General features: G+C 61.5%; 87 protein-coding genes and 2 pseudogenes. 19 read left to right on the top strand and 70 right to left on the bottom strand.

What is annotated here, in order from left to right; all coding sequences use genetic code 11:
* Positions 1–227: 227 nt before the first annotated feature.
* From AB4Z15_RS18100 to AB4Z15_RS18080, 5 genes are all read right to left on the bottom strand, one after another.
* Positions 228–569 (bottom strand): hypothetical protein, encoded by a 342-nt coding sequence (locus AB4Z15_RS18100; protein ID WP_442018370.1) that lies wholly within the window; start codon positions 567–569, stop codon positions 228–230.
* Positions 570–769: 200 nt separating this feature from the next.
* On the bottom strand, positions 770–2,443 hold the full coding sequence (locus tag AB4Z15_RS18095; RefSeq protein ID WP_442018369.1) for a response regulator transcription factor: 1,674 nt from the start codon (positions 2,441–2,443) through the stop codon (positions 770–772).
* Between the two features lie 307 nt (positions 2,444–2,750).
* Complete coding sequence (gene groL, locus AB4Z15_RS18090; protein WP_442018368.1) at positions 2,751–4,364, bottom strand: chaperonin GroEL; 1,614 nt, start codon at positions 4,362–4,364, stop codon at positions 2,751–2,753.
* Between the two features lie 84 nt (positions 4,365–4,448).
* Complete coding sequence (gene groES, locus AB4Z15_RS18085) at positions 4,449–4,745, bottom strand: co-chaperone GroES (protein ID WP_211711208.1); 297 nt, start codon at positions 4,743–4,745, stop codon at positions 4,449–4,451.
* 190 nt (positions 4,746–4,935) lie between these two features.
* Positions 4,936–5,364, bottom strand: a complete 429-nt coding sequence (locus AB4Z15_RS18080; protein ID WP_442018367.1) for a hypothetical protein — start codon at positions 5,362–5,364, stop codon at positions 4,936–4,938.
* Between the two features lie 67 nt (positions 5,365–5,431).
* On the opposite strand from AB4Z15_RS18080, the gene AB4Z15_RS18075 reads away from it, so the two are divergent.
* Positions 5,432–6,658, top strand: a complete 1,227-nt coding sequence (locus tag AB4Z15_RS18075) for a THUMP-like domain-containing protein (protein ID WP_442018366.1) — start codon at positions 5,432–5,434, stop codon at positions 6,656–6,658.
* Positions 6,659–6,664: 6 nt separating this feature from the next.
* Here the strand turns inward: AB4Z15_RS18075 and AB4Z15_RS18070 are convergent, their stop codons facing one another.
* Both AB4Z15_RS18070 and AB4Z15_RS18065 read right to left on the bottom strand, forming a co-directional pair.
* A complete protein-coding gene (locus tag AB4Z15_RS18070; protein ID WP_442018365.1) occupies positions 6,665–7,477 on the bottom strand; it encodes a shikimate 5-dehydrogenase in 813 nt (270 codons plus the stop codon).
* Positions 7,478–7,529: 52 nt separating this feature from the next.
* Positions 7,530–7,610, bottom strand: a pseudogene (locus tag AB4Z15_RS18065) (50S ribosomal protein L36); the annotation flags it as partial.
* Positions 7,611–7,723: 113 nt separating this feature from the next.
* Between AB4Z15_RS18065 and AB4Z15_RS18060 the strand changes: the two are divergent.
* Positions 7,724–8,875 (top strand): glutamate--cysteine ligase, encoded by a 1,152-nt coding sequence (locus tag AB4Z15_RS18060; protein WP_442004100.1) that lies wholly within the window; start codon positions 7,724–7,726, stop codon positions 8,873–8,875.
* Between the two features lie 11 nt (positions 8,876–8,886).
* Here the strand turns inward: AB4Z15_RS18060 and tsaD are convergent, their stop codons facing one another.
* Genes tsaD through AB4Z15_RS18030 form a run of 6 tightly spaced genes read right to left on the bottom strand, consistent with a single transcriptional unit; the run spans position 8,887 to position 14,203 of the window.
* Positions 8,887–10,014: a tRNA (adenosine(37)-N6)-threonylcarbamoyltransferase complex transferase subunit TsaD gene (tsaD, locus tag AB4Z15_RS18055; protein WP_442018364.1), complete on the bottom strand. Its 1,128-nt coding sequence runs from the start codon at positions 10,012–10,014 to the stop codon at positions 8,887–8,889.
* Positions 10,011–10,514, bottom strand: coding sequence for a ribosomal protein S18-alanine N-acetyltransferase (rimI, locus tag AB4Z15_RS18050; protein WP_442018363.1), 504 nt, complete (start codon positions 10,512–10,514; stop codon positions 10,011–10,013). Before rimI ends, tsaD begins: the two co-directional genes overlap by 4 nt.
* Positions 10,515–10,527: 13 nt before the next feature.
* Positions 10,528–11,199 (bottom strand): tRNA (adenosine(37)-N6)-threonylcarbamoyltransferase complex dimerization subunit type 1 TsaB, encoded by a 672-nt coding sequence (gene tsaB, locus AB4Z15_RS18045; RefSeq protein ID WP_442018362.1) that lies wholly within the window; start codon positions 11,197–11,199, stop codon positions 10,528–10,530.
* On the bottom strand, positions 11,199–11,810 hold the full coding sequence (gene tsaE, locus AB4Z15_RS18040) for a tRNA (adenosine(37)-N6)-threonylcarbamoyltransferase complex ATPase subunit type 1 TsaE (protein ID WP_442018361.1): 612 nt from the start codon (positions 11,808–11,810) through the stop codon (positions 11,199–11,201). The genes tsaB and tsaE overlap by 1 nt, the downstream gene beginning before the upstream one ends.
* Positions 11,807–13,060, bottom strand: a complete 1,254-nt coding sequence (gene alr, locus AB4Z15_RS18035; protein ID WP_442018360.1) for an alanine racemase — start codon at positions 13,058–13,060, stop codon at positions 11,807–11,809. Before alr ends, tsaE begins: the two co-directional genes overlap by 4 nt.
* 48 nt (positions 13,061–13,108) lie before the next feature.
* Positions 13,109–14,203: a carbohydrate kinase family protein gene (locus AB4Z15_RS18030; protein WP_442018359.1), complete on the bottom strand. Its 1,095-nt coding sequence runs from the start codon at positions 14,201–14,203 to the stop codon at positions 13,109–13,111.
* Positions 14,204–14,249: 46 nt separating this feature from the next.
* On the opposite strand from AB4Z15_RS18030, the gene AB4Z15_RS18025 reads away from it, so the two are divergent.
* Complete coding sequence (locus AB4Z15_RS18025) at positions 14,250–15,626, top strand: family 4 glycosyl hydrolase (protein WP_442018358.1); 1,377 nt, start codon at positions 14,250–14,252, stop codon at positions 15,624–15,626.
* 13 nt (positions 15,627–15,639) lie between these two features.
* Here AB4Z15_RS18025 and AB4Z15_RS18020 read toward each other — a convergent pair whose 3' ends face one another.
* Positions 15,640–16,173, bottom strand: a complete 534-nt coding sequence (locus AB4Z15_RS18020) for a GNAT family N-acetyltransferase (RefSeq protein WP_442018357.1) — start codon at positions 16,171–16,173, stop codon at positions 15,640–15,642.
* Between the two features lie 145 nt (positions 16,174–16,318).
* On the opposite strand from AB4Z15_RS18020, the gene mshA reads away from it, so the two are divergent.
* Positions 16,319–17,563: a D-inositol-3-phosphate glycosyltransferase gene (mshA, locus tag AB4Z15_RS18015; protein ID WP_442004091.1), complete on the top strand. Its 1,245-nt coding sequence runs from the start codon at positions 16,319–16,321 to the stop codon at positions 17,561–17,563.
* A 104-nt stretch (positions 17,564–17,667) separates the two neighbouring features.
* Complete coding sequence (locus AB4Z15_RS18010; RefSeq protein ID WP_442018356.1) at positions 17,668–19,356, top strand: formate--tetrahydrofolate ligase; 1,689 nt, start codon at positions 17,668–17,670, stop codon at positions 19,354–19,356.
* A 306-nt stretch (positions 19,357–19,662) separates the two neighbouring features.
* Here the strand turns inward: AB4Z15_RS18010 and AB4Z15_RS18005 are convergent, their stop codons facing one another.
* From AB4Z15_RS18005 to glmS, 8 genes are all read right to left on the bottom strand, one after another.
* Positions 19,663–20,748, bottom strand: coding sequence for an inositol-3-phosphate synthase (locus AB4Z15_RS18005; protein ID WP_442004089.1), 1,086 nt, complete (start codon positions 20,746–20,748; stop codon positions 19,663–19,665).
* Positions 20,749–20,918: 170 nt separating this feature from the next.
* The gene (gene mgrA, locus AB4Z15_RS18000) at positions 20,919–21,956 is read right to left on the bottom strand and encodes an L-glyceraldehyde 3-phosphate reductase (RefSeq protein WP_442018355.1); all 1,038 of its coding nucleotides are present in this window, start codon (positions 21,954–21,956) and stop codon (positions 20,919–20,921) included.
* 69 nt (positions 21,957–22,025) lie between these two features.
* Positions 22,026–23,810: a malto-oligosyltrehalose trehalohydrolase gene (gene treZ, locus AB4Z15_RS17995; RefSeq protein ID WP_442018354.1), complete on the bottom strand. Its 1,785-nt coding sequence runs from the start codon at positions 23,808–23,810 to the stop codon at positions 22,026–22,028.
* A 70-nt stretch (positions 23,811–23,880) separates the two neighbouring features.
* Positions 23,881–26,193: a malto-oligosyltrehalose synthase gene (gene treY, locus AB4Z15_RS17990; RefSeq protein WP_442018353.1), complete on the bottom strand. Its 2,313-nt coding sequence runs from the start codon at positions 26,191–26,193 to the stop codon at positions 23,881–23,883.
* A complete protein-coding gene (gene glgX, locus AB4Z15_RS17985; protein ID WP_442018352.1) occupies positions 26,190–28,535 on the bottom strand; it encodes a glycogen debranching protein GlgX in 2,346 nt (781 codons plus the stop codon). The genes treY and glgX overlap by 4 nt, the downstream gene beginning before the upstream one ends.
* A 69-nt stretch (positions 28,536–28,604) precedes the next feature.
* Positions 28,605–30,176 (bottom strand): NAD(P)H-hydrate dehydratase, encoded by a 1,572-nt coding sequence (locus AB4Z15_RS17980; protein WP_442018351.1) that lies wholly within the window; start codon positions 30,174–30,176, stop codon positions 28,605–28,607.
* Between the two features lie 18 nt (positions 30,177–30,194).
* Complete coding sequence (locus tag AB4Z15_RS17975; protein ID WP_442018350.1) at positions 30,195–30,542, bottom strand: holo-ACP synthase; 348 nt, start codon at positions 30,540–30,542, stop codon at positions 30,195–30,197.
* A 4-nt stretch (positions 30,543–30,546) separates the two neighbouring features.
* On the bottom strand, positions 30,547–32,430 hold the full coding sequence (glmS, locus tag AB4Z15_RS17970) for a glutamine--fructose-6-phosphate transaminase (isomerizing) (RefSeq protein WP_442018349.1): 1,884 nt from the start codon (positions 32,428–32,430) through the stop codon (positions 30,547–30,549).
* A gap of 144 nt (positions 32,431–32,574) precedes the next feature.
* Here glmS and coaA point away from each other — a divergent pair, with 144 nt between their 5' ends.
* Both coaA and AB4Z15_RS17960 read left to right on the top strand, forming a co-directional pair.
* The gene (coaA, locus tag AB4Z15_RS17965; protein WP_223946540.1) at positions 32,575–33,540 is read left to right on the top strand and encodes a type I pantothenate kinase; all 966 of its coding nucleotides are present in this window, start codon (positions 32,575–32,577) and stop codon (positions 33,538–33,540) included.
* 21 nt (positions 33,541–33,561) lie between these two features.
* A complete protein-coding gene (locus AB4Z15_RS17960) occupies positions 33,562–34,410 on the top strand; it encodes a D-alanyl-D-alanine carboxypeptidase family protein (protein WP_442018373.1) in 849 nt (282 codons plus the stop codon).
* Between the two features lie 100 nt (positions 34,411–34,510).
* On the opposite strand, the gene glmM is transcribed toward AB4Z15_RS17960, so the two are convergent.
* From glmM to rplM, 3 genes are all read right to left on the bottom strand, one after another.
* Positions 34,511–35,875, bottom strand: a complete 1,365-nt coding sequence (gene glmM / locus AB4Z15_RS17955; RefSeq protein WP_223946542.1) for a phosphoglucosamine mutase — start codon at positions 35,873–35,875, stop codon at positions 34,511–34,513.
* 177 nt (positions 35,876–36,052) lie between these two features.
* Complete coding sequence (gene rpsI, locus AB4Z15_RS17950) at positions 36,053–36,559, bottom strand: 30S ribosomal protein S9 (protein ID WP_216925110.1); 507 nt, start codon at positions 36,557–36,559, stop codon at positions 36,053–36,055.
* Between the two features lie 38 nt (positions 36,560–36,597).
* The gene (gene rplM / locus AB4Z15_RS17945) at positions 36,598–37,041 is read right to left on the bottom strand and encodes a 50S ribosomal protein L13 (RefSeq protein ID WP_011775554.1); all 444 of its coding nucleotides are present in this window, start codon (positions 37,039–37,041) and stop codon (positions 36,598–36,600) included.
* A gap of 287 nt (positions 37,042–37,328) precedes the next feature.
* Between rplM and AB4Z15_RS17940 the strand changes: the two genes are divergently transcribed.
* The 9 genes from AB4Z15_RS17940 (at position 37,329) to AB4Z15_RS17900 (ending at position 45,337) form a co-directional block, all read left to right on the top strand.
* Positions 37,329–37,973 (top strand): prepilin peptidase, encoded by a 645-nt coding sequence (locus tag AB4Z15_RS17940; RefSeq protein ID WP_442018348.1) that lies wholly within the window; start codon positions 37,329–37,331, stop codon positions 37,971–37,973.
* A gap of 332 nt (positions 37,974–38,305) precedes the next feature.
* Complete coding sequence (locus tag AB4Z15_RS17935; RefSeq protein WP_442018347.1) at positions 38,306–38,500, top strand: Flp family type IVb pilin; 195 nt, start codon at positions 38,306–38,308, stop codon at positions 38,498–38,500.
* A gap of 106 nt (positions 38,501–38,606) precedes the next feature.
* Positions 38,607–39,017, top strand: a complete 411-nt coding sequence (locus AB4Z15_RS17930) for a TadE/TadG family type IV pilus assembly protein (protein WP_442018346.1) — start codon at positions 38,607–38,609, stop codon at positions 39,015–39,017.
* 14 nt (positions 39,018–39,031) lie between these two features.
* The gene (locus AB4Z15_RS17925) at positions 39,032–40,048 is read left to right on the top strand and encodes a pilus assembly protein TadG-related protein (protein ID WP_442018345.1); all 1,017 of its coding nucleotides are present in this window, start codon (positions 39,032–39,034) and stop codon (positions 40,046–40,048) included.
* A gap of 47 nt (positions 40,049–40,095) precedes the next feature.
* On the top strand, positions 40,096–40,866 hold the full coding sequence (cpaB, locus tag AB4Z15_RS17920; protein ID WP_442018344.1) for a Flp pilus assembly protein CpaB: 771 nt from the start codon (positions 40,096–40,098) through the stop codon (positions 40,864–40,866).
* Complete coding sequence (locus tag AB4Z15_RS17915; protein ID WP_442018343.1) at positions 40,863–42,062, top strand: AAA family ATPase; 1,200 nt, start codon at positions 40,863–40,865, stop codon at positions 42,060–42,062. The genes cpaB and AB4Z15_RS17915 overlap by 4 nt, the downstream gene beginning before the upstream one ends.
* 122 nt (positions 42,063–42,184) lie before the next feature.
* Entirely contained in the window at positions 42,185–43,504 is a 1,320-nt protein-coding gene (locus AB4Z15_RS17910; protein WP_442018372.1) for a CpaF family protein, read from the top strand.
* Between the two features lie 2 nt (positions 43,505–43,506).
* Entirely contained in the window at positions 43,507–44,448 is a 942-nt protein-coding gene (locus AB4Z15_RS17905) for a type II secretion system F family protein (protein WP_442018342.1), read from the top strand.
* Between the two features lie 10 nt (positions 44,449–44,458).
* A complete protein-coding gene (locus AB4Z15_RS17900) occupies positions 44,459–45,337 on the top strand; it encodes a type II secretion system F family protein (RefSeq protein ID WP_442018341.1) in 879 nt (292 codons plus the stop codon).
* A 110-nt stretch (positions 45,338–45,447) separates the two neighbouring features.
* On the opposite strand, the gene truA is transcribed toward AB4Z15_RS17900, so the two are convergent.
* The 36 genes from truA to rpsJ all read right to left on the bottom strand — a co-directional run bounded on the left by truA (position 45,448) and on the right by rpsJ (position 69,459).
* Positions 45,448–46,338, bottom strand: a complete 891-nt coding sequence (truA, locus tag AB4Z15_RS17895) for a tRNA pseudouridine(38-40) synthase TruA (protein WP_442018340.1) — start codon at positions 46,336–46,338, stop codon at positions 45,448–45,450.
* A gap of 32 nt (positions 46,339–46,370) precedes the next feature.
* Positions 46,371–46,931 (bottom strand): 50S ribosomal protein L17, encoded by a 561-nt coding sequence (gene rplQ / locus AB4Z15_RS17890; RefSeq protein ID WP_216925100.1) that lies wholly within the window; start codon positions 46,929–46,931, stop codon positions 46,371–46,373.
* Between the two features lie 66 nt (positions 46,932–46,997).
* Positions 46,998–48,008 (bottom strand): DNA-directed RNA polymerase subunit alpha, encoded by a 1,011-nt coding sequence (locus tag AB4Z15_RS17885; RefSeq protein ID WP_011775567.1) that lies wholly within the window; start codon positions 48,006–48,008, stop codon positions 46,998–47,000.
* 149 nt (positions 48,009–48,157) lie between these two features.
* Positions 48,158–48,559, bottom strand: a complete 402-nt coding sequence (gene rpsK, locus AB4Z15_RS17880) for a 30S ribosomal protein S11 (protein ID WP_014922380.1) — start codon at positions 48,557–48,559, stop codon at positions 48,158–48,160.
* Positions 48,560–48,610: 51 nt separating this feature from the next.
* Positions 48,611–48,988: a 30S ribosomal protein S13 gene (gene rpsM / locus AB4Z15_RS17875; protein ID WP_011775569.1), complete on the bottom strand. Its 378-nt coding sequence runs from the start codon at positions 48,986–48,988 to the stop codon at positions 48,611–48,613.
* A 196-nt stretch (positions 48,989–49,184) separates the two neighbouring features.
* A complete protein-coding gene (rpmJ, locus tag AB4Z15_RS17870) occupies positions 49,185–49,298 on the bottom strand; it encodes a 50S ribosomal protein L36 (protein ID WP_011775570.1) in 114 nt (37 codons plus the stop codon).
* A 73-nt stretch (positions 49,299–49,371) separates the two neighbouring features.
* A complete protein-coding gene (infA, locus tag AB4Z15_RS17865) occupies positions 49,372–49,593 on the bottom strand; it encodes a translation initiation factor IF-1 (protein ID WP_011775571.1) in 222 nt (73 codons plus the stop codon).
* 194 nt (positions 49,594–49,787) lie between these two features.
* Positions 49,788–50,783 (bottom strand): P1 family peptidase, encoded by a 996-nt coding sequence (locus tag AB4Z15_RS17860; protein WP_442018339.1) that lies wholly within the window; start codon positions 50,781–50,783, stop codon positions 49,788–49,790.
* Between the two features lie 68 nt (positions 50,784–50,851).
* The gene (gene map, locus AB4Z15_RS17855; protein ID WP_442018371.1) at positions 50,852–51,679 is read right to left on the bottom strand and encodes a type I methionyl aminopeptidase; all 828 of its coding nucleotides are present in this window, start codon (positions 51,677–51,679) and stop codon (positions 50,852–50,854) included.
* A gap of 32 nt (positions 51,680–51,711) precedes the next feature.
* Positions 51,712–52,623 carry an NAD-dependent epimerase/dehydratase family protein gene (locus AB4Z15_RS17850; RefSeq protein WP_442018338.1) on the bottom strand — a complete coding sequence of 304 codons (912 nt, stop codon included), beginning with the start codon at positions 52,621–52,623 and terminating at the stop codon, positions 51,712–51,714.
* The gene (locus AB4Z15_RS17845) at positions 52,620–54,380 is read right to left on the bottom strand and encodes a class I adenylate-forming enzyme family protein (protein WP_442018337.1); all 1,761 of its coding nucleotides are present in this window, start codon (positions 54,378–54,380) and stop codon (positions 52,620–52,622) included. Before AB4Z15_RS17845 ends, AB4Z15_RS17850 begins: the two co-directional genes overlap by 4 nt.
* Positions 54,373–55,671, bottom strand: a complete 1,299-nt coding sequence (locus tag AB4Z15_RS17840; protein ID WP_442018336.1) for a cytochrome P450 — start codon at positions 55,669–55,671, stop codon at positions 54,373–54,375. Before AB4Z15_RS17840 ends, AB4Z15_RS17845 begins: the two co-directional genes overlap by 8 nt.
* A complete protein-coding gene (locus AB4Z15_RS17835; RefSeq protein ID WP_442018335.1) occupies positions 55,628–56,416 on the bottom strand; it encodes a glycosyltransferase in 789 nt (262 codons plus the stop codon). Before AB4Z15_RS17835 ends, AB4Z15_RS17840 begins: the two co-directional genes overlap by 44 nt.
* Complete coding sequence (locus tag AB4Z15_RS17830) at positions 56,413–57,468, bottom strand: 3-oxoacyl-ACP synthase III family protein (RefSeq protein WP_442018334.1); 1,056 nt, start codon at positions 57,466–57,468, stop codon at positions 56,413–56,415. Before AB4Z15_RS17830 ends, AB4Z15_RS17835 begins: the two co-directional genes overlap by 4 nt.
* 112 nt (positions 57,469–57,580) lie before the next feature.
* The gene (locus AB4Z15_RS17825) at positions 57,581–58,150 is read right to left on the bottom strand and encodes an adenylate kinase (RefSeq protein WP_224091119.1); all 570 of its coding nucleotides are present in this window, start codon (positions 58,148–58,150) and stop codon (positions 57,581–57,583) included.
* Between the two features lie 5 nt (positions 58,151–58,155).
* On the bottom strand, positions 58,156–59,466 hold the full coding sequence (gene secY / locus AB4Z15_RS17820; protein WP_216925094.1) for a preprotein translocase subunit SecY: 1,311 nt from the start codon (positions 59,464–59,466) through the stop codon (positions 58,156–58,158).
* A gap of 186 nt (positions 59,467–59,652) precedes the next feature.
* The gene (gene rplO, locus AB4Z15_RS17815; RefSeq protein ID WP_224164997.1) at positions 59,653–60,135 is read right to left on the bottom strand and encodes a 50S ribosomal protein L15; all 483 of its coding nucleotides are present in this window, start codon (positions 60,133–60,135) and stop codon (positions 59,653–59,655) included.
* On the bottom strand, positions 60,135–60,341 hold the full coding sequence (rpmD, locus tag AB4Z15_RS17810; protein WP_216925092.1) for a 50S ribosomal protein L30: 207 nt from the start codon (positions 60,339–60,341) through the stop codon (positions 60,135–60,137). The genes rplO and rpmD overlap by 1 nt, the downstream gene beginning before the upstream one ends.
* Positions 60,342–60,343: 2 nt before the next feature.
* Positions 60,344–61,015, bottom strand: coding sequence for a 30S ribosomal protein S5 (gene rpsE / locus AB4Z15_RS17805; protein ID WP_442004123.1), 672 nt, complete (start codon positions 61,013–61,015; stop codon positions 60,344–60,346).
* A 29-nt stretch (positions 61,016–61,044) separates the two neighbouring features.
* On the bottom strand, positions 61,045–61,428 hold the full coding sequence (rplR, locus tag AB4Z15_RS17800; RefSeq protein ID WP_223933973.1) for a 50S ribosomal protein L18: 384 nt from the start codon (positions 61,426–61,428) through the stop codon (positions 61,045–61,047).
* Positions 61,429–61,431: 3 nt separating this feature from the next.
* Positions 61,432–61,968, bottom strand: coding sequence for a 50S ribosomal protein L6 (gene rplF / locus AB4Z15_RS17795; protein ID WP_442004065.1), 537 nt, complete (start codon positions 61,966–61,968; stop codon positions 61,432–61,434).
* A gap of 18 nt (positions 61,969–61,986) precedes the next feature.
* On the bottom strand, positions 61,987–62,385 hold the full coding sequence (rpsH, locus tag AB4Z15_RS17790; protein ID WP_216925090.1) for a 30S ribosomal protein S8: 399 nt from the start codon (positions 62,383–62,385) through the stop codon (positions 61,987–61,989).
* A gap of 78 nt (positions 62,386–62,463) precedes the next feature.
* Positions 62,464–63,051 (bottom strand): 50S ribosomal protein L5, encoded by a 588-nt coding sequence (rplE, locus tag AB4Z15_RS17785; protein WP_144648593.1) that lies wholly within the window; start codon positions 63,049–63,051, stop codon positions 62,464–62,466.
* Positions 63,051–63,410, bottom strand: a complete 360-nt coding sequence (gene rplX / locus AB4Z15_RS17780) for a 50S ribosomal protein L24 (protein ID WP_442004064.1) — start codon at positions 63,408–63,410, stop codon at positions 63,051–63,053. The genes rplE and rplX overlap by 1 nt, the downstream gene beginning before the upstream one ends.
* Positions 63,411–63,413: 3 nt before the next feature.
* Complete coding sequence (rplN, locus tag AB4Z15_RS17775; RefSeq protein WP_003803789.1) at positions 63,414–63,782, bottom strand: 50S ribosomal protein L14; 369 nt, start codon at positions 63,780–63,782, stop codon at positions 63,414–63,416.
* A 354-nt stretch (positions 63,783–64,136) separates the two neighbouring features.
* Complete coding sequence (gene rpsQ, locus AB4Z15_RS17770) at positions 64,137–64,433, bottom strand: 30S ribosomal protein S17 (RefSeq protein ID WP_142938371.1); 297 nt, start codon at positions 64,431–64,433, stop codon at positions 64,137–64,139.
* On the bottom strand, positions 64,430–64,750 hold the full coding sequence (gene rpmC, locus AB4Z15_RS17765; protein ID WP_442018333.1) for a 50S ribosomal protein L29: 321 nt from the start codon (positions 64,748–64,750) through the stop codon (positions 64,430–64,432). The genes rpsQ and rpmC overlap by 4 nt, the downstream gene beginning before the upstream one ends.
* Positions 64,751–64,752: 2 nt before the next feature.
* Entirely contained in the window at positions 64,753–65,169 is a 417-nt protein-coding gene (rplP, locus tag AB4Z15_RS17760) for a 50S ribosomal protein L16 (RefSeq protein WP_003803795.1), read from the bottom strand.
* On the bottom strand, positions 65,170–65,991 hold the full coding sequence (rpsC, locus tag AB4Z15_RS17755; RefSeq protein WP_216925088.1) for a 30S ribosomal protein S3: 822 nt from the start codon (positions 65,989–65,991) through the stop codon (positions 65,170–65,172).
* Positions 65,992–66,357, bottom strand: a complete 366-nt coding sequence (gene rplV / locus AB4Z15_RS17750; protein ID WP_431115942.1) for a 50S ribosomal protein L22 — start codon at positions 66,355–66,357, stop codon at positions 65,992–65,994.
* Between the two features lie 38 nt (positions 66,358–66,395).
* Positions 66,396–66,677, bottom strand: a complete 282-nt coding sequence (gene rpsS, locus AB4Z15_RS17745; protein WP_011775591.1) for a 30S ribosomal protein S19 — start codon at positions 66,675–66,677, stop codon at positions 66,396–66,398.
* A gap of 12 nt (positions 66,678–66,689) precedes the next feature.
* A complete protein-coding gene (gene rplB, locus AB4Z15_RS17740) occupies positions 66,690–67,529 on the bottom strand; it encodes a 50S ribosomal protein L2 (RefSeq protein WP_011775592.1) in 840 nt (279 codons plus the stop codon).
* A gap of 29 nt (positions 67,530–67,558) precedes the next feature.
* A complete protein-coding gene (gene rplW / locus AB4Z15_RS17735) occupies positions 67,559–67,864 on the bottom strand; it encodes a 50S ribosomal protein L23 (protein ID WP_011775593.1) in 306 nt (101 codons plus the stop codon).
* Positions 67,861–68,478, bottom strand: a complete 618-nt coding sequence (gene rplD / locus AB4Z15_RS17730) for a 50S ribosomal protein L4 (protein WP_216925087.1) — start codon at positions 68,476–68,478, stop codon at positions 67,861–67,863. Before rplD ends, rplW begins: the two co-directional genes overlap by 4 nt.
* Positions 68,479–68,482: 4 nt before the next feature.
* A complete protein-coding gene (gene rplC / locus AB4Z15_RS17725; RefSeq protein WP_026539807.1) occupies positions 68,483–69,133 on the bottom strand; it encodes a 50S ribosomal protein L3 in 651 nt (216 codons plus the stop codon).
* Positions 69,134–69,150: 17 nt separating this feature from the next.
* Complete coding sequence (gene rpsJ, locus AB4Z15_RS17720) at positions 69,151–69,459, bottom strand: 30S ribosomal protein S10 (RefSeq protein ID WP_003803825.1); 309 nt, start codon at positions 69,457–69,459, stop codon at positions 69,151–69,153.
* 385 nt (positions 69,460–69,844) lie between these two features.
* Here rpsJ and AB4Z15_RS17715 point away from each other — a divergent pair, with 385 nt between their 5' ends.
* Complete coding sequence (locus AB4Z15_RS17715; protein WP_442018332.1) at positions 69,845–71,278, top strand: GH1 family beta-glucosidase; 1,434 nt, start codon at positions 69,845–69,847, stop codon at positions 71,276–71,278.
* A 26-nt stretch (positions 71,279–71,304) separates the two neighbouring features.
* Here the strand turns inward: AB4Z15_RS17715 and AB4Z15_RS17710 are convergent, their stop codons facing one another.
* The 8 genes from AB4Z15_RS17710 to rpoB form a co-directional block, all read right to left on the bottom strand.
* Entirely contained in the window at positions 71,305–71,430 is a 126-nt protein-coding gene (locus tag AB4Z15_RS17710) for a hypothetical protein (RefSeq protein WP_442018331.1), read from the bottom strand.
* 25 nt (positions 71,431–71,455) lie between these two features.
* Entirely contained in the window at positions 71,456–75,718 is a 4,263-nt protein-coding gene (locus AB4Z15_RS17705; protein WP_442018330.1) for a hypothetical protein, read from the bottom strand.
* A gap of 157 nt (positions 75,719–75,875) precedes the next feature.
* Positions 75,876–77,066, bottom strand: a complete 1,191-nt coding sequence (gene tuf / locus AB4Z15_RS17700; protein ID WP_223933983.1) for an elongation factor Tu — start codon at positions 77,064–77,066, stop codon at positions 75,876–75,878.
* A 232-nt stretch (positions 77,067–77,298) separates the two neighbouring features.
* Positions 77,299–79,413: an elongation factor G gene (fusA, locus tag AB4Z15_RS17695; protein ID WP_431115948.1), complete on the bottom strand. Its 2,115-nt coding sequence runs from the start codon at positions 79,411–79,413 to the stop codon at positions 77,299–77,301.
* 69 nt (positions 79,414–79,482) lie between these two features.
* On the bottom strand, positions 79,483–79,953 hold the full coding sequence (rpsG, locus tag AB4Z15_RS17690; RefSeq protein WP_003803829.1) for a 30S ribosomal protein S7: 471 nt from the start codon (positions 79,951–79,953) through the stop codon (positions 79,483–79,485).
* 1 nt (position 79,954) lies between these two features.
* Complete coding sequence (rpsL, locus tag AB4Z15_RS17685; protein ID WP_009358312.1) at positions 79,955–80,329, bottom strand: 30S ribosomal protein S12; 375 nt, start codon at positions 80,327–80,329, stop codon at positions 79,955–79,957.
* Positions 80,330–80,683: 354 nt separating this feature from the next.
* Positions 80,684–84,583: a DNA-directed RNA polymerase subunit beta' gene (locus tag AB4Z15_RS17680; protein ID WP_431115949.1), complete on the bottom strand. Its 3,900-nt coding sequence runs from the start codon at positions 84,581–84,583 to the stop codon at positions 80,684–80,686.
* A gap of 104 nt (positions 84,584–84,687) precedes the next feature.
* Positions 84,688–88,194 (bottom strand): DNA-directed RNA polymerase subunit beta, encoded by a 3,507-nt coding sequence (rpoB, locus tag AB4Z15_RS17675; RefSeq protein WP_400278053.1) that lies wholly within the window; start codon positions 88,192–88,194, stop codon positions 84,688–84,690.
* Between the two features lie 474 nt (positions 88,195–88,668).
* Here rpoB and AB4Z15_RS17670 point away from each other — a divergent pair, with 474 nt between their 5' ends.
* Positions 88,669–89,868 carry an acetyl-CoA C-acetyltransferase gene (locus AB4Z15_RS17670; RefSeq protein ID WP_442018329.1) on the top strand — a complete coding sequence of 400 codons (1,200 nt, stop codon included), beginning with the start codon at positions 88,669–88,671 and terminating at the stop codon, positions 89,866–89,868.
* Positions 89,868–90,362, top strand: coding sequence for an aminoacyl-tRNA deacylase (locus tag AB4Z15_RS17665; protein WP_442018328.1), 495 nt, complete (start codon positions 89,868–89,870; stop codon positions 90,360–90,362). Before AB4Z15_RS17670 ends, AB4Z15_RS17665 begins: the two co-directional genes overlap by 1 nt.
* Positions 90,363–90,389: 27 nt before the next feature.
* Here AB4Z15_RS17665 and AB4Z15_RS17660 read toward each other — a convergent pair.
* Positions 90,390–90,507: pseudogene (locus AB4Z15_RS17660) on the bottom strand (IS110 family transposase); the annotation flags it as partial.

Below are 90,507 nucleotides of genomic sequence, written 5' to 3'. Positions count from 1 at the left end.
ACTTCGGAACAACACTGTGACGAGTCACGCCCTAGCGGGCGGACAACCTTCTGATCAAGTTACCGAGGTGGGCCGGGCGGTACCGGCCGCCCCACCCCTCGGATGGACAGATCCCACTCCAGGACACCCTTGCGGGGCCAGTCACTTACYGAGTCACATCCAAGGGGCAGCACGGCCAATACCCACTCTGCCAGCCAGTCCCAGACCAGCCACAACAATCCTCACAGTCACTTATGGCCCATGGCAGCGGCCGACATGGGCCTTAAGTGACCTCGCGTTGCTGGGGTTGCAGTTACAGGGGTTTCAGCCGGAGCCTTCCGGTACCGCAGGCACCACACCAACATCAATACCGACGTCACCACGTAGAAGGAGTGCAACAGCCACACGGGTCCCGCCGGAAGGTCGAAGACGTAGAAGGAATGCACTGCGTTGGCGATGTTGGTCAAAGTGATGTTGCTCAAACTGTAGGAGGCCAGGTCCTTGGTGCGGACTGCCTTGACCAACATGGGCAGCATGCTGGATGCAAAGAGCACGGTGGATACGGTGCCGGCGAGCAGTGGAATGTTCATAAGCCCAAACTATGAGTCCGGCGCCCTCTGCCGCGTCGGCCAAATGACGCATCCTGCTGGATGGGACATGGGTATTTATGCGCATGCCGGGACGTGAGAGAAGATCGGGAGAAACCCCGCAGGACGTGAGAGAAGATCGGGAGAAACCCCGCAGGACGTGAGAGAAGATCGGGAGAAAGGCTGTGGGATGTGAGAGAAGATCAGTTGGTCAAGTGGTGTTCGAAGGCGTACCTGGTCGCAGCAACCCTGGAGGGCAAGGAGAGTTTGCTGAGGATATTGCTGACGTGCCGGGCAACGGTTTTTTCGCTGAGATACAGTTCCCGGGCAATGGACTTGTTGGCTTTTCCGTCAGCTACAAGCCGCAGGACTTCCAGTTCACGGTTTGTAAGTTCATGGGCGGTGGGCGCAGATCCATTCCCACCACCTCCCACCCCGCCGGCTCCCGCACTGCCTCGTCCCGCAGTAAGGCCCAGCACCTCAGTTACAGCAGGCGTTGCTTCGAGTTCAGCGAACTCGGCTGTGGCTGCTTCGAATTCCATGGCGGCAGAGTCGGGATCGCCCAGTTCCAAACAGGCGCGACCCGTCAACACCCTGCACGTGGCCGCGCCATAAGGAGCCTCAAGGCTGTACCAGAGCCGCCATGCCTTTCTTGAGGCCACCAGCGCGTCGCCCGCGTTGCCCTCTGCGAGCAGCACTTGGGCTTCCGCCTGCGCCGCAAGCGCCCGTTCCAGGGGCCTGCCCGTTTCAAGGACCGGAGCCGCGAGTTCGTCAGCCGCGGCCCTTGCGGCTTTAAGGTCACCAGCGGCAAGCTCGACGTCGACGACGGCGGGAAGCAACCGCCGTCGGTTGGCGGGGTCCGAGCCTGCCATGGCCCGTCGCAACATGGCTTGGGCCTGAGACACTTTTTGCTGGCCTGCCAGCACCAGCGCGAGCCCGGGGAGAGCTTCGAAGCCGGTCTCTGCAGCCTTGGCATAAGCCGCGCTGGCTTCATCAAATTGGCCCTTCAAACGCAGAATCTCGCCCTGCAGATACCACGCACCCCAGGCCGCTTCCGGATCGCCGCGGCGCGAGCGGTCCTGGGCAATGTGGACGGCTGCTATGGCGTCGTCCCAGGCGCCATGGAGGATGAACAGTTCTGCCCTGTGGGACTGGCACTGCCCGCTGAACATCACCATGTCCGGCCGGTCCCCGCACCAGCGTTCCAACGCGGCGGTCCATTCATGGGCACGCTGGACGTCGAAGGCGAGGCGGCAGCTGCCGATGACGGAGCAGTAGATGATGCCTGAAGGAATGGGCGATACTTCCCCCGCCGTCACGGAAACCATGACTTCATCCAGGATCTCCAAGCCCCTGTCCGGGAATCCAAGGGTGATGCTGGCCGTGCCCAGGCCCAGCCGTCCAAGGGCCATGAGGTCCTTGTCGCCGAATCGCTGTCCCACAGCCAAGGCGCGGCCAAAGAGCTCATTGCTGGCTTCAGGATTTCCTCCGTACAAGGCTCCCAGCGCGGACGGAATCAGGAGGTAGCCTTCAGCTTCGGTGGGCTCGTCTAGTTCTTCCACCAAGTGTTTTGCCCGGGACATCCAGCCCGAGCTGCGGGCTGGCTCCCCGATGTCCATGAGGAACAGCACCAGCCACGTTGCGCAACGGGCGGCTGCAGCCATGTCTCCTACGGTGACATATTCATCGTGCGCCCGCGTCAGGTAGGCGACGCCTTCGGAGTCCTTGCCCAACAGCATGGCCACCGAGGCGGCGACTTCAATGTCCTGGGGTGGAAGTCCGCCCTCCGTGTCCGCCCGGGCAAGGCAGTCAAGCGCATCGCTCCAGCGGTGCTCGGAGAACGCGGAACGTCCCAGATCCAAGGCTGTAACCGGCATAGTCCACACTCATTCTGCGACCGCGAGCAACCCGGTTGGCGCACCCAATCGGCCGTATTAGCGTCAGGGTACCGCCGCCGTCGTAAGCCCACAATGGCTCCACGAATCCCTGACGCGCCGTGTGGGTCCCTGACCTTCTCTGGTCCCGAGATGCCACTTTGTCACCCTTTTTCGGTTGCACGGCGGGTGCCTGGGGTTCAAAGTAGGTCAGGACGCCCCAAGGCGATGCCACAATCGCAGCCAGGAAGCGCAAGAGGGCAGAAAAAAGCCCTGGCCACGAGTGACCAGGGCTTTTTCGAACAGGCTGTTAGTGCTGGTGGCCTGCGTGTGCGTTTTCGTCCTCAGCCGGCTTCTCGGCAACCAGGGTCTCGGTGGTGAGAACCAGGGCAGCGATGGAAGCGGCGTTGCGAAGTGCGGAACGGGTGACCTTGACGGGGTCGATCACACCGGCGGCGATCAGGTCCTCGTACTCGCCGGACTTGGCGTTGAAGCCGTGGTTGGCTTCGAGTTCGGAGACCTTGGAAACGACGACGAAGCCGTCGAAGCCGGCGTTCTGGGCGATCCAGCGCAGCGGCTGGACCAAGGCGCGGCGGACGATGCCAACAGCTGCTGCTGCGTCACCCTCCAGTGCCTTGACGGCCGGGGACTCGTCCAGTGCCTTGAGGGCGTGGATGAGGGCGGAACCGCCACCGGAAACGATGCCTTCTTCAAGGGCAGCACGCGTGGAGGAAACGGCGTCCTCGATGCGGTGCTTCTTTTCCTTCAGCTCAACCTCGGTGGCTGCGCCGACCTTGATAACGCCGATACCGCCAGCCAGCTTGGCCAGGCGCTCCTGCAGCTTCTCGCGGTCCCAGTCAGAGTCCGTGCGGGTGAGTTCGGCACGCAGCTGGGCCACGCGGTCGGAAACGTCCTGCTCGGTTCCGGCGCCATCAACAATGGTGGTGTTGTCCTTGGTGACCGTGATGCGGCGTGCCGTACCCAGTACCTCAAGGCCAACGGTGTCCAGCGAGAGGCCAAGGTCCGGAGAAACAACCTGGGCGCCCGTGAGCGTAGCGATGTCCTGGAGCATGGCCTTGCGGCGGTCGCCGAAGCCCGGAGCCTTGACAGCCACAACGTTCAGCGTGCCGCGGATGCGGTTGACGATCAGCGTGGACAGGGCTTCGCCTTCAATGTCCTCGGCGATGATGAACAGCGGTTTGGAGGCCTGCAGCGCCTTCTCCAGCAACGGCAGGAAGTCCTGCAGCGAGGAGATCTTGCCCTGGTTGATCAGGATCAAGGCGTCTTCGAGGACTGCTTCCTGACGTTCTGCGTCAGTGACGAAGTACGGGGAAAGGTAGCCCTTGTCGAACTGCATGCCTTCGGTGAGGACGAGTTCCGTCTGGGTGGTGGAGGATTCTTCGATGGTGATGACGCCATCTTTGCCCACCTTGCCGAACGCCTCGGCCAATAGTTCGCCAATTTCGTCGCTCTGTGCGGAGATGGCGGCAACGTTGGCAACCTGGGTTCCTTGCACTTCGCTTGCGTTCTCCAGGAGGCGGGCTGCGATGGCTTCAATGGAAACCTCGATGCCGCGCTTGATCTCGCCAGGAGCGGCACCAGCAGCAACGTTGCGCAGGCCTTCCTTGACCAGTGCCTGCGCCAGCACCGTAGCGGTGGTGGTGCCGTCGCCAGCGACGTCGTTGGTCTTGGTCGCTACTTCCTTGGCCAGCTGTGCACCAAGGTTCTCGTAGGGGTCGTCAAGCTCAACTTCGCGGGCGATCGTCACGCCATCGTTGGTGATCGTGGGAGCGCCCCACTTCTTGTCCAGCACGACGTTGCGGCCGCGCGGGCCAAGCGTCACCTTGACAGTGTTGGCGAGCTTGTCGATACCGGCCTCAAGAGACCGGCGGGCAGCATCGTTAAAAGCAAGCTGCTTTGCCATGGTTGTGTCCTTTCAAGACGGAAAACCCGCACCGCAGAAGGTCGGAATGATTCCAACGCGGCTGCGGTGCGGGGCTCCAGGAAGTTACTTTACGACGATCGCAAGGACGTCGCGGGCGGACAGAACGAGGTACTCGTTGCCGCCGGTCTTGACTTCGGTTCCACCGTACTTGGAGTAGATGACGACGTCGCCAACAGTTACGTCAACCGGGACGCGGTTGCCGTTGTCATCGAAGCGGCCGGGGCCGATTGCAACAACTTCGCCTTCCTGCGGCTTCTCCTGCGCGGAGTCCGGAATTACCAGGCCGGAAGCCGTGGTCTGCTCTGCTTCGAGCGGGCGAACAACAATACGATCCTCAAGAGGCTTAATCGAGACCGACACTCGGACTCTCCTTTTCATGAGCTGATTCATGGACTAAGAACTAGGGTGCCGTGGCGTGCAACCGTCGTCGCGGTGCCGGTGACGCCTGGCGTGATTAGCACCCTCCGGGGGAGAGTGCTAACACGACTCTATGTAAGCGTTAGCACTCGGTCAAGGTGAGTGCCAGAATTTCGTCCTGAGTGAACTCCCGTTACCGACCGGTGAGGTCGTCCAAATCGTAGTCTTCGCCGTCGTCGTCCTCATCTGCAGGGGCAGATCCACGGTTCAAATACAGCACGACGGCGGCCGCCAGGGCCACGACGCCGGAAATCACCAAGGCGATAATCCCGCCAATGCGGGCCCCACTGTAGAGCTCCCGGATGTCGCGGGCTTCATCAGTAGCGTCATTCACGCTCTTGCCCGTCACGGAGTACGCCGCAGCGTTGAATGAGTCCAACGCGAAGATGACGATCAGCAGGCCAATGCAGATTACAGCGATCACGGCCCCCGCGATCAAGGCAGGACGGGCAAAAGCCACGAGGGATCGACCGGAGGAATGCTCTGAAGCTCCCGGGGCAGTGGAGTGGTTCCCGCCCGGGTTGTTTGCGTCGGAGGGCTGCGGAGCTGCGTTGTCTTCCATGAAAACAACCCTATCGGGCTGGTTCCCAACTCACGGCGTCATGGCGGGCGCCGTTAGGCTTGATCCCATGTCTCACGCACCGCAGGAACAGATCGCACCCTTGCTGACCACTGAAGGATGGGAACTCCTTGCCTCGCTGGGGCCGTACCGCGAAGACGAAGCGTTCAGCGTTAACGCCGACCTCCGAAAAGCAGGCCACTCCCCTGAACTCGTGGCCGCGGTACTGACGCAGTCCCGGCTCCGGACCCGCGCCGAAGCAAAGTTCGGCGAGTTTGCCCGCCAGATGCTGTTCACCCAGGCCGGACTCGAACAGGCAACCCGCCTCAACGTCGCGGCCCGGCACGCCGAGCGTTTTGCCAAGGCCGGCATTTCCCACGTAGCCGACCTCGGCTGCGGCCTCGGAGCTGACTCCATGGCCTTGGCCTCCATGGACATTGCCGTGACCGCCGTGGAAATGGACGAAACCACTGCCGCCTGCGCCACCATCAACCTCATGCCCTTCCCGCACGCCACGGTGGTGCATTCCGATGCCACATCAGTGGACCTGAACGGGATCGACGGCGTGTGGCTGGACCCCGCACGACGCACAACCTCGACGTCCGGGACCAAGAGGATCTGGGATCCGGAAGCGTTCTCTCCCCCGTTGTCGTTCGTTGAAGGCCTGGCCTCGGCCGGCCGGGCAGTGGGAGTCAAGATGGGTCCGGGGATGCCGCACGACTCGGTTCCGGTGAACTGTGAAGCGCAGTGGGTCTCCGTAGGCGGCGAAGTCACTGAGGTCGCCCTGTGGTTCAACGCGGTGGCCCGTCCCGGGGTCCGGCGCGCGGCACTTGTCATCGGCTCCCAGGGCGCTGCCGAGCTCACCAGCGGCGAGGATTTCGACGGCGGCCCGGTAGCCGCCGTCGGGCCTGTTGAGGGGTTCCTCTACGAACCCGACGGTGCGGTCATCCGCGCAGGCCTGGTAGCCGACGTCGCAGAACGCCTTGGCGGGCACCTGGTGGACGAACATATCGCCTACATCTGCGCCCCGGAACTCCATGACTCGCCTTTTGCGCGCGCATACAAGGTGCTGGAAGTGATGCCTTACAACGTGAAAGCGCTCAAAGCCTGGGTCAAAGCGAATGGCGTCACGGTGCTGGACATCAAGAAGCGTGGCACGGCCGTCACTCCGGAAGAACTGCGGAAGCAACTGCTTCCATCCAAGCGCGACAGTAAGCCCGCGAAAACAGCCACCCTGGTCCTCACAAGGATTGGCGAGGAAAGAGTGGCTGTAGTCGTGGAGCCTGTGACGTTCTAAGTCACGTCAGCGACGGGAGAACTCTGAGGCTTCGCGGACCTGATCAGCACTCGGGCGGACACCCGTGTAAAGGACGAACTGTTCCTCCGCCTGGATGGCGATAACTTCGGCTCCCGTGATCACCGGCTTGCCGGCGTTCCGGGCCGCGGTGATGAGCGGCGTCTCGGAGGGAAGGGCGACGACGTCGAATACTATTTTTGCGGCGGCAATGGTTGCGTCGTCGAAGGACTGGGCAGTTTCGTCGGCGCCGGCCATACCCAAGGGCGTGACGTTGATGATGAGGTCTGCAGTTGAGCCATTGACGTCGTCCTGCCAGCCGAAACCGTAAAGGTCCGCGAGCGCACGGCCGGTGGTTTCGTTGCGGGCCACGATAGTGACAGCGGTGAATCCAGCGTCCCTGAGGGCGGCGGCGACAGCCTTTGCCATACCACCGGCACCACGGAGAAGAACGGTGTGGCTGCCAGGTACTTTGTGGTCCTTCAGGAGCCGGGCGATGGCGATGTAGTCCGTGTTATAGGCGGTAAGGACGCCGTCGTTGTTGACAATCGTGTTGACCGAATCGATGGCCTTTGCCGACGGATCCATGACGTCCACCAGCGGGATGACAGCTTCCTTATAGGGCATGGACACCGCGGCACCCCTGATGGGGAGGCCGCGGATGCCAGCCACTGCAAGAGTGATATCCGCGGGGGCGAATGCCTTGTAGACAAAGTTCAGTCCGAGCAGGTCGTACAAATAATTGTGGAACCGGGTTCCGATGTTGCTGGGCCGGGCCGCGAGCGAAATGCACAGGGACATGTCTTTGTTCAGGATTGGCATTCACCCATTAAACAACGGCTTCTTTACGCTGCTGCTTTACAGTGCCGCGCGGTTAGCCCTGGCGGGCCTTCATGCGCGGATTGTTCTTGTTGATGACGAACGTGCGCCCACGTCGCCGGACGATCTGCGCACCCGCCAGCAATCACGCATGCTCCGGCTGCACTAGACTTGAGCCGACCGCTGACGGCCCCGCAGCGGGTTGCGTCCAGCTGAAACTCCAGCAGAAACAAGCAACGAGGGGACTACGTGCAGATTGAGTTTGCGCCATCCAGGCAATCGACACTGGGTGTGGAATGGGAGTTGGCGCTCGTCAATGCACGCACCGGGGAACTGGTCTCAGTCGCGAACGACGTCCTCAAGGGCGTGGCCGCGAACCACCCGGACCTCAACGAAGACGACGAACACCCCCACATCAAGCGCGAACTGCTCCTGAATACCGTGGAGCTCGTTACCGGAATCTGCGAAACGGTCAAGGAAGCCAAAGAGGACCTCAGCCGCTCCCTCGCCGCTGTCCGCGAAGTCACCGATCCCATGGGAGTCGAGGTGTTCTGCGCAGGCAGCCATCCCTTCAGCCCTCCCCTGCTCCAGCCGGTCACCGACAAGGAGCGCTACGCCAAGCTGATCGAGCGGACCCAATGGTGGGGACGCCAAATGGTCATCTACGGTGTCCACGTCCACGTGGGCATCGATCGCCGGGACAAAGTACTCCCCATCCTGGACGGCCTTGTCAACTACTTCCCGCACTTCCAGGCCCTCAGCGCTTCCAGCCCCTTCTGGGCCGGCGAAGAAACCGGCTACGCATCCCAGCGCGCCCTCATGTTCCAGCAGCTCCCCACCGCTGGCTTGCCGTTCCAGTTCGAAACCTGGGAAGCATACGAGTCCTATGTCCAGGACATGTTCACCACAGGTGTCATCGATGCCACCTCTGAAATTCGTTGGGACATCCGACCCGTCTCCAACCTGGGCACTATCGAGATGCGCATTTGCGATGGCCTCGCCACACTCGAGGAAGTGGGCGCGATCGCAGCACTGACGCAGTGCCTCGTGGACGAGTTCTCCTCCATCCTCGACGCCGGCGGCAGCATCCCCACGATGCCGCCATGGCACGTCCAGGAAAACAAGTGGCGTGCCGCCCGCTATGGCATGGAAGCCATCATCATCCTTGATGCCAAGGGCAACGAGCAGTTGGTCACCGAGCACCTGGCAGAAACCGTCGCACGCTTGGAACCCGTGGCAGCCAAGCTCGGGTGCTCTGAGGAACTGGCCGACGTCCTGAAGATCATCGAACGCGGCGCCAGTTACCAGCGCCAGCGCCGCGTGGCCGCTGAACACAACGGGGACCTGCAGGCAGTAGTCATGGACCTCGTGCAGCAGATGCGCAAAGGCCCGGACGCTTAAGTCCAGGGAACTTACGCAGCCACCGACACCGTAGTAACGGGCATGGAAGAATCCGGCGCGAAGGCTATTCCGCTGGGCCCGATTCCGGCCATGATCAGTTGAGCTCCAAGCGCTGCCACCATGGCACCGTTGTCCGTGCAGAGATCCAGCGGCGGCACGTGCAGCTTGATGCCCGCCGACACGCACCGTTGACCGGTTAATTCACGCAGCCTTGAGTTGGCGGCAACGCCACCACCAAGCAGCACGTCAGTAATGCCGTTCTCCTTGCAGGCCAGGACCGCCTTGGAACTAATGACGTCCACCACGGCTTCCTGGAATGCCGCTGCAATATCGGCTACAGGTACTTCCTCAGCGCGGGCTTCGAATTGCTCCACGCATCTGGCCACCGCGGTTTTCAGGCCGCTGAAGGACCAGTCGTAGCGGTGCGGTCCCTTTTCTTCTGCGGTGCCCATGTATTTGGGTTGCGTAAGGCCGCGCGGGAAGCGGATCGATTTGGGATTGCCCTGGCGTGCGAGTTTGTCTATGGCTGGACCACCGGGGTAGCCAAGGCCCAGGATCCGGGCCACTTTGTCGTAGGCTTCTCCGGCGGCGTCGTCGATGGTGGAGCCCAGGAGTTCCACGTCATCTGTGATGCTGCGAATGCGGAGGATCTCTGTGTGTCCACCCGAAACCAGAAGCGCACCGAGGTTCTGCGGCAACTGGCCGGCACCCAAGCCGGCGGCAGCACCGGCGTCGGGCCTTGCCTCCAGCAGCCCCACGCCAACGTGCGCCACAAGGTGGTTGATCGCATAAAGCGGCTTGCCCGTAGCGACGGCCAAGGCCTTCGCTGCGCAGACACCGACCATGAGGGCGCCGGCCAACCCGGGACCTGACGTGACAGCAATGGCGTCGATGTCCGCCAGGGTCACCCCGGCTTCATGGAGCGCTTCCTGGAGCGTGGGGACAAAGGCATCCAGGTGGGCACGCGAAGCGATCTCGGGGATGACGCCACCAAAGCGCACGTGCTCGTCCATGGATGAGGACACCGTGTTGGTCAGCAGCGTTGTACCGCGCACGATTCCGACGCCCGTTTCGTCGCAGGACGATTCGATGCCCAGCACCAACGGCTGCTTGGGCTGTTCTGGATAAGGGCCGCTCACGCGTTGGCTCCTTCTGTGGGATGTGGCTTGTTGAGGGGCAGGCGCATGATCAACGCGTCCGTTCCGTCCCGGTAGTACCGGGGCCGCACGTGGATCTGTTCGAATCCGAAGCGCAGATACAACTGCTGTGCACGGGGGTTGTCCGCACGCACCTCCAGGAGGACGTCCGCCGCGCGACGCCGCCGCGCCTCTTCAATCAGTTCGGTCAGGATGGCCGAACCGATGCCCTTGCCTTCGAATTCGGGAACGACGGCGATCGTCTGGACGTCCGCGATCGGCTCAATGCACATCAATCCGGCGTACGCCACGATCTGGCCCGCAACTTCGGCCACCATGTAGCGGCGAGTCTCCGCCTGGGACAACTCGTCGAAGAACATTTGCAGGGGCCAGGCATCCACGGGGAACAATCGCCGTTCCAAGGCTTCTACGGCCGGGACATCAGCCTCTGTCATGTCTCGCAGGGAAACTCCGGAGAGCTCCAGTTTGGGTGAAAGTTTCATCGTTCCCCTTTCATCACAGGGCACGCTTCCTGGGACCCGGCACTTGGGCGTCCGATTCGCGCAAGTACAAGGGTGTGGAATCCAAGAGTTCCTGCCCTGCCGTCAACCGGGCCAGCGCCACTTGGCCAAGGGAGGCCGCGTCCGGCTGTGTGTCCGCAAAGTCTTCGTCCCCACGGAGGACGTCGGCGTACAGTCCAGCGCCGGCCCCGAACACGGGAAGGTCCGGCAAGTCCGAGGCGAAACCCACATGCGGTCCGTCGATGAGTTGGGGTAGCTGGCCCTCCTCCAGGACGTACCGTGCCCAGTAAACCTCTTTGCGCCGGGCGTCAGTGGCCACCAGGAATTCGGGAACAGCCGCAGTGGACTCCGCCACTTCAAGGGCGATCGCATCAAGGCTCATCAGGCCATACAGCGGTTTGTTCCAGACGAAGGCCAGGGTGCGTGCGCTTGCTATGCCCGAGCGCAGCCCGGTAAACGGTCCGGGCCCCACCCCTGTGACGATCACGTCAATGTCCGCGCCGGTAACCCCTGCTCCGGCCAGGAGTTTCTCGATGCCGGGTGCAAGGACTTCGGCATGGCTGCGGGTGTCCTCGGTGGAGAAGGAATCCACCACGCCTTCCATGGCAACGTCCGATATCAGCGCAGCGCTGGCCACTGCTGAAGTGTCGATGGCCAGGATCAGCATCAGTGGCCTCCTTCGGAGATCGTGGTTTCAAGAAGCTTCGGTGCCTCGGCCCAGCGGGGGCCGAAACCGCGGAAAACGATGGTGCGCGGTTCGTCGTCGTCATCAGTGTCAAAGTCGAGGACCGTGGCGCTGTCAGCGACGTTGGTGGCCTGCATAACGCCTACGCTACCCACCGACCGGTGAAGATCCACTTCGAGGCGGCTGTCCGAGAGGTGCTCCACCCTGTCCCTCCCCCACTCCACGACGGTTACGGCGGTGTCCATGGTGTTTTCAAGATCAATGTCATCGATCTCGGCAGCTGATTCCAGCCTGTAGGCGTCGACGTGGACCAGGTCCGGGCCCCCGGGGCGCGGACCATCCGGAAGGTTCGGATGGATCCGAACCAGCACGAACGTAGGCGAGATGATCCCGGAACGTACGCCCAGGCCCTCTCCCAGCCCCTGGGTGAAGGTCGTCTTCCCCGCACCCAACTCTCCGGTCAGGACAAGGAGGTCCCCCGCCTCAAGCACCCCACCCAGTGCTGCGCCGAGCGCGTGGGTCTGCTCCGCCGTCGTGACCTTCAGGCTGCGTTCCCACAGCGGTTCGCTTGGTTCGATCAGTGGTTCGTTCACAGCGTCGCCGTTTCAGATGCTGTCTGTGTGCCATGGTGGACGTCCGGGCGCGCAGGAACCTCGTTGATGTAGCTGCGGGGCACGCGTGGGCTGATGCGCGTGACGATCTCATAGTTGATGGTTCCCGCTGCGGCCGCCCAGTCATCCGCGGTGGGGCCACCATCCGCACCGTCGCCGAACATCACGGCTTCGGCGCCCTTGAGCCCACCCGCTTCTTCTGGTGTGAGCGGTCCAAGATCAATCACCATCTGGTCCATCGCGATCTGGCCCACCACAGGGTAGGTGACGCCGTTGACGCGAACTGGACCGCCCGTGGCGATGCGCGGGACGCCATCGGCGTAGCCCAGGGGAACCAGGCCCAGCGTGCTCTCCTGGCTGGTGTGGTACTTCAGGCCGTAGGAAACGCCTTGGCCTTGCGGGACTTTTTTGCAGTTGGAGAGGAGCGTGCGGACGCTCATGGCGGCGTGCAGGCCAAGTTCGGCGGAGGTAACCCCTTCGAAGGGCGACAACCCATAGATGCCGAGCCCGACCCGGACGAGGTCGAAGTGCGAATCCGGCCGGGACAGCGCAGCGGGAGTGTTGGCGATGTGCCTGACCTCGGTATCAACGCCAGCATCCTGAGCGATGGCGAGTGCATCACGGAAAACCGTCAATTGTTCGTCCGTTTCGGGACGGTGCGGCTCGTCGGCCACGGCCAGGTGGGAGAAAATACCCACGACGCGGAGCAGGCCTTCGTCCTGGTATTCCATGGCCTGGCCCACCAACTGGTCCCAGTCGGCGATGGGGCAGCCGTTGCGGCCCAGCCCTGTATCCACCTTCAGATGGACGCGCGCGGGGCGCTCCTGTTCGCGGGCGGCCGCCACGACAGCGTCCAACTCCCAACCAGAAATCCCGACGTCGATGCCGGCGGCAACTGCGGCTTGGAAGTTGCTTTCGCGGGTGTGCAGCCACGCCAACAATGGCGCGTCAATGCCAGCGGCGCGCAAGGCGAGCGCCTCGGAAATGTGTGCGACGCCGAGCCAGGCCGCTCCGGCGTCGAGGGCTGCACGTGCCACCTGCACCACGCCATGGCCATAAGCGTCGGCCTTCACCACAGCCATCACGGAGGCCGGGGAGGCTATGGCAACGAACTGACGAACGTTGTGCCGCACGGCCTCAAGATCGATCACGGCGGAACGCTCCAGCACCGCTGACTTTGCTATGGAGGCTTTTGATCCGATCCCGATGTCTGCAGCTGCTTCGTAAGTCACCCTAGAGATTCTAGTGGTGTGGGTGAAGAGGGGATAACTGCCGCTCTTCTACTGGGCGTCCGACAAGTGCGCGATCGTCGCCCGGGCGCGCCGTTGGGCCTCGGCGGGGATGTCCTTCACGATCGGCTCAAGGAAGGCGAAACGCCGCAGCCACTGGCTCGATTGGCGTTCCTTCCGTGCGTTGGCGCGCTGCCACCAGTCCGCGATGTCGCCCCAGCCGGGTGCGGCCAAGGACCCACCCACTTGTTGCACAGCCAGTGAGGCGCAGAGGTTCGCGAACCGGAGGCGGTCCCCCAGTCTCCACCCTGCCAGGCAGCCCACAATGAAGGCCGCCCCGAAGCAATCACCCGCGCCCGTCGGATCGTACGCAGACACTGGCAATGACGGCACCCATTCCTCTTCGCCCGTCTCCGAGTCCACGGCCATGGCGCCCTGGGCGCCGAGCGTCACCACAGCCACTGGAACGCGATCGGCCAAAGAATATAGCGCCGCCCAGGGGTCGGTCTTGCCCGTGAACGCCATAGCCTCCGGCGCGTTGGGCAGGAAAGCATAAAAGTGTTCGAGTTGCTCCAGCCTGCGCTGTGACCACTCTCCGCTGGGGTCCCAGCCCACCACGCCGAAAAGCTTGGTTCCGGCAGTCTTCGCCGCCAGCATCCACGGTTCCAACTCCTCGTCCAGATCCGCGACGGCGGCGAGCGCCTTGGGTGGCTGCCCAATCAGGTCCGAGGCCTTGATCGGCGCAGGGTGCCCGTGGGTGACCATGGATCGATCCTGGTTAACGCACATGGACACCGTCACCGGCGAGTGCCAGCCCGGGACGCGACGCGACAGGGATAAGTCCACGTGCTCCTGGCTTTCAAGGATCTGCCAGTTGTAATCGCCGTAACCGTCGTCGCCAAACGCTGCCGCCAGGTTGGTCCTCAAGCCAAGCCGGGCTGCTGCGATCGCTTGGTTGGCAACCCCGCCCGGGCAGCTGCCCATGCCTTCGCTCCACACTTCAGTGCCGGGCTCGGGAGAGTGCGGGAGTCCAGTGAAAATGATGTCCTGGAAGACCGTCCCTGCCAGGAGAAGGTCGCATTGACCGTCGCCGTCCGTGCGCACGGCAGCAAGGGGATCAAAACGTCGCTGGGGCATTGCGTCCATGCACGGCACACTACGCTGCGCCTTCCGGGCTGCATAGACTCGGACCATGCGGCTGATGATCGCCGGTGGCGGCGGATTCCGGGTACCCCTTGTGTACCGTGCCTTATGTACAGGTCCCTTCGCGGGGCTGGTGCACGAGGTGGTGCTCTACGACGTCGATTCCGCGCGTCTCGCCGCCATCAAAGCTGTCCTGCGCGATATGCCCACGGCGGAAGGCTCCCGGCCCGCCGTCGTTATTTCCACGGACCTGAGGCAGGCACTCAGCGGAACCAACATGGTCTTTGCGGCGATCCGCCCCGGCGGGACGGCAGGCCGTATCGCCGACGAGCGCGTGGCCCTGGACCTCGGTTTGCTGGGCCAGGAGACCACGGGCGCAGGCGGTATCTCTTACGCCCTCCGTTCCATCCCGCACATGCTCGAGCTCGCCGAGGGAATGCGCCACTATTGCCCGGATGCGTGGCTCATCAACTTCACCAACCCCGCCGGGATGGTGACCGAGGCACTTGTGCCGGTGCTGGGACGAAAGGTCATTGGCATCTGCGATTCCGCTGGCGGCTTGGTCCAGCGTGCGGCCCGGGCCGCCGGTTCGCCCCTTCCAGAAGGAACGCTCGACGGCGTGGGCTACTACGGGTTGAACCACCTCGGCTGGCTTTACCGGTTGGCGCCCGGTGGCAGGGACCTGCTGCCCGGACTGTTGTCGGATCGTGGGGCGCTCGAAACGATCGAAGAAGGGCGTTTGTTCGGCCAGCACACTCTGGAGAAACTCGGTTGCCTGCCCAATGAATACCTTTACTACTACTACGAAACCGAGCAGGCCACGGAAGCCATCCTGAAGCAACGCGAAACGCGCGGGGCGTCCATCCACCAACAACAGAGCGCGCTCTACCCTTCCCTTGAGGAGTCCTCGAACGCCTACGCCATGTGGGATGCGGCCCGGCGCTCCCGCGAGGAAGGCTACTTGGCCGAGGCCCGTACGCACGGGGAGCATCGCGACGAAGAAGACCTCGCCGGGGGCGGCTACGAGCGTGTGGCGTTGTCCGTGATGCGGGCTCTATCCGGAGGTGGGACCGCCCAGTTGATCCTCAATGTCCCCAATTCACCCGTCTCCCCCTCCTCGGCTAGTGAGGCGGGAGTCGCCGTGCCCGGGCTGCCGGGGGACGCCGTCGTCGAAGTTCCTTGTGAGGTAACACCCGACGGCGCCCTGCCGCTTGCGCAGGAACGGCCCGGAGGGCAGTTCCTCACCCTGATGCAACACGTCAAGGAAGTGGAGCGGCTGACGGTCCGGGCAGTGCGGGACGGTGACCGCGACGCTGCAGTGGAAGCCTTTGCCGCCCACCCGCTGGTAGGTTCGGAATCGCTGGGCGCGCAACTCCTTGACGGCTACGAGGCAGCCTTCCCGGATCTGCGGCGACTCTGGAAATGATTTGTGTGGGCTCCTAGAGCTTCCGGTACATCACATGCAGGCCGACGTAGCCGATTTCAGGGTGATCGAAGGCCTCAGGGACCGTGGCCAGGATGCGGAAACCCATCGATTGCCACAACCACACCGCGCGGACGTTGCTCTCCACCACAGCATTGAATTGCATGGAGCGGAATCCTGCCGCTTTGGCTTCTTTTAACGAGTAGGCACACAGCGCCCGTGCAATTCCCTGGCCCGAATGTTTGGAGCTCACCATGTACCCGGCGTTCGCCACATGACTGCCGCCACCGGCCTGGTTCGCATGGAACTCGCCGGTGCCCAGGACCTCGCCTCCGGCGTGCGGCCCATCCGCAGTACGCACCGCCACAAACGTTTGACCCGGCGCTTCCTTCATCCACTTCAAACGGGCAGCTTCTTCACTGGTGTCGCGGTCCCAGGTGAAGGTCTCCCCCTCACGGAGGATGGGCTCCATGACGGACCAGATACCGGGCCAATCTTCGGATGTGGCTGGGCGAATGTCGAAAAGGGTTTCTTGGCTCACAGCGCACACGCTAGCAGCCTTGTCCACTTAGCCGGGATTGCTTGTCCACATAGCCGGTATCGGCGCCATGTAGTGCTCGGCTTCAGGAGTAGTGTTTTCTGCAGGGCAAAAGTGGTTTGGCTTCACAAGTTGGCTTCACACGAAGGAGGAAAATGTGCCGTTGATCCGGCGGGTGGCATTCCTTTCATTGCACACCTCCCCCATGGAGCAGCCAGGGGCAGGTGACGCTGGGGGGATGAACGTCTATGTGCGGGCACTGGCCCTCGCACTGGCGGAGTCCGGCGTAGAGGTAGAGATTTTTACCCGTTCCACCAAAGCCGGCCAGGCCGCCGTCGAACATCCCGGTCCAGGTGTATGCGTCCACAACGTCCTGGCCGGACCGCGGCGGAAAGTCCCGAAGGAAGAATTGCCTGCCCTGCTCCATCAGATGGTGGAGCAGATCGATCGAATCCGGCACGAGCAACCGAACGGCCGCTACGACGCCATCCATTCGCATTACTGGGTGTCCGGGGTTGCGGGTCTGGAATTGTCTGAGCTCTGGGGTGTTCCGCTGATCCACACCATGCACACCATGGCGAAGGTCAAGAACCTTGTTCTCGAGTCCGGTGAGCGCCCCGAGCCGCGGCGTCGGGAGGAGGGCGAGCAGAGGATCGTTGATGGAGCTACCCGTCTCATCGCCAATACAGCTTCCGAGGCAGACGAGCTGGTCTCCCACTACGGTGCAGATATCGACAGGATCGACATCGCGCCTCCGGGCGTCGACCTCCAGATCTTCACGCCATCATTCCGTCGTAAATCCCGAGCCCAGCGCGATGTCAGGCCGGACAGCTTCCATATTCTGTTCGCGGGCCGGATCCAACGGCTCAAGGGTCCCCAAGTCTTCGTCAAAGCAGCCGGCATCCTGCGAAAGCGCAGGCCGGACATCGATTTGGAAATGACCATTCTGGGCTCGCTCAGCGGCGCCAAGGACTTCAACCTGCAGCACATCATCGAGGAGGCCGGGCTGGCTGACATCGTCACGCATCGCCCGCCGGTTGTAGCGCCCGAGCTTGCCAGCTGGTTCCGCTCCGCCGACGTCGTAGTGATGCCCTCTTTCAGCGAATCCTTCGGACTTGTGGCCTTGGAAGCACAAGCGTGCGGGACCCCCGTGGTGGCCACCAACGTTGGTGGGCTCTCTCGCGCCATCTCCGATGGACGGACAGGTATCCTCGTGGATGGTCACGATCCTTCCGACTGGGCTGATGCCCTCGAGGATTTGTACGACGACGTCCAGACACGCGAGGACATGGGCCGTTTGGCCGCAACCCATGCCGAATCCTTTGGCTGGCAGCGCACTGCTGCGATCACCTTGGAAAGCTACCGCGAATCTGTCAGCGGCCTGCTGGTCCCCCGGCGGTGAACCTCACGCGGTTACTGGCTGCTGACTGATAGATTGTCGCGCACAGCGTAGGCGGGCGCGGAGCGTCGGCCAACACAGCGTAAGCACTAAGCCGAAGGACAACGATGTCTGAAAACAAGGGCCTGAGCGATCTTGAGATAGCCCATAGCGCCACCATCCTGCCCATCGAAGAGATTGCGCGACGGGCGGGCATCAACGTGGACGCATTGGAACTGTATGGGCCTTACAAAGCCAAGATCAATCCGGCCAAGCTTGTGCTCCCTCAGGGCAAGGCGCCCGGCAAGGTAGTCCTCGTTTCAGCCATGTCCCCCACCCCTGCGGGCGAAGGCAAATCGACAACCACTGTAGGCCTCGCCGATTCCCTCGCACGCGCCGGCCACAAAGTGATGATCGCGCTCCGCGAACCGTCACTTGGGCCCATCCTCGGCATGAAGGGCGGGGCAACTGGAGGCGGCTACTCACAGGTACTGCCCATGGACGACATCAATCTCCACTTCACCGGCGACTTCCACGCCGTCACCTCGGCCAACAACGCCCTCATGGCACTCGTGGACAACCACATCTTCCAAGGCAACCAGCTCGGAATCGACCCCCGCCGCATGACGTTCAAACGGGTCATCGACATGAACGACCGCTCCCTACGGGAAATCATTATCGGGCTCGGCGGTCCCGCCCAGGGCGTACCCCGGCAAGATGGCTTTGACATCACAGTGGCCTCCGAAATCATGGCCGTTTTCTGCCTGGCCGCGGACTTGGACGACCTCCGCACGCGCTTGGGCCGGATCACCTTCGGCTACACCTTCGACCGGCAACCGGTAACTGTTGCGGACCTTGGTGTGGAAGGTGCCCTGACATTGCTCTTGAAGGATGCCATCAAACCAAACCTTGTCCAGACCATCGCCGGGACGCCGGCGCTGGTCCACGGTGGCCCCTTCGCCAACATTGCCCACGGCTGTAACTCGCTTATCGCAACGCGGACTGCCCAGCAACTTGCCGACATCGTGGTCACCGAGGCCGGATTCGGCGCGGACCTGGGTGCCGAAAAGTACATGGACATCAAGTCGCGCATCGCTGACGTGGCGCCGTCCGCCGTCGTTCTTGTGGCCACGATCCGTGCGCTCAAGATGCAAGGCGGAGTTCCAAAGGACAAACTCAGCGAGCCCAACGTCGACGCCGTGGCCGCTGGGGTGGAAAACCTCAAACGCCATGTTGGGAATGTTGCCAAGTTCGGTATCTCGCCGGTCGTCGCCATCAACAAATTCGCCACCGACACCGACGAAGAACTTCAGTGGCTGCTGACGTGGTGCGCAGCGGAAGGCGTGGAAGCCGCCGTCGCCGATGTCTGGGGCCGTGGCGGCGGAGGCGACGGAGGGGACGAGCTCGCATCCAAGGTGGCAGCGGCAGTGCAAAGGCCGTCAAATTTCCATCCCTTGTACCCGCTGGAACTTTCTGTGGAGGACAAGATCCGGACCATTGTGCAGGAGATCTACGGCGCCGATGGCGTGGAATTTTCCGTCCCGGCACAGAAGCGGCTTGTGGACATCCAAAAGAATGGGTGGGGCGGGCTCCCCGTCTGCATGGCCAAGACGCAGTACTCATTCACCGACGACGCATCCAAGCTTGGGGCGCCAAAGGGATTCCGGGTACATGTTCGCGAACTCATTCCAAAAACAGGCGCGGGCTTCATCGTCGCGCTGACCGGAGCCGTCATGACCATGCCCGGCCTGCCCAAGGAACCGGCCGCCATGCGCATGGACGTCGATGCCGACGGCAAGCCAACCGGCCTCTTCTGACCTTCTCTCACATCGTGGCCGCTTTCCACCGATGCTCTCTCACCTCCACGCCACTTTCCACGGATGCTCTATCACCTCCACGCCACCTTCCACGGATGCCCTATCACCTCCACCGGCATGCCCAAAAGGCTGACGGTAAGTGAGAGAACGACAGCCGAAAAGCGTCAGGACGTGAGAGAGGGAAGGCCGAAAAGCGTCAGGATGTGAGAGAGCATCGGAAGCACAAAAGACGCCCTCCCACGGGAGTGGGAAGGCGTCTTTTGTCAGCGCTCGGTCTTTAAAGGGCGCGGGCTTTAGCGCTCGGCTTTAGCGCTCGATGTCGCCGCGGATGAAGGCTTCCACCTTGTCGCGGGCCAGGTCGTCGTTGAACTGCTCCGGCGGGGACTTCATGAAGTAGCTGGATGCGGAGAGCAGCGGGCCGCCGATGCCGCGGTCCAGGCCAATCTTGGCGGCGCGGATGGCATCGATGATCACACCTGCGGAGTTCGGGGAATCCCATACTTCGAGCTTGTATTCGAGGGAAACGGGAGCATCACCGAAGTTGCGGCCCTCGAGGCGGACGAAGGCCCACTTGCGGTCGTCAAGCCAGGCAACGTAATCGGACGGCCCGATGTGGACGTCGTCAGCGTGAAGCTCAGCCTCAACGTTGGAGGTGACGGCCTGCGTCTTGGAAATCTTCTTGGACTCAAGGCGATCGCGCTCAAGCATGTTCTTGAAGTCCATGTTGCCGCCAACGTTCAGCTGGTACGTGCGGTCCAAGGTGACGCCGCGGTCCTCGAACAGCTTGGCCATCACGCGGTGGGTGATGGTGGCACCGATCTGGCTCTTGATGTCGTCGCCCACGATCGGAACACCCGCTGCAGTGAACTTGTCAGCCCACTCCTTGGTGCCAGCAATGAAGACGGGGAGGGCATTGACGAAGGCCACGCCAGCGTCGATGGCGCACTGGGCGTAGAACTTGGCAGCCTGCTCCGAACCAACGGGCAGGTAGCAAACCATGACGTCTACCTTGGCTTCGCGGAGGACAGCAACGATGTCGACGTCCTCCTCGGGAGCTTCGACGATGGTCTCGCGGTAGTACTTGCCCAAGCCGTCAAGGGTATGTCCACGCTGGACGGTCACCCCGGTGGCAGGGACGTCGGCGATCTTGATGGTGTTGTTTTCGCTGGCGCCGATGGCGTCGGCCAGGTCCAGTCCAACCTTCTTGCTATCAACATCGAAAGCAGCAACGAACTGAACATCGTTGACGTGGTACTGGCCGAACTCGACGTGCATCAGACCCGGAATCGTGGCCTTGGGGTCAGCGTCGCGATAGTACTGAACACCTTGGACCAGCGATGCGGCGCAGTTTCCTACGCCGACAATGGCAACACGAATCGGATGTGAAGACACGAAACTCCTTTTGAGAACTAAACCTCAGGTGCCAGGCGCAAACTCTGACTGAGCTCAGAGCACGACTGATTGGCACGGCGCCAGTTGGCGCACACTTGCATTGTAGCCAACAGAGAAGGGGCCGGCTTTGTTCCCGCCGGCCCCTCCTGTTTTATGTCTTTTCCCTCGGTTTACTTCTGCGCCCACAGATTGATGTCGGATTCGACCCCGAACTCATCGATCGCAGTCAGCTCATCTGTGGTGAACTTCAGGTTGTTGATGGCACTCAGCGTGTCTTCAAGCTGCGCAACGCTGGACGCTCCAACAAGCGCGGATGTTACGGGAGAGCCCTTCGGCTGGTCACGGAGAATCCATGCAATGGCCATCTGTGCGAGGGTCTGTCCACGGCCTTCGGCGATGGCGTTGAGCCCCCGAACGCGGTCCAGCTTGTCCTCCGTCAATGCGGATTCGGAGAGGAACCGTTCCTTTGCGGCCCGCGAGTCAGCCGGAACACCATTGAGGTATCGGTTGGTCAGCATCCCCTGGGCAAGAGGCGAGAAGGCGATGGAGCCGGCGCCCACTTGGTCCAGTGCCTCGTAGAGGTTCGGCGAACCATTCTCGGTCCATCGGTTCAGCATGGAGTAGCTGGGCTGGTGGATCAGCAGTGGCGTGCCGAGTTCCTTCAGGATCCGCGCCGCCTCGAGCGTTTGCTCGGGCGTGTAGGAAGAGATACCCGCGTACAAGGCTTTGCCGGACCGGACCGCGTAGTCCAGCGCCCCCATGGTTTCCTCCAACGGAGTTTCGGGGTCAGGACGGTGGCTGTAGAAGATGTCCACGTAGTCCAGGCCCATGCGCTGCAGGGACTGGTCAAGGCTGGAGATCAGGTATTTGCGCGATCCCCATTCTCCATAGGGGCCCGGCCACATGTAGTAGCCGGCCTTCGTGGAGATGACGAGCTCATCACGGTACGGCTTGAAGTCGTCCTTGAGGTGGCGCCCGAAGTTCGTTTCTGCCGATCCGTCCGGCGGGCCGTAGTTGTTGGCGAGGTCGAAGTGGTTGACACCCAGATCGAAGGCACGGCGCAGGATGGCGCGCTGTTCGTCGAACCGCTTGTCGTCGCCGAAGTTGTGCCAAAGGCCCAGCGAGATAGCGGGGAGCTTGAGACCACTGCGTCCAACGCGGCGGTAGGGCATGGTTTCGTAGCGGTTTTCCGCAGCCGAATAAGTCATACCTACCATCCTGCCACTGCACAGATCACCGTGTTCGGGCTGTCCGCGATGTGGGCGCCGTCACCCTTGTCATTGCTCGCCTTGCTGGACACGCACGACGGCGGCGCTCCCGCCCGGAAGGGTCAGCGAACCGTCCTCGAGGACTGCTTCGGTGTCGGTGGCCAGCAGCAGGGACCCACCCATAGGCGAATCCAGCGGCTCGTCTCCAAAGTTGCACACCACTCGGATGGCGCCGCGTGTCATCTCCAGCCAGTGCTCGTCGTCGTCGAACTCCACCGTGGTCTCGCCAAAGCCACCGTTCACCAGCTCCGACGTATTCCGGCGCAGCTGTGCTAAATCCCGATACAGCTGCAGCAGGCGGGCGTGGTCCCCGGCGCTGGGCTCGCTCCAGTCCAGCTTTGAGCGCTTGAAAGTTTCGGGGTCCTGGGGATCGGGCACAACGGCAGGGTCCCAGCCCATCCGTTCAAATTCCTTGATCCGGCCCTTCGCTGTGGCCTCCCCCAATTCCGGTTCGGGGTGGGAGGTGAAGAACTGCCACGGCGTCGAGGCCCCAAATTCCTCGCCCATGAAAAGCATGGGCGTAAAGGGGGATGTCATGGTCAGCACTGCGCCGATCGCGAGCCGGCCATATGACAGTGAGGCCGTGAGCCGGTCACCGGTGGCACGGTTGCCGATCTGATCGTGGTTTTGCAGGCAAACCACCAATGCGGAGGGATGCGCGAGGTCGTGCCGGATGGGCCGGCCGTGGTGACGCCCCCGGAAACTTGAATAGCTGCCGTCGTGAAGGAAGCCGTGCTCAAGGACCTTGGCGAGGACAGCGAGGGACTCGAAGTCCGCGTAGTACCCGGTGGTTTCACCGCTGAGGTTCACGTGCAGGGCGTGGTGGAAGTCGTCACTCCATTGGCCCTCCAGGCCATAACCGTTGTCCTTACGGGGATAGATGAGCCGCGGATTGTTCAGATCCGATTCTGCGATCAGGGTTTTTGTCACCCCGGTTTCCGCTTCGATCTGGTCTCCCAGCGCACCAAAGTCCTCAAGGATGTGCACGGCCCGTTCATCGCGCAGGGCGTGCACGGCGTCGAGCCTGAGCCCATCCACGTGATAGTCGCGGAGCCACATCGCCGCGTTCTCCAGGATGTAACGGCGTACCTCGTCGGAGCCCGGGCCATCGAGGTTTACCGAGTCGCCCCACGTGTTCCCCTCCCCGGATTTCAGGTAGGGGCCAAATTTGGGCAGGTAATTGCCGCTGGGGCCAAGATGGTTGTAGACCACATCCTGGATAACGCCCAAGCCCGCTGCGTGGGCGGCATCGACGAATCGCTGGTAGGCCTCCGGGCCACCGTAGGGCTCGTGGATGGCGTACCACAGCACGCCGTCGTAGCCCCAGTTGTGAACTCCGTTGAAAGCATTGACTGGCAGCAGTTCGATGAAGTCGACGCCCAGGTTAACCAAGTAGTCCAGTTTCCGGGCGGCAGCGTCAAGTGTGCCTTCGGGAGTGAACGTGCCCAGGTGGAGCTCATAGATGACGGATCCCTTGAGGCTGCGCCCCTTCCACTCACCATCCCCCCAGTGGTAGGCGGCAGGATCGAAGATAGCGGACAATCCATGCACCCCGTCCGGCTGCCGCCTCGAGCGCGGATCGGGAAACGGCCCCTCGCCGTCCACGAAGTACCCGTACGCAACCGCGTCGCCTTCCTGGCCAGTGACCTCTACGGACGCGCGCCACCATCCTGTAGCGCCGCCGTCGTGGATTTGTTCCATGGCGTGCTCGCTACCTCCGGCGAGCAGCTTCACAGATCCGGCGTTGGGCGCCCAGACGTCATAACGGTTTTTTCCAGCAGCGTGCTCCAGCATCGTGTCCCCTGTGCTTGTTTTAGCTTGCGTTGCAGTGGCGGTGTTGGTTTGGGTGTTCGTGTTCAGCGGATCAGTCAGCGGGCACCAGCAGTGCGACCGGGTAGTGCTCCAGCAGCGTAGCAACCGCGACGGAACCGGCGTCGTACGTGGTTCCGGTCAGTTCGTCATGGCAGTTGACCGGCAAGTCGATGGCCGTATCCCGCCAACCGCCTTCACGCGCGAGGCGCTTGGGCAGCCGCGTGCCAACGGTAATGGCACCGGGCGCGTCCACACCGCGGCTGAATGCAACCACATGCTCAGCTGCCGCGCCGCTCGCGTGCAAAGGCCCGTAGCCGCCGAACAGCTCTGGCCGGTCCCGACGCAACCTGAGCGCCCTGGAGACCACCAGCAGTTTGGCAGATTCGTCCGTGAACTCAGGCCGCGCACCAGCATCGAGTTCCGCGAGCGCCGCGGTCCGGGCTTGGAAGTCCACTGGTCGCCGGTTATCGGGGTCAGTCAGTGACCCATCCCGGAACTCTGTGCCCTGATAGACATCCGGAACGCCGGGCATGGTCAATTGGATGAGCTTGGCTGAGAGCGAGTTCGAAGTTCCGTAAGGTTCGAGTTCCTCGACGAAATTCTCCAACGCGGCAGCGACCTCGGGGACGTCAAAAACGGCGTCGACGGCGGCAGCCAAATGACGCTCGAAGTCCAGGTTGGGGTCGGTCCAGTTGGTCGAATTTCCGGCTTCGCGGGCGGCCTTGAGCGCATACGATTGGAGGCGCCCACGATCGGCGGGCCAAGCGCCTGCAATGGACTGCCAAACAAGGGCGGCCAGCGGACCGTCCGGGATGGGCGCCAGCTCCTGGACAGTGCCAAGGAAGAGTTCCCATTCGGGGACAGATTCGGAAATCACCGAAATCCTGGCCCGGGCGTCCTCGCTGCGCTTGGTGTCGTGGGTGCTCAGCGTGGTCATGGAGAGCGGGATCTCTGCCTGACGACGTGCCATGCGCTCGTGGAACTCATCAGACGAAAGCGCAAACTCAGTGGGATCGGCGCCCACTTCGGTGAGCGTCCCCAAGCGTGTGTAGCGGAAGAATGCGGTGTCCTCCACACCCTTGGCCATCACCATGCCGGAGGTCTGTTGGAAGCGGCGGGCGAGTTCCCCAGTGGTATCAGTCAGGAGTGGACTTAGCCCGTTCAGCACAGACCGGAGCCCCGGCCGATGTTGTGCTGCCCGTTCCATGGCTTCTTCCAGGATCTCCTGGCCGTGCGGAAGGTAGGTCCTGTAGACGGGGAACCAGCAAATAATCTCGGCCAGGGCATCGGCTACCTCGTCGCGCGGCAATTCCGGTGACTCGGGAACAAGCCGCGACAACCGGAGGATTTCAGACCTCAGGATGCCATCGGCGATGCGCCGTTTGGTCCCGTGGATCATGTCCGCATAGTCAGCCGGCTGGGCTGCATACCGCAGCCGGGCATCGAGGGAGTCCAGGTATTCCTCGGCTGCTGGGTCAACGAACAGGCGGTCTACGTCCGCCAGTGCGTCATACCCTGTGGTGCCTTCGCAATCAAAGGTTTCCGGCAGTTTCTCTCCCGGCTCAAGGATCTTCTCCACCAGGAGGTACGCCCCGCCCGTCTCCTTGCGAAGCCTTGCAAGATACCCTTCAGGATCCGCCAGCCCATCGGGGTGATCGATCCTGAGACCATTCACCAGCTCTTCGCGGAACCATCGCACGATTTCCTCATGCGCCTCATCGAATACCCACGCAACCTCGACGCGAACGCCTGCCAGGGTATTGACTGCGAAGAAGCGGCGGTAGTTCAATTCAGCGTCCGCGCGGCGCCAGCCCACCAGTTCATAGTGCTGCCGCGAATGAACCTCCTGCGGGCTGTCTCCAGCACTGAAGCTGCCCTCGGCCAACGGGAAACGGTGATCGTAGTAGTGCAGTTCGCCGTCCACCACAGTGAGTTGCCCAAGGTCGTCATCGCTGCCGAGCACGGGGATACGGATCTTTCCGCCGCCGAAGTCCCAGTCGACGTCGAACGCTTCCGCGTACTTGGACGAGCGACCCTCCTTCAGGAGCTGCCACCACCAGGCATTCTGTCCTGGCGAGGCGACACCCATGTGGTTGGGAACGATGTCCGCCAGGATGCCAAGTCCTTTCGAGCGCGCGGCCTTGGACAACGCAGCCAGACCCTCGGCTCCGCCACGGGCAGGATCCACGGACGAAGGATCCGTGACGTCATAACCGTGGTCTGAGCCTTCTTCCGCGGTGAGGATCGGCGATACGTAGACCCAATCGACCCCAAGGTTGTGCAGGTACCCGGTGAGTTCCGCGGCGTCCTGAAGCGTAAAGCTTTGGCGGATTTGCAGCCTGTACGTTGACACGGGGGTCCTCATGAGTCCGCCTTCTTCGAAGTACGGCGCCTCCGTGCGGGTTTTGATTCCGCAACGGGTGGATCTCCCCCGTCGGAAGCGCTGACCGCCTCTGCCCCATTCGTAGATCGAGCGTTCGTCGACGAATCTGTCCGCTTCGAATCCACCGCAGGAGCCGTGAGCGACGCCGTTTCGGGCGTGCTCGTCTGACTTAGGGCGGCAAGGGAGGCGGCCACAGAGTGGTCCGGCTCAGACTCTGGTGTGCTGTGGGCACGAAGCACCACGAGTGACTTCGCTGCGATCATCAGGATCTGATCCGCCTTCACGACGTCTGAATCAGCGCCTTCACCCCCGGTGTCGATCATGACGTCCCACGCAGGGGCATATTCGTCTGATGGCACCCGGAACCCAACCTCGTCCGCGTCCGCATTGAAGTAGAGGAGGAAATTGACGTCGGTGATCCGGCGGCCCTGTGTGTCCCGTCCGTGGATGCCGTCACCGTTCAAGAACACGCCAACAGAACGGCCCAGCGCGGTGTCCCAGTCCGACGGCGTCATGGTGCTGGCGTCAGCATCCAGCCATACGATGTCCGGAAGCCGCTCCCCCTCGCCTCGCAGCACGGGCCGTCCGTCAAAGAATCTGCTTCGGCGGAGGCTGGGGTGCTTGGCCCGCAGGGCGCTAACAGCAGCCGTGAACTCCACCAAGGGCTGGTCAACGCTATCCCAATTGATCCAGGTGAGCTCGGAGTCCTGACAGTAACCGTTGTTATTGCCCTGCTGCGTCCTTCCAAGTTCATCGCCATGCAGGAGCATGGGAACGCCCTGCGACAGGAAGAGCGAGGCGATGAAGTTCCGCTGCTGGCGGGCCCTGAGGCCTAGAACCTTGGGGTCATCCGTGGGGCCTTCGACGCCACAGTTCCACGAGCGATTATGCGATTCGCCGTCGTTATTGCCCTCACCGTTGGCCTCGTTGTGTTTCTCGTTGTACGACACGAGGTCGGCCAATGTGAAGCCATCGTGGGCAGTGACGAAGTTGATGGATGCCACAGGCCGGCGCCCGGAGTGTTCGTAGAGGTCGGCAGAGCCTGTTAGACGCGAGGCGAACTCACCGAGCGTGGAGGGTTCTCCGCGCCAGAAGTCGCGGACAGTGTCCCGGTACTGGCCGTTCCATTCCGTCCATTGGGGTGGGAAGTTGCCCACCTGATATCCACCCGGACCCACATCCCACGGTTCGGCAATGAGCTTCACCTGGGACACGACGGGGTCCTGCTGGATGAGTTCGAAGAAGGTCGAAAGCTTGTCCACGTCGTAGAATTCGCGGGCCAGCGTGGACGCGAGGTCGAACCGGAACCCATCCACGTGCATCTCCGTCACCCAGTAGCGGAGCGAGTCCATCAGCAGCTGGAGTGAATGCGGACTGCGGACATTCAATGAGTTGCCGGTGCCGGTGTAGTCCATGTAGTACTTTTGGTCGTTCTCCACCAGGCGGTAGTACGCGGAATTGTCGATGCCCTTGAAGGACAACGTGGGCCCCAGATGGTTGCCCTCAGCCGTGTGGTTGTAAACGACGTCCAGGATGACTTCGATCCCGGCGTTGTGCAGGGAACGCACCATGGCCTTGAAGTCCTGGACCTGCTGGCCGGTATCACCCTTGGAGCTGTAACTGTTGTGCGGGGCGAAGAAGCCGATGGTGTTGTAGCCCCAGTAGTTGTTCAGGCCCTTATCCTGCAGGATGCCGTCGTTGACGAACTGATGCACCGGCATGAGCTCGATCGCCGTGATTCCGAGCTTTTGAAGGTGGGAAATGACCGCAGGGTGGGCCACGCCGGCGTAGGTTCCACGCTGTTCCTCGGGGACCTCTGGATGCAGCTGGGTAAGTCCCTTGACGTGTGCCTCGTAGATGACGGACTTGTGGTACGGAATCTTCAGAAGTTTGTCACCGTCCCAGTCGAAGAACGGGTTAATGACGACGCCCAGCATCATGTGCGGTGCGGAGTCGGCGTCATTCCGGGAGTCCGGGTCCCCCATGTTGTAGGAGAACAGTGCCGGGTCCCAGTCGATCTGCCGGTGGATGGCCTTGGCATATGGGTCCAGCAACAGCTTGTTCGGGTTGAACCGTTGGCCGGCATCGGGGTTGTAAGGTCCGTGCACCCGATAGCCATATTTCTGTCCCGGTTGGACTTGCGGCAGGTAGCAGTGCCACACGTAGCCGTCCACCTCGCTGACATCTACGCGGACTTCCCCGCCGTCGTCGTCGAAGAGGCACAGTTCCACTTTCTCGGCCTTCTCGCTGAACAGCGCGAAGTTGGTGCCGGTGCCGTCAAAGGTGGCTCCAAGCGGATAGGCCGATCCAGGCCAGACTTCCATGCGTTCTCCTCTGGTGATGCGGATAACTTGCTGCAAGCCTACTCATGACCCCTGACACGGACAGTAACCTTACGGTCTTGTGCGGTCGTATTCCGCAGTCAGCGAACCTATGACGCTCGGTACCGCTGCCAAGATCGCCGAGGCTGTAAGGGGGCCACCATCAAAATCTTTCGACGCGATCGAGCCAGCGCGGCCGTGAACGCTGGCGGCAACCGCGGCCACACCAGCCCAGCGGTCGTCCAGTTTCAAACCCATGGCTGCGTACGCGCCGTCGTCGTCCTTGACCGAATCCACAGATTGCGCCAACAACGCGCCCAGGATGCCGGCCAGGACATCGCCGCTGCCGGCTGTCGCCATCCAGGCGGTGCCCTCGGACTCGCTGAAAACAACGCCCGACGGCGAGGCCACCAGTGTGGTGGCACCCTTCAGCAGGACGGTGGCGCCGGTTTGTTCGGCTGCTTGCCGTACGAAGTGCAGCGGCCGGGACTCGACATCCTCGCGGGTCACGGCGACCTCACCCGTGGACGGAAGGGACGCCAGCAACGTGGCCAGCTCCCCAGCGTGAGGCGTGAGGATCCAATGCGCAGGACAACGCTCCGGCAGGATGCTCAGTGCTCCGGCATCGACGACGCATGGCAGCTCAGCGGCAATCGCTGACTCCGCAGCGTCCCCGGCACGTCCGAGTTGGTCCTCCCCGTCCACACCAGGACCAAGCAACCACGCTTGGACGCGGCCAGGCTCGTCCGTCTCCCACAGGGCCTCCGGCGTCCGCGTCAGAACTTGGCGTGCCGCAGATTCCGGCCCTACATAGCGGACCATCCCAGCGCCGGTCACTGCTGCCGCATGGACGCTCAGCACGGCTGCCCCGGCAAAACGAGACGAGCCGGCGACTACGCCCAGCACTCCACGGGAGTATTTATGGGAGCGGCGTCCGGGCTTGGGGAGCACGGATTGCAGATCTGTGGCAGTAAGCCGCCGCAACTCAGGGGTAGCCAGGGAGTCTTCGATCCCAATCTGCACCAGAACCACGCGTCCCGCACAGCCTTCGCCGGGGTCTGTCATCAACCCGGCCTTGATGCCACCGAAAGTCACAGTGACATCGGCGTCCAACACCGGCCAGTGGACTTCCCCTGTGGTCGCATCCAGTCCGCTGGGGAGATCGCACGCCACCACACAACGGGGCTTCAGCTCCTGAAGCGAAGCAACCAACTCCGCAGAAGCATCACGCAATCCGCCCCGCGCGCCGGTGCCCAGGAGGGCATCGATAATGACATCGTCACCAGCGCAGAGGACGGCAAGCTCCTCGGCATTGCCGGGATCCAGTCGCAGCACACGGCCACCCGCCGCCAGAAAAGCCGCCAGCGCGTCAGGGTGGACCTCCGCTGAGGCGAGGACCGCCGTCGTCCGCATGCCACGGCGGGCAAGCATGGAAGCCGCGAAGAGGCCGTCACCGCCGTTATTGCCCTTGCCTGCAAGAACTGTGACGCTGGCGCCGGTCAGCTGGCGCCGGGCCTTGACCACGCGAACCACTTCCTGCGCCAGGCCGTAAGCGGCCCGTTGCATGAGAACAGCGCCCTCACCGGAGTCCAGGAGCGGTTGTTCCGCGTCCCTGATCTGTTGTCCGGTGAAGGCGCTGATCATCGTTATGTATAGGTCCGTTTAGCCCTCGGCGAGGACATACGCCGTAGCGATGCCGCCATCATGGCTCATGGACAGGTGCCAGCGCTTGACGCCCTTGGCATCAGACACGGCCAAGACCGTTCCCTTGACCTGGACGGTAGGACCATTCTGGTCAAGGCCGATCCAGCAGTCCTGCCAGTTCATGCCTGCGGGAGCACCCAGGACCTTGGCCACCGCTTCCTTGGCAGCGAAGCGGGCCGCGAGTGATCTGGTGTTGAGTTCGCGCTCCGCAGGAACGAACAGCCTGTCCCGAAGCCCGGGGGTCCGCTCGAGTTGCCGGGCGAACCGCTGGATGTCTACGACGTCTACGCCAATGCCAACAATCATGCGGTTATTCTACGGTCACGCTCTTGGCGAGGTTACGCGGCTGATCGACGTCGTAACCCTTCGCCCCGGCCAGTTCAGCAGCAAAGATCTGCAGTGGCACGGTGGTGAGCAGCGGCATGAGCAACGTGGGCGTCTCGGGGACGTAGAACACGTGCTCTGCGTAATCCTTGACAGACTCGTCGCCTTCTTCAGCAATGACCAGCGTACGGGCACCACGTGCGCGGACTTCCTGGATGTTGCTAACAACCTTGGAGTGCAGGGAGTCACGGCCGCGCGGGGACGGGACAACCACGAAAACGGGCTGGCCGTCGTCGATCAGGGCGATCGGTCCGTGCTTGAGTTCACCGGCGGCGAAGCCCTCAGCGTGGATGTAGGCAATTTCCTTGAGTTTCAAGGCGCCTTCCAGGGCCACCGGGTAGCCAACGTGGCGGCCCAGGAACAAGACGGACTTTTCATCCTTCATGCTGCGAGCGAGTTCGCGCAAGGGACCTGCGTTGTCCAGGATCTTCTGAATCTTGGCCGGGATCTTGTTCAGGTCCGCGAGGACGTCCTTGATCTGGCCGGAGAAGATGTTGCCACGCAGCTGGGCCAGGTAAAGGCCAAGCAGGTAGGCGGCAGTGATCTGGGCGAGGAACGCCTTGGTGGATGCAACCGCGATTTCCGGACCAGCATGGGTGTAGAGCACGGCGTCGGATTCGCGAGGGATGGTGGAACCGTTGGTGTTGCAGATGGAGATCGTCTTGGCACCCTGCTCGCGGGCGTAGCGGACGGCCATGAGCGTATCCATGGTCTCGCCGGACTGGCTGATGGAAACCACCAGGGTGTTGGCGTCAACGATCGGATCGCGGTACCGGAACTCGTGTGCGAGCTCTACTTCCGTGGGGATACGGCACCAGTTTTCGATGGCGTACTTGGCAACCAGGCCAGCGTATGCCGCGGTACCGCATGCCAGAACGATGATCTTGTCAACCTGCTTGAGGAGCTCAGGATCGATGCGGACTTCGTCCAGCGTCAGCTTTCCGTTGAGGTCCGAACGTCCCAGGAGAGTCTGGGCTACGGCGTCGGGCTGATCGTGGATTTCCTTCTCCATGAAGGAGCTGAAGCCACCCTTTTCGGCAGAAGCCGGGTCCCAGTCAACGTGGTATTCCTTGCCTTCAGCGGGAGCGCCGAAGAAGTCTGTGATCTCCACGGAGTCCGCAGTGATGGTGACGATCTGGTCCTGGCCGAGTTCCACGGCGCGACGCGTGTAGTCGATGAAGCCGGAGACGTCCGAGCCGAGGAAGTTCTCGCCTTCGCCAAGGCCAACCACAAGCGGGGAGTTACGGCGGGCGGCCACGACGACGTCGGGCTGGTCCGCGTGGACGGCGAGGAGGGTGAACGCACCTTCGAGGCGCTGGCAGGCCAGTCGCATCGCGTGGGTGAGGTCGCCGCCGTTGCCGTTGAGTTCGTTGCGGAAGATGTCGCCAACCAGTGCGGCAGCAACTTCGGTGTCTGTCTCCGACTCGAAGGTGACGCCCTTACCCAGCAGTTCCTGCTTAAGCTCGGCGAAGTTTTCGATGATGCCGTTGTGAATCAACGCCAGACGCCCGCCGTCGGAAAGGTGGGGGTGTGCGTTACGGTCGGTGGGCCCACCATGCGTGGCCCAACGGGTGTGGCCAATGCCGGTCAGGGATTCGGGAACCGGGTTTGCTTCCAGTTCACTGATCAGGTTGCTCAACTTGCCGGACTTTTTACGGGACGAGATGGTTCCATCAGCCACCACTGCGACGCCAGCGGAGTCATAGCCGCGGTACTCAAGACGACGCAGCCCCTCCACGACGACGTCAAGGGCGCTGTGACCAGCTGCCTTACGAGACGAATTGCCAACATAGCCTACGATTCCACACATGGGTATAAGCCTAACGGCTAGGTCAAACAACTGATGTGGGACATCCCTTCTCCTCCTATTACCAGTGACTGGTTAATCACCCACAATTCACCTTCACGTCGTCGCGCATTTCCTGATCCGCCGGGCTAAGGGCAGAATCAGAACGTGACTTTGCAACGCACCGAAGCAAACGGCGACGGCGCTTCCCCCTTTGTTGAGCTGGACCGCCAAACGTGGTCCCGGCTCGCAGCACAGATGGAGCAGCCCCTCAACGAAGAGGACATTTTCCGCCTCCGAGGCCTCGGCGATCCCCTGGATATGAAGGAAGTGCGGGAGGTATACCTCCCCCTTTCGCGGCTTCTGCACCTCTATGTAGAGGCTTCCCATCAACTTCATGCGGCAACAACCACGTTCTTGGGTGAGCAAACGCAGCGCACCCCGTTCGTCATCGGTGTGGCCGGTTCCGTGGCTGTTGGAAAGTCCACCATCGCCCGTGTTCTTCGTGAAATGCTGCGGCGCTGGCCGGGAACACCAAACGTAGAACTCATCACCACAGACGGCTTCCTGTACCCGCTGGCCGAGCTGAAGCGCCGGCATTTGCTGGAACGCAAGGGTTTCCCGGAGTCCTACGACCGCCGTGCGCTATTGCGTTTTGTGTCGGAAATCAAAGGCGGAGCCGAGGAAGTCCGGGCACCGTGGTACTCCCACGTCACCTACGACATCGTCCCGGGCAAGGAAGTTGTTGTCCGCCGCCCGGACGTCCTGATTGTGGAAGGCCTCAACGTTCTGGCCCCTGCTAGACCCCGCATGGATGGCAAGCAGGGCCTCGCGCTGAGCGACTTCTTTGACTTCTCCATCTACGTTGACGCCAAGACCTCGTACATCGAGGAGTGGTACGTGGATCGATTCCGGAAGCTCCGCACAACGGCCTTCGCGCAGCCCGAATCCTACTTCCACCGCTACGCCACGCTCTCCGACGAAGATGCCGAATCAACAGCCCGCGGTATCTGGAAGCGCATCAATGAGCCGAACCTCGAAGAGAACGTCCTCCCCACGCGCGGCCGCGCTCAGCTGGTACTCACCAAGGATGCGGACCACTCCATACGCCGCATGCTTTTGCGGAAGGTCTAAGTGGACATCCAACCTCAGCCGATGCCCAGCCGCCGGGCATTCGCGGGTCTCCTCACCGCCGGCGCAGGCCTGGCCGCACTGGCTGCCTGCACTCCGGATGGCTCCGCAGCCTCCCCTGCAGGGACCTCTCCTGCCGGGACTTCGGCGACACCTTCCGCCACTGCCTCGAGCGCCACACCAACTCAAGTCACTGCCGTAACGCCCGCGGCGGCTACAGAACCTTCCAGCAGCCCTCCCACCGCAGCGCCCTCACAGGCCGCAGCCAAGCAGTTCTCGCTGACCGATCCAGCCAGCCCGTGGGTGGTGGTCAACAAACACCGGCCATTGAACCCGCAGAACTACGTCCCGGCGGATTTGGTTCAGCCAAACATCCGGCTCGCCGTCAGCGGCGAAGCCACACAAATGAACAGCACGACGGCGACTGCCGCAGAAAAGATGTTTGGCGCAGCGGCAGCCGAGGGCGTCGTCATGACATTGGCATCCGGCTACCGTTCCTATTCCACCCAGGTGGTCACCTACAACGGCTACGTCGCCAGCAGCGGCCAGGTGGCAGCCGACCGGGCTTCGGCACGCCCCGGTCATTCCGAACACCAAACGGGCTGGTCCTTTGACATTGGCGACGGCGGAGGTGCCTGCAGTTTCCAACCCTGCTTCGCCGACCAACCTGCGGCTATTTGGGCCAAAGCCAACGCGCACAAATTCGGTTTCATCGTCCGCTATCCGTGGATGTTCCATGAAACCACCGGATACTTCTACGAGTCTTGGCACCTGCGCTACATCGGCGTCGAAGCAGCGACAGAGATGAACACCCGAGGCATCGCAACGCTTGAGGAGTACTTCGGGTTGGAAGCAGCACCCGACTACCTGTAGCGCCGGTCCTTTTAGAGCCCGTCCTTTTAACCAGTGCGGCCCGCCCTCCTGCAAACCAGTAAACCGGTGATCAGGAAAGCGGGCCGAGGTTGCTTGGGTCCTATACAGCCAGTTCGCTGGGAGCGCTAAGGCGTTCCTTGACTACGGCAGCCAGGCTGTTGCAAATTCGTTCAGCAGTCTCCATGTCGGCAGCTTCCACCATGACTCGCACCAGGGCCTCGGTTCCGGACGGACGGAGCAGCACGCGCCCGGTTTCACCCAGTTCCAGTTCAGCAGCAGCTACCGCTGCGGCCACGCCTTCGTCGGTGCCTGCACGGGCCTTATCCACGCCCTTGACGTTGATCATGAGCTGCGGGAGCTTGGTCATCGCAGTAGCGAGTTCTTTCAAGCTACGGCCCGTCAGGGCCACCTGCGCAGCAAGCTGCAGGCCGGTGAGCACGCCGTCGCCGGTGGTTGCGTAATCGGAGAAGATCACGTGGCCGGACTGTTCGCCACCCAGGTTGTAGCCGCCGTCGCGCATTTCCTCCAGCACGTAACGGTCGCCTACAGCGGTTTCGCGGATGGTGATGCCGGCATTGCGGAGGGCGATCTTAAGTCCGAGGTTGCTCATGACCGTGGCAACCAGGATGCTGTCCTTGAGTTTGCCCGCTTCATTGAGTGCCAGCGCCAGGATCGCCATGATCTGGTCGCCATCTACTTCGTTGCCTTCGTGATCCACAGCGAGGCAGCGGTCGGCGTCGCCGTCGTGGGCAATGCCGAGGTTCGCACCGTGCTTGACCACCGCTTCCTTCAACGGACCCAGGTGGGTGGAGCCCACGCCGTCGTTGATGTTCAGGCCGTCCGGCTCGGCGCCAATGACGACTACGTCTGCGCCGGCGTCCTTGAACACCTGCGGCGAACAACCACTCGCAGCGCCGTGAGCGCAGTCCAGGACAACCTTCAGGCCCTCAAGGCGCTTGGGGAGGGTTCCGAGCAGGTGCACAATGTAACGGTCCTCAGCGTCGGAGAAGCGCTGGATGCGTCCAACGTCGCCGCCGACGGGTCGCTGTGGCTCTTTGCCCAGCTGCGCTTCGATAGCGTCCTCGACGTCGTCGGGCAGCTTCTGGCCGCCGCGTGCGAAGAACTTGATCCCATTGTCAGGGGCCGGGTTGTGGGAGGCCGAGAGCATAACGCCGAAATCGGCGTCGAGGTCTGCCACCAGATAGGCCGCGGCCGGCGTGGGCAGCACTCCGGCGTCATAGACGTCGATGCCGGAGCTGGAGAGCCCCGCTTCGACGGCGGCGGCAAGGAACTCGCCACTCGCTCTGGGGTCCCGGGCGACGACGGCGCGAGGCCGCTTGCCATCGGTTGTGCGGTCATGGCCGAGTACGACGGCGGCGGCCTGGGCCAGCTGCATAGCCAGCTCGGCGGTGAGCAATCCGTTCGCGAGACCGCGCACGCCATCTGTTCCAAATAATCTAGACATCGGCTCAAGTTTAGACGACGACGGGACACCACCCGTCCAGCAGCGTGTCGGAACGTCATGTGCGCAGGTCAAATCCGGCTCCCAGCACGCCGGTTCGAACAGCTTAAAGCGCAACTTCTTAAACGGCGAAAGCCCGCCCCGCCGAAACGGCGGAACGGGCTTTCGAGCAAGCGCAGATTAACGCTTGGAGTACTGCTGAGCCTTACGTGCCTTCTTGAGACCAGCCTTCTTACGCTCGATGACGCGGGCGTCACGGCGCAGGTAACCGGCCTTCTTGAGGGTGGCGCGGTTGTTGTCGACGTCGATCTCGTTCAGCGAGCGAGCAACACCGAGGCGCAATGCACCGGCCTGGCCGGAGATGCCACCGCCGTGGATGCGGGCGATGACGTCGTAGGCGCCTTCAAGATCAAGGATCTTGAAGGGCTCGTTGACATCCTGCTGGTGCAGCTTGTTCGGGAAGTAGTTCTCCAGCGTGCGGCCGTTGATGATCCACTTGCCGGAACCCGGGATGACGCGAACGCGTGCAACGGCTTCCTTGCGGCGGCCAACAGCTGCACCGGCAACGGTCAGTGCCGGGCGCTCCTTCTTGGGCGCATCTTCAACAGATGTGCTTTCAGAGGTGTAGCTGGTGAGGGTTTCCTCAGCCTCGACGGCTTCGGCGGTCAGTTCTTCGTTCTGAGCCACGGTTCTCCTTGTAATAAAAAGTTGTTTGGTGGCCAGGACTACTGGGCGACCTGGGTGATTTCGAAAGTCTTCGGCTGCTGCGCAGCGTGCGGGTGCTCGGGGCCTGCGTAGACCTTGAGCTTGCCCAGCTGCTGAGCGGCGAGGGAGTTCTTGGGGAGCATGCCCTTGATGGCCTTCTCAACAGCGCGAACCGGGTTGGATTCCAGCAGCTCGGCGTAGTTGACGGAGGTCAGGCCGCCCGGGTAACCGGAGTGGCGGTATGCACGCTTCTGCTCCAGCTTGGCGCCGGTGAGGGCAACCTTTTCAGCGTTGATGATGATGACGAAGTCGCCCATGTCCATGTGGGACGCAAAGGTCGGCTTGTGCTTTCCGCGCAGCAGTGTTGCGGTCTGGCTGGCAAGACGACCAAGGACAACGTCGGTGGCGTCAATGACGTGCCACTGGCGGTTGATATCGCCGGGCTTCGGGGTGTACGTACGCACGGTTTTGCCTCGTTCTTGTTCTGGCGTTCATGTTTTAGGCGACACGCAGTGAGGCGTGTACCTACTATGTATGCGTTACCGGAGCAGAGGTGAGGGCTCTATAGACCAGTCATCCCAGAATCTCGATATGCCTCTTGAGTTAGCGACCCTGCAACTGGATCCCCGAGAAGGCATGTGTCATCGAGATAGGACACGCACAACGACTATAAACAATACCTTCAACGGGCCGTCCGGGTCAAAATGGGGTATCCGCCCCTCGGGGTCGCATGCGCTTTGAGGGAGAGTACATGACCAACGGTCCCGTTTTCCTGCTCCTGCTCGCCGTTGCCGGCTTGCTGTTGAGCCCGGCCGTCGAGTTCGTGATCGCCCGTGCCATTCCGCGACTCGGCGAGCCACCTTCCCTTAAGGTCCGGATCACGACGGCGGCAGTCACCGCGCTGCTGTTTGTCTTGCTGGGGTGGCGCTTTGGTTTTACCGCGGAATTGCCGGCGTTCCTTTTATTGGCACTTCTTGGGGTGCAGCTTTCTCGAATTGATTTCACCCTCCATTTGCTGCCAAACCCCCTCGTTTTGCTCCTGCTTGGGGGTGGTTTTGTCCTCCTTGCAGCTTCCGCTGCACTCGCTCCGGCCTGGCCCGAGCTGCTCCGAGCACTCGCCGGCGGCCTCATACTCTTCGTTGGCTACCTGATTATGGGACTTATTTCCCCGAGAAGCCTCGGAATGGGCGATGTGAAGCTCGCAGCACCCGTCGGACTGTACTTGGGGTACTTGGGTTGGAAGCAAGTACTCTACGGCGGACTACTGGGATTCGTGGTGGGCGGGGTGCTCACGGTGCTTCTGTGGCGGCTAAGTCGCAAGGAAAAGCCCGCAGAAACAGCTCACGGACCGGCGATGGTTGTCGCGGCGCTGGGCGTGACTCTGCTACTTCAGTAGGCCTGCGCCCGTTGGCATTTCGGAGGCTCTTCATGGGCTCAAAAATCTAAGGCTGCTGTCTATTCCAAGTAGTCGCTTGCCCTTTCTGACTTCCAAACTGAGTACTCCCCTGCCCTTCTACGGGTGACAACTGGATTTGTGTTGCAGGAATTCGAGTACGACTACGCATTGTTCAGCGGTACGTCCAGGGTGAATTCTTATCTCATCGAATTCCGAACCACTAAAGGCACCATGGGGGTAGTTCGGGAATCGAAGGCAAATTCCGATAATTTGCTGGACCTATTTCAATCAATTACCAAAACCCAATAATTCATTCTGGGAAGGATTTTCCAATGTCTGCTCTTATTCTCTCCGTCACCTCGTTCATCGCCGGCGTCAAGACCCGCTTCACCAAAGAAGAGAGGGGCGCCACGATGGTGGAGTACGGCCTCATGGTCTCCTTGATCGCGGTAGTCGTCATCGCTGCTCTTCTGATTCTGGGCCCGGCAATCGCGAACCTCTTCACCGGCGTCGCGGCTAGCCTCTAGCCGGACACAAGCGGTTGGCTGTGACGGCGACCTCCGTCGCCGTCACAGCCAACCTCCTTCTTTAAGGGCACTTAAGCTGCCACGATTCTGGGTCTGGGAGACGGTCGTGAAGACTAAAAAGAAGAACGAACGCGGGGCAGTAGCCGTGGAAATGGCGATTCTGTTGCCAGTCCTACTGCTGATCTTGATCGGGGTAATCGAGTTCGGACGGGCCCTCAACGTCCAGGTTTCGCTGACACAGGCCGCCCGCGAGGGCGCGAGGTATGCAGCGGTCCACTATCAGGACGGCCCACTTGATGTTACCGGCACTGCGTTAGCTTCCGCCCCTTCCTTGGCTGGTCTTGGGGTAACGGTAAGCAATAACGCGTCGAGCTGCGCCCCTGGCTCTAACGTCACAGTCACAACCAGCGTTTCACTCCCCTCGATGTCCGGATTTCTGGACGCCGGCTTCTTTGGCACGGCGGGCATCTTCCCCCTCAACATGACCGGAGTAGGAGTGATGAGATGCGGTGGATGAGGAATTTCCGAAAAGTGCGTCAGTCTCACCTGGATGTCGCCGAATCCAACGAAAAGGGTGCGGCCGCAGTCATAGTTGCCGGAATGATGGTCGTGCTACTGGGCTTCGCAGCTCTAGCCGTTGACGTCGGCGCGCTCTACGCCGAAAAAGCGCAGTTGCAAAATGGTGCGGACGCCGCGGCCCTGGCGATCGCTACGGATTGCGCCCATGGAAGTTGCGGGAACAGCGCCTCCACTGGCAACCAATTCGCAAATAACAACGCCAACGACAACGCCAGCGGAGCTGCCGTCACCTTCCCCGCTGCAACTACCGTCAGGGTGGTCACCAACGCCAGGGACACGTCGGGCCAGAACAGCTTCTCATTGTTCTTTGCCCGGGTGCTCGGATTCGATACCACGCCCGTAGACGCAGCGGCAGAAGCATCTTGGGGAGCGCCGTCCAGTGCAACCACGCTGCCGTGGACTGTCAGCGAGTGTGTCTTTAAGAAGTACCTATCCCCAGCACAGCTGGCGTCGCTGAACTCCACGGGAAACTTCACCGGAGACCCTGTTCCTACGCACGTTCTGTTGCGGTATGACACGAACGCCCCCACGGTGTCCGGTTGCGCAGCACAAAACGGATACCAGCCGGGCGGATTTGGCTGGCTCGTCACCAATTCGGGGTGTTCCACCGACATCTCCCTCAATGCAACGGTCAATGGCCAAACCGGCAACCACTTTCCGAACGCTGCCGCCTGCAATTCCGTGTTGGCCCACATCATGGACGAGCCGGCACTCATCCCACTCTTCAAAACGGCGACGGGTAATGGCTCCAATGCCAAATACACGCTGATTGGTTTCGCAGCCTTTCAGGTGACGGGTTACAAGTTCAGCGGCTCAGGCGCAGTCCTGGATCCTGCCGCGCCGAACTGCACCGGGAATTGCCGGGGCCTGCAGGGCTACTTCAAACGGTTTGTTTCGCTCGAGGAAGGAATGACGGTTACTGGCGGCACCCCCAATTACGGAGCATCCATCGTGACGCTCACCGAATAGTCGCTCACACAGCACTGGCAGTATCAAAATTAGAAGGGAGTTAGAAAGTGAAAGCACGCCTACTGGGAGGCATTGCGGCACTGCTTTTAGCAGTCATCGGCACAGTCTTGCTGGTTACCTACATTCAGGGAGCCGACAAGCGTGCGCAGCAAGGGCTCGATCCCGTGAACGTTCTTATCGTCAAGGAACGCATTCCGGCCGGCACCAAGACCGAGGATCTCGGCAACAAGGTGAAGACTGAAACGCTGCCGCAGTCTGCGGTAGCACCAGGCACCATCAGCGCACTCAACGACCAAAAGGGGAAAGTCACGTCAGTTGACCTGCAACCTGGCGAACAGTTGCTGGGCCTGAAGTTGGTGAACCCCAATGAACTGGTTCCTGGAACAGTTCCGGTACCGGAAGGCCTGCAGGAACAGACTTTCATTCTGGCCCCCGAAAGGATCATGGGTGGCCGCATCGAAGCCGGCGACACGGTGACCGTGTTTGCCTCCTTCAAGGCAGACGGCGATATCCCCTCCGATGCGGATATCCCCGCCGAAGTTAAGGGCTGGAAACAATACACCAAGCTGCTGTATCACGATGTATTGGTGACGGCCGTCCAGCAGGCAGCACCGGACGCAGAGAAGAAGTCGGCCAACACGGACGGCTCTGTACAGCTGCCCAATGGATCGGCTTATGTCACCGTTGCCCTCAGCGACGCGAACGCCGCCAAAATGGTCTTTGGCGCGGAATTCGGCACTTTGTACTTGTCCAAGCAAACCGACAAGACCGCTAAGAGCCAACCACCGGTAACGACTCTGGGAGGCGAGTTGAAATGAGCCGCTTCGTAGCCATCACTGCGGTCCGCGATTTCGAAGGCCGCGTGCGTCAGGCAATTACTGGAGCACTCCACGGCGACCTGCAGACGCTGTCACCCGATGTGCTTCATGGCGGTTCCGATGACGTCTTCAAGCAACTGAGTGGCGCACCACCAGAGGTCATGATTCTGGGCCCTGGTGTGAATCCCGACGATGCTTTGAAGTTGGCCACTGTCTTCGATCTTCAATACCCCGAAATCAGCCTGCTACTCGTCTGCCAGCCCGAACCAGACATCGTGCTACGGGCCATGCATTCCGGGATTCGTGATGTTGTTTCTCCTGAAATCGACATCAATGAACTTCGGGTACTGCTCGAGAGAGCCTGTCTTGCCTCCGCCAGTCGTCGACGCGGAATGCAGCCAGCTGCCGAATCCGGCCAGGACCGAGGACGAGTCATTGCTGTCATGTCGCCGAAGGGCGGTGTGGGCAAAACGACCGTGGCCACCAACCTGGCCGTCGGGCTCGGCGCCATGGCTCCCATGGACGTTGTGATCGTGGACCTGGATCTCCAGTTCGGCGACGTGGCCTCCGGCCTGTTGCTGGAACCCGAGCATTCCATCACGGAGGCGGTTCACGGTCCTGCGGCGCAGGATTCGATGGTCCTCAAGGCTTTCCTTACGGTTCACCCAGCCGGCATTTATGCCCTCTGCGCACCTCGGAAGCCATCGGAGTCGGATTACATCACGGCGGACCACGTCTCCAGGCTTCTCAACCAGCTGGCCAGCGAGTTCAAATATGTGGTGGTGGATACGGCTCCGGGACTCGGCGAACACTGTCTTGCCACCTTGGAGCTGGCCACCGACGGTGTCTGGGTGTGCGGCATGGACGTGCCAAGCATCCGCGGGCTGCGCAAATGTTTCAGCGTGCTCAAGGAACTGCAACTCCTACCCCAAGGGCGGCACACGGTGCTGAACTTCGCGGATAGGAAGAGCGGGATTTCCGTACAGGACGTGGAGTCGACGATAGGAGTCCCCATTGACACCGTGATTCCCCGTTCTCGGAACCTGCCTTTCTCCACCAACCGCGGAGTGCCGGTGCTCCAGGGGACCACCCGCGATTCTGCAACCAAGGGTTTGAAGAAACTCGTGGAACGGTTCGACCCCCGCTTGGCCACTACGCCCCAAAACAAACTGCACAGAAGGGTGGTGGTGTCATGAAACTATCAGAACGGCTATCGAAAAGCAGCCCACTCGGGGCAGTGGAGTCACCTGTTAGCAGCGGTGAACAGCCTGCAGGCAACGAAGTACCCGCAATGTCAGTCCCGGCGACGTCTGGGCCGATGCTCGGGGGATCGCTGTCGGCCCCGGCTGTCGACGCGCTATCGGGTCTCAAGAAACGGGCCGCGGCGGCCCTTTTCGAAAGCATGGGCACCAGGAGCAGCGACACCTCCACCTCGGAGGAAGAGCTCCGGTCTTTTGCCGTTGACGAACTTTCAACGTTTATCGACGACGAACAAGTGCCTCTTTCCCCGGAGGAACGTCGGCGGCTGATTCGGGAAATCTCAGATGAGGTCATGGGATACGGGCCCCTCCAGCGCTTGCTGGAGGACCCCTTGGTCACGGAAGTCATGGTCAACCGATTCGACCAGATTTACGTGGAACGACACGGGCACTTGGCACTGACGGACCTGCAATTCAGCAGCGATGACCATCTGAGAAAGGTCATCGAGAGAATTGTTTCCAAGGTGGGACGCCGGATTGACGAGTCCTCACCATTGGTGGACGCACGACTCGAAGACGGTTCCCGTGTCAATGCGATCATTCCTCCCTTGGCGGTTAACGGCCCTTCACTCACCATCAGGAAGTTCAGCCAAGTTCCGCTTACGGTCCGCAACCTCATCGAGTGGGGTTCCATGAGCCACGAGATGGCGGAGCTGCTGAGCGCCTGCGTCCTTGCCAGGTTGAACGTTATCGTCTCAGGCGGTACTGGCACCGGAAAGACAACGCTGCTCAATGTGCTCTCCACGTTCATTCCTGAGTCTGACCGCATTGTCACCATCGAGGATGCCGTGGAACTCCAACTGCAGCAACGGCACGTAGTGCGGTTGGAAAGCCGGCCACCCAACATCGAAGGCAAGGGTGCAGTCACCATCCGCGACCTCGTTCGAAACTCGCTGCGTATGCGTCCCGACCGGATCATCGTTGGCGAAGTGCGCGGTGGCGAGTCACTGGACATGCTTCAGGCGATGAATACCGGTCACGACGGTTCTCTCTCCACCGTGCACGCGAACTCACCGCGTGACGCGATCGCCAGGTTGGAGACTCTGGTCCTCATGGCTGGCATGGACCTGCCGCTCCGGGCCATCCGTGAGCAGGTATCCTCCGCCGTCGACCTTATTGTGCAGGTGACTCGCCTCCGTGATGGCACCCGGCGCGTCACTCATGTGACGGAAGTACAAGGCATGGAGGGAGACGTCGTCACGCTCCAGGATGCATTCTTGTTCGATTATTCGGCAGGCATCGATGCCCAGGGCCGGTTCCTGGGCAAGGCCCTTCCGACGGGGATCCGACCACGGTTCCTCGACCGTTTTTCCGAACTGGGTATTTCGGTGTCCCCGTCAGTTTTTGGCGTAACACCGGTCCCCGTGGGAAGGCGGTAGCCATGGATTCGCCAGTTCTGTTTCCTGTAGCCATAGGGCTGTGCGTTGCTGCCCTGGTATTACTCGTCGTCTTTGTTCTGAAGCCCCGGAACGGGAGCATACCCTTGGAGCGGCGGCGTTTGGACGCCAAACCCGATGACTCCGCCGTCGGCCGTGTTTCCCATTCGGCCGTGCAATTCGTAGACACAGCCATTGGCCGCTCTGGCGGCCCTTTTAATCGGGAAGTGCTCTACAGGGCCGGAGTCAGGCAGGCTCCCGCTGATTTCACCGTAATGGTGGCCATGGGCACTGTGCTCCTTGGAATTGCAGGTTCGTTCCTGGTCAATGTGATCATCGGGATCCTGTTGGCCATTGCAACTCCGTTTGCCGCCAAACTTGTTCTGGCCTTCAAGACAGATAAACGCAGGGCCAAATTTGACGCCCAGCTCACCGACACAATCCAGATGCTGATCGGTGGGCTACGGGTGGGACACAGTATCATGCGATCACTCGAAGCGACCGCTCAGGAAGCGCAAGCACCAACGTCTGAAGAGCTGTCCCGCATCGTCAATGAGGTCAGGATCGGCAAGGACCCGCGCCAAGCCGTTGAAGACTGCGCCGACCGCATGGACAGCGACGACTTCAGGTGGATCGGACAGGCCATTCAGATCAACCGGGAGGTGGGCGGTGACTTGGCAGAAGTCCTGGAGCAGGTTGCAGGAACCATTCGGGAACGCAGCGAGATCAAGGCCCACGTCAAGGCCCTAAGCGCTGAGGGGAAGATGTCCGCTTACATCCTTATGGCTCTCCCCGTCGGCGTAGCCCTGCTTCTGACCATCATGAATCCGCATTACATGTCCGTCTTCGTCCAACACCCCTTGGGAATAGCCATGCTGGTTGCCAGCGCGGTCCTGTTCGTCATAGGTGGATTCTGGATGAGCCGCACCGTGAAGATCAAGTTCTAGGAGGGTTGCCATGACCGTCATTGCGTGGCTGATCATCGCCGCCATTATCCTTCCGCTGGCCTACTTCGCGTGGTCCATAGCAAGCATCGACCGTAAGGGGATCGTAGCCATCCAGAGCAACTTGGGTTCCGGGTTTGCCCAGGGTGCGGGTGTCAGCGTTCAACGCCCCCCGTTCATGCTCGGCTTAGCGCGGAAACTCACTCCTGGCAGCTACGAAGCGAAGCTTGATCAATGGCTCGCGTTGGCTGGGCGTCCGCAGTCGATGCCCCTGACAAAGCTGATTGCCATCAAGCCCGTCCTGGCGGTATCCGGGGCTACCGCAGGGCTGCTGCTGATAGTTGCAGGACCAAGCCCATTGAGTATCGGATTCGCCATCTTCCTCACTGCCCTCCTGTACTTCATCCCAGACCTGCTCGTCTACAACACTGGGTTGAAGCGCCAAGAAGAAATCCAGCTGGAGTTCCCCAACACCTTGGACCAGATGCTGATTTCGGTTGAAGCCGGGCTCGGATTTGAGGCAGCCATGGAGCGGGCGTCAGCCTATGGAACCGGGCCATTGGCGCAGGAACTCATGCGGACGCTTCAAGATATCCAAGTAGGGCGGCCTCGGACGGAAGCCTACGGGGCGCTGGCCGAACGTTCCACCGTTGCGGATGTCCGTAGCTTTGTCCTGGCCGTGATTCAAGCTGATAAGTACGGCATCGGCATTGCTAACGTCCTCCGCGCCCAAGCAAGGCAAGCGAGAGTCAAGCGCCGTCAAATCGCCGAAGAGAAGGCAATGAAGCTACCCGTCAAGGTGCTTTTCCCGTTGCTGTTCTCCATCTTCCCGGTGCTGTTCATAGTCCTTCTGGGTCCCGCTGTCATCAAGATCATGCAAGCATTCAGCTGATCTTGACCTTCGGGAATTAGACCGGCCGTTCGCGGATCCCAGACCGTGGGCGGCCACAACGGCCCCCTTCCGGTACCCAGAGCCGGGAGGGGGTCCTCCAACGTTCGGACCTACTCGCGCCGGGCCCTCGTCAACTCAGCCCGCGCCAGCAGCTCGCTGTCCGACGGGTAAGCAACTTCCTCCAGGACCAACGGGTGCGGTGCGGCCAACACGGACTTGGCGTCACGCCTCCGCTCCAGAAGACGTTCATGCAGCCAGCCCGGTTGCTCCAGGCCTTCCCCCACGCGCAGTGCCGAGCCCACCAAGGACCTGACCATGTTGTGGCAGAACGCATCGGCCTGAACAGTAGCGACAATGACCCCGTCGCTCCCCCGTTTGAAGTCAAACTTCTGAAGCTCCCGGATGGTCGTTGCGCCCTCGCGGGGTTTGCAGTAGGAACGGAAATCCTGGAGCCCCAGCAACTGGGAAGCGCCTTCATTCAACAGCGCGACATTCAGCGGCGCCTTATGCCACAGCGTGATTCCGCGCAGCACCGGATCCCAGCGCTCCGCGCCATCCGCAATGCGGTAACTGTAGCGACGCCACAAGGCAGAAAACCGGGCGTCGAAACCTTCCGGCGCCAGACCGGCGTCGTGCACTTCTATGGCACCGGTCAGGTCACCGAGAATGCGGCTGAGGGCCCCGCGAAGGCGACGCAAAAGCGCCACGGCGGGGTCCAGTTCGTGCCCGCGCGGAAGTCCAAGCCACTCGGCTTCCGTCAGATCCAGATGGACCACCTGGCCGCGGGCGTGGACGCCGGCGTCAGTGCGACCAGCAACCGTGACCCGGACCGGACGGCGCACGAGGAGGGCCAGCGCTTCCTCAAGTGCTCCCTGCACGGTGACCAAGCCGGGCTGCAGTGCCCAGCCGTTGAAGGGTCCTCCGTCATAGGAAAGATCCATGCGGACACGCAAAAACCCGCCGCCCCCCAAAGCGGGGGCAGCGGGTTTTCGTTCGTTCATAGACTTAAGTCTACTGTGAAGAATTCAGTGAATTACTTCTTGTCCTCAGCGGCCGGAGCCTCTTCGGTCTCAGCAACTTCAGCGTCAGCAGCCTCGGCCTCAGCGGCCGGAGCCTCTTCGGTTTCAGCAGCTTCGGTCTCTACAGCCTCGGTCTCAACAACCTCTTCCTCAGCAGCCGGGGCAGCCTTGGCAGCAGCAGCGGTTGCTTCAGCAACTACGGCCTGCTTCGGGGAAACCGGCTCGAGGACGAGCTCGATGACAGCCATGGGAGCGTTGTCGCCCTTACGGTTGCCGATCTTGGTGATACGGGTGTAGCCACCATCGCGGTTGGCAACGGCGCCGGCGATGTCGGTGAACAGCTCGTGGACGATGCCCTTGTCGCTGATCAGGCCGAGAACGCGGCGGCGGGAAGAGAGGTCGCCACGCTTGGCGAAGGTGACCAAACGCTCTGCATACGGCTTAAGGCGCTTGGCCTTGGTAACCGTGGTGGTGATGCGCTTGTGCTCAAACAGTGCAGCTGCCAGGTTCGCGAGCATCAGGCGCTCGTGAGCCGGGCCGCCTCCGAGGCGCGGACCCTTAGTGGGGGTAGGCATAATAATTTCTCCTGTTGTGTAAGCCGGTCAGGTCCATCGCTGGACCTGACGGCCAAGATCTGCTTTTTAGAGCTCGTCGTCGCTGAACGCGGCGTCGTCCTCTTCGATGGCTGCGGCGCGGGCTGCGAGATCGAAACCGGGAGGGGAGTCCTTGAGGGACAGACCCAGTTCGACGAGCTTTGCCTTGACCTCGTCAATGGACTTCGCACCGAAGTTACGGATGTCCATCAGGTCAGCCTCGGAGCGGGCAACGAGTTCACCCACGGTGTGGATGCCCTCACGCTTGAGGCAGTTGTAGGAACGGACGGTAAGGTCCAGATCCTCGATCGGCAGAGCCATGTCCGCTGCCAGGGCAGCGTCCGTCGGCGACGGGCCAATCTCGATACCTTCAGCTGCGGTGTTCAGCTCACGAGCCAGACCGAACAGTTCCACCAGGGTGGTGCCTGCAGAAGCAACGGCATCGCGCGGAGCGATTGCCTGCTTGGTCTCGACGTCGACAATGAGCTTGTCGAAGTCGGTGCGCTGCTCAACACGGGTAGCTTCCACGCGGAAAGTTACCTTCATGACCGGCGAGTAGATCGAGTCAACCGGAATACGGCCGATCTCGGAGTCGCCGGACTTGTTCTGAGCTGCCGAAACGTAGCCACGACCGCGCTCGATGGTCAGTTCGAGTTCGAACTTGCCCTTCGAGTTCAGAGTGGCAATGTGCAGATCCGGGTTGTGGAATTCGACGCCGGCCGGCGGAGCAATGTCCGCGGCGGTGACGACTCCGGGGCCCTGCTTGCGCAGGTAAGCAACAACCGGCTCGTCGTGCTCGGAGGAAACCGAAAGGTTCTTGATGTTCAGGATGATCTCGGTGACATCTTCCTTGACACCCGGAACCGTGGTGAACTCGTGCAGCACGCCATCGATCCGGATGCTGGTTACAGCGGCACCGGGGATGGAGGAGAGCAGGGTACGGCGGAGGGAGTTTCCGAGGGTGTAGCCGAAGCCCGGCTCCAGCGGTTCAATGATGAAACGGGAGCGGTTCTCGGATACAACTTCTTCAGACAGGGTGGGGCGCTGTGCAATGAGCACTTAGGTTTCCTTTCGGCGAGCATCCGCTATATGACGCAACACAGGTGGTGGAAATCGGCTTCGGTTTCCAGCCTGACCAGCCGGGCCATGCTTGTAGATGGTCTAAACCATGTACAGCAGGCCCGGCCGGTCAGACAGGGAATACCTAATTAGACGCGGCGGCGCTTGGGCGGGCGGCAACCGTTGTGGGCGCTGGGGGTGACGTCCTGGATGGAGCCAACCTCAAGGCCAGCAGCCTGAAGCGAACGGATTGCGGTTTCGCGTCCGGATCCCGGACCCTTGACGAATACGTCAACCTTGCGCAGACCGTGCTCCTGAGCGCGCTTTGCAGCAGCTTCAGCAGCCATCTGGGCAGCGAACGGGGTGGACTTACGGGAGCCCTTGAAGCCAACCTCACCGGCGGAAGCCCAGGAGATTACAGCACCGTTCGGGTCCGTGATGGACACGATGGTGTTGTTAAAGGTGCTCTTGATGTGCGCCTGGCCAAGCGCAATATTCTTCTTATCCTTGCGACGCGGCTTACGAACCGCTCCACGAGTCTTCGGGGGCATTGTTTCTCCTACAGAAAGTTATCGGGGGAAAACCAGGTCAATCCCGAGGGATTAACGTCCGGCCTTCTTCTTGCCGGCGACGGTGCGCTTCGGGCCCTTACGGGTACGAGCGTTGGTCTTCGTACGCTGTCCGCGTACGGGCAGGCCCTTGCGGTGGCGCAGGCCTTCGTAGCTGCCGATCTCAACCTTGCGGCGGATGTCAGCGGCTACCTCGCGGCGAAGGTCACCCTCAACCTTGTAGTTGCCTTCAATGTAGTCACGCAGCTGGACCAGCTCGGCGTCAGTCAGGTCCTTGACGCGAACGTCAGCGCTGATGCCAGTGGCAGCCAGGGTTTCGTGTGCACGGGTCTTGCCCACGCCGTAGATGTAAGTAAGCGCAATTTCCAACCGCTTTTCGCGGGGAATGTCTACGCCAGCGAGACGAGCCATAGTGGCGGTACTCCTTGAATAAACCGGAGGTCGTAGGCAGTACACCCACACGATCCGTGTGGCCCCAGCCTCCGACCGGGGGTACGTTGACCAGGCTCTGTAATGCAGTCCTGGCACAACTTGTGCTGCCTTTATTTACTTGCGTGGGCTAGCAACCCAGGTTTGCCCTTGCGGGCGCTGATTCCCTGAAGGGGAATTAGCCCTGGCGCTGCTTGTGGCGCGGGTTCTCGCAGATCACCATGACCCGGCCGTTACGGCGGATCACTTTGCACTTGTCGCAGATCTGCTTGACGCTCGGCTTGACCTTCATGGCGTTCCTTTGCGTGTTTTGCAGTTGATCTGCTGGAGCGGCTTGGCACTATTGCCTTCGGCCGCCCAGCAATTTACTTGTAGCGGTAGACGATACGACCACGTGTGAGGTCGTATGGGCTTAGCTCCACCACTACGCGGTCCTCGGGGAGGATTCGAATGTAGTGCTGACGCATCTTCCCAGAGATGTGTGCGAGAACGACGTGCTTGTTGGTGAGCTCAACACGAAACATCGCGTTGGGCAGCGCCTCAGTCACAACGCCCTCGATCTCAATGACCCCGTCCTTCTTGGCCATATCCTCCGCTAACTGTTGTTTGCCGCTGTCCTCCGGTAGGCACCGAAAATCCAACGGACGTTTTTTGTTTGCTTGGCCCTCTTGGAACCACGACACTAAAAAGGGCGTGGCTGCACAGACAACCAACAAATAACTCTACGCCAATGGGGCCGGAAAGTTAAATCCGTCCATGGTAGCGCACGTACCGTCGCCCGTCACTCCCCTACGGGTCGGTAAGCAGGGAAGACTCCCGCCGCCGTCGTGACACTTTCGGCCGCCTCAACACCGTCCAGGATCGCCAACCGCACTGCTTCGGCTGCGGCACTTTGCAGCGTTATCAGCGATACCTGCCGTGCCTGCTCGGTACTGCGATCAAGCCCGACGGCGCCAGTCGCCAAGGCGAACACGGTGTCACCGTCCGCCAAAGTATGGGACGGATCCAAGGCCCGCGCCAGCCCGGCATGCCCGGACGACGCCGTCCGCTTGCACTCGGCAACATCCAGGACAGCATTCGTGGCGATCACGACGAGCGTGGTGTTGAGCCCTTCCGTAGAAGCCACTGGGTCTGCGACCCTCTGCGCGCTCGGTCGTGCCTCCCTTAGACGCGCGCTGCCGGGCCCCAGCCCCACCGGCGTCCCGAGCGCGTTCACGACCGCGATCGCGCCCACGATCACCGGGCCGTCAGTGGAGATGTTGTCAAGCGTGATCGAGGATGTCCCGACGCCGCCCTTGTACTGCCCGCGCGCAATCACAGCGCCCGTTCCGGCGCCGACGTTTCCGCGTTCGACGGCGGCATGGTCACCTGAGGCGAACGCTGCGGCGGCTGCCTGGTAGCCCATGTCGGCGTCGGGTCGCGCTTTCACGTCACCAGCGCGTCCGAGGTCGAAGATGGCGGCCGCCGGAACAATCGGCACCACGGTCCCGGGAACGGCAAAGCCCCTGCCCCGCTCCTCGCACCAGAGTTGAGCGCCAGTAGCTGAGGCCAGGCCAAAGGCGCTGCCACCCGTGAGCACGATGGCGTCGACCGTGGATACCAATGTTGTCGGATCAAGAGCGTCAGTTTCGTGCGTACCAGGACCTCCCCCGCGCACATCCACCGATCCCACGGTTCCCACGGGCGGAAGGACGACGGTCACGCCACTGAGCCACCCGCCGTCGCTCTTCTGAACGTGGCCAATACGGATGCCCGGCACATCGGTGATCGCACTCATGGCACCATTGTCCACCTCGAGGCAACGCAGCTGCGTCGCCGGTGGGGCTGGGACCGGGTAGCGCTCGGTTACGGGATGGGGACAGGCACGACGCCGAGCGGCGCCAACTTCTCCGCGCCTCCGTCCGGGGCAGACAGGACCCAGATGCCCTTGTCGTGCACAGCCACGGAGTGCTCCCACTGGCAGGAGCGCTTGCCGTCGGTGATGACAACGGTCCAGTCATCGTCCAACGTGGCAGTCTCGATGCCACCGCGCACCAGCATGGGTTCGATCGCGAGGCACAGCCCCGGGCGAATCTTCGGGCCGCGGTGATTGGTGCGGTAATTCAGGACGTCCGGGGCCATGTGCATTTCCGAACCGATGCCGTGGCCCACGTAATCCTCCAGGATGCCCAGCGGCTTACCGGGGACGGAAGAAACGTAGTCATCAATAGCGTTGCCGATATCGCCCACGAACTTGCCCTTGGCCAGCGCAGCGATCCCTCGCCACATGGCGGCCTCGGTGACATCCGAGAGCCGCTGGTCCTCAGGGTCTGCCGTGCCAACGATGACAGTGCGGGCGGAGTCCGAGTGCCATCCGTCAACGATGCAGCCGCCGTCGATGGAAATAATGTCACCATTGCTGAGGACACGGTTTCCGGGGATACCGTGGACGACTTCCTCGTTGACTGACGTGCAGATGGTGGCGGGGAAGCCGTGGTAGCCAAGGAAGTTGGACTTGGCCCCGGCGTCATTCAGGACGGCAGCAAATACCTCGTCGAGGTCCTTGGTGGTGACGCCTGCCTTGGCCGCCGCAACGGCAGCGTCAAGGGCACGGCTGAGGACCAAACCGGCCTCGTGCATCTTGCGCATTTGCTCGTTGGTTTTGTACTCGATGCGGGGCTGACCGAACGCCATGTTCTCCTCTGGATGTTTGCTGTAGGGGCCGATCAGGCCCCGTGCTCCAACCATTTTCCCGCATCGGAGAGCGTGGTCGAAATTGGTTCGATTCCCAGCTCGTCGCGGAGTCGGTCCAAACGGTAAGTTCTGTCCCGTCCGAGCTGGCTGACCGCATAGCGCGTGAGGCGTGGTGCCCGTCCGGAAACGAGGGCAGCGGCTTCGGAAATACCGGCAAGAACCATGGCAGCGGGCTCGGGGACGTACCTGATGCCGACTCCGGCATGGCCAGTGACAGCAAGCACCTGCCTGAGCACGGTCCCGAGCTCCACAGGCTCCGCGTCCGCCACGTTGATAGCCCCGCGGGCATCGGACTGGCAAGCTGCCAGCGCTGCCTTTGTCAGGTTTTCCACGTGCGTGAGTTGATGACGAATACCGGCATGGCCAACGGTGAGAAGCCGTCCGTGGCGGACATTGCTGATCAGGCGCGGCAGCAGCGTCCGGTCCCCCGGTCCGTAAACTCCGTGGGGCCGAAGAACCACGGCATTGCGATGCCGTCGGGTCTCCACGTCGGCGAGCGCTTTACTCCTTGCGTAGGCGTTGAGGTGGCGCACAGCCACGTCTTCTTCGCCGCGGTTGGTGCAGGGCTCCCACCACGGGTAGACGCTTGAACTGGAAATGTGAACCAGTCGTGTTGTTGGGTAGGCCTCAGCCACGGTACGGGTTCCCAGCACATTCGTGCGGTAGAACGTGCGGGCGGTGCCCCAGTCAGCGACGTAGGCGGCGGCGTGAATCACGGCGTCTACGGCCGGCAATCTGCCAGGCGGCACACCCGTTAGGTCCCAATACGTCAGCCCAGGGCCCTGGCGCCGTGCGAAACGAACAACTTCCCAGCCTTGGACCTCGGCGGCAGTGGCGGCTGCTCCACCAATGAATCCTGTAGCCCCGGTGACCGCGATTCTCACTGCGCGCCGGCTTTGTCAGCGGACCTGCGGGCAAATTCGCATCGAAGTGCTTCCCGGTCCGGCTTTTTGTGGCGTCCGCTGTGGGGGATGGCATCCAGGATTTCGATGTGATCGGGGAGAGCGGATTCGTCAATCATCGCCGGGAGGACCTTGGTTAGCTTTGCTTTCAGCTGCCTCCCCTGTGCCTCTGATTTCCCCTGTGCAGGCACGACCGCCAGCCACACAGCTTCATCACCGATCCCGTCCGGAACCCCCACCATGACGGCCTGCTGAACTCCGGGCACGGAAGTGATCAGCGGTTCATACAGTGCAGGGTAGATGTTGGTCTTGCCCCGGATGATCATGTCCTTCTTACGCCCGATCATCACCAAGCGTGCGGGACCCGTTCCGGGGCCTCCCGCGCCGTGGTCCAGCCGCACCAGGTCTCCGGTGGCGTGCTCAATCATGGCTTCCTCGCCCAGATATCCGTGGCACATGTTCGGTCCCCGGGCGTACAGTTCGTGGTCCTCCCCCACCCGGATCCCGACGGCGGGTAGCGGCTCTCCGAGAAAATCGCCTTCGCCACTTCCATCCGGCGACGTGAATTCGGCTTCAGCGCCGGACGCAAAGGCCAGCTTCTCCCTACCATCGGCTACGGCGATTGGCAGCAACTCCGTCATGCCGTAGATAAGTTTGAACTCGACGCCGGGAAGCAGCGCCGTTGCCCGTTTCAGGAACGGAGCCAGCACCGGCGCGGCTCCAAGCATCACGGTCCGCAGTGTTCCGGGGAGCCTGACGCTGCCGTCCTCGACCGCATCCAGGATGGGCGCCAACTGGGAGGGCACGAGGAAAAGGTGCGTCGCGCCGTCGTACGAGTCTTCTTTGCCAGCCACCGGCCCAAGCTCGCGTGCCAAGCGAAGAGGATCAATGTGCGCGGAGAAGCCATAGCCGGGCATGGTCCAGTGCGCGCCGGCGATGAGTGCCGGCAAGCCCATCATCAGCTGCTCGGAGTGGATGCGATCGCCCTCGCCAAACGTACAGCGCTGGTTGAGCTGCTCGAACCCTGCCCCAAGCGAACCCCGTGTATGTACTACGCCCTTGGGCGCACCGGTGGTCCCGGACGTAAAAATAATCACGGCTTCCTGAGTGGAAGAAGCCCCTGTAGAAGACGGAATTCTATCTCCAAGAAGCGCCGCACTGGCCAGTCGCTTCACGGGCGTCGCGCCTCGGGGTACGCCGGGGAGCCACGGTCCGGAGTAGTAGTGCCGGACATCCATGGCACCGTAATCCGGCAGCAGCAATCCCCTCCGCCGAGCCAGTGGCCGTAGCAGGCTCTTGGTACTCACCGCGTATAGGAGTGACTCGGCGGCCGCCCACCGAGGGGCAGCCAGCCTGGCCCGGTCATGGAAAAGCGACGGTCCGATTCCCGGATCGATGAACACCACAGAACCACCGGCCCGGACGGCCCCCAGGGCCAGGGTGAACGCTGCCGGGCTGGGGCGGACCGAGAACAGCATCCGTTCACCGGCACCGAAGCCATCATCCTGGAGATGCCGGGCAGTGGCATCGATACCTTTCACCAGTTCCCGGTACGTGATGGTCCGTCCTGGTCGCAGCCGGCCTGGACGCCGTGGTCGCCCTGGAGCATGGTTCCAGGGAGAAAGTCTGCCGGGCGCCGTTATCGCGGGGCTCTCAGGGACGCGCTCCGCTGCCGCGTAGACAGCCTCGATGAGATCCCTGCCGGACACCGTATCTTCCGACAATGCGTCATCAAGCATTGACCAGCTCCAACTTTCTGTACGCCGGAATGAGCACACCCTTGCTAACTTGACGTGACGAGATGACCCACGGATGGTGGGCGCACCTGTCCAGAAGCAAAGACAGCGTGGCGTTGATCTCGGCCATAGCCAACGGCATGCCGATACAAAAGTGCGGACCCGCGCCGAACCAAAGCTGACGCGCATGGGGCGGGGTGGGAATCCCAGGTTCGAATCCGCCCAGGCTTTTAGACGCGTGAACAGTCGACAGCAAAAGACGGTCTCCGGCCCGGATAGCGACTCCGCCAAGGATGCCAGGAGAAACAGCATCCCTCAGCATCATCGGGGACGGCACGGTGAACCGTAATGCCTCGTTCACGGCCGAGGCAACACCGGATCGATCCTCAACAAGGCCCTCAATGCGTCCGCTGTCAGCGAGCAGGGCAATCAGTCGCGGAACAAAGGACACTAACGTCTCTGTTCCAACCATCACGAACGCGCTGATGATGCCCATGGTTTCTTCCTCGGTCATCCCGAGTGCGCGCAGCCGCCCGGGAAAAGTTTGGGGATCGCCCTTCCGGTACGCTTCGCGCGCCGGTCCAGCCAGGACCCCGACGGCGGATCTTCCCTGGGCGACCTGCCTCACCGTCAACGTGGGGCGCCCCAAGCGGACGAGCGAAGAGATGGAAGACCCTAGATTGAAGAGTTCCCTGTTGGGCAACCGGCCAGGTGCATCATCCGGCACGCCCAGCAGCTTGGAGATGACTCCCCCAGCAAGCTCCTTGACGCAGTCCACCAGATCCACGTGGCCACCTGCGTCCAATCCGTGGTGTAAGCGATCATGAAGCGAAGCAGCGGCCGGCTCAACAATTGTCGCCACCGAGCCTGGAGTGAAGAGGTCCGCGAGCTTCCGCCGCAGCTCCCTGTGCTCGGTGCCGTCCATGTTCACCAACGCCTTTGGCCCCACTACGGGAGTCCAGAGCGCACCCGAACCGGACGGTCCGTTCTTAATGAAACGCCGGCTATCCATGAGAACGTCACGCACCAAGGCGGCTTCGCTGACGAGGATCCCCAGGCCGGGCAAACGCATCACCGGCCGCAGGCTGCCCAGCGCCCGGATCACCGGGTACAGCAATGGATGCGCCCCCAGCTGAACGCGCTGTTCCCAGCGTTCGGCCTTGCTGATGATGCCGCCGGGCATCCTGCCATTGGGCATCCCTCCGTTGGACATCCCTCCGTTGGACATCCTTCCGTTGAGCATCACACGGTCACCGAATGTCCACGTGCTCTGGGCGGTACCGGTGGTCCGCATACCAAGCCAGGGTGTTCTTCAAGCCCCAGGCTTTGACCCGCCGTGAGGAGCCGTAAACCACAACATCCCGGCGCAACGCGTAATTGCGGGTCAGCTTTCGCACGCGGTTGGACAGTGCGCGGTCTTCGTGGAGGTCTTCGATGCTGGTCCGCGGGAATCCGCCGGAACGGTCATACATGTCTGCCGTGATCGCCATATTGCAGCCCGGAAGCATCTGATAAGGGCCGAGGTACCCGTCACCCTTATTGCCGGGGCGGATCCGGCCGAAGAAAGATGCGATCTCGACGGCGAGCAACATCATCCTCCGCTCCCCCGTACTGATCCCTTCGTCCTCGCGGGGCACAAGCTGGCCGGCGATGAGTTCCAGACCGTCGTGGAATGCCTGAACAATTTTGGCGGTCCAATCCGGCGCAGCCAGGCAATCGGCATCCGTCCGGGCGAGCCACGTTGCGCCGTGCTCCAAGCCGAAGCGCATGCCCGTGTCTGCGGCCGCGCCCGTCCCCTTCTCGGCTTCATGCACAAGCCTGATATCCATGTGGGGATGAGCCGCGGCAGACTCTGCCACGATCAAACAGCTGGCGTCCGTCGATCCGTTATCGACCACTACCACCGTGAAGTCCTGATGCTCCTGGGCCGCAAGTGAGTCCAGCGTCTGCCGGACCAGCTTCTCTTCGTTCAGCATGGGCACAGCGATGGACAGCGGCCGGGTAGGGGCCAGGCTTCCCAGATGGCTTTCCAGCGTCACAGCCGCACCACTGCCATGCCCAGGCTCACGCCGCCGGCGAGTCCCACCAAGGCCACGAGATCCCCCGGACCGCAGCGGCCACTGTCCACGGCAAGTTTCAGTTGCAGGGGCAAGCTAACGGAGGCCAAATTTCCGAAGTCCTCTACCGATGGAACCAGAAGCTCTGTTGGCACACCCGCTCGCTCTGCAAAGACTTCCCGGTACGGTGCACTCACCTGATGCACACAAACCACGGCAAAGTCCGTCCACTGCAATTCCAGCCGGTCCAATGTTTCGTCCAGGACGCCGCAGCCCAGATCCAGAAATGCGTCCTTGAGCTTCTCCCCGTCCATGGTGAAATAGGTCGCTTCCGGATCGCGCGGATACGCAGATCCACCTGCAGCCAAGGTGCCGACCGACCAATGGCTGCTGCGGGCTGTGAAGCCCATGCCAAGAATGCCTCCCGGACCGACCTCCAGTCGGTTCGTCTCCATTGCCGCTGAATCCGCAGGTTCGAGCAACACCGCCGCGCCGCCGTCGCTCATGGTGTACCCGGGAAAGCTTGACGCGAAAGTGTCAAAGTCCGGAACTCTCCAGCGGATGGCCCGCGACGGCGACTCCCCTGTGACCACCAGGACCCGCCCATACCGTCGCGTGGCGATCAGGGCATCTGCCACCTCCAGGCCGTTCAGGAAACTGTTGCACGCATTCTTCACGTCCATCACAGGGCAGTCGAGTCCGAGTTTGGCAGCGGCCATGTGGCCCGTGGCCGGTTCCACCATGTCCTGGCTGGCGGACGCGAAGATCAGGAGGTCTATATCCGAGGCCTGCAGTCCGCATTCAGCCAGCAGCTTTGAGGCTGCATGGGCCGCAAGGTCCGACGCCTGTTCCGAGTCCGCCATGACGCTCCGGGACCGGATACCGGTAACGCGGGAGATCAAGCCCTTCGGGACACGGAACCCCGGACTCGACTCACCAATGCGGCGTTCGACGGCGGCAGTGTCCAGGCGCGCAGGCGGAAGGTAGACCTCCAAACCTGCAATCCTGCTGTGCCCGGAAAGAGCTGTTTGCATGCGGTTCCCCCAAAAACTGCCGCGAAACGAAAAGGGTGTGTCCCGCACCAATGGTACGGGACACACCCTTTTGCTCCAGCGCCGATGATCCGGCTATGTGGAAAAAGCCTTGCTAGACGGCTTTGGCCGACTCGATGGCTGTGAGGACGCGGTCAGTGACTTCGTCGATGCCGCCGATGCCGTCAACCTGCGTCAGGATGCCACGCTCGGCATACTTGGCGACAACGGCCTCAGTCTGCTCGTGGTAGAGGTCCAGCCGGTGACGGATGACGGCTTCATTGTCGTCAGAGCGTCCGGTTTCCTTCGCACGGCCCAGGAGGCGGGACACCAGTTCTTCGTCGTCGGCAGTCAGCTGGAGCACGACGTCGAGCTCCTGCTCGCCTTCAGCGAGGATCTGGTCGAGGTAGTCAACCTGCGCCGTGGTGCGCGGGTAACCATCCAGCAGGAAGCCATTCTCGACGTCGCTCTGGCTCAGACGGTCACGAACCATGTTGTTCGTGACGCTGTCCGGAACGAAGTCGCCTGCATCCATGTATTTCTTGGCTTCGATGCCCAAAGGGGTTTCGCCCTTTACATTGGCACGGAAGATGTCGCCGGTGGAGATGGCGACTACGCCGAGGCGCTCGGAAATCCGCTCAGCCTGCGTACCCTTACCCGAACCGGGAGGTCCAATGATCAGCATTCTCGTCATCGCAAAAGCCCTTCGTAGTGACGTTGTTGTAGCTGCGCATCAATCTGCTTGACGGTTTCCAGACCGACACCCACCATGATCAGGATTGACGTGCCACCGAACGGGAAGTTCTGGTTGGCGTTGATCAGGACGAGTGCAACCAGCGGAATCAACGCCACGAAGCCCAGGTAGAAGGCTCCAGGCAAGGTGATCCTGGAAAGCACGTACTGCAGGTAGTCCGCGGTCGGTTTACCCGCCCGGATGCCCGGAATGAACCCGCCGTACTTCTTCATGTTGTCCGACACTTCTTCAGGGTTGAAGGTGATGGCCACGTAGAAGTAGGTGAAGAACACGATCATGGCGAAGTAGAGCGCCATGTAGATGGGGTGGTCGCCACGGGTGAGGTTGTTGTTGATCCACTCAACCCACGGCGCCAGCTGCTCCCCTGCCTTCGGCTGGTTGAACTGCGCAATCAGGCCCGGCAGGTACAGCATGGAGGAAGCGAAGATGACGGGCACGACGCCGGCCATGTTCACCTTGATGGGGATGTAGGTGCTTGTGCCACCCACTGTGCGGCGTCCGATCATGCGCTTGGCGTACTGGACGGGAACCCGGCGCTGCGACTGCTCCACGAAGACCACCAGGGCCACCGTAAGCAAGCCGATTGCCAGGACGATGAAGAACGTTCCCGGTCCCTTCGTCTCCCAAATGGAACCAAGCGAACGCGGGAAGCCCGCAGCAATGGAGGTGAAGATGAGCAGCGACATTCCGTTGCCCACGCCCTTCTCCGTAACGAGCTCGCCCATCCACATGATGAGGCCCGTACCGGCCGTCAGCGTGATGATGATGAGCAGCGTCGTAATGATGCTGTCATCAGGAATGATCGGGAGGTTACAACCCGGAAGAAGCTGGCCGGACCGCGCCAAAGACACCAGGGTGGTGGCGTTCAAGAGTCCGAGCGCGATGGTGAGGTACCGGGTGTACTGGGTCAACTTCGACTGGCCCGAGGAGCCCTCTTCGTAGAGCTGCTGGAACCGGGGAATGACCACCCGAAGCAGCTGAACGATGATGCTCGACGTGATGTAGGGCATGATGCCCAGTGCAAAGATCGAGACCTGCAGCAACGCGCCGCCGCTGAACAAGTTAACCAGCTGGTAAATGCCCTGCGAGGTGTCACCGTTGTTCAAGCATTGCTGGACATTCTGGTAGTTCACACCAGGCGAGGGGATGAAAGCTCCCAAGCGGAAGATTGTGATGATTCCCAGCGTGAACAACAACTTGCGTCGCAAATCAGGCGTCCGAAACGCCCGGCCGAATGCGCTTAGCAAGCGTCCTCCTGAGTAGAAAGTACAAGGATGTGGATGGGCTCAATGAAACCCAACAACCGAGTCTAGCTGCTTGTGACGCCGTCGTAATAATCGAGAGTCCACTTTCACGCAAAAAATCCCGGTATACGGGGCCGAAGCCCCGCATACCGGGATCTTTTTTACAACGGGGATCAGCCCCACTGGCTCTTAGAGAGCAGTGGTGCTTCCACCTGCTGCAGCAATCTTTTCAGCAGCGCTGGAAGAGAAAGCGTGGGCGGTGACGTCAACCTTGACGGTGATGTCGCCAGTGCCCAGGACCTTGACGGGCTGGTTCTTGCGAACGGCACCCTTCTCAACCAGGGACTCAACGGTGACAGCGCCACCTTCCGGGAACAGCTCGTTGAGCTTGTCCAGGTTCACAACCTGGAACTCAACCCGGAACGGGTTCTTGAAGCCGCGCAGCTTCGGCAGGCGCATGTGCAGCGGCAGCTGGCCGCCGGCAAAGCCAGCCTTTACCTGGTAGCGGGCCTTCGTACCCTTGGTACCGCGACCAGCGGTCTTTCCCTTGGAGCCTTCACCACGACCAACACGGGTCTTGGTGGTCTTGGCACCCGGGGCGGGACGCAGGTGGTGGACCTTCAGAGCGTTCTGCTTCTCAGCAGCCTCTGCGGCGGTCTTGTTCTCGGCCATTACTTCGCCTCCTCTACATTCACGAGGTGCGGAACCGTGTTGAGCATTCCAACGGTCACGGCGTCGGCGTCACGGACAACGGTGTGTCCGATGCGCTTCAGGCCGAGGGACCGGAGGGTAGCCTTCTGGTTCTGCTTGGCGCCGATGACGCCCTTGATCTGGGTGATCTCCAACTTGGCGTCGGAGGGAGTCAGGTTCTTAGCCATGACTAAACACCTGCCTTCTGGTTCTGGAGCGCGCGCACCAGAGCAGCCGGAGCAACCTCGTCCAGCGGCAGGCCACGGCGGGCAGCCACGGAAGCGGGCTCTTCGAGCTGCTTCAGAGCGGCAACGGTCGCGTGAACGATGTTGATCGCGTTGGAGGAACCGAGCGACTTGGAGAGGATGTCGTGGATACCCACGCACTCCAGTACCGCACGGACCGGACCACCGGCGATAACACCGGTACCGGCGGAAGCCGGACGCAGCAGGACAACGCCTGCAGCAGCCTCACCCTGCACACGGTGCGGGATGGTGTTGCCAACGCGGGGAACGCGGAAGAAGGACTTCTTGGCCTCTTCAACGCCCTTTGCGATAGCAGCGGGAACTTCCTTGGCCTTGCCGTAGCCAACGCCAACCATGCCGTTGCCGTCACCGACGACGACGAGTGCGGTGAAGCTGAAGCGACGACCACCCTTGACGACCTTGGCAACGCGGTTGATGGTTACAACGCGCTCTACGAACTGGCTCTTCTCGGCTTCGCGACCGCCGTCGCGGCCACCACGGCCACCACGGTCGCCGCGGCCCTGGCCACGCTCGCCGCGCTCGCCACGACGTCCGCCGCGGCGGTCATCGGCAGCGGGTGCGGTCTCAGTTGCTTCAGCAGCTACAGCTTCAGTCACCTGAATGTCCTTTTCGTTATTTTCAACGGTCACAGTGCCAGCCCACCTTCGCGAGCACCGTCAGCGACGGCGGCGATGCGGCCGTGGTACTTGTTACCGCCACGGTCGAAGACAACAGCTTCGACGCCTGCAGCCTTGGCACGCTCGGCAACGAGCTCGCCGACGCGCTTGGCCTTGGCAGTCTTGTCTCCGTCGAGAGCGCGAAGATCAGCTTCCAGGGTGGAAGCGTAAGCCACGGTTACACCCTTGCTGTCATCGACAACCTGGACGAAGATGTGGCGGGCCGAACGGTTGACGACCAGACGAGGACGTACAGCCGTACCGGTGATGCGCTTGCGGATACGAAGCTGGCGACGGCTGCGTGCAGCAGACTTGCTCTTGTTCGTACGCTTCTTGTTAATTGCGATGGCCATGGTTTACTTACCAGCCTTTCCGACCTTGCGGCGGATGACTTCGCCGGCGTAACGGACACCCTTGCCCTTGTAGGGGTCAGGCTTGCGCAGCTTGCGAATGTTGGCAGCAACCTCGCCGACCTGCTGCTTGTTGATACCCGCAACAGAGAGCTTGGTCGGACCCTCTACTACGAAGGTGATGCCTTCGGGTGCCGAGACGTTAACCGGGTGGCTGAAGCCAAGAGCGAACTCCAGGTCAGAACCCTTTGCCTGAACGCGGTAACCAGTACCAACGATTTCAAGCTTCTTCTCGTAGCCCTCGGTAACGCCCTGGATCATGTTGGCGATCAGGGTGCGGGTCAGGCCGTGCAGCGAACGCGAGTTGCGCTCGTCGTTCGGGCGGGTGACCGTGAGAGTGTTCTCTTCCTGGGTAACCTCGATCGGGCTGGCCACAGTGTGGCTCAGCTCGCCTTTGGCACCTTTGACGCTGATGACGGAGCCATCGAGCTTGACCTCAACTCCGGCAGGAACGGTGATGGGGAGACGTCCAATACGTGACATTATTCTCTTCCTTTCCCGTTACCAGACGTACGCGAGGACTTCGCCGCCCACGCCCTTCTTGCCGGCCTGCTTGTCAGTCAGGAGGCCGGAAGAGGTGGACAGGATAGCGATACCCAGGCCACCCAGCACGTGCGGCAGGTTGGTGGACTTCGCGTAAACGCGGAGGCCCGGCTTGGAGATGCGGCGGACGCCAGCGATGGAACGCTCGCGGTTCGGACCGAACTTCAGGTCGATGGTCAGCTTCTTGCCAACCTCGGCGTCTTCTTCCTTCCAGCCGGCAATGTAGCCTTCTGCCTTCAGGATGTCAGCAACGCGTGCCTTCAGCTTGCTGTACGGCATGGTCACGGTGTCGTGGTATGCCGAGTTTGCATTGCGCAGACGCGTGAGCATGTCTGCGACAGGATCTGTCATAGTCATTTGGGCTATAGCCCTTCCTCATAACGGTTTCCGCTGCGCCTGCTCTTGCGAGCCTGCGCTGCCGGACCTGTTACGTAGTTAGTTTTCGGTCTTGAACGGGAAACCAAGCGCCTTGAGCAGCGCGCGGCCTTCGTCGTCGGTCTTGGCGGTGGTGACGACCGTGATGTCCATACCGCGAACGCGGTCGATGGAGTCCTGGTCGATTTCGTGGAACATAACCTGCTCGGTCAGACCGAAGGTGTAGTTGCCGTTGCCATCGAACTGCTTGCCGTTGAGGCCGCGGAAGTCACGGATACGCGGCAGAGCCAGCGAAACCAGACGGTCCACGAATTCCCACATGCGGTCTCCACGCAGGGTTGCGTGTGCACCGATCGGCATGCCTTCGCGCAGCTTGAACTGTGCGATCGACTTACGGGCCTTGGTTACCTGCGGCTTCTGGCCGGTGATCAGGGTGAGGTCGCGGACAGCGCCGTCGATCAGCTTGGAGTCCTTGGCGGCATCTCCAACACCCATGTTCACAACAACCTTCACCAGGCGGGGAACCTGGTTCACGTTCGCATAGCTGAACTCGTCCTGCAGGGACTTCTTGATGGTCTCTGCATACTTCGTCTTCAGACGCGGAACGATCTTGTTTGCGACAGTAGTCTCAGACAGTGTTTCACTCATCAGATGTCCTTCCCGGTGGCCTTGGACACGCGGATACGGACGGTCTTGGTAGCGCCATCCTTCTCAACGGTGTCGAGACGGAAACCAACACGGGTCGGCTTCTTGGTCGACGGGTCAACCAGAGCAACGTTGGAAACGTGGATCGGGGCCTCAATGACCTCGATGCCACCGGTCTTGGTGCCGCGCTGCGACTGACCGACCTTGGTGTGCTTGGTGACGCGGTTGATTCCCTCTACCAGCACGCGGTTGGTGTCCGGGAATACACGCAGGACCTTGCCCTGCTTGCCGCGGTCGCCGCCACGTTCCTGCTTGGCGCCGGTGATGACCTGAACGAGGTCACCCTTTTTGATCTTAGCCATGGACTAAAGCACCTCCGGGGCCAGCGAAACGATCTTCATGAACTTCTTGTCGCGAAGTTCACGACCAACCGGGCCGAAGATACGGGTACCGCGGGGGTCACCGTCGTTCTTCAGGATCACAGCTGCGTTTTCGTCAAACTTGATGTAGGAACCATCCGCACGGCGGCGTTCCTTCTTGGTACGGACGATGACCGCCTTAACGACGTCGCCCTTCTTTACGTTTCCGCCGGGAATAGCGTCCTTGACGGTAGCGACGATGACGTCGCCAATGCCTGCGTAGCGACGACCGGATCCACCGAGAACGCGAATGGTAAGGATTTCCTTAGCACCCGTGTTGTCGGCGACCTTGAGTCGCGACTCCTGCTGAATCAATTTTTACTCCTTGCGTCGCGCCGGTTCTCAGACCGAAATCATGCATACGGAATGAGCCTTGCGGAACGGTTGATCGGGGTGTCTCTTGACCTGCCTGGATTTTGCCAGAACAGGCCTAAACGCCCGTGCCACGAGCATCAGCTTCCCTTGCAGAAAACTCTGCGCGGGGCAGTATGCAGCGGCACGATTGTTTACGAGGTAGTTGATGACGCACAATTGGCGCCATACAAACTCAAAATCCTAGCATGTTTCGCTGGTATTTCCGAAACGTGCCAGGAACGCGGAAGGGCCCGCGTTCCATGCAGAACGCGGACCCTTCCAATAAATCTCAACCGGGCAAGCCCAGCGTCGGATTTACTTGGCCTTCTCGAGGATCTCCACCAGGCGCCACCGCTTGGTAGCGGACAGCGGGCGGGTCTCAGAGATGAGAACGAGGTCGCCGATGCCGGCGGTGTTCTCTTCGTCGTGAGCCTTGACCTTCGAGGTGCGGCGAATAACCTTGCCGTACAGAGCGTGCTTCACGCGGTCTTCAACCTGAACAACGATGGTCTTTTCCATCTTGTCAGAGACAACGTAGCCGCGACGCGTCTTACGGTAACCGCGCTGTTCAGCGCTGGCTGCTGCTTCCGTCACAGTTTCCTTCTCGCTCACTTGGGGTCCTCTCCAGCTTCAGCTTCGGCAGTTTCAGCCTTGGCAGCCTTCTTGGACTTCTTTTCTTCCTTGGCTTCCACAACCGGTGCGGCAACCTCGGCACGAATGCCCAGCTCGCGCTCACGCAGAACGGTGTAGATGCGTGCGATGTCCTTCTTTACCGCACGCAGGCGACCGTGGTTCTCCAGCTGACCGGTGGCGGACTGGAAACGCAGGTTGAACAGCTCTTCCTTGGACTTGCGGAGTTCTTCAACGAGACGCTCGTTGTCGAAACCGTCCAGCTGTGCGGGTGCGAGATCCTTCGACCCTACTGCCATTTCTATTCACCACCTTCGCGACGCACAATGCGTGCCTTCAACGGGAGCTTGTGGATTGCCAGGCGCAGGGCCTCGCGAGCTACCTCTTCATTGACACCGGAGAGTTCGAAGAGAACCCGGCCCGGCTTGACGTTTGCGACCCACCATTCCGGAGAACCCTTACCGGAACCCATACGGGTTTCAGCAGGCTTCTTCGTCAGCGGACGGTCCGGGTATATGTTGATCCAGACCTTACCGCCACGCTTGATGTGGCGGGTCATCGCGATACGGGCGGACTCGATCTGACGGTTCGTCACGTATGCCGGGCTCAGGGCCTGGATACCGTACTCACCGAAGCTGACCTTGGTGCCACCCGTTGCAGCGCCGGAACGACCCGGGTGATGCTGCTTACGGTGCTTGACTCGACGTGGGATAAGCATTTAAGCCTCTCCTCCTTCTGCTGCCGGAGCAGCAGCTTCAGCGGCCGGAGCCTCTGCAGCAACCGGTGCTGCGTCAGCGGCCGGGCGGTCGTTACGACGACGGCGGTCGCCACCCGGGCGGCCCGGACGGTCTCCTGCGCGGCCACGGGACGGAGCAGCAGCCGCCTGCTGAGCCAGTTCCTTGGCGGTTACGTCACCCTTGTAGATCCAAACCTTCACGCCGATGCGGCCGAAGGTGGTCTTGGCTTCGTAGAAGCCGTAGTCGATGTTCGCGCGGAGGGTGTGCAGGGGCACACGACCTTCGCGGTAGAACTCCGAGCGGGACATTTCTGCGCCACCCAGACGACCCGAGCAAGCAACACGGATACCCTTGGCACCCGCACGCTGTGCGGACTGCATGGCCTTCTTCATCGCACGGCGGAAAGCCACGCGGGAAGTCAGCTGCTCAGCGATGCCCTGGGCAACAAGCTGTGCTTCCATCTCGGGGTTCTTGACCTCGAGGATGTTCAGCTGAACCTGCTTGCCAGTGAGCTTTTCGAGCTCGCCGCGGATGCGGTCTGCTTCGGCGCCACGGCGACCGATAACGATACCCGGGCGTGCCGTGTGGATATCCACGCGGACACGGTCACGGGTGCGCTCGATCTCAACCTTGGCGATGCCGGCGCGCTCCATGCCAGTGGACATGAGCTGACGGATCTTGATGTCCTCGCGGACGAAGTCCTTGTAGCGCTGTCCGGCCTTGTTGCTGTCAGCAAACCAGTGCGAAACGTGGTCGGTGGTGATGCCGAGTCGGAACCCGTGCGGGTTTACTTTCTGTCCCACTTAGCGAGCCTCCTCTTTCTCCGGGGTTGCGACGACCACGGTGATGTGGCTGGTCCGCTTCCTAATGCGGTAGGCGCGGCCTTGGGCACGCGGCTGGAACCGCTTCATGGTCGGGCCTTCATCAACGAATGCTTCGCTGACGAACAGGTCGCTGTCGTCGAATGCAACGCCGTCACGGTCCGCGAGGACACGTGCGTTGGCCATTGCCGACTGAAGTACCTTGAATACCGGCTCCGAAGCTGCCTGGGGGGCAAACTTCAGAATTGCCAGAGCCTCATTCGCTTGCTTACCACGAACAAGGTTGACGACGCGCCGGGCCTTCATAGGCGTTACGCGGATGTGACGCGCAATAGCCTTGGCTTCCATTGCTTTCCTTCTCTCGTCTAAGACGTAAAGTCAGGCGCCTAGCGGCGCTTGCCCTTACGGTCGTCCTTAACATGGCCGCGGAATGTCCGCGTGGGAGCGAATTCGCCGAGCTTGTGCCCGACCATCGACTCAGTGACAAACACCGGAATGTGCTTGCGTCCGTCGTGTACGGCGATCGTGTGCCCGAGCATGTCGGGGATGATCATCGAACGGCGGGACCAGGTCTTGATGACGTTCTTGGTGCCCTTATCGTTTTCCCGTGCGACCTTCACAAAGAGGTGCTGGTCAACGAAAGGACCTTTTTTCAGGCTGCGTGGCATGTGTCCAGGCTCCTATCGCTTGTTCTTGCCAGTACGGCGGCGACGAACAATAAGCTTGTCGCTCTCTTTGTTCGGACGGCGGGTACGGCCCTCGGGCTTGCCGTTCGGGTTAACCGGGTGACGTCCACCGGAAGTCTTACCTTCACCACCACCGTGCGGGTGGTCAACCGGGTTCATGGCTACACCACGGACGGTCGGGCGAACGCCCTTCCAGCGCATACGGCCGGCCTTGCCCCAGTTGATGTTCGACTGCTCGGCGTTGCCGACCTCGCCGACGGTTGCGCGGCAGCGCACGTCAACGTTGCGGATTTCGCCGGAGGGCAGACGCAGCTGGGCGAAGCGGCCTTCCTTGGCAACGAGCTGTACCGAAGCACCAGCGGAACGTGCCATCTTGGCGCCGCCACCCGGACGCAGTTCAACTGCGTGGATAACGGTACCAACCGGGATGTTGCGCAGCGGCAGGTTGTTGCCCGGCTTGATGTCAGCGTCGGGACCAGCCTCGACGAAGTCACCCTGGGACAGCTTGTTAGGAGCGATGATGTAACGCTTGGTGCCATCAACGTAGTGCAGGAGTGCGATGCGAGCCGTGCGGTTCGGGTCGTACTCGATTTCGGCAACGCGGGCGTTGATGCCGTCCTTGTCGTGACGACGGAAGTCGATCAGACGGTACTGGCGCTTGTGCCCACCACCCTTGTGACGGGTGGTGATCTTACCGGAGTTGTTACGGCCGCCAGTCTTGTGCAGCGGACGCAGCAACGACTTTTCCGGAGTCGATCGCGTGATTTCAGCGAAGTCGGCTACGCTCGAGCCACGACGGCCCGGGGTAGTCGGCTTGTATTTACGGATTCCCATAATTTATTTCCTCGTTAAAGTGGTCTCCGCTACGCGAGCGGACCGCCGAAGATGTCGATTGTGCCTTCTTTGAGGGTGACAATTGCACGCTTGGTGCTCTTGCGCTGTCCCCAGCCGAATTTGGTGCGCTTGCGCTTACCGGCACGGTTGATGGTGTTGATCGAGTCAACTTTGACCGAGAAGATCTTCTCAACGGCCAATTTGATCTCGGTCTTGTTCGAGCGAGGGTCCACCAGGAAGGTGTACTTGCCTTCGTCGATCAGACCGTAGCTCTTTTCCGATACGACGGGTGCAAGCACGACGTCGCGCGGGTCCTTGATGGTGGTTACGCTCACTTGGAGGCCTCCTCGTTCTTAGCCTTGTCAGCGACGAACGCCTCGAAAGCAGCCTTGGTGAAGACCACGTCGTCGGAAACGAGAACGTCGTAGGTGTTCAGCTGATCTGCGTACAGAACGTGAACATCTGCGAGGTTGCGCACGGAGAGTGCAGCGACGTCGTTGGCGCGCTCGATAACAACGAGCAGGTTCTTGCGCTCGGAGACTGCACGCAGCGAAGCCAGTGCTTCCTTGGCGGACGGCTTGGTGCCGGCTACCAGTTCAGCGATGACGTGGATGCGACCGTTGCGGGCGCGGTCAGACAGGGCGCCGCGGAGAGCAGCAGCCTTCATCTTCTTGGGGGTGCGCTGGCTGTAGTCACGAGGGGTCGGACCGTGGACAACGCCACCGCCGGTCATGTGAGGAGCACGGATGGAACCCTGACGGGCGCGGCCGGTGCCCTTCTGCTTGAACGGCTTGCGACCTGCACCGGAAACCTCGGCGCGGGTCTTCGTCTTGTGGGTACCCTGGCGGGCAGCAGCGAGCTGTGCGACGACGACCTGGTGCAGCAGCGGCACGTTGGTCTGGACGTCGAAGATCTCTGCAGGCAGGTCTACCTTGACAGTGCTAGTCATCTAACTAGGCTCCCTTCACGGCGGTGCGTACGAGTACGACCTGGCCGCGGGCACCGGGGACGGCACCCTTGATAAGGAGCAGCGACTTCTCAACGTCAACAGCGTGAACCGTGAGGTTCAGCGTCGTGTGACGCTCGGCGCCCATGCGGCCGGCCATTTTCAGGCCCTTGAAGACGCGGCTCGGGGTGGATGCGCCACCGATGGAGCCAGGCTTACGGTGGTTCTTGTGGGCACCGTGGGAAGCGCCAACGCCGTGGAAGCCGTGACGCTTCATAACACCGGCGAAGCCCTTGCCCTTGGAGGTGCCGACGACGTCGATCTTCTGGCCGGCTTCGAAGATCTCAACAGAGAGCTCCTGGCCCAGCTCGTAGGATGCGGCGTCTGCGGTACGCAGTTCGACAACGTGGCGGCGAGGAGTTACGCCTGCCTTTTCAAAGTGACCAGCCAGCGGCTTGGTGACCTTGCGGGGGTCGATCTGGCCGTAGCCGATCTGGACGGCGACATAGCCATCTACCTCTGCGTTACGCAGCTGGGTGATGACGTTGGAGTCAGCCTGGACGACAGTTACCGGGATGAGCTTGTTGTTCTCGTCCCAGACCTGGGTCATGCCGAGCTTCGTGCCCAGCAGGCCCTTTACGTTACGGGTTGCGGTCATAGTCTCTCAGCACCTCCCTAGAGCTTGATTTCGATGTTCACGTCTGCAGGCAGGTCGAGACGCATAAGCGAGTCAACAGCCTTCGGCGTGGGGTCGATGATGTCGATCAGACGCTTGTGAGTACGCATTTCGAAGTGCTCACGGCTGTCCTTGTACTTGTGCGGAGAGCGGATAACGCAGTACACGTTCTTCTCCGTCGGAAGCGGCACCGGGCCGACTACCGTTGCGCCTGCGCGCGTGACCGTCTCAACGATCTTCCGCGCTGAAACATCAATGACCTCGTGGTCATATGACTTCAGCCGGATGCGGATTTTTTGTCCCGCCATGTCGCCTGACTCTCTTTCAGCTAGTGCTGCTCTAGTTAGGGCTGCTCTGTTTACTTACCTGTTGGCGTGGCCGCCGAAGCGTTTGAGGTTGTACCACCACACGCCGCACAAGCTGAATCCGGATCATTCCGGGTTCCTCAACTTGCCGGCGCACCGACCCCCGCGGTCGGGCGTGTCGCGATTTTCACGCAAACTCGACCGCATTCCATGGGGTTCAGGGTTATGTTTGGGCTTCAGCCTGGACCCTGACACCCGGCATTATCCGGATCGGGACACGAAGAAGCGCTTGAACAACTCATCCAGTATGGCGGAAATAAAGGCCAAAGGCCAATCGGGGCCCGGTCGGGCATTGCCACAGCCGCCACGCGCTGTGGATGATAGTGGAATGACCGCCCAGGATACGGGTTCCGTGGAAGATCTGGCCGCGCGCCTACGTCCAGGGTTCACGCTGGGAGTGGCGGCCGCCGCCTTCCAGATTGAAGGTTCTGTAACCGCTGATGGGCGGGGACCTTCGGGCTGGGATGCATTCGCGCAGAAGCCGGGGGCAATCGTCGACGGCGACTCCCCCACCATTGCGTGCGATCACTACAACCGTGCTCACGAAGATATCACCCTGATGCAGGAACTGGGCATCGACTCATACCGCTTCTCCTTGTCCTGGCCCAGGATCCAGCCCGGCGGCAAAGGTGGAATCAACCAGCGCGGGCTGGACTTCTACGATCGACTGATCGACAAACTGCTTGCTGCCGGTATCTCGCCCATGGCAACCCTGTTCCATTGGGATACTCCTCTGGAACTTGAACACGCCGGCGGCTGGATGAATCGGGATACAGCGGAACGCTTTGCCGTTTATTGCAGCGCTGCAGCGGAGCGCTTTGGGGACCGCGTGGAGCACTGGGTCACCATGAACGAACCAGTTTCCGTCACGCTCCAAGGCTATGCTTTGGGCGTCCACGCCCCAGGCCGCCAGTTGTTGTTCGATGCACTTCCGGCCGCCCATCACCAATTATTGGGCCATGGATTGGCAGTGCGGGCCCTGCGTGAGGCCGGAGTGAAAGGGCAGATTGGCATCTCCAATATGCACTCGCCCGTCCGCCCAGCGAGCAACAGCCTCTCGGACCGTTTGATGGCCCAGTCCTTCGATCTGCTCCTCAACCGCATTTATGCTGACGCCGTCCTGCTGGGTCAGTACCCCAGGCCACCTTTGCCCATGAAACCCTGGTTCCGGTCATTGGGGACCATCCGGGATGGTGACCTTGAGCTGATCAGTCAGCCGCTGGACTTCTATGGGCTCAATTACTACTACCCGATCAAGGTTGCCGCAGGGCGAGGACCGGCGGAGATCCCCACAGGCACGGCCGTCGAAATGACGAAAGTGCCGTTCCACCTTGCCGCCTACCAGGAGTATGAAACAACCGGATTCGGCTGGCCAGTGGCGCCGGAGCATTTGGCAGTGCTGCTCCGCGAGATGAAGGACCGCTACGGCGAGGCTCTTCCACCGGTCTATATCACCGAAGGCGGAGCCAGTTTTCCGGAGCCTTCGCACGTTGATGGGCCCATACAGGACCATAACCGGATCAGCTACCTGGCGGAGCATCTTGGCCACGCGCTGACTGCTACGGGGCCCGGCGGCATCGCCGAGGACGTCCAACTCCGCGGTTACTACGTGTGGACACTCCTGGATAACTTCGAGTGGGCGGCTGGGTACTCGCAACGCTTTGGCTTGGTGCATGTGGACTTCGACACCTTGGAGCGCACACCCAAAGACTCGTTTTACTGGTACCGGGCGCTGGGCCGGGCACGTCACCGGGAACCCTAGCCCAGGTGGGTTAACTCCCCATGCACCTACTTGTTCTTGTTGGCGCGGTTGATGCGCTTGGCGCGGTCAATTTCGTTCCGGAAGTACTTGCGACCCCACAGCACTCCGCCGCCGATCACCGCGATGATGGCAAGGAAAATCAGAAATTCCATGGTGCTCCTCTCATTGAGCTCAACGTTAGCGGATTCCATCCTGAGTGGATGCTGCCGAGCGTTCCTCTGTCGGGTTGTTGCCGTCGATTGCCGGCGGTTTTCGGTTCAGCCGCCATATGGCCAGCACGATCAGGGTCAAGGCAACGATCGCCAGCATGGCGAACGCGTAACTGCGCAACGCCCACATGACACTGGCAGCCACACCAGCGGCGCCCCACCACACGAACATGCGCTCAGCCAGGAGAAGCCCGGCCACCAGGAGCACTGCATGGGCCACGAGGACGTATATCTGCTGGGATGAAGTGCCCATGAAACTTGTCCCCACGGCTGTCAAGGACAGCAGCCCTGCTGTCAGGGCAAGCCGCAATTGTCCCTCAGAACGTTGCCGGTCCAAGTAGCGCGCCCCTGCCATAACCGCCCCGGCGACGACGTACCATTGTGCCGCCCAAAACCAATCCGGCGAGCTGCCATCCACAAACAGAAGCGCGCGTTGGAACCCGGCGAGCGTAGCCACAGCAGTGATTTCTCCGGCCAGCCTCTTGCCGTCTGTGACCTCGATGACCACCAACACTCCGGAAACCAGGATAAGTGTGGCACCCACGAAAGAGGTCTGGTCCCGCCCCAGGCCGACGGCCGCAGCTACTCCAAGCCCCGCGATCGACGTTACCGCCAGGGCGTTCCGCCGCCAAGGTTGTGAGGCGATGAAGGGGCCGCCCAGCCTGCGGACCACATACATCGCTGCCCCGGTTCCCGCTGCGCCTATCAACCATGGCAGGAAGGAGTCCCAGGCAGTCAGCTCCCGACCATCCAGCAAACCGTCGACGGCGGCCACGGCACCAACCAGCGCGGCGGGCGCGGCAGCGGCATAGAGGGAGGGCATCCCCTCAAAGTGCGAGGCGGCGAACACCACTGAGGCCAGAACCAGGATGGCAAAACCGCTAAGCGACAGTGACGTCGTCATAGCCAACAAGCCACCAGCAGCTGTGAAGGTGAGTGCCGAAATCAACCACAGCAACCGTTCGACCACAGCTGCGGCTGAACCCCCGCCAGTTATTACGGGTCTCGCGTTCAGGGGCGGGAAAACTGCCCTGGCAACGATGGCAGCCACTGCCAGCGCCAGCAGCACCCAAGGCACTTGGTACTTGTCCAGCAACGGCTGATACAGCCACGTATCAGATGAGAAGCCCAGGGAGGGTCCAGCCGCGATCACTCCTGCCGTGAGTCCAGCGATCCCGAAGTACTGCGCTCCCCGGGCGCCAAAGGTGCGCCACGCGATCGCGGCCGCTACCGGCACGAATGCCAACTCCGCGAGAAGCACCCAACGGCCACCGCCGTCGTAATCTGCTGCGAGCAAGTAGACCAGTGGGAGAAGAAGCTGTGCGCCTGGAATTGCCCATACCATTGCCTTCTGGAAGGGGTCGTCGCTGTGTCGCCTCTGGAGGAAGGACTGCACAAAGAACTGCACTGGCAACTGCAGGATAAGGATCAGCGCGACAGCGACAGATGTAGCAGCAGCCGACTCCGTGAAGTCGGCCACCACCAGCGTGACCAAGGCCCCGGAGAGAATGCGCACAGCCAACAGGTATCCACCGCGGGCCAGGCGCTGGCCGGTCACAGCAACCATGAAGCCGCTGTATGCCGTAAAGATGCCCAGCAGGAGTTCCAGATCCCTGACATTTCCAAGCCGGAGGGCGAACAGCAGAACCATTGCCGCAGGAGCGAACAACCATCCCAGTTTGTGGGCTCGAAGGGTCGTGCTGATGGCCACGGCCGCCAGAGCCGTAATGGTGGCACCCGCACCTGGCTGCCAACCCTCGAGAACCCCCGACGCCCCGCCCAGGGTGAGGAACATACTGCACAGGACCATCCCGGTAAGCACCACTCCAGCATCGATAATGGCAGGCCCCAGGGACTTCGCAAGATAACCCGCACGCAGCGGCAGGATCAGCTGCAGGGCAAGAACGACAATGACAATGAGGCCAACGGCAACCTCTTCATGGGCAATCTGGAATCCGGCGTCCTTCGTTGCGTCGTAGTAGGCCGAGGCAGCCAACACGGTTCCCGCGGCGCGCGCCAACCACCAGTAGCTTTGCCTATGGAGGGAAGCACGCAACCGGAGGGCTGTGGCGCAGAAGTAGATGACAGCGGCCAGGAGAACCACGTTGGCCAGTGTCCGCGACACGGCAACCCCGGCCACGATGCCTGCCACCGTAGCGGCGGCCGGAGCCAGGAACTCCCCTATGGTGGGACGCCACGTCAAGACGCCAGCGCCACCTGTGGGGCCGGTACTGCTACTGTCCCTGCCCTGCGGGAGCGCCAACCAGCCGGAGACCAAACCTGCGGCCACCACCACACCCACAGCAACTGCCACGGTGTGCCGCCCGGGTGCACCATCGAAAATGGGCAAAGCAAGGAGTCCTGCCATCGCCGCCCCGCCGAACCCCGCTGTGGACGCCTGCCCTCCCACGGCGCGAACGCCGTTTGCCTCAAGCAAGGCACTGACCAGCTGCTGTACGGCACATGCCGCCACGAAAGCGAACAACGTGTAGGAAGGCCTGTACGGATGATCGGTGAAAACGCCGGCAGCCAACGCCGTTACCGATAGCGTAAGAGCGACCCGCCCAGCCAGGACGTAGACATGTCGAAGTGGCCTGGACTTGATTGCTCCCAGAAGGAACCAGTAGAGGGCCGCGACAACTAGCAGCCCGGTCACGGGCCACGCACCCAGCAGCCCAACGAACGGTGCTGCCACAACAAGTACGGCGGCGGGTGCGAACTCTGCCCCCTGGCCCAGCTTCCAACCCAGCACCATGGCGGTCGGCATCGCGATGAAGAGCGGCACAAACTCTGGAAGCTGGAAAGTTCCCACGCCAAGCATGACCGTGAGCACAACTGCCGCAACGGTTTGCAGCCCGAGGCACGAGACGGCGTCGTACCACCACGTTCGTGGAAGCAAGCGTTTTCCGCCGAACGCGACTCCAACCGATTGGACCCCCAGGCAGATGATTCCAGCCAGCACCACGTGGCTTGAATCCGCGGAGACATCCCACACAAGACCCAACACTGCCAAGGTGAGGGCGACGCGGGCGCCATAGAAATTGAGCAATCGGTGCTGGCCTGACGGCACAAGCACCATCACTGCAAAGTACAGCCCGCACATCAGCATGACCATGGGGTACTCCCCCTTGGCCAGGAAGTTGGGTGTCATGCTTACCGCGAGCCCCACGAAAGGCACGACAAACGGATGCAGCATCACCAGAGGACGGAGATAGAGCGGAGGTAGCCACCGAGGGCGAACCAGCGCTCCGAGCGTGAAGAGAATGGCAACGCCAATCAGCGCCGTAAAGTACCAGACCAAGGCCCCGCCAAGCACTGAGACTCCGGACCATGCCGTGGAGACCACGAAGGTGAGCGAGAGCAGCGCCAGCACCTTGTTATCGAGGCGCAGCGCGGCGTAAACGTAGGCAGCAGTTCCCAGCAACGAAGTGACCAGCCAGGCCATGGGGCCGTGATGTAGGGCAAAGTTATACATGGCCAGGCCTGTAACCGGGACGAGGGCCAGCCCCGTACCGGTAAAAGCTATGGCTGCCGGGCGAAGCCGCGGCACCCTTCGCTGAATGATGAGTCCTGAAGCATAGAACAAGATGGTGATGGCCCAAATAGCGACAAAACGTAGAACCTCGGGAAGGCTGGTGCCAACGAACAAGGCGCCGGCGGCAACAAGCAAGAGACTCGCAACGTACAGGGTGATGTTGATGTTTTGGCGGTCGCGTTTCTCCTTCCGAGCCGCCACCGCTTCCCGGCTCTCAGGCTGGGGAAGCGTCGGCTGGAATGGTTGCTGTTGTTGCGTAGGAGCCACATTTCCCTGTGGAGCGGGCACGCGACTGTTCGACGGCGGCACCCCGACTGGCGCAGCGATCCTCACGGTCTGCTGAAACCCAGGAGGAATGATTGCCGGCTGGAACGGCATCTGCTGCTGTACCACAGGCGATTGCTGTACTGTCGGCAACTGCTGTGCTGTTGCCGCTACCTGTACTGCCGGCGGTACCTGTACTGTCGGCGATTGCTGCCGCACCGTGGGCCCCTGGCTTTGCCCTTGCGCATCCTCCCACCCAGCCAGATGGCCGGCGAGATACCCCGCACGATAAGTGGCGGCGTCGTCGATTCTGGCAGCCGGCGCCGAGCGGGTCCCTTCCCGTCGGCCCCGCACTAAGCCCAGTGCGTAGCCAATGACACCAATAAGGACCAAAAGCAGCAGCACAAGGCCTGTTGTCAAGAATCCCAGCATGGAAGCTCCTACGGTGAAGCCGGGCGCAACACCTGCACGGCATTAATCCAATCGATAGATTAATAATAGCAAAGAAGAACCCCACCACATAAGCGATGGGGTTCTTCTTTAGCTTGCTACCGACAATGCCGGAAGTTTGCGGATCTACAAGTAGAAACTACTTGATGATCTTGGTAACACGTCCCGAACCAACGGTGCGGCCGCCTTCGCGGATAGCGAAGCCGAGGCCCTCTTCCATAGCGATCGGCTGGATGAGCTCAACGGTCATCTCAGTGTTGTCGCCAGGCATAACCATTTCCGTGCCTTCCGGCAGGGTGATAACGCCGGTTACGTCCGTGGTACGGAAGTAGAACTGCGGGCGGTAGTTCGAGTAGAACGGGTTGTGACGTCCGCCTTCGTCCTTGGAAAGGATGTAGACGTTGGCCTCGAAGTCGGTGTGCGGGGTGATGGAACCCGGCTTGACGACAACCTGGCCACGCTCGACGTCGTCGCGCTTGAGACCGCGGAGCAGGAGGCCACAGTTCTCGCCGGCCCATGCTTCGTCGAGCTGCTTGTGGAACATCTCGATACCGGTAACCGTGGTCTTCTGGATCGGGCGGATGCCAACGATCTCGACCTCGGAGTTGATGGCGAGGGTTCCACGCTCGGCGCGGCCCGTAACAACGGTGCCACGACCGGTGATGGTGAAGACGTCTTCGATCGGCATCAGGAACGGCTTGTCGCGGTCACGTACGGGGTCCGGAACGGACTCGTCGACAGCTGCCATCAGGTCCTGGACGGACTTGACCCAAACCGGGTCGCCTTCCAGAGCCTTCAGACCGGAAACGCGAACAACCGGAGCTTCATCGCCATCGAAGCCCTGCGAGCTCAGGAGCTCACGAACTTCCATTTCGACGAGGTCGAGGAGTTCTTCGTCATCAACCATGTCCGACTTGTTCAGTGCGACCAGCAGGTAGGGAACACCAACCTGGCGGGCGAGCAGAACGTGCTCACGAGTCTGGGCCATCGGACCATCGGTTGCGGCAACCACGAGGATTGCGCCGTCCATCTGGGCAGCACCGGTGATCATGTTCTTGATGTAGTCAGCGTGACCGGGGGCGTCAACGTGTGCGTAGTGACGCTTCTCGGTCTGGTACTCCACGTGGGAGATGTTGATGGTAATACCGCGCTGGCGCTCTTCCGGAGCAGAGTCGATGGACGCGAAGTCGCGCTGCTCGTTGATGTCCGGGTACTGGTCGTACAGCACCTTGGAAATGGCGGCAGTCAGCGTCGTCTTACCGTGGTCAACGTGACCAATGGTGCCGATGTTGACGTGCGGCTTAGTCCGCTCGAACTTTGCCTTTGCCACAGGTTCCTCCTAGAACGATTTCAAGTGAAGTGCTCCTCGGCCGCGCTTTTCGCGGCAGAAACTTTAGCAAGTCTACTTGGGGGCTTGGTTTTGGTGAAATTGCAGATTCAGGAACCAATACTAGTTCCTAGAGCCTGTTCGCGCAGGGGGCCGGGCCGCGACTTTCGCCGCAGCCCCGCCACTCACGCTGAGATGCCTTCCCGGAACCGGAATTGCATCCGTTACCGGGAGATTACTCGCCGCGGGTTTTCTGGATGATCTCGTCGGCTACAGCCTTCGGGACCTCCGCGTAGCTGTTGAACGTCATGGAGTACACGGCACGACCCTGCGTCTTGGAACGGAGGTCGCCAATGTAACCGAACATGCCGGACAGCGGAACGTGTGCACGGATAACCTTCACACCTGCTGCGTCCTCCATGGACTGCATCTGGCCACGGCGGGCGTTCAGGTCACCAATAACATCACCCATGTATTCCTCAGGTGTGCGGACCTCAACATCCATCAGCGGTTCGAGCAGAACAGGGTTCGCCTTGCGTGCAGCTTCCTTGAAAGCCATACGGCCGGCGATCTTGAACGCCATTTCCGAGGAGTCAACATCGTGGGACGCGCCGTCGATCAGCGTGGCCTTGATGCCGACAACCGGGTAGCCGGCCAGGACGCCGTCGTTCAGTGCATCCTGGATACCAGCGTCAACGGACGGGATGTATTCGCGCGGAACGCGGCCACCGGTGACCTTGTTCTCGAACTCGTACAGCTCGCCGGAAGAGGTGTCCATCGGCTCGATCGCGATCTGGATCTTTGCGAACTGACCCGAACCACCGGTCTGCTTCTTGTGCGTGTAGTCGTGACGCTCTACAGCGCGCTTGATGGTTTCGCGGTAAGCAACCTGCGGCTTGCCAACGTTTGCCTCAACCTTGAATTCGCGGCGCATGCGGTCCACCAGGATGTCCAGGTGGAGCTCGCCCATGCCGGCGATGATGGTCTGGCCCGTGTCTTCGTTGAGGGAGACCTGGAAGGTCGGGTCCTCAGCGGAGAGCTTCTGGATGGCCGTGGAGAGCTTCTCCTGGTCACCCTTGGTGTTCGGCTCGATGGCAACCGAGATCACGGGCTCCGGGAAGCTCATGGACTCGAGGACGATCTGGTTGTTGGCATCACACAGGGTGTCACCCGTGGTGGTGTCCTTCAGACCGATGGCTGCGTAGATGTGGCCGGCAGTAGCGCCCTCAACGGGCATTTCCTTGTTGGCGTGCATCTGGAACAGCTTGCCGATACGTTCCTTCTTGCCCTTGGTGGAGTTGACCACCTGGGCGCCGGCCTCAACGTGACCGGAGTACACGCGGATGAAGGTCAGCTGACCGAAGAACGGGTGCGCCGCAATCTTGAAGGCGAGGGCCGAGAACGGCTCGTCAGCAGAGGGCTTGCGGGTGAGTTCCTTCTCTTCGTCGCGGGGATCGTGACCGATCATCGGCGGGACGTCGAGCGGGTTCGGCAGGAAGTCGACAACAGCGTCAAGCATGGGCTGTACGCCGCGGTTCTTGAAGGCAGAGCCACAGAACACCGGGTAGAGCTCGGAGTTGATGGTCATCTTGCGGATGCCGGCCTTCAGTTCCTCAAGGGTGAGTTCTTCACCTTCGAGGTACTTCTCCATGAGCTCTTCGGAGGCTTCGGCCACAGTCTCTACGAGCTGTGCACGGTACTCTTCAGCCTTGGCCTGGAGGTCCGCCGGAATTGCCTGCACTTCGTAGGAAGCGCCCATGGTGACGTCACCCTTTGCGTCGCCAGGCCAAACCAGGGCACGCATTTCGAGGAGGTCAACAACACCGATGAAGTCGTTCTCAGCGCCGATGGGCAGCTGCATGACCAGCGGCTTGGCACCGAGGCGGGAAATGATGGTGTCTACGGTGAAGTAGAAGTCAGCGCCCAGCTTGTCCATCTTGTTGACGAAGCAGATACGCGGAACGTTGTACTTGTCAGCCTGGCGCCATACAGTCTCGGACTGCGGCTCCACGCCTTCCTTGCCGTCGAACACTGCGACAGCACCGTCGAGGACGCGCAGGGAGCGCTCAACCTCAACCGTGAAGTCAACGTGGCCCGGGGTGTCGATGATGTTGATCTGGTTCTTGTCCCAGAAGCAAGTCACGGCGGCAGACGTGATGGTGATGCCGCGTTCCTTTTCCTGTTCCATCCAGTCGGTCGTCGAGGCGCCGTCGTGCGTCTCGCCGATCTTGTGGTTCACACCCGTGTAGAACAGGATGCGCTCGGTAGTGGTGGTCTTGCCGGCATCGATGTGGGCCATGATGCCGATATTGCGGACCTTGTTAAGGTCGGTAAGCACGTCCTGTGCCACGGGGTCTCCCTTTCGGATGGACTACACGTTCGCCGCCGGCTCGGTTGAGCCGACGGCGCCCGGGAGGATTTACCAGCGGTAGTGTGCGAAGGCCTTGTTGGACTCGGCCATCTTGTGGGTGTCTTCGCGACGCTTGACAGCGGCACCGAGACCGTTCGAGGCATCCAGGATTTCGTTCTGGAGGCGCTCGGTCATGGTCTTCTCGCGGCGGGCCTTGGAGTAGCCCACGAGCCAACGCAGGGCGAGGGCGGTGGAGCGACCCGGCTTGACCTCAACCGGAACCTGGTAGGTGGCGCCACCAACACGGCGTGAACGCACCTCGAGGGAAGGCTTGACGTTGTCCATGGCCTTCTTGAGGGCAGCAACGGGGTCGCCGCCGGACTTGGCACGTGCACCTTCGAGGGCACCGTAAACAATGCGCTCTGCGGTGGACTTCTTGCCGTCAACCAGAACCTTGTTGATCAGCTGAGTGACCAACGGGGAGCCGTAAACGGGATCGGAAACTAGCGGCCGCTTCGGGGCCGGACCCTTGCGAGGCATATTACTTCTTCTCCATCTTTGCGCCGTAACGGCTGCGGGCCTGCTTGCGGTTCTTGACACCCTGGGTGTCGAGTGCGCCGCGGACGATCTTGTAGCGGACACCCGGAAGGTCCTTCACACGACCACCACGGACGAGCACGATGGAGTGCTCCTGGAGGTTGTGGCCAACGCCGGGGATGTAAGCGGTAACTTCAACGCCACCGTTGAGGCGCACACGTGCCACCTTACGAAGAGCCGAGTTCGGCTTCTTGGGGGTGGTGGTGTAAACGCGGGTGCAAACACCGCGGCGCATCGGGCTGCCCTTCAGCGCGGGAGCCTTGGTCTTGGAGACCTTAGGCGTGCGGCCCTTGCGGACCAGCTGGTTAATCGTAGGCACTTTCGTGTTCTCCGTTGTTTGATCTCTGCCCCCACACACAGGCGCCAGCCAGTGTAAACGTGGGAACTTTGGCGTTGCTCATGCGGCCGGCCGAAACATCCGGTAGGCGTGCAAAAGTGCGGCATTCGTTGCGCATGTTGCCCGCAACCCGGAAACAGGCTCCACCCAGCACCATGAGAACAAAACCAAAATGATGCTGCGGCGGCCTTCATCCACTGCCACACAGAACAATTACCAAAATTCTAGCACGGCTTGATCTGAGGCCTTAATCGGGTGTATGGCGTTCCAATGACAGGACGGGCCCCGCACTCAAGAGTGCGGGGCCCGTCCTTCAGCCATTAACTACTGCTGGTTTCAGCGGAAGTCGTTGCCGAGATCGTAGTCATCCAGCGGGATGGCGTGGAACTCGGGAGCACCGTCGCCGCCCAGGGCGTCATAGGAGAAATCGGTGAAAGCGCTGGGGCCCGTGAACAGGCTTGCCTTTGCTTCCTCGGTCGGCTCAACCGTGACCTCCGTGTAACGGGGCAGGCCCGTTCCGGCCGGGATGAGCTTACCGATGATGACGTTCTCCTTGAGGCCGAGCAGAGGATCGCTCTTGCCTTCCATGGCCGCCTGCGTCAGGACGCGGGTGGTCTCCTGGAAGGAAGCGGCCGACAGCCAGGACTCGGTTGCCAGGGACGCCTTGGTGATACCCATGAGTTCCGGACGACCTGAAGCCGGGGACTTGCCCTCGGACACGACGCGGCGGTTCTCGTCTTCGAAGCGGGAGCGCTCTGCAAGCTCACCAGGGAGCAGGTCGGAGTCGCCGGATTCGATGACGGTCACGCGGCGCAGCATCTGGCGGACGATAACCTCGACGTGCTTGTCGTGGATACCAATACCCTGGCTGCGGTAAACGCCCTGGACCTCGTCCACAAGGAACTTCTGTGCGGCACGGGGACCCATGATGCGCAGAACCTGCTTCGGGTCCACCGGACCGTTGATCAGCTTCTGGCCGACGCTGACGTGCTCGCCATCCTCGATGAGGAGACGGGAACGGCGCAGCACCGGGTAGGCAATCTCTTCGGAACCATCGTCCGGAGTGATGACCAGGCGCATCTGGCGCTCGGACTCTTCGATGGTGATGCGGCCGGCTGCTTCAGCAATCGGTGCGACACCCTTCGGAGTACGGGCTTCGAAGAGCTCCTGGATACGGGGCAGACCCTGGGTGATGTCGTCGCCACCACCAGCAGAAACAGCACCACCGGTGTGGAACGTACGCATGGTCAGCTGGGTACCGGGCTCACCGATGGACTGTGCGGCGATGATGCCCACGGCCTCGCCGATGTCCACGGTCTTGCCCGTTGCCAGCGAACGGCCGTAGCAGAGTGCACAGGTGCCGACCTTGGACTCACAGGTGAGTACGGAGCGGACCTTGACTTCGGTGATACCTGCAGCCAGCAACTGGTCGATAACGACGTCGCCGCAGTCGGTTCCGCCGGCAGCCAGGACGTTGCCCTGGGCATCGACGACGTCGACAGCCAGCGTACGTGCGTAGGCGCTGTTCTCGACGTTCTCGTCCAGGACGAGCTCACCGTTGGAATCCGGCACGGCGATCGGCGTGAGCAGACCGCGCTCGGTACCGCAGTCCTCTTCGCGGACGATGACGTCCTGCGAAACGTCCACCAGACGACGGGTCAGGTAACCCGAGTTGGCGGTACGGAGAGCGGTATCGGCCAGACCCTTACGGGCACCGTGCGTGGCGATGAAGTATTCCAAGACCGACAGGCCCTCGCGGTAGGAGGACTTGATCGGGCGAGGGATGATCTCACCCTTCGGGTTGGCCACAAGACCACGGATACCCGCGATCTGGCGAACCTGCATCCAGTTACCACGTGCACCGGAGGACACCATGCGGTTGATGGTGTTCATCGGGGACAGGCTGTCACGCATCGCCTGGGCGATCTCGTTGGTGGCCTTGTTCCAGATCTCGATCAGTTCCTGGCGACGCTCGTCGTCGTCGATCAGGCCCTTGTCGTACTGACCCTGGATCTTGGCAGCCATGTTCTCGTAACCAGCCAGGATGGCGGGCTTGGAGGTAGGCACCTCGATGTCGGAGATAGCCACGGTGACGCCCGAGCGGGTTGCCCAGTAGAAACCGGCATCCTTCAGGTTGTCCAGCGTGGCAGCCGTGACAACCTTCGGGTAACGCTCGGCGAGGTCGTTGACGATCCGGGACAGTTCGCCCTTGTCGGCAACAGCCTCAACCCACGGGTAATCCTCGGGCAGCGTCTGGTTGAAGATGACCTGGCCCAGGGAGGTCTGGACGAGGGCCGTCTGACCCGGCTCCCAACCTTCCGGAGCTTCCCAACCGGCATAAGGCACGAAGTTGTCCAGACGGATCTTGACCTGGGAGTTCAGGTGCAGATCACGGGCGTCGTACGCCATGATGGCTTCCGAAACCGAGGAGAAGATGCGGCCTTCGCCGGCAGAGCCGACGCGCTTGGTGGTCAGGTGGTACAGGCCGATGATCATATCCTGCGAAGGCAGGGTAACCGGGCGGCCATCGGACGGCTTCAGGATGTTGTTCGAGGACAGCATCAGGATGCGGGCTTCAGCCTGGGCTTCCGGGCTCAGCGGCAGGTGAACTGCCATCTGGTCGCCGTCGAAGTCAGCATTGAAGGCGCCACAAACCAGCGGGTGAAGCTGGATTGCCTTGCCTTCCACAAGCTGCGGTTCGAAGGCCTGGATGCCAAGGCGGTGAAGGGTAGGTGCACGGTTGAGCAGCACCGGGTGTTCGGTGATGATCTCTTCCAGCACGTCCCAAACCTGCGGACGGTAACGCTCGACCATGCGCTTCGCCGACTTGATGTTCTGTGCGTGGTTGAGGTCAACCAGGCGCTTCATCACGAACGGCTTGAAGAGCTCCAAGGCCATCTGCTTGGGCAGACCACACTGGTGCAGCTTCAGCTGCGGGCCAACGACGATGACCGAACGGCCGGAGTAGTCAACGCGCTTGCCGAGGAGGTTCTGGCGGAAACGACCCTGCTTGCCCTTGAGCATGTCGCTCAGGGACTTCAGGGGACGGTTGCCCGGACCCGTAACGGGGCGGCCACGACGACCGTTGTCGAAGAGGCTGTCAACAGCTTCCTGAAGCATGCGCTTCTCGTTGTTGACGATGATCTCCGGAGCACCGAGGTCAAGCAGTCGCTTGAGTCGGTTGTTGCGGTTGATCACACGGCGGTAGAGGTCGTTGAGGTCAGAGGTCGCGAAGCGGCCACCGTCCAACTGGACCATCGGGCGCAGTTCCGGCGGGATCACCGGGACAGCGTCCAGAACCATGCCGAGCGGGCTGTTGTTGGTGGTCAGGAATGCGTTGACAACCTTCAGGCGCTTCAGGGCACGCGTCTTGCGCTGGCCCTTGCCGTTCTGGATGGTGTCGCGCAGGGACTCAGCCTCAGCCTGCATGTCAAAGGTCTCAAGACGCTTCTTGATCGCCTCGGCACCCATGGAGCCTTCGAAGTACATGCCGTAGCGGTCACGCAGTTCGCGGTACAGGCCCTCGTCGCCCTCAAGGTCAGCGACCTTGAGGTTCTTGAAGCGGTCCCAGACCTGCTCAAGGCGCTCGATATCGGCGTCGGCACGCTTGCGGACGTTCGCCATCTGGCGGTCTGCGGAGTCGCGGGCCTTCTTCTTGTCGGCAGCCTTGGCGCCTTCACCTTCAAGACGGGCAAGCTCGTCTTCAAGGTCGCGGGCGATCGTGGCGATGTCGCTGTCGCGGTTGTCCACCAACTGCTTCTTCTCGAGGTCGTGCTCGACCTGGAGGTTCGGCAGTTCAGCGTGGCGGTTTTCCGTGTCAACGCTGGTGATCATGTAGGCAGCGAAGTAGATGACCTTCTCAAGGTCCTTCGGAGCCAGGTCCAAGAGGTAGCCCAAGCGCGAGGGAACGCCCTTGAAGTACCAGATGTGGGTTACAGGCGCAGCCAGTTCGATGTGGCCCATGCGCTCACGACGTACCTTGGCGCGGGTGACTTCAACGCCACAACGCTCACAGATGATGCCCTTGAAGCGGACGCGCTTGTACTTGCCGCAGTAGCATTCCCAGTCGCGGGAAGGACCGAAGATCTTCTCGCAGAAAAGACCGTCCTTCTCAGGCTTGAGGGTGCGGTAGTTGATGGTTTCCGGCTTCTTGACCTCACCGTAAGACCAGCCACGGATGTCTTCCGCGGTGGCGAGGCCGATCTGCATGAGGCCGAAGGAGGATTCGCTGGACATATGGTCCCTGTTCTCTCTTGTTCTCTAAATTCTGAAGTCTTGGTTACGGGAAGAGGGAGCTGTTCCGGTGGACAGTGACATACTGCTGCCCACCGGAACGGCTGCTAAACCTCTTCTACGGAACTGGGCTCTGCACGAGACAGATCGATGCCCAGTTCTTCCGCAGCCGTGAAGACTGCGTCATCAGAGTCACGCATTTCGATCGTGGTTCCGTCGGTGGAAAGAACTTCCACGTTCAGGCACAACGACTGCATTTCCTTGATCAAGACCTTGAAGGACTCGGGAACGCCAGGCTCAGGGATGTTCTCGCCCTTGACGATGGCTTCGTAGACCTTCACACGACCGTGGATATCATCCGACTTGATCGTCAACAGTTCCTGAAGGGTGTAAGCGGCGCCATAAGCTTCGAGCGCCCACACTTCCATTTCACCGAAGCGCTGGCCACCGAACTGAGCCTTACCACCCAGCGGCTGCTGCGTGATCATGGAGTACGGGCCGGTGGAACGCGCGTGGATCTTGTCGTCCACCAGGTGGTGGAGCTTCAGGATGTACATGTAACCGACGGAGATCGGGTCCGGGAACGGCTCGCCGGAGCGGCCGTCGAACAGACGGGTCTTGCCGGAGGAATCGATCAGGCGGTCGCCGTCGCGAGTCACGTTGGTGGAGTCAAGCAGGCCCGTGATTTCTTCTTCGCGGGCGCCATCGAACACCGGCGTGGCAACGGTGGTCTGGCCGGTTTCACGGGGCAGGTTGGGCAGGTTCTTGACCCACTCCGGCTCGCCTTCGATCTTCCAACCGGTCTTGGCAACCCAACCGAGGTGGGTTTCAAGGACCTGGCCAACGTTCATACGACCCGGAACACCAAGCGGGTTCAGGACGATGTCCACCGGGGTACCGTCTGCAAGGAAGGGCATGTCCTCGATCGGAAGGATCTTGGAGATAACACCCTTGTTGCCGTGACGGCCGGCGAGCTTGTCGCCGTCGGTGATCTTGCGCTTGGCTGCAACGTAGACGCGGACCAGCTGGTTCACGCCCGGGGGCAGTTCGTCGTCGTTGTCGCGGTCGAAGACGCGGACGCCGATGACTGTACCGGACTCGCCGTGGGGAACCTTCAGGGAGGTGTCGCGGACTTCGCGGGACTTCTCACCGAAGATAGCGCGGAGAAGACGCTCTTCCGGAGTCAGTTCGGTTTCACCCTTGGGTGTGACCTTTCCGACCAGGATGTCTCCGGCTTCAACCTCGGCACCAATGTGGATGATGCCGCGCTCGTCCAGGCCTGCAAGGACTTCCTCGGACACGTTGGGGATGTCACGGGTGATTTCCTCGGCACCAAGCTTGGTGTCGCGGGCATCAATTTCGTGCTCCTCGATGTGGATGGAGGAAAGAACGTCCTCAGCAACAATGCGCTGGGACAGGATGATGGCGTCCTCGAAGTTGTGGCCTTCCCATGACATGAATGCCACGAGCAGGTTCTTACCGAGGGCGAGTTCACCCTGGTCCGTTGCAGGACCGTCGGCGATGATGCCACCGACTTCCAGGCGCTGGCCTTCGTTGACCAGGACGCGGTGGTTGTAGCAGTTGCCCTGGTTGGAACGGGCGAACTTGTTGATGCGGTAGTTGGTCTCCGTGCCGTCGTCGTTGATCATGACAACGAGCTCAGCGGAAACTTCGGTGACCACACCTGCCTTCTTCGCGATGACAACGTCACCGGCGTCGACGGCTGCTGCGCGCTCCATGCCGGTACCCACGAAAGGAGCCTCGGAACGGACCAGCGGCACAGCCTGGCGCTGCATGTTGGCACCCATGAGTGCACGGTTGGCATCGTCATGCTCGAGGAACGGGATCAGTGCGGTTGCCACGGACACCATCTGGCGCGGGGAAACGTCCATGAACTGGACTTCTCCGGCGGGAACCAGAACAGGCTCGCCTCCACCACCACGGGCACGGACAAGGACGGTCTCTTCCGAGAACTTCTTGTCAGCGTCCAGGGGAGCGTTGGCCTGTGCGATCAGGACCTCTGCTTCGTCGTCGGCCGTGAGGTACTGGACCTCGTCGGATACGACACCTTCGGAAACCAGGCGGTACGGCGTCTCGATGAAGCCGAACGGGTTGATGCGTCCGTAGGAAGCCAGCGAACCGATCAGACCAATGTTCGGGCCTTCAGGGGTTTCGATGGGGCACATACGTCCGTAGTGGGACGGGTGAACGTCTCGGACTTCCATGCCTGCGCGGTCACGGGAAAGACCACCCGGGCCAAGAGCCGACAGGCGGCGCTTGTGGGTCAGACCCGAAAGCGGGTTGTTCTGGTCCATGAACTGCGACAGCTGGGAAGTTCCGAAGAACTCCTTGATGGCAGCGACAACCGGGCGGATGTTGATCAGGGTCTGCGGCGTGATGGCCTCGACGTCCTGCGTGGTCATGCGTTCGCGAACAACACGCTCCATGCGGGAAAGGCCGGTGCGGACCTGGTTCTCGATCAGTTCGCCAACGGCGCGGATGCGACGGTTGCCGAAGTGGTCGATGTCATCGATTTCGACGCGGAGCTCGTGGTCTTCGCCATCGCGCTTGCCCATGAGGGTCTTCTCGCCGGCGTGCAGCGCAACGAGGAACTTGATCATGGCGACGATGTCTTCAACGTGCAGGACCGAAGCTTCCTTGTCACCAAGGGAGCGGTCGATGCCGAGCTTGCGGTTGATCTTGTAACGGCCAACCTTGGCGAGGTCATAACGCTTTGCGTTGAAGTACAGGTTGTCCAGCAGGGACTGGGCAGCCTCGACAGTGGGCGGCTCGCCCGGACGCAGCTTGCGGTAGATGTCCAGAAGCGCGTCTTCGCGGGTTTCAGTGGCGTCCTTCTCCAGCGTTGCACGCATGGAGTCGTACTGGCCGAACTCTTCCAGGATCTGGCCTTCGGTCCAGCCGAGGGCCTTCAGCAGAACGGTGACCGACTGCTTGCGCTTGCGGTCGAGGCGAACGCCGACCTGGTCGCGCTTGTCGATTTCGAGTTCGAACCATGCACCGCGGGACGGGATGATCTTCGCAGTGAAGATGTCCTTGTCACTGGTCTTGTCCGCGGTGCGCTCGAAGTAGGCGCCCGGCGAACGGACCAGCTGGGAGACAACGACACGCTCGGTGCCGTTGACGACGAACGTTCCCTTTTCAGTCATGAGGGGGAAGTCGCCCATGAACACGGTCTGCTGCTTGATTTCGCCCGTGTTGTTGTTCATGAACTCGGCCTTGACATACAGCGGTGCCGAGTACGTGGCGTCACGGTCTTTGCATTCGGCCATGGTGTACTTCGGATCAGCGAACTCCGGCTCGGAGAAGCTCAGGGACATAGTGCCCTGGAAGTCCTCGATGGGGGAGATCTCTTCGAAGATGTCGGCAAGTCCGGAGGTGGTGGCGACGCTGAGGTCGCCCTCCTCGACAGCCTTCGCTACCCGCGCCTGCCAGCGTTCGTTTCCGACGAGCCAGTCAAAGCTGTCGGTCTGCAGGGCGAGAAGATTCGGAACATCAAGGGGTTCGTGAATCTTTGCGAATGAGAGGCGGCGAGTGGCACCATCGGTGCTTGCCGTGTTAGCGGTTTCGTTATTAGAGGTGCTCGAGGCGACCAAGAGGGATCCTTCCACAGACCTTCAGGCGTTTTCAGATCTCCCCCGTTTGCATGATGCAGAGTTCTCCGCATCATACTTATTCCGGTTCCGCTATATGACCCGGACCCAGCCTGCGCATGACAGTGCACGTATTGAACGGCACGTCAATGTCGCAGCTGAGAGGTAAAGCCCACCGCTATATGAAGGCTGAAGGTTAACAGGGAAGACGCAAATATCTACAATACGGCAAAGTAGCCTTCCTGTCTACCCCAGATTCTCCGCGAATGCAAGCACTGTTGCCGCAGGCACCTATGCGTAGTCCATGGACGTTGTCCGGAGCATCTGCCGGAAGGAGGCACCAAGCCCGTTGTGAAATCTCCTGCCGTGGAATCTCCTGCTGTGGAATCTACCGACGGATACAAGCGTTGGAAAGGATAGGCTGACGCACGCCGCACGATAGCCTTGGCTACACCACCACGGATCGGAAGAGAGACCATGAACAACTCCGCTGACGACAATGACGTTGTCATCCTTGCTGCTTCCCGTACCCCACAGGGTCGGCTCAATGGGCAGCTGGCCGGATTCACCGCCGTCGACCTTGGCGCGCATGCCATCAGCGCCGCACTGGGGGCCAGCGGCGTAAAAGCCGAACAAGTGGACGCCGTCATCATGGGACAGGTGCTGCAAGCGGGCGCCGGCCAGAATCCTGCACGACAGAGTGCCATAGCGGCAGGTGTGGGCTGGAACATCCCTGCCGTCACCATCAACAAGGTTTGCCTCTCCGGCCTCACGGCTGTCATTGATGCCGCCCGGATGATCCGCAGCGGGGACGCCACTGTGGTTGTGGCCGGTGGCCAGGAATCCATGACACGCGCCCCACACCTGCTCCCCGGCTCCCGGCAGGGCTGGACCTACGGCGCAATCCAGGCGTTGGACGTTGCCGCACATGATGGACTCACGGATGCGTTCGACGGCCAGTCAATGGGCTTGTCCACGGAAACCAAGAACGTAACGCTCGGCATTGACCGCCGCGCGCAGGACGAGGTTGCTGCCGCTTCCCACCAGCGCGCGGCTGCCGCGATGGCTGACGGAATCTTCGACGTCGAAATCGCTCCCGTGAGCGTGAAGCAGCGGAAGGGGGACCCCGTGGTCCTCACCTCGGACGAGGGCGTTCGTCCGAACACGACTGTGGAAACCCTTGCCCCTTTGAAGGCCGCCTTCGCTACGGACGGCACCATTACCGCTGGCAACTCCTCTCCCCTGTCCGACGGCGCCTCCGCACTCGTGCTGACAAGTCGCCGCTTTGCCAAGGACAACGGCCTGGAATACCTTGCGGTCGTGGGCAAGCCTGGACAGGTGGCCGGCCCGGACAACTCACTGCACTCCCAGCCGTCCAACGCCATTTCGCAAGCATTGAAGCGGGCTGGATGGACTGCCGAGGACCTGGACTTCATCGAAATCAATGAGGCCTTTGGCTCTGTGGCCGTCCAATCATTGAAGGACCTGAGCTACCCACTGGAGAAGTGCAACATCCACGGCGGCGCAATCGCCCTCGGACACCCGATCGGCGCTTCCGGCGCCCGGCTGGCCCTGCACGCGGCCCACGAACTCAAGCGCAGGGGAACAGGCAAGGCTGCCGTGTCCCTTTGTGGCGGCGGCGGCCAGGGCGAAGCTCTCCTGCTGTACCGCGACTGATGGCTGACTCATTGCTTGGGCCGGGAATGAACGGGGCCGAACGGTTCCTGTCCGACGCCGCCGCGCGCGGACTGGACGTGGACGTCGTCGAGCGCCCTGCTGCCCGAAGCCTCGAGGAGGCGGCAGGCATCCTGGGGATCAGTCCCGGGGACATCGTGAAGTCGCTCGTGGTCAAGCATCGCGACGGTAGCTTCCTCTTCGCGCTGATCCCCGGCGACCGGCAGATCTCCTGGCCTAAGCTGCGGGCGTTGGTGGGCGTGAACAAGCTCTCGCTGCCGCACGCCGACGTCGCCCTTGCCGCAACCGGCTATGAGCGCGGGACCATCACTCCCCTGGGAAGTACCACGCCCTGGCCGGTTTACGCGGATGCCACCATCACCGGACGCCGCATCTCCATGGGTGCCGGAGCCCATGGCAGGAGTGCCTTCGTGGATGCGGATGAACTCACGGCTGCACTCGGAGCAATCGTGGCCGACATCAGCGAACCCCACTAAAGCAACGCGGGGATCCTTCTATGGTTGTCAAGCGTGGCAAGGGCCGGGGTTTGGGGCGTTGAGGGTTCGGTAGATCCGCCGGGCGAGGTAGCGTTTCACGCACCGGCGGATCTCCTTTGTGGTTCGTCCCTCGGCTTGGCGTTTG

It is taken from the genome of Paenarthrobacter sp. 2TAF44, assembly GCF_052114885.1.
Classification (GTDB): Bacteria; Actinomycetota; Actinomycetes; order Actinomycetales; family Micrococcaceae; genus Arthrobacter.
This window is presented reverse-complemented; position numbering and strand designations above follow the sequence as displayed.

Coding starts and splice junctions, on each gene's coding strand:
- AB4Z15_RS17715 (WP_442018332.1), top strand. CDS start 69,845: ATGACCGCCCAGGATACGGGTTCCGTGGAAGATCTGGCCGCGCGCCTA.
- groL (WP_442018368.1), bottom strand. CDS start 4,364: ATGGCAAAGCAGCTTGCTTTTAACGATGCTGCCCGCCGGTCTCTTGAG.
- rimI (WP_442018363.1), bottom strand. CDS start 10,514: ATGAAACTTTCACCCAAACTGGAGCTCTCCGGAGTTTCCCTGCGAGAC.
- rplB (WP_011775592.1), bottom strand. CDS start 67,529: ATGGGAATCCGTAAATACAAGCCGACTACCCCGGGCCGTCGTGGCTCG.
- treZ (WP_442018354.1), bottom strand. CDS start 23,810: ATGCTGGAGCACGCTGCTGGAAAAAACCGTTATGACGTCTGGGCGCCC.
- rplV (WP_431115942.1), bottom strand. CDS start 66,357: ATGGAAGCCAAGGCTATTGCGCGTCACATCCGCGTAACGCCTATGAAG.
- rpsG (WP_003803829.1), bottom strand. CDS start 79,953: ATGCCTCGCAAGGGTCCGGCCCCGAAGCGGCCGCTAGTTTCCGATCCC.
- AB4Z15_RS17940 (WP_442018348.1), top strand. CDS start 37,329: ATGACCAACGGTCCCGTTTTCCTGCTCCTGCTCGCCGTTGCCGGCTTG.
- AB4Z15_RS18080 (WP_442018367.1), bottom strand. CDS start 5,364: ATGGAAGACAACGCAGCTCCGCAGCCCTCCGACGCAAACAACCCGGGC.
- rpsS (WP_011775591.1), bottom strand. CDS start 66,677: ATGCCACGCAGCCTGAAAAAAGGTCCTTTCGTTGACCAGCACCTCTTT.
- AB4Z15_RS17975 (WP_442018350.1), bottom strand. CDS start 30,542: ATGATTGTTGGCATTGGCGTAGACGTCGTAGACATCCAGCGGTTCGCC.
- AB4Z15_RS18070 (WP_442018365.1), bottom strand. CDS start 7,477: ATGCCAATCCTGAACAAAGACATGTCCCTGTGCATTTCGCTCGCGGCC.
- AB4Z15_RS18095 (WP_442018369.1), bottom strand. CDS start 2,443: ATGCCGGTTACAGCCTTGGATCTGGGACGTTCCGCGTTCTCCGAGCAC.
- rpsJ (WP_003803825.1), bottom strand. CDS start 69,459: ATGGCGGGACAAAAAATCCGCATCCGGCTGAAGTCATATGACCACGAG.
- truA (WP_442018340.1), bottom strand. CDS start 46,338: ATGAACGAACGAAAACCCGCTGCCCCCGCTTTGGGGGGCGGCGGGTTT.
- AB4Z15_RS17900 (WP_442018341.1), top strand. CDS start 44,459: ATGACCGTCATTGCGTGGCTGATCATCGCCGCCATTATCCTTCCGCTG.
- rpsM (WP_011775569.1), bottom strand. CDS start 48,988: ATGGCTCGTCTCGCTGGCGTAGACATTCCCCGCGAAAAGCGGTTGGAA.
- AB4Z15_RS18030 (WP_442018359.1), bottom strand. CDS start 14,203: ATGGACGCAATGCCCCAGCGACGTTTTGATCCCCTTGCTGCCGTGCGC.
- AB4Z15_RS17905 (WP_442018342.1), top strand. CDS start 43,507: ATGGATTCGCCAGTTCTGTTTCCTGTAGCCATAGGGCTGTGCGTTGCT.
- AB4Z15_RS18025 (WP_442018358.1), top strand. CDS start 14,250: ATGCGGCTGATGATCGCCGGTGGCGGCGGATTCCGGGTACCCCTTGTG.
- AB4Z15_RS17670 (WP_442018329.1), top strand. CDS start 88,669: ATGAACAACTCCGCTGACGACAATGACGTTGTCATCCTTGCTGCTTCC.
- tsaB (WP_442018362.1), bottom strand. CDS start 11,199: ATGCTGATCCTGGCCATCGACACTTCAGCAGTGGCCAGCGCTGCGCTG.
- glmS (WP_442018349.1), bottom strand. CDS start 32,430: ATGTGTGGAATCGTAGGCTATGTTGGCAATTCGTCTCGTAAGGCAGCT.
- rplE (WP_144648593.1), bottom strand. CDS start 63,051: ATGAGTGAAACACTGTCTGAGACTACTGTCGCAAACAAGATCGTTCCG.
- rplR (WP_223933973.1), bottom strand. CDS start 61,428: ATGGCCATCGCAATTAACAAGAAGCGTACGAACAAGAGCAAGTCTGCT.
- AB4Z15_RS17960 (WP_442018373.1), top strand. CDS start 33,562: ATGCCCAGCCGCCGGGCATTCGCGGGTCTCCTCACCGCCGGCGCAGGC.
- glgX (WP_442018352.1), bottom strand. CDS start 28,535: ATGGAAGTCTGGCCTGGATCGGCCTATCCGCTTGGAGCCACCTTTGAC.
- AB4Z15_RS17680 (WP_431115949.1), bottom strand. CDS start 84,583: ATGTCCAGCGAATCCTCCTTCGGCCTCATGCAGATCGGCCTCGCCACC.
- rplF (WP_442004065.1), bottom strand. CDS start 61,968: ATGTCACGTATTGGACGTCTCCCCATCACCGTTCCTGCCGGAGTTGAG.
- AB4Z15_RS17705 (WP_442018330.1), bottom strand. CDS start 75,718: ATGCTGGGATTCTTGACAACAGGCCTTGTGCTGCTGCTTTTGGTCCTT.
- AB4Z15_RS17910 (WP_442018372.1), top strand. CDS start 42,185: ATGCTCGGGGGATCGCTGTCGGCCCCGGCTGTCGACGCGCTATCGGGT.
- rpmJ (WP_011775570.1), bottom strand. CDS start 49,298: ATGAAGGTCAAGCCGAGCGTCAAGCAGATCTGCGACAAGTGCAAAGTG.
- rpmC (WP_442018333.1), bottom strand. CDS start 64,750: ATGGCAGTAGGGTCGAAGGATCTCGCACCCGCACAGCTGGACGGTTTC.
- AB4Z15_RS17980 (WP_442018351.1), bottom strand. CDS start 30,176: ATGATCAGCGCCTTCACCGGACAACAGATCAGGGACGCGGAACAACCG.
- AB4Z15_RS17840 (WP_442018336.1), bottom strand. CDS start 55,671: ATGCGGACCACCGGTACCGCCCAGAGCACGTGGACATTCGGTGACCGT.
- AB4Z15_RS17825 (WP_224091119.1), bottom strand. CDS start 58,150: ATGCTGATCATTGGACCTCCCGGTTCGGGTAAGGGTACGCAGGCTGAG.
- rplO (WP_224164997.1), bottom strand. CDS start 60,135: ATGGCCGAGAACAAGACCGCCGCAGAGGCTGCTGAGAAGCAGAACGCT.
- AB4Z15_RS18075 (WP_442018366.1), top strand. CDS start 5,432: ATGTCTCACGCACCGCAGGAACAGATCGCACCCTTGCTGACCACTGAA.
- AB4Z15_RS17845 (WP_442018337.1), bottom strand. CDS start 54,380: ATGCTTGATGACGCATTGTCGGAAGATACGGTGTCCGGCAGGGATCTC.
- AB4Z15_RS17915 (WP_442018343.1), top strand. CDS start 40,863: ATGAGCCGCTTCGTAGCCATCACTGCGGTCCGCGATTTCGAAGGCCGC.
- rplX (WP_442004064.1), bottom strand. CDS start 63,410: ATGGCTAAGATCAAAAAGGGTGACCTCGTTCAGGTCATCACCGGCGCC.
- AB4Z15_RS17665 (WP_442018328.1), top strand. CDS start 89,868: ATGGCTGACTCATTGCTTGGGCCGGGAATGAACGGGGCCGAACGGTTC.
- AB4Z15_RS18100 (WP_442018370.1), bottom strand. CDS start 569: ATGAACATTCCACTGCTCGCCGGCACCGTATCCACCGTGCTCTTTGCA.
- treY (WP_442018353.1), bottom strand. CDS start 26,193: ATGAGGACCCCCGTGTCAACGTACAGGCTGCAAATCCGCCAAAGCTTT.
- AB4Z15_RS17860 (WP_442018339.1), bottom strand. CDS start 50,783: ATGAGTGCGATCACCGATGTGCCGGGCATCCGTATTGGCCACGTTCAG.
- rplQ (WP_216925100.1), bottom strand. CDS start 46,931: ATGCCTACCCCCACTAAGGGTCCGCGCCTCGGAGGCGGCCCGGCTCAC.
- AB4Z15_RS17935 (WP_442018347.1), top strand. CDS start 38,306: ATGTCTGCTCTTATTCTCTCCGTCACCTCGTTCATCGCCGGCGTCAAG.
- infA (WP_011775571.1), bottom strand. CDS start 49,593: ATGGCCAAGAAGGACGGGGTCATTGAGATCGAGGGCGTTGTGACTGAG.
- rpmD (WP_216925092.1), bottom strand. CDS start 60,341: ATGGCTAAGAACCTGACTCCCTCCGACGCCAAGTTGGAGATCACCCAG.
- AB4Z15_RS18010 (WP_442018356.1), top strand. CDS start 17,668: ATGTCTGAAAACAAGGGCCTGAGCGATCTTGAGATAGCCCATAGCGCC.
- rplC (WP_026539807.1), bottom strand. CDS start 69,133: ATGACCGCAACCCGTAACGTAAAGGGCCTGCTGGGCACGAAGCTCGGC.
- rplP (WP_003803795.1), bottom strand. CDS start 65,169: ATGCTTATCCCACGTCGAGTCAAGCACCGTAAGCAGCATCACCCGGGT.
- rpsK (WP_014922380.1), bottom strand. CDS start 48,559: ATGCCCCCGAAGACTCGTGGAGCGGTTCGTAAGCCGCGTCGCAAGGAT.
- AB4Z15_RS17830 (WP_442018334.1), bottom strand. CDS start 57,468: ATGCAAACAGCTCTTTCCGGGCACAGCAGGATTGCAGGTTTGGAGGTC.
- rplD (WP_216925087.1), bottom strand. CDS start 68,478: ATGACTAGCACTGTCAAGGTAGACCTGCCTGCAGAGATCTTCGACGTC.
- glmM (WP_223946542.1), bottom strand. CDS start 35,875: ATGTCTAGATTATTTGGAACAGATGGCGTGCGCGGTCTCGCGAACGGA.
- rpsH (WP_216925090.1), bottom strand. CDS start 62,385: ATGACTATGACAGATCCTGTCGCAGACATGCTCACGCGTCTGCGCAAT.
- mgrA (WP_442018355.1), bottom strand. CDS start 21,956: ATGACTTATTCGGCTGCGGAAAACCGCTACGAAACCATGCCCTACCGC.
- AB4Z15_RS17710 (WP_442018331.1), bottom strand. CDS start 71,430: ATGGAATTTCTGATTTTCCTTGCCATCATCGCGGTGATCGGCGGCGGA.
- map (WP_442018371.1), bottom strand. CDS start 51,679: ATGGCGTTCGGTCAGCCCCGCATCGAGTACAAAACCAACGAGCAAATG.